Consider the following 115,343-nt stretch of genomic DNA (forward strand, 5'->3'; position numbering starts at 1 on the left):
CGCATCACCTTGCCAAGGTGAGGGTCGCGAGTTCGAGTCTCGTCATCCGCTCTGGGTCGTTCTTCCGAAACTGCACAACAGTTCGGATTCTGGACACCTATCTCGCGCGTTTAGCTCAGCGGGAGAGCGCTTCCCTGACACGGAAGAGGTCACTGGTTCAATCCCAGTATCGCGCACACGAGCGCTGTGCCGCTCGGAAAAATGCACAGATGCGGATGTAGCGCAGTTGGTAGCGCATCACCTTGCCAAGGTGAGGGTCGCGAGTTCGAGTCTCGTCATCCGCTCTCGCTTAGAAAGCCCTGAACTTTTCAGGGCTTTTTATTATTTTACGGGGTGTATGGCGGTATCGCGGCAATCATTTCGATAGGGTTAAGCGGTGACTTCCCAACTCATGCATAAGCTACGACACACGTGGGTGTCTTCGGAGCACGCTCCGGGGCCGCGCCACGAATCCCGCCGGACTCGCTGGGACCGAGTTGGGAACGCCGTTTTTTGGCCTTTCACGATTGTCAGCGCATTGCACATTCTTGCGGTGCGAGCGGTCAATGGCAGTACGACCGATGATTTCTCCACCGTGTATTACGCGATCCGGCGCGCCGTGGAGGGCGTTCCGGTTTATAACGAAACGTATTTCTATGTGGACCCGCATTATTTGTACAACCCCGGCGCCACCTTGGTGTTGTTTCCGCTCGGTTTGATTTCGGATTTCACCACGGCTCGCGTCGTTTTCATTGCGCTAAACGTAGTAGCGATTGTCGCGGCCTTGGGCCTGCTTACTCGCATGTTTGGCTATAGCCTTCGCTCCTGCGTGTGGCCGGCATCATTGTTCGCGGCGTTTTCCACGGAAGCTGTGCAAAACACGCTGCTGTTTTCCAATATCAATGGATTGTTGCTGTTGGCGCTTGTGGGATTTTTGTGGGCGCTGCTCAACGATCGAAATATTGTCGCCGGCATTATTTTGGGCGTTGCGATCCTCGTAAAACCGCTATTTGCGCCATTGTTGTTTTTGCCGTTTGTGCGGATGCAGTTCTCCACGGTTGGTATTGGCATCTTGGTGCCGGTACTGATCAATGCCATTGCGTGGCCGCTGATCCCTGGCGCTGGGGATTATGTCACCCGCACCATGCCATATCTTGGCGAAGTCCGTGATTATGCCAATAGTTCCCTGCCCGGCGCCGCCGTGTACTTCGGCATGCCGGTGTGGCAGAAGAATATTTGGTTTGTGGTGTTCGCGCTCGTGGTGATTGTCGCGTTGTTGGCGTTGTTGCGGTACCGGCATAGCGAGCCGCTGTTTTGGGCGTGCACCACTTCTGGACTGTTGTTAGCAGGTGTGTTCTTCTTGTCTTCATTGGGACAGATGTACTATTCCATGCTGTTATTCCCGCTGATGTTTACGGCATTGTTGCAGCGTTCTGTGATGCATTCGTGGTTGTCGTGGCTGGCGGTGTTCTGCTTTTACTCCCCCACCTTGTGGGCTTGGCAGGATTACCAGATTTACGGCCGTTGGGTGGATTTGTTCCGGCCGACCTTTGGCTGGGGCACGATGTTGCTTGTTACCTGCGTGTTTTCTGTGCTGTGGTTACGGCGGGAATGGGCGCAGCAGAAAACTGGTTAACACTGACAGGCACACGCTTATCGACGCCGCGGGCACACACACCCGCCACGCGTGCCTCACGTTTCTGTCCGCACACACCATGCAGGAGTTTTCATGACCGACTTCAAGTTGATTTCTGATGACGAATGGCGTCAGCGCCTCAATGCGGAGGAATACCGAGTGCTCCGCCAGGCTGGGACCGAAGCTCCGTTCAAGGGCGAGTTTACCGACCATAAGGCCGAAGGAATCTATTCGTGCCGCGCCTGTGACACGGAGTTGTTCCGGTCGAATCAGAAATTTGATTCCCATTGCGGCTGGCCGTCGTTTTTCTCTCCGCTCGCTGGCGATCGGATTATCGAGCGCGTGGACAACTCCCACGGCATGGTGCGCACCGAGGTGATCTGCGCGAATTGCGAATCCCACCTCGGGCATGTGTTTTCCGGCGAGGGGTACGATACCCCGACCGATCTGCGATACTGCATCAATTCCGTCTGCTTGACGTTTGCCCCCGCCGACGCAGCCGATAGCGGTGCTTCCCCCGAGGCCGGCTAGCCGAAACCAGCCGGCAGGATCCCCCATTCACCGTGGGACGGTGTTAGGGCATCACTTCGATGATCTCGGCGATGTCGGCGACGCGGCGACCGCTGAAGAAGGGGATTTCTTCGCGCACGTGCAGGCGCGCTTCGGTGTAACGCATGCGGTGCATCAGGTCAACGTTGCGGTGCAGCTCGGGGGCTTCGAAGGCGAGGATCCATTCGTAGTCGCCCATGGCGAAGGCCTGCACGGTGTTGGCGCGAACATCGGGGAAATCGCGTCCGGAACGGCCGTGTTCGGCAAGGATGCGGCGGCGTTCCTTTTCATCCATGAGGTACCAGTCGTACGAGCGGACGAATGGGTAGACCGTGATCCAGGCGCCTGGATCTTCGCCCATGATGAAGGATGGCAGGTGTGATTTGTTGAATTCGGCAGGCCGGTGCAGGGCGGTGCCACTCCAAAATGTTTCGCTGCTTTGTCCGAGCCGGGTGGTGCGGCGGAAGTCGTTGTAGGCGCGCTGAAGGTCTGCGATTTCCTCGGCGTGCCACCAGATCATAAAGTCCGCTTCGGCGCACATGCCGGAAATGTCGTAGATGCCGCGGACGGTGACTGTGGCGGCGTCGTCAAGCTTGGCAAAGAATGCTCGCGCGTCGGCGATGGTTTCGTCTCGTTGTTCGCCAAGTGCGCCGGGGATGACGCGGAACACCACCCACTGCGTATACCGCTGAACGCTGTTGAGCTTCGCAAAATCAATCTTTTCGGCCATGCCGTTCTTAACCTCTCTTTAGATGGCATACATGCTGGTATCAACCGTGATCCCAACTTTTCTACGAGTAATTCTATCCGCTGTTTGGACGAACAACACTAGGGGTACCGGCGCGCCTCCGCACCCCCACCGAGTTTGACGAGTATCTTTTGTCCTTGTGACCGACTCAGATGCCACATTACGCCCCGAATCCACGAGCTCGATTTCGGCCGAAAACGCGCCTCAGCTGTTCCGCGACGCCGTCGACTCAATGCATTCCGCGTTGCTGCGTCCTGAGATTTCATTAGGTACGATCCGGCCGCCGCAACGCCTCGCCCCGCTCAGCCATGCGATTGGCCTTGAGGTGGATAGCGAAGTCATTGACGGAGATGCGTTCGGACGGTTGATCCTCTTGCACGATCCCCGCTCCGAAGACGGTTGGGAGGGTGCATTCCGCCTCGTGGCGTATATCCAGGCAGATATGGACGCCGCGGTAGCCAACGATCCTTTCCTGCCGGAGGTGGTGTGGGACTGGCTCCAGGAGGGCTTAGCGTACGCACGTGCGGATTACACCAATATGGCGGGTACCGTTACTTCGACGGCTTCCGTACGTTTTGGCGATATCGGCGGACCGCCGCGCGCCTTTCAATTGGAGCTTCGTGCCTCGTGGACTGCCACGGAACCACAACTGACACCCCACGTTGAAGCATTTGCGAAAGTGCTAGCGAATGCAGCGGGGTTGCCGCCCGTGGGCGTGACCGAGCTGCGCCGCTAACACCGCGCACGCGAATCGGGGGGAGCTAACAGTAGATGGCCATGGGGCGACCGTCGATATCAATGACGCGCATGGCCACACCATAGAGCGCCTCAAGGTTTTCGGCCGTCATGAATTCCGCCGGGGAGCAGCTATGTACGAGTGTTCCCTGTTTCATGGCGACGATGTGGTCGGAAAACGCCGCCGCGAAGTTAATGTCATGGATGACTATCACCACGGTGCGCCCAAGCTCGTCGGCGGCCCGCCGCAGCAGCCGCATCATCGCCAGGGAGTGCTTGATATCCAGGTTGTTGAGCGGCTCATCGAGCAGCACATAGTCCGTTTCCTGCGCCAGTACCATCGCCACGAATGCGCGCTGCCGCTGCCCGCCAGAGAGCTCATCGAGCGCGCGGTCGGCGTACTTTTCGAGATCAAGGTAGCGCATGGCGTTGGCCACTGCCGCTTGGCACTCCTGTGTGAGCCGGCCGCCGGAATGCGGAAAGCGACCAAATTCCACCAGCTCGCGAACGGTGAGCCGCACCGCCACCTTATTGTCCTGCCGCAGCACCGCCATTACCTTGGCAAGTTCTTTCGATTTCGTGGTGGTCACGTCGTTGCCGTCGATGGTGACGGTGCCGGAATCGGCGTCGAGAAGCCGGGCAATAATGCTCAGGAGGGTGGACTTGCCGGCGCCGTTTGGCCCGATGACGCTGATAATGCCGCCGCGGGGAACTTCGAGGGTGACGTCATCCACGACGGTGGTGGCGCCGTAGGACTTGCTAATGTTTTGGATGCGAATCACCGGGAAAGACCTTTCTTTGAAAGCAGCAGGTAGAGGAACAACAGGCCGCCTAGGAATTCGATAATCACGGACAACGATGTGTTGAATTCAAACACTTTGCCGAGGATCCACTGCCCCGCCACGAGGGACAGTACGCCGAGCGCACTCGCAGCCGGAATGGTCCACGCATGCCGATCCGTGCGAACGAGTACATAGGCCAGGTTTGCCACGATCAACCCGAAAAACGTCACAGGACCAACCAATGCTGTCGCCGCCGACACCAACAGCGAACACGCGATCAACACACCGATGACTTCGCGGCGGTAATCAACTCCAAGGCTCATGGCGGGTTCGCGGCCCAGCAGCAATACGTCCAGCGTGCGGCGCCGCAGCCACAACCAAACTGTGACGGCGACAATGAGGGTGGCGCTGACGATGAGCAGGCGAACGTCGATAAAAGAAAACGTGGCGAAAAAGCGGTCCTGCAACACTTGATACTCACCGGGGTCGATCATGCGTGCCAGCAATGAGGAAAGCGAACGGAACAGCGCCCCCACCACGATCCCCACGAGCAGCAGAAGATCCAGCGACATGCGGCCGCCGTGGAAGACCACGGCAAACAGGGTGACCGACAGTCCGATCATGAGCGCGCTATTAATGGCGAACAACAGCAACGAATCCGCCCCATGGAACAATACGGTGCCGAACACAAACACGATGGCGGTCTGGATCAGCACGAACATGGCGTCAAAGCCCATGAGCGAGGGGGTAAGGATCTTATTTGCCGTGATGGTTTGGAACACCACGGTCGATGCGCCGATGGCAACGCCGACCACAGTGAGGCCTGCGGCGGTTGTCGCCCGCCGTTCGATCACAAACTGCCACGCTTTGGGCAGATCGTACAACACGAACAGCGCAACAGCAGCGCACGCCAGTGCGATAAACAGCCAGGTGATAAGGGTGCGGCGGCGGGCCGCACGATGCGCGTTGTCAACCACGGGCGTTCCTCCGAAGCAGCATGACTAGGAAGATTCCAGCCCCCACCACGCCCATCATGGTGCCTACCGGGATCTCGAACGGGTAGCGGATTAGTCGGCCGAGGATGTCGCACAGCATGCACAATCCGGCGCCCGTCAGCGCCACCCAAGGAAGCGAACGCCGCGTGTTATCCCCCATCACCATCGACACGATGTTCGGTACTACTAAGCCTAGGAATGGGATGGAACCCACCACGGTGACCACGATGGCGGACACCGCTGCGACAATGATCAGACCCAGGTTTTCCACCGCTTTGGCGTTGATCCCAGCGTTGAGCGCGTAGCTGTGGCCGAGCCCCAAAATGGTAAACCGGTCGGCGGCAATATAGGCGACCACCACCAGCACGCCGATGAGCCACAGCAACTCGTACCGGCCGCGCAGCACCCCCGCGTAGGAGCCGAGCTGCCAAGCCCCGAGGGATTGCAGGAGATCGTATTGGTATGCGATGAAGGTGGCTACCGCGCCGATAACGCCGCCGAGCATGATGCCGATCAGCGGGACGGTGAACCCGCCGGGGTTGGGAATGCTGCGCACCGCGGCCAGAAACAGCGCAGTGCCACCCAGTGCAGCCAGCGAGGCGCACAGCATTTTCACCCAGATTGGGGAATCCGGGTACAGCAAGCTGACCAGCACCAACCCGAGCGCTGCGGCTTCGGTGGTGCCCACGGTGGACGGTTCCACGAAGCGGTTGCGGGCTAGCAGCTGCATGAGCAGCCCGGCCACCGCAATCGTGGCGCCGGATAGCAGGATGGCCACGGTACGTGGAAGGCGGGAGATCGCCACCACCTCCGCACCGGTTTCTGCTACCCCGAGAAATAAACTGACCGCTGACATCGCGGCGAGTGCCACGAATGCCAGCGGTAGCCAATAATACGATCGAACGCTCATTGGTTGTTCAGCGGAGTGCGGGCGCCTATTGTACGGCGTCGCCGACCGCGTCGATCATCTTGCCGTAGGTGTCTAGGCCAGAGCCAACGAGGTACCAATCGGTGGAGCTTAAGTACACAATATTGCCGTCCTTGCCGGCTTTGGTTCCCTTGATGAGCTCGTTGTCCAGGGTTGCTTTCGCGGTGTTGCCTTCTTCGCCGACGGCGGCGTCGCGATCCACCACGAAAATGTAGTCCGGATTCGCATTGGCAACGTATTCGAAGGAGATTGCTTCACCGTGACGGCCGTCCATCTTCACTTCGGCCGCAGGCTTAAAGCCGAGTTCGTACACGAGCGCGAACCGCGAGTCCGTGCCGTATGCGGAGAGCTCACCACCGTTGGTCATGATTACCAGCGCGGTTTTGTCGGCGGCGGTAACTTTCTTCTTTACCTCGTCCATCTTGGCATCGATCTTAGCCACCTGCTCGTCGGCTTTGGCTTCGAGGCCGAAGATTTTAGCAACGGTTTCAGCGTTGTTCTTGGTGTCCGCAATGGCATCCTTATAGTCGAACGAAAGGTCGACCGTGGGGGCGATTTTGCTCATTTCCGGGTAGGTAGCGGCGTTGCGGGAACCCAGCAGGATCAAGTCCGGTTCAAGCCCGGCGATGGCTTCCATGTCCGGCTCCTTAAGGGAACCAACCTTCTTCGCATCACCGTAGTTTTCCGCGATCGCTGGGGCGGCTTTCACGCTGGGCACGGCGACGACTTTGTCGCCGAGGCCCAAAGTGTCCACATAGTCAAGCGCGGAGTAGTCGAGCACCACGATTTTTTCGGGTTCGGCCGTGATTTCAGTGCTGCCCTGTTTGTGCTCGACGGTGAGCGGGTAGCTGGCTTTGCTGGCTGCGGCGGCGCTGGAGCCGCTTTCAGAACTTGCAACGGCAGTCGCACTTCCTTGCGAATCTTGTTCGCTGTTTGTGCAACCGGTGAGTACCAACGCGGAGGCTGCGGCGAATGCAGCGCAGCGGATGGCAAGTTTCATGTGACGAGGTCCTTTACTGGGGTCTGGGGTAAACTCCAAGCGAAAGCCGGTAAAGTCAGGCAATCCTAAAGAACGCTACTATAAGTAACCCTACCCTTGTCAAACTATTGGGCGAGCAAATCCCTCACCGTTGCGCGGAAAAGGATTCAAACTTTCGGCCGACGCTTCCCGCGTCGAGGGCGAACTACTACACTGAACAAACATGCCAAACCCGTTGCGTTTTCCCGCCGACGGTCTGCCCAAAGTGCTCACCACGCCCGCCGAGTTTGCCGAGGCGGCCGCGCAATTGCGCAGCGGGTACGGGCCGGTGGCCATTGACACCGAACGCGCCAGTTCATTCCGTTTCGACGACCGCGCCTTCCTCATCCAACTTCGCCGGCGCGGCACCGGAACGCTCCTGCTCGCCCCAGAGGGCCAGCGCACAGCACTCACCAAGCATCTCGCCCCTGTGGTCAATGAACTGGAATGGGTCATCCACTCCGCCCCCTCGGATCTCCCCTCGCTGCTGGCGCTGGGCCTCTACCCCACCAGCCTGGTCGACACGGAAAAAGCCGCCCGACTCGCCGGGTTCGCACAACCAAACTTGGCGCAATTGGTGCACGATGTGCTGGCGCTTGATATGGCCAAAACCCACGGGCGGGAAGACTGGTCCACCACGCCCCTTCCCGAAGACTGGATCGTCTACGCGGCACTGGACGTGGAGGTGCTGCTGGAACTCAGCGAAGCACTCATCGAACTGTTGGATCAATCCAACAAGCTTGAGTGGGCGGAGCAGGAATTCCGCCACATCTTGCATTCGTTCCCCCCACACGTGGACGAACACACCGGCGAGGTCATGGTGACCCCGCTGCCGGTGCACACGTGGCGGGACACGAAGGGCATTGGCACGTTGCGCAGTCGGCGCCAATTGGCTATCGCCCGCGCATTGTGGCGCACCCGTCAACGCATCTGCAGCAACCGAGACATCGCCCCAAACCGGGTGCTGCGGAACAAGGACCTCATCGCCATCGCCGCGGCCTCCGCCACCACACCGGCTGCCGCGGCGCTGGCCATGGGCACCAGCAGTAAACACAAAAAGGCCATGCGCTGGAGCGGGGTGGCCGCCCAAGCGCTCCGGAAAGACGCCGAAACTTGGCCCGAGCTTGCGCAGCGCACACCCCCGCAATATCCACCAACCCGGTATTGGAGCGAAGACCATCCGGAAGCCTTTGCGTGTTTCACCCACGCCCGCGCGGCGTTAGAGGTCACGGCGGAGCAACTCAACATGCCGTTGGAGTGCATCGTGTCCATGCGGGCGCTGCGTCACGTGGCGTGGGCGTGCGGCAAGGTTTACGGCAAGCTCCACGCGGACATTATCGCAACAACACTTGCTACCCACGGGGCCCGCGCCTGGCAGATCGACATCATCACCGGGGTGCTGTGTAATTCGGCACCCCCGAGTCCGACGCACGGATAAGTTAACCTGCGTCTTCGGACGTTTGGGCGGCAACGATGGTGTCGGCCCATTCGTCGATGGCGGCGACGACTCCCGCGACGTCGAGACCCAATTGCTGCAACAGCTCGCCGCGGGAAGCATGGTCAAGGAATTGCTCCGGCACCGCCAAATGTCGAATCGGCGTATCAATCTCGGCGGCGCTCAGCACCTCGGAAAGCAACGAGCCCACGCCGCCATGAATCACGCCGTCCTCGAGCGTAACCACAAGGTCATGGTCGGCAGCCAAGGCCACCAACGACGGCGCAATCGGCACCACCCACCGCGGATCAACCACCGTGACATTGCACCCGGAATTGCGCAATTGTTCGGCGGCAGCGACGGCCACGTGCGCGAACGCACCGACGCTGACAATCAAGACGTCGATAGCATCATCGGCGTCGTCGGCGTCCTGGTAGGACAGAATATCCACCCCGTCGTCGAGGGTATCCACCGCGGGCAGCACCTGCGGCAACGAACCCTTCGGGAACCGCACCACGGTCGGCCCCGTGGTCACCTCCAGCGCCTCGTTAAACTGTTCTTTCAGCTGCTCGCCGTCGCGCGGGGCGGCGATCCGGATACCCGGGACGATGCCAGTGACCGCAAGGTCCCACACCCCGTTATGGCTTGCGCCGTCGTTTCCGGTAATACCCGCGCGGTCCAACACGAGCGTCATGGGAAGCTTCAGCAACGCCGCGTCCATCAGCAGTTGATCGAACGCGCGGTTTAAAAACGTGGAGTAGATGGCCACCACAGGGTGCAGCCCGCCCAACGCAAGACCCGCGGCGGACGCCACCGCATGCTGCTCGGCAATCCCCACATCAAACATCCGGTCGGGGAACTTCGCGCCGAACGGCGCCACGCCCGTCGGCCCCGCCATCGCCGCCGTGATAGCCACAATGTCGGTGCGGCGCTCGCCCGCAGCAATCAACTCCGCCGAAAACACCTCCGTCCACCCCGGTTCCGAAATCTTCACCGGTAAACCAGTTTCGGGGTTCATCACCCCGGTGGAGTGCATGAGGTCATCAACGTTGTTTTCCGCAGGCGCATAGCCGCGCCCCTTCTCCGTAACCACGTGAACGATAATCGGCCCCTCGTAGTCCCGCGCGTACCGAAACGCGTTTTCCAGCTGCTTCAAGTTGTGCCCGTCAACCGGGCCAACGGACTTGATCCCCAACTCCGGAAACAAGTCCGTGGGAATCACGGTGTACTTCACGCCCTCCTTCAGCGCGTGCATCACCTCAAAGGTGCGCTTGCCCACCCAGCCCATCGAATTCAGGGTGTTTTTCCCCTGGCCCATCACCTTGTCGTAGAACGGTTGCATGCGCAGCTCGGCCAAGTTGTTGGCCAGCCCGCCAATCGTGGGCGAATAGCTGCGGCCATTGTCGTTGACCACGATCACTAGGTTTCGGTCCTGGTTGGCGGCGATGTTATTCAGCGCCTCCCAACACATGCCGCCGGTCAGCGCACCGTCCCCCACCACGGCCACCACCTTCCGGTCAGTTTGCTCTGTAAGCGCAAACGCTTTCGCTAGGCCATCCGCATATGACAGCGATGCGGACGCGTGGCTGGACTCCGTCCAATCGTGCTCGGATTCCGCCCGGCAGGTGTATCCAGAGAGCCCTCCTTGTTGGCGCAGGGTGTCAAACGCCGCAGCCCGTCCGGTGAGAATCTTGTGCACATAGCTTTGGTGGCTGGTATCAAAAATGATCGGGTCTTTCGGCGATTGGAACACTCGATGCAGTGCGATGGAAAGCTCCACAACGCCAAGGTTTGGCCCGAGGTGACCACCAGTAGCGGAGACTTTCTCCACCAAAAAATTCCGAATCTCTGCGGCTAGATCCTCTAATTGCTGGGAAGATAACCCCGCGAGATCGGCCGGCGAAGCGATGCTGTGAAGAATGCCCATGAGAGTGCGTCGAAGACCTTTACATCAGGTGGCTGGATGAACGGTGATGGCGGCTATTCTACCCGTCGTTGCCTGACAGAGCCGCCTTCTGACCCTCATATCCTAAATGAACCGGTTCGAAAAGACCGAAGGTTTCACTATGGTGCGTACCAGGAAACGCGTTGATCACAGCCAATCTGGTCATTGCGTATCCATGTTCGTACCAGCTTCCGCAATCACGTGCGAACGTCGCGGGGTCACACCCCACGTGCAGCACCACCCGCGGGCGAGCAGCGGCAATCGCGGCGACAACCTCGGCACCAGCGCCCTTGCGCGGCGGATCCAGAATCACGGCATCGGGGGTGGGCAACTGCGGCACCAAATCGGCCACGTCCCCGCGGTGGAACCGCACCGGGGATTCCCGCAAGGCACGCGCCCCATGCCGGGCGGCCGTTGGGAACGTCTCCACGGAATGCACAGCGTACGTATCGGAAGCGCTGGCGGACAGGGCGTCGAGAAGCGCGGGGATAAACAGCCCCACACCGCCGTACAAATCCCAGCCGATGCCGGCGCCCGGGTGGCCGGTAAGCGTGTCCCGCAGCCAACTCGCAGCGAGTTCGACGTAAGTTGCGGGGGCGGCCTCGTGCGCCTGCCAAAACGCGGTGGCGGGGAGCCGATACTCCACCCCAAGTACCTCTTGGTACACCAGTTCGGAGCCCTCGAGGACGCGTTCCACTCGGTGCCGACGCCGCCCACGCCGCACTTGACGAACCTCCGTGATCGTGCGCGCGCCGTCCGTCCCCAACGCAACCACCACCTCCGCACCGGGGGTAAAACGCCGCGCCCCTTCACCCACAATTCCGTCAAGCAAACCGATTGGAGCCTGTGCGCACTGCTCCCGCCACACCACGTCATTACCCCCGTCTTCGCGCACGCCGGCGCGGCCCTGATCGTCCACCCCCAGCCGCCAGCGTGTCCGCCACTCCACATTCGGCTCCAGCGGAATCTCCGCGCACTCCGGCACCGACTCCAAGCCCGCGATACGCCGCAGCTGATCCTGCACGATCGAAGCTTTCATCGACAACTCCGCGGCGGGGAGCACCATGCCGAAATCGCAACACCCCGCCCCGCTTCTCGACGCCGCGCACCGCTGCTCAACGCGCAGCTCAGACGGGCGCAACACCTCGAGGATGACCCCCTTGAGCCAAGCGGTTTTCACCCTGGTAATCCGCACTCGCAGCACGTCGCCCGGCAGCCCACCTCGAACCAAACACACGCGCGAATCCTCCGCGAGTGAGCCGACCCCGACGCCGCCATGCGCCAGGCGAAGGATCGTTACCTCAACAACATCACCAAAAATCATTCCAATGCCTCACGCGCACGCCGCACAGCCCAAACCGAAAGCAGCAACACCAATCCAGTGAGCGGCCAACCCATAGCAATGCGCGTGACCGCAAGCGCAGTGGTGGCGTCACTCTGATACAGCCAATTCTGCACCACAAACCGTGCTGCGAACACGAGTGTCCACCCGATCGTGGCAATCGCGTACGCCCGCCGCGCGCGCGGCACCTTGCGCCACGCCATGTTTTCCCCGTTGATGCCCCGCCAAATGACGCCCACCATCGGCCACTTCACCACCACCGACACTGCGAACACAATGCCGTACAACAAATACATCCAAATGCCGTACAGGAAATAGCCCTTCGCAGAACCCGTGCCCCAAGCGATCGCCGCGCCAATGGCCACGCCGAAAAAGCCGGAAAACGCCGGCTGCAAGTTTTCCTTGCGCACCAGCCGCCAAATCAACACCGCTACGGCCACCCCCACCGCCGCGCACAGCGCCGGCACGAGGCCATAAAAGTTATTGACCGGAACCAGCACCAAAATCGGCAGTGTTGAGGAAACTAAACCCCCGAGCCCACCCATCTGGTCCAACATGGAAGGTTGCGAATCATCCTGAGCCTCTCCATGGCCCCCCAGGTGCGCCCGTGTCACCGAGGTTCAGCCTTCATCTGCTGGAACGCGGACGCCGCTGGCCCCTTCGGAGGCGCCGGCGAAGCCAACCGCGGCGGCGTGATCGAACCCGACCCTTGGGGCCGTGCGCGCTCTGCGCCTTGCTGCTGCCGCGCAGCTTGGTGGGCCTGCCCGGCCTTGGCCGCCTGGTGTGCGTGTTGGGGCTGCGCCGCCTGCTGGGCCTGCGCCGCTTGCTGGGCTTGCGCCTTGCGCTTTTCCATTGCCTCGATCACATGGTTGGCCAGCACATCCGGCAACGCCACCGGCAGCGAGGTACCCGCCATCATCGGCTGATCACCACGGCTCACAAACGTACGTGCGGTGACCTCGCGGCCCATGGCGGCCATTTCCTGCTCCAACGAATTCGGGGCGATCACCGTCATCCGCAGCATCCAACGGGGCCCATCCACGCCGATGATGCGCACCGTCACCTCGTCCCTGCGGCCAACCACTTCCCTGCCCCACGGGCCATGCTCGATTCGAACAAGGTAATTCTCAGAGCGCATGTCCTCTGCGAGCTTCTTCGTAGCTTCCCGCCACTGGCCGCCGCCACGGGGCGCGGCAAATGCCACTGGTGTAATACGTCCATATTGCGTGACAACGTGCAGCATTCGGGGTCCGGTTTCGCCCATTTCCAATTGCACTTCCGAACCAATAGGCAAAGGAATTTGTACGCTACCTAAATTGAGAATTCCATGAGAAAAATCCGAGAAATCGAAATCTTCAATATTTACGGAATCTGCGTCAAAGGGGCCACTATCGCCCGAGATTGCGTCATGGATAGGATCCGGCGCCTCTCCGTCGCCCTCATCAGCCAACGCATCTGCCTCAGCGGTTAAAGGCGCGGGGTACTCTTCGTCCAGCTCCGCATAGCTGAGGTCCGCGTCTTCACCCTTCTTTTTCCCAAATGGCCACATTGCCACGTCGTTCCTTCCTAAACATTGTTGGTCGAGCATCGTTGTGGCACGACGCCTACTATGCTGTCGAGCCTACTGCACCTGAAACGCTCACTGGATATGGTTTGCTGACGTGTTTACACCCGTGGAACCATACCCGTCTACTCCTCGAACTGTCTGGTCAAGTTCGGCGACTTCAATAAAGTCACACAACTCGACCTTTTGAATTACAAGTTGTGCAATTCGATCACCCCGAGAAATAACTATTGCTTCCCGCGGATCCAGATTAATCAAACATACTTTGAGCTCACCACGATAGTCCGCATCCACCGTTCCAGGGGTATTCACAATACTCAAACCATGCTTGGCGGCCATGCCGGAACGCGGATGAATCAACCCCACATACCCCAGCGGCAGCGCAATGGCCACGCCCGTGCCAACGAGCACCCGTTCCCCAGGTTCCAAGCGCACATCTTCGGTACTAGCAAGATCCACACCAGCGTCCCCACGATGAGCGCGCTGCGGGATGGGCATATCGGGATCTAAGCGACGTAAATGTACCCGCGTTAAGGGCACGTCAGGTTGTTGTTCAATCACGGCCACTAGCGTACGTGGTCGCACACGCCGGCGCCGTGATTCACCACGCACTGCCACCATGCAATCAGGAGTCTCGTGTTACGAATCTAGCCCTGAACAGGACCGCTCCTGCGGCAGTCATACTTGGTGCAGTAGACTCGAGCTTTGTGATTGAAAGCGCAGCGAAACCTCCCCGTGAGCTCTACCGGGAACGCCAATGGGTGCCGTGGCACTGGTGGATTTTCGGCGGGTTCATTGTGATGTTACTTGCAGCTCAGATCGGCCATAACCGGGCCTCCGCCTGGCTTTATGGTTCCGCTATCGTGTTCGGCGCACTGGCTATCTGGTCATTGCTTTCGCTTTCCAGCACCACCGTGATTGTTGAAGAAGATGCTGAGGGCACCCGCTGGCTGCGCGCAGGCAACGCCATGTTGCCAGCCGACGTGGTGTCCAAAGCCCTCATGGTGCCAGCCACAGCGAAGCGCAACGCCATGGGCAAACAGCTCGACCCAGCAGCATTCGTCGTCTCCCACGGCTGGGTCCCGCAGATGGCAATGTTCGTCCTGGGCGATCCGGACGACCCCACCCCGTACTGGCTTATTGGCTCAAAAAACCCAGAAGCACTGTTAGCTGCGTTTCTCCCCCATCCGACGCAACCAACAAGCTAACCAATCGTCCTAGGAAAGCTGTAGGAAAGCTACTCCCAGTTCAGCTTGCTTGCTCGGGCGCGCGCCACCTGCCGCGCCGAGCAATAATCCCCCACACCCCACGGATGGGAGTTAGGCGCAGTCGAGGCAGATGATGGTGCCGTCGTCTTCCACGTGGGAAATTCGATTTCGACGCTGCACAATAAAGCAGCTTCCGCACGTAAATTCGTCTTGGCGGCGCGGGACGACGGTGACGTTAAGTTCTTCGCCCGAGAGGTCCACTGCCGGGAGGTCGAATGGCTCCACGATTTCACCGTCGTCGTCCATGCCGTTGTTGATGCTTTCGGCAGCTTTGAGGCCTTCGAGGGAATCCGTTTCCAGGTCGTCTTCCGCGCGTCGACGCGGGGCGTCGTAATCAGTTGCCATGAGGTTTGGTCCTTTATCGGTAACTAATTTGGGTGCCCGCTTTCTCGTGCAGGATCCCAAGATGTGCAACGTATCTGCGCGCATATTAGGCGACAAAAATGTCTTTGTCACGTCATGGACTTACCCCGGCGTGTCCCTGCTGCTTGGACTGAATGTTGATGCTGCAAACTGCGGATTAGGGTATTGGTGTAGCCGGAACAAGTTCTAGGAAATCGTCGGCGATTCCGGGAACGCAGGCGCGGACGGGCCAACCTGCGGCGGACGGGGCGTCGGTACTCGGGGTGTACACCACTGCTCCGGCTTGTTGCGCGATGAGCGCGCCCGCCGCGAAATCCCACGCATTGAGTCCGTGTTCGTAGTACGCGTCGACTTGCCCGGCGGCGAGCATGCAGAGATCGAGCGCCGCACTACCCAGCCGACGAATGTCCCGCACCTGCGGCAGGACGCGGGTAAGCAATTTCGCCTGGTGGCCGCGGCGCACGGCGTCATAACTAAACCCGGTGGCCACCAAACTGGTTTGCAAATCGCTGGCGTCGCGCACGTACATACGTTCGGGCTCTTGCCCGGGTATTTGCCGCCACGCGCCGTTGCCTATCGACGCCGCGTACAGCACGCCGCCAACAACGTCCACCACCGCGCCCGCCAGCACGCGGCCCTCCACACGCGCCGCGATGGACACGGCGTAAGCGGGCTGCCCATACAAGAAATTCACGGTGCCGTCGATGGGGTCCACCACCCACGTCACGCCGCTGTCACTGTCGCGGGTAGAGCCTTCCTCCCCACGCAAGCCATCGCGGGGGCGCAGCCGCGCCAGCCGGTCAGAGATAAACCGCTCTGAAGCTTCGTCGACGACTGTCACGGGGTCCACGTTGGAGCTTTTCCAGCGCGTACCTTCAGCGAGATCCTCTAACTCCATGGCGCTGCCCCGAATGAGCTCAGCGGCCTCCGTTGCTACCGTACTAGCGATCGATTCCAAGTGTCGCACATCCATAGCACACCATTGTCCCCAACATTGCCGGTGCGCGCAGCGCAGGTGCCACCACAGGCTGGCTTAGGTTGCCGAAAAAAATTTTGGTACCCCAAGTACAATGTTGGCTATGACGCGCATCGGATTTGGCATTGATGTTGGAGGCTCGGGTGTTAAAGGCGCCCGAGTGAATTTGGATACCGGGGAGTTCATCGGCGAGCGAATCAAAATACTCACGCCGAAACCAGCAACCCCCGACGCCGTAGCGGACACCGTCCTACAAATCGTGCGCACCGCCGAGTGGGAGGGCCCGGTGGGCATCACGCTGCCATCCGTGGTGCATGGGCAACGCGCCCTCACCGCGGCGAATATTGACCCCACATGGGTGGACACCGACGTCCAAGAATTGTTCACTCGCCACCTCGGCGACCGTGACATTTCCGTACTCAACGATGCCGACGCTGCCGGCATCGCCGAAACCGCCTTCGGCGAGGAACAAACCCGCAACGGGGCCGTAATCTTCCTCACCTTCGGCACCGGCATTGGCTCCGCGTTCCTAGTCAACGGCACCCTGTTCCCCAACACCGAAATCGGCCACCTCATTGTGGATGGCGTCGAAGCGGAACACTTCGCTTCCTCTGCGGTGAAGGAACGGGAAGAATTAAGCTACGGCAAATGGGCCAAACGGGTCACCAAAGTGCTGTGCGAATACGAGCGCCTTTTCTGGCCTGACCTGTTCGTAGTTGGCGGCGGCATTTCCCGCAAACACGAAAAGTGGGTGCCCCGCCTCGAGTGCAAAACCCCGGTCATTGCCGCGAAATTGCGCAACACCGCGGGCATTGTTGGGGCCGCGATGGCTGTGGAAACCGGACTGAAACCTTAACGGCACACAACCATTTGCAGTGATTTGCTCTATACTTGCGTGTTGACTGTGGAGACAAGTCGTCCGTGCAGCACAATTCACCCACCAATACTTGCCGCTAGGGGCTGCCAAACATGCCCCTAGGCTGCGAAAACACGGGTTGGATTTGACGCGGAGAACTTGACTGATGCATTCAGTGCGCTCCATATGTCAGGTGGCGTAGCGGCAGCCAATGCGTTGGCTCGATTTGCTGCGACCACTGGCCATGCAGCACACTACTTCGAGTACTCAAGGCGAAAGGGCGTACGTGGCAGCCACTGATCCCTCAGAAACGGCACAGACCGAAGGAACCACCACAACGGTGAAGAAAACGGCAGCGAAGAAAGCCGTCAGGAAAACTGCCCGGAAGGCAGCACCGCGCACCGCACGCAAAGCGGCGGCCCCAGCTGAACCCGCGGCAACCGCGGACAGCACCACGACGGGCGCCGCCTCGGGAGCCTCGGAGACTGCCGCATCGGAAACCACCACTACGGTGAAGAAGACGGCGAAAAAGGCCGCAAAAAAGACGGCGAAGAAAACTGCCGCAAAGAAGACTGTAAAGAAAGCCGCGAAGAAAACGGCCAAGAAGACAGCGAAGAAAACCGCGGCGAAAAAGACAGCGAAAAAGGCTGCCGCGAAGAAAACCACGGCGAAGAAGACCACCAAAAAGGCCGCAACGAAGGCCGCTGCGCCGGTGGTGGACGACGATCAGATTACGGGCGCGCAGCTGGAAGACGACATCATCGACGACAGCAACGACGATGAGTACGACGCCCTAATCCCCAGCGACGACGATTACGACGAAGACCCGTTGCCCGCTGACGAGGACAACGAACGCATCGACGATGATGAGGACGACTCCGCCAGCAGCGACGAAGAAGAGGAAGACGACGGTTCCTCCGTTTGGGACGAGGACGAATCCGCCGCATTGCGTCAGGCGCGTAAAGACGCCGAGCTCACGGCGTCGGCAGACTCCGTGCGCGCCTACCTCAAGCAAATCGGTAAGGTTGCGTTGCTCAACGCGGAGCAAGAAGTCTCCTTGGCGAAACGCATCGAAGCCGGGTTGTACGCTACTCACCGCATGGAGCAAATGGAGGAAGCGTACGCGGCGGGCGACAAGGAAGCGAAACTAACCCCCGCTGTCAAGCGCGACCTCCGCGCAATTGCCCGAGACGGCCGCAAGGCGAAAAACCACCTGTTGGAAGCGAACCTCAGGCTCGTGGTGTCGCTGGCCAAGCGCTACACCGGCCGCGGCATGGCCTTCCTCGACCTCATCCAGGAAGGCAACCTTGGGCTGATCCGCGCGGTGGAGAAATTCGACTACACCAAAGGCTACAAATTCTCCACGTACGCCACTTGGTGGATCCGGCAGGCGATCACCCGTGCCATGGCCGACCAGGCGCGCACCATTCGCATCCCCGTGCACATGGTGGAAGTGATTAACAAGCTGGGCCGGATTCAGCGCGAACTGTTGCAAGACCTCGGCCGCGAACCCACGCCGTTCGAACTGGCCAAGGAAATGGACATCACCGAAGAAAAAGTGCTGGAAATTCAACAGTACGCCCGTGAGCCCATCTCCCTGGACCAAACCATCGGCGACGAAGGCGACAGCCAACTCGGTGACTTCATCGAAGACTCCGAAGCCGTCGTAGCCGTCGATGCGGTGTCGTTCACGCTCCTGCAAGACCAATTGCAGGACGTGCTGCAAACCCTGTCCGAACGTGAAGCCGGCGTAGTGAAACTCCGCTTCGGTTTGACCGACGGCATGCCCCGCACCCTCGATGAAATCGGCCAAGTCTACGGGGTGACCCGCGAACGCATCCGGCAGATCGAGTCCAAAACCATGTCCAAGCTGCGCCACCCCTCGCGCTCACAAGTCCTCCGGGACTACTTGGACTAGGTGTTGGAGGCGGCCAGCAGCCACCTCACAAACATCGAGGGCGCCACGCGACGAAAACTGCGTGGCGCCCTTGAACAGTTTGAAGCCAACAGACGCTGGGGTGCGTCCGCGAACGTTAGGGGCGACCGCGGGCGTTAAGTTTGTCGTTTCATGCTTTATGAGCCGTGCACAGAAGCATGATACGACTTTTATTACTGGGTGTTCGGCTCTGGGACAAGCGATTCCGGAACGAACGACTCCGGCGCGAACGACTCGGGGATAAACTGTTCGGGAGCAAAGGTCTCTGGCACCAACGACTCCGGCGCAAAGGATTCCGGGACGAACTGCTCAGGGGCAATGTTGTCCGGCACCATGGCGTTGGTGTCAAAACCAAAGGCATGCAAGACGGCGTCGATCATGCACCAATTGCTGCCGTCCGCACCCTGGTTTGCCGAACACACGGTCCAATCGTTCCAGAAGGCTGTGAATATTGGCTCGAGATAGAAATACAACCACATCCACGTGCCAAACACGGCAGCGGACACGACGAAACCAACCACGGATTTCACGCCGCCGGGGCGGGAACCCACCACCGCGCGAAGCAAACCAATAACGCCCATCACCATGCCGAATGCTGCCAGCAGTCCGGACAGCGGCAACAGAATCACACTGATAAAGAACCCAAGGGACCACAGCCCCAACCCCAACGACCAATTCGCCGGAGCGTTCGTAACGTGACGTTGGGGCGGAGGCGCCGCGTGGGCAGCATAACCAGGCGGCGGGTAGGCCGGCTGCACATACGACTGCTCAGGAGGTTGCTGGTAGGCGGGTTCCGGATAAGCTACGTCTGGGGTGGGAGCATAGCTGGGCTCGGGTGCGACGTCTTGACGCGGCAGGCGATACTGCGGAAGCTGCGCGGGGGCAATGGAGGTTTCCGGCATGGACTGCACGCGCGGGATCACCGTCGTCTGTTCGGTGGTGTCCATTTCGCGTGGCAATTGCGTGGTTTCCTGCATCCCCCGCGGCATAATCACCGTGTGTTCTGTGGCGTTCCCATAGTCTTCGGCGGCGGAGCTACCAGCATAGGTTTCGGCAGGTTCCGTACCCCGTTGCGAAAACGGCGACGCCCCCGCAAACGGCGAACGATCCGCCCCTGAACCATTGGGGTCACGTGGTGTGGTCACCTTACTAACGCCGCCTTCCTCATTCAGCCATCAGTGCTACGAGGTTCCAGCCTAGCCCGCCCACGAACGAAGTTCTACATCGTGGTGCTCCCGGCTAGTCACCAGCAAGACGAACAAAAATTCACATGCGGGACTGCCATGCCAAGGGCGCGGCGGAGCCCACACGGCGCAAATCCCACCGACCCGGTGCTAGTCCGGCTGGCGGGGCTCCCTGAGCTCCATCTGCCGCTCCTTCAAATCCACCTGCGGAACGTCCACTGTGTTTGTTTTCTCCTGGCGCGGGTTTTCCGACTCCCCCGGCCCCAACGCCGCAACCGAGTCGCGCTGTTCGGGGTATTGGGCGTACAAGCCGCTGCTGCCGTAGGACAATCGCCGGTGTATTGATTCAAACGGCCCCGCTTTTCCGGCCTTTTCCAGCGCAAAGGCGACGAGGAGGCTGACCAACCACACACTGAAACCAATGAGTAAGGATTGGGCTGCTCCGTTGGGTTTCAAAACACCAAGAAGAAACGAGGCACACAGCGGCAGCAGGATGATTGATTGCAGCAGGTACCCAGTCATGGAGCGCTTCCCCAATGCGACCAGCATCTGGACAAGTATTGGAAGCTTGTAATCTGTGCCGTCTTGTTGGGCTTGGGCATAGCGCCGTTGCAGTGGAATTGACGCTAAGGCAATGATTGCGATGATCCCGGGCCCGGTAAGCACCCCCAGTGATTGGTTCGCAAAAAGCAAAAATTGTGCCCAGGCTGTTGGGAGCACCCCAATCTCCGCGAGGCCCCATGGTAGGCCCACGAGGAGGATCACGGCCGCCGCGACTCCCACCGCATAAGCCAGTAGTTTTTTGTGCTCTTCGGGGTGAGACAGGATGCTGTACCGGGCAGCGACAAACCCGACGATGATGAGCGGCAAAAAGAGAGGCAGTTCCACGACCAACAAGGCGAATTGCATGAGCACGGAGTAGCCTGCGTTTGCCACGTATTCGCCCCAACTGGACGGGAGTCTCAAGCCGAGTGGTTGGAACGATTGGCCGTTTACAAACAACAAGACTACGGAGCTCGCCAGCATTGGCAGGAGCATCATCGCTTCCATCACCCCAGCGACGACGAGGAGGGATTGGGTACGCCAGCGCATCATCAACGCGACGATCATACCGGCGACGCCATAGAAGAACATGATGTCGCCGAAGAACAGGAGCGTCATGTGGATGAGCCCAAAAAGGGCGAGGAAGCCATAGCGCCGCAATAGGACGTTGCGGGCCGCGCGCGCCGGATAGCCGCGTTTGTTGAGGCTGTGCGCGAGCATGCCGATGCCGTAGCCGAGCATGGTGGCAAACATGGGCAAACCGCGAACGTGGGCGAACATTGATTCGATAACGATGGCGATTTTGTCCCACACATTGTTATCAATTACGCCGCCACTGAAGGCGCCGGGGAGTGATTGGTCTGCAACGAGCCACGCCGTGGATAGGTTGGCGATGGCGATGCCCATGAGCGTAAGCCCACGTGCAAGGTCGGGCGCGAGGATACGGACATTTGTCGCACCCGAACTGGCAGACGAATTCGCTGGGCTTGTGGGCATACTCAGGTCCTTTACATTTGGTCAACTACCTCAAAGCTTAGGCGTTTTCCAATGTGTGCTACCAGTTTCGCAGGTAAGCAATGCGGTCCCGAAGCTGTTCCGCCGTGCATAGCGCCGTAGGTGGCCCGCCGCACGCTCGCCGCGCTTCGTTGTGAATAGCTCCATGGGGGCGACCGGTACGCGAAGAGGTGATCGATACCAGCGCATTGAGCTCCTTGCGCAGCTGCGGGATTTCGTTGCTGGCCACGCGCTCGGCGGCCGCACGGTTGCCCGCCGCGTTGCGCGCCTTAGCTTCCTCAGCTTTTCGACGCTCATCCTCCTGCGCTCGCGCTTCGATCTGTTCGGCCTGGCGTTGCCGCAGCAGCTGGCGCATCTGTTCGGCGTCGAGAAGCCCGGGGAGGCCGAGGTAATCGGCCTCTTCCTCGGACCCAGCAATGGTACCGGTGCCGTAGGTGGAGCCATCGTAAATCAGGGAATCGAGTTCCGCTTCGGCGCCGAGCGCCTCGTAGCCCTTCGTCTCGTCGGTCTCGGTCTTTTCCTTGTTGGCTTCCGCGAGCAGCTCGTCGTCCCAGCCTTCTTTCGGGCGGTCGGGTTTCCCCAGCACATGGTCGCGGGAGGTTTCCAGGCGCGCCGCCAGGTCAAGCAGCACGGGCACGGACGGCAAGAACACAGATGCGGTCTCCCCCGGCAAGCGAGAACGCACGAAACGCCCGATAGCCTGTGCGAAAAACAGCGGGGTTGATGCAGAGGTGGCGTACACGCCGACGGCGAGCCGCGGGACGTCGACACCCTCGGAGACCATGCGGACCGCAACCATCCACTCGTCGGTGGAATTGGAAAATTCCTCGATGCGTTCGGAGGCACCCGGCTCGTCGGAAAGGATCACCGCCACCGGCGTAGCGGACAGCCCCTCCAGGATGCGAGCGTAGGCGCGGGCGGTGGTTTTATCGGTGGCGATGACCAACCCACCAGCGTCCGGCATATGTTGCCGCAATTGTTGCAACCGAGTGTGCGCCGCCTGCAACACGGCGGGAATCCATTCACCCTTGGGATCCAGTGCGGTTTTCCAGGCGCGGGCGGTTTGCTCCGCATTGAGCGGTTCGCCAAGACGCGCCGCGTATTCCTCGCCGGCGCTGGTGCGCCAGCGGGCCTCGCCGGAGTACGCCAAAAACACTACGGGGCGAACCACGCCATCTTTCAACGCATCGGCGTATCCGTACGTGTGGTCGGCCTTTGATTTCAGGTAGCCTTCCCCATCGTCCTCGTACCGGACGAACGGAATTGCGGAATCGTCGGAGCGGAACGGGGTGCCGGTCAGTGCGAGACGTCGCTCAGCGCCATTGTAGGCTTCGCGGATACCGTCGCCCCAGCTTTTCGCATCACCACCGTGGTGAATCTCATCCAAGATCACGAGCGAACGTTTATTCGTCGCCACCGCATGGTGTTTGTACGGGTGCATCGCAACCTGCGCGTAGGTGACCACCACGCCGTCGAACTCGGGATTGATCACGCCGGAGTTGCTAAACGCGGGGTCTAACGCAAGGCCCACCCGCGCCGCCGCCTGCGACCACTGCACCTTCAGGTGCTCCGTGGGCACCACAACAATAATCCGATCAACCGTTCGGTTGCTTTTCAGCTCCGTTGCCACCCGCAACGCAAAGGTGGTTTTGCCGGCGCCGGGGGTTGCCACCGCAAGGAAATCCTGCGGTTTGTTCATCAAGTATTTCGTCAGCGCCGCGCGCTGCCACGCCCGAAGGTTTCCGCTCACTTCTTGCGCAAACCTCGGTAAATTCGCTCACAGTCGGGGCACACGGGAGAACCAGGCTTGGCTTGCTTGGTTACGGGAAAGGTCTCCCCGCACAAGGCCACCACGATACGGCCGGACACGGCGGACTCTACGATCTGATTTTTCTTCACATAGTGGAAGAACTTCGGAGTATCGTCCCCGGTCGAGGTTTTCTCCCTCACATCGGGGCGTTCAATGGTCTGAGTTCTCGTAGTCACGGATCCCATCATGCCGCAGACTTACCCTCGAAGCACACAAGGTCTACCCTGATGTGTATGAGCAGGGGTTCTGAAGAGGAGAAACGGCGATCGGCGACGGCGCGTCGTTTCTCCATGCGTAGCCGCCGCCGAAGCAATGTCGAATTGATTACAGACGCCCGCCAATCCCCCCTCGAAAACTGGCAGCACCGCAAACGGGTATACGCCGTGCTCCAGGGCCTGCGCATCCCGTTCCTGCTGGCTTCTGGCCTGGCGTATGTGTGGCTGCACAATTGGGTGCTGGCCGCCGTGCTATTTGTGATTTCGGTGCCGCTGCCGTGGATTGCGGTGGTGATTGCCAACGGTGTGGGTGAGCCGCACGACCCGCGCCGCAAACAGGTATACAAGCCGCAGGTTGCGCGGCAGAAGGCGGCGTTTCAGCAGCAGCAGCTGCTGGCTTCCGGCCCGGCACACCGGGAGTTGTTGCCGGGGCGTTCGGCAAGCAGGCTAGAGTTAGATGCGCCACATCACCCCACGGTGATTGACCACGAAGATTCGTGATTTCGCCCCCTGCCCCACCCCTTGTTTTTCGGAGTGTGTCCTCTCGTGCAGCCTCAGCTTCGTACCCTTGCGCCCGCGATTACCAGCACGTTTCGCGCCCACGCGTTCACCCAAGCCGGCATCAGCGAATGCTTGGGCCCGGCCGCTTCCGCGGCGTTGTTTCGTGGGGAGCCGGCTGCCGTGCGTTCCACGGTGCGCGGCCATTCCGCTCTCGAACAGTTGATTCGGCTGGTGCTGCTTCACGACGCCGCACCTACCGAATCCTTTATCGAACTCTTCGGCGCGGACACCACCCAGGGCCTGTTGGAATGCGGCGCACTGCAATATGTTGATTCCGCGACTGCGCAATTGTGCATTGATATCCGCCCGCATACTTTCGCCGGCGCGGACCATTGGGTGTTTTCAGATATGGATGCCTCGATGAGCGAACACATTCCCGGGCCGGAACACGTGCTTGGGGTGGGTGCGGCGTCGTTATCCTTGGTGCAGGCGGTGCCGCAATCCCCCGTCGCAACGCTGCTTGATGTGGGCACGGGTTCCGGTGTGCAGGTGTTGGCGCAGCAGGGGTGCGCCACCCATATCACCGCCACCGACGTGCACGCACGGGCGTTGGATTTCGCGGCGGCCTCCTTCGCTGGCTCCGGCCTTGAGGTAGAAACCCTGTGCGGCCCCTGGTTCGCGCCTGTGGAAGGACATACGTTTGACCGGATCGTCGCAAACCCGCCGTTCGTGGTGGGGCTGCCGGAAGTGGGCCACATCTACCGCGATTCCGGCCTCAACCTCGACGGCGCCAGCGAACTAGTGATCCAACAAGCACCGCAGCATCTCAACCCCGGCGGGACGGCGATCATGCTGGCTGCGTGGGTACACGAGCACGGCCAGTCGTGGCAGCAACGCGTGGCCTCCTGGCTGCCCGATACGGGGGTGGCGGCGTGGGTGATTCAGCGCGACGTGGCCGACCCCGCCTTGTACGTGGGTACCTGGCTTAAAGACGAATCGCTTGATCCGCGCTCCATCGAAGCCGCCGCGCGCACCGAAGCCTGGTTGGACCATTTTGCCCGCGCGAATGTCACGGGTATCGGCTTTGGGTTTGTGGCCATCCAACGCCTGGACGACGACGTCGAATCCGACATCCTTTGCGAAGACATGCCGCAGCAATTCAGCGACCCATTGGGCCCAGAAATAGCGGAGTATTTCCAGCGAATTGCGTGGTTACGTACCCACAGCGCGGAGGACATTGCGAACACCCAATTTTGCGTCCGGCCAGGGGTTGCGGTGGAGGACGTTCGAATCGCGGACACCAACCAAGGGATGGGGTTTCAGCCCGCGGCGTTGCGAATTTGCCGCACGGACGGGCCGCGGTTTAGCCACGACATTGATCCGCACTTGCAGGCGATTGTGTCTGGGCTGCACCCCGGCGGGTTACCGTTGGCGGAGGTGGTGGAACTCTATTGTGCCGCGCAAGGTATCGACGCCGCGCCGCTCCTCCCCTCAGCCATCGACGCCGTGGTGGACCTGCTACGCCACGGCCTCGTGCTGCCTGCCGAGTTAGCGGCGGTGGTGGGATCATGAAGGCCGTACTGACTCGGGTGAGCAGCGCTTCCGTGGAGGTTGATGGAGAAATCGTCGGCGCGATTGACTGCCCCGACACCGGTGGGCTGCTGGCCCTCGTAGGGGTGGGCCGCGATGACAGCCCGGACGCCTGGGAGACCATGGTGCGCAAGATCGCTGAGTTGCGGATCTTGCGGGACGAAACGTCCGTTGTTGAGGTGGGTGCGCCTGTGTTGTTGGTCAGCCAATTCACCTTGCATGGCAGGACCGCGAAAGGTCGCCGCCCGTCATGGTCGGATGCCGCGCCCGGCGATGTCGCCGAACCCGTGGTGGAGAAGATTGCGGCGGGGTTGCGGGCGCGTGGCATTGTGGTGGAAACGGGGCGGTTCGGCGCCATGATGCGGGTTGCTTCGGTCAATGAAGGACCGTTTACTGTCCTGGTGGAGTGCTGATAGGAGCCTAAAGCGTTTTCGCAGGCCGGGGGCGGTGTGTGACGGCTTCGTAGGGGCGGGGAACTTTTTTCTTAGCTTGCGCGTTGAGTGGTTAGGAAGTTCAGTCGACTAGGAGGCACGCATGAGCACTTTGCCCGCGCAGGATTACGACGTCGAAGAGCAGGACCGCGGAAGTCGCCGCGGACATTCAAACGACAATCCATCGGCGGACTTGGTGCGAGTTTACCTGAATGGAATTGGGAAGACCGCGCTGCTTACCGCTGAAGACGAAGTTGAACTGGCGCAGCAGATTGAGGTGGGACTGTACGCCGAGTATTTGCTGTCGGATTCCCCGCAAACGTTAACTCGCGCAATGAAGCGTGATTTAAAGGTATTGGCGAAGCAGGGCAAGCGTGCCCGCTCGCACCTTCTGGAAGCTAATCTTCGCCTCGTGGTTTCCTTGGCCAAGCGATACACCGGCCGTGGCATGCCGCTGTTAGACCTGATCCAGGAGGGCAACCTGGGTCTGATCCGCGCGATGGAAAAATTTGACTACACAAAAGGTTTTAAATTCTCCACTTATGCCACGTGGTGGATCAGGCAAGCCATTACTCGCGGCATGGCGGACCAATCCCGCACGATCCGCCTGCCCGTGCATTTAGTAGAGCAGGTGAACAAGCTGTCCCGCATTAAGCGGGAGCTGTATCAGCACCTTGGCCGAGAAGCCACGAATGAGGAATTAGCGGAAGAATCCGGCATTGATGAATCCAAGATTGAGATGTTGCTTCGGCAATCCCGGGATCCGGTGAGTTTGGATATGCCCGTGGGCGCGGATGAGGAAGCGCCGCTGGGTGATTTCATTGAAGATTCTGATGCGGCTGACGCGGAAGCAGCGGTGGTTGCCTCCCTGCGCCACTCGGATGTTCGGACCGTCTTGGCGTCGCTGGAGGTGCGCGAGCAGGAAGTGATCGCGCTGCGGTACGGCCTTGACGATGGGGTGCCTCGCACACTCGATCAAATTGGCAGGAAGTTCGGGCTTTCGCGCGAACGGGTGCGCCAGATCGAGCGTGAAGTGATGAGCAAATTGCGCGATGGCGAGCGGGCGGCCAAGCTTCGCGAGTACGCTTTGTAGCGAGATACCTTGCTGGGTATTCGATTTGCCTCAGATAGAGGGTTGTCTCATCGATAGTGCTCACATTGGGTAAAATGTTTGTCCATGGCTGACGCCGTACAAACATATTTTCAAAAGAAAGGGTTTCCGGACCGTGAAGGATTTAGTCGACACCACCGAAATGTACCTCCGCACGATTTACGAGCTGGAGGAGGAAGGTGTGACCCCTTTGCGTGCTCGAATCGCGGAGCGCTTGGACCAGTCGGGTCCTACCGTAAGCCAAACAGTGGCCCGCATGGAACGCGACGGGTTGGTGGTTGTGGCCAGCGATCGTAGCTTGCAGATGACCGAGAAGGGTCGTAACCTCGCCACCGCCGTGATGCGCAAGCATCGTCTAGCGGAGCTGCTGCTCACCGATATTTTAGGCTTGGATATTCAGCGCGTCCACGCGGAAGCCTGCCGCTGGGAGCACGTGATGAGCGACGAGGTGGAACGCCGCCTTGTCTCCGTGCTGGACAATTATGAGCGTTCCCCGTTTGGCAACCCAATCCCCGGCCTCGCCGCTTTGGGCGTTACCAAAGAGGTAACCCCGCCACCGGGCATGAGAGCTGCGGACTTGCCGTCCGGGGAGCCGGTAACGGCGACTGTTATGCAGCTGCACGAAATCCTGCAATTTGATACCGGTTTGTTCCAAACCCTGCACGATGCGGGGATTACCGTGGGCAGCGAGGTTACCGTGCTCAACCGCAGCGGCGTAGTGGAACTCACGCACAATGATGTGACCGTCACCGTCGGGGATGACTTAAGCCACGCCATTCGCATTCACCCCAAATAACCTGCACAGCTAGGCCGCCTCGGAGGATGCTTCGCCGTAGCGTTCGGCAATTTCATGGGAGGCGCGCAGGGAAGATTGCAACGCCACTTGTCCCAGCCCGCCAAGCACCGCCTCGTGCAACAATTCCGCGAACCTGTGGCCAGGTGCTTCCTCCAATGCGACGCGCACGGCGGGCAGGGCCCGCACCCAAACCTCCCCGCTGAGGATGCTCAGCGCGAAGATGCACAACGCGTTCGCCCGAATCACCCCGTGGAACGTGCGGGCCGCCGCCAACGCCAAGTCCGACATTGTTTTCGCGTGCGGCCCGTCGAGCGCCACCAAGGTGGAATCCCGCAACAAGTTGTGCGACCAATATGCTGCTGCGTATTCCATGGCTTCCTCATCACGCGCCAACGCTTCCACGCTGAGCCGCTGCCGCTCCAAGCGCCGCAGCAACCCGATAAAGCTGGTCATCGCCACATCGAAGGTGCGCCGACTGTTCGATTCTCCGGCCAGGATCGCGGTGACCAGCGCCGTCCCTTGCCGCATGCCGGCTTCCTGAACCCGCGGCACCCATGGTGATGTGGTGTCACACAGCTCGCCATCGAAAAACTCGTAGGCGGAGTCGCGGTCAAGTTCTGGCAGGTCACCGGTTGCCGCGAGGTGTCGAAACGCGATGGAAGCGCACGGCGGCGCGACGACGCCGGATTCCCAGCACCCGATGCCGGTGGTCGTGGGCGCCAGCTCTTCCGCCCGCGGCCCATACACAAGGTGATAGGGTTCGCCGCTACGAATTTCCCGCGTGCTCCACGCGGCTTCCACCGCAACGTTGTGCGCTGCCGCGGCGTTGAGCAGCGCTTGGAGTTGCAGCACCACTTGCTGTGTGCGCAGCGCCCCAGTGACCGCATACACAAACACGATGGTTCCCGCAGGTCGACACTTTGCTCCATCGAACAATGGCTCAAAGCAATCCTCGTTGGTAATGTCCACCCGCGCCAGCGGCCCGAGGGAAAACCCGCCGCCGCGGTTTGGCGTGAAAAAGGCTGCGATAAAGGATTCCTGTGGGTAAAAACCAAGCATGGCGGGAATGTTTGCAAAGACGTCCGCGGGCGTACATAGTGCTTTCGTGTGTGTTTCCATACCTCAAGAGTGCGCCCCTGAGCGGGATGCCTGCCAGCGATTTCGCATCTCCGGCCAGCCTGTGGATGAGGTAGATATTCTGGCACTGTTATCCACAACCTCCCACTTGCGCACGCACGCAACACGAGCATAGATGCGCTTAGCTCTGCTATAATTTTTTCCCTATGCTTTTCGACGCCGCGCCACTCACGGCCGCACCCAACCTACCCTGGTGGCACACACTGCGAAGCCATATTCAGCGGGTTCAGCTTCCTGTGATCGCAGCGTTTTCCGTTGCGCCGTAGCGTTTGGGAATAGAATCACCCCTAGACTGGGTTGAAAACAACGGCACACCATCATTGGGCCACGGTTTTCACATCGTTTCTGTAGTTTTGCCATAGTCCGGTTTACCGAAGGAGGATTGTCATGGATCGTCACGCTCGCATGTACGACCTCGAGTACCCCTCCCCCGAGGTCGCCGTCACCCCCGAACATGGCCCCACGCTGATCGTCGCGTTACAGGGCTATGCTGATGCTGGACACGCGGTGGAGTCCAGCGCGAACCATTTGTTGCACGCGCTGGAGCATCGCCCCGTCGCGTCCTTCCACAGCGATGAGCTTATTGATTACCGCTCACGTCGCCCCGCGGCCACCATCGCGGAAAACCAGCTTGCGGACATGGAGGAGCTTCGCCTAGAGCTGCACGCCGTTCGCGATACCTCGGGCACGCCGTTTTTACTGCTCACCGGCCCGGAGCCGGATATGCGGTGGAACGCGTTTACGGAAGCTGTGGTGGGGCTTGTTGACCGGTTCAAGGTGGACAAAACGGTGTGTTTGTACGCCGCGCCGATGGCGGTGCCGCATACCCGCCCGCTGGTGATTACCGCCCACGGAAACACCCCGGCGATTCTGCAGCCGCACTTCACCATGGGCGCTACGATCCGCGTTCCCGGATCCGCCGCCCTGATGCTCGAACATAGGTTGCATAAGTCTGGCCATCGGGTGGGCGGCTTCACGGCACACGTGCCGCACTACATCGCCGCCTCGGATTTTCCGGAGGCGACGTTGAAGCTGCTGCGGGCGGTGGAACGCACCGCTGGACTGGACTTACCGTTAGATTCCTTGCAATTGGATGTGGAGCGCACGGCCGCGCAGCTCAACGAGCAGACCGAGGATTCGCAGGAAATTCAAAAGGTCCTCAAAGTACTGGAAGCGCAATACGACCAAGATTTGGAGCGCTACGTGGCCCGCTCGGAGCAAAGTTCGCTGGGCTCTGAATCGAGCATGCCTACCGGCGAAGAACTCGGCGCCGAATTCGAACGTTTTCTTCAATCCTTAGATAGTAGGGCGTTGGATTCCGGATCGGAGCCGGAGACAACCCCGCCGGACGATCCGTCCGAGGACTTCGACTAACTGTTGAGCAACGCCCCACTTGGTGCAGGTTTTTTCTGCACTCGGTGGGGCTTTTTGTGTATGTGTTACACTGACCTCTCACTCGATTACTGAACATAAATACCAATAAAGGGTTCGCACTTATACACGTATAAAATTGTGCCCAACCCACGACGAGCAGCCCATGGCGAGTAAGGAGCAGCGTATCCCCGTGGCAGAATCAGCATCGCAGTGTTGCTGCGCGCTCACCGATGTGTGCGTCTCCTATCCGGGCGACTACGTCCTCAGCGTCCCAGAATTGCGTATCGACGCCCCCTGCCGCATGGCATTGCTCGGACCTTCCGGCGCCGGAAAATCCACCCTCGCCGGATTGATGGGCGGGTTTTTATCCCCCGGATCGGATGTTCGCGGGTCCGTCCTGCCGGCCGCTACGATCGGCGTAGTGGGGCAAGATTCCTTCGGCGCCCTCAACCCGCTCATGCGTGTGATTCACCAAGTGGCGTTGACTGCCGGGTCACCCGAAGCCGCCGCTGAACGGCTCCGCGACGTTGGGCTTGCTGATGAGCTTCACCACCGGTTTCCGCTGCAACTGTCCGGCGGGCAGCGGCAACGCGCCGCAATCGCATTGGCGATTAATCAGTCTCCGAACCTACTAATCGCCGACGAGGTGACCTCCGCCCTCGACCCGATTGCCAGCGCGGAGGTTTTCGAAGTGTTGAAGCGAGTAACCGGGCCCGGCACTGCCACGTCGCTGCTTCTTATTACCCACAATGAGGCGGCCGCCTTCGCCCTGTGTGACCGCATTGTGCGGCTGCACCCCGAGAACGAGGCGGGCGGATTTGTCGCCCGCGAGGAGGCGGCATGATTGTTTTCGACCATGTGTCCAAACCGCCAGGGATTGTGGACGTGAGTCTGCGCATCAAGCCCACCGAAAAAGTAGCGATTATCGGCCGCTCAGGCTCCGGCAAGACAACCCTGCTGCGCCTCATCTGCCGGTGGCTGCGCCCCACCAGCGGCACCATCACCGCGCCGCCGCGTAGCGAGTTCGCCTACATTCCGCAAGACTTGGATGCCAGCCTCAACCCACGGATGACCGTGCAGGATATTGTGCTGGAATCAGTGGTCATTGCCAAAGGTAACCTCGCGGCGGCCAAACGGGAACTTCCCGCCATGCTGGATAGCCTCGGTCTACCCAAGGATTGCGCGGGCCGTAACCCCGGTGAACTTTCCGGCGGCCAACGCCAACGCGTCGGCATTGCTCGAGCTTTGATGCCAAACCCACGGGTAATCTACGCGGACGAAGCCCTCAGCGCCCTCGACAGCGTAGCCCGCAAGCTCGTCATCGACTTGTTTACTCGCACGGACCTAACGGTCCTGTTGGTAACCCACGACCTGCACACTGCAGAAAAGTTCGCACATCGCTTTGTCATGCTGGATGCTGGGCGGGTTGTTGAGGACCTGCCAATTGAACAGCTCTGGGACCCAACAGGCGCGATCGAAGTGCGCCAACAATTCATCGCCGCGGAACGCGTCCTGCACCCCAACCTGCCAAGGTTTGGTGAGCAAGCTTGATGAAACTCGCCCACGATGCGCGTCGCTTCCAACAACTCCCAATTGCTGTCCGGCTGTTGCTCATCACGCAAATGCTGTTCAACGTCGGGTTTTACCTCGTCGTCCCCTTTTTGGCCACCTACATGACCGAAAACCTCGCCGCCACCGGCGCCATGGTGGGCTTGGTGCTGGGGTTGCGCACCTTCTCCCAGCAAGGGTTGTTTTTCCTTGGCGGCGGACTCACCGACCGCTTCGGCGTGAAGCCAGTACTACTCACCGGGGTGGCCATCCGGGTGGTCGGGTTTATTGCCGCCGGTGTCGCCACCACCACCCTGCAACTCATGGTCGCCGTAGTGCTCATTGGGTTCGCCGCCGCATTATTCTCCCCGGCTGCGGAAGCATCCTTCGCAGTCGCTGGCGCCCAAGTGGAACGCGAGGGCATCATGCGGCGATCCGAGCTATTTGCCATGGATGCGTACTTTTCGCGAATCGGTGCGCTCACCGGGCCACTGCTGGGCGCGGCGTTGATCACCGCGGGCTTTCAAATCACCTGTTTTGTCGCCGCGGGTATTTTCGCGTTCCTTTGGATAAGCCACCTCGTCCTTGTGCCGGCGGTGCGCACCGAAGCTAGTACTTCGGTGCTCGGCGGCTTCCAAGAGGTACTGAAAAACAAAACGTTTTTGCTATTCGCTCTGGGGTACAGCACCGGGCTGGTGAGCTACAACCAGCAGTACCTCGCGCTGCCGGTGGAACTCGAACGCGCCACCGGCACCCAGGGCGCGCTCGGATGGATGTTCGTATTTTCGAGCGTGCTGGTGCTCGGACTGCAAATGCCACTCACCCGATATGCGCAGCGCCTCGGTGTGCGCCGCGCCGTCGCGGCGGGTTTTGGCCTGATGGCCATCTCGTTTGCCGTGGTTGCGCTTGCCGCCCCGCTCAAACCGCTGCCCGGCTGGTGGGCGCTCACCCCGGCGGTGGTGATGCTGGTATGCCTGCACGTCGGCCAAATGATCGCGGTGCCCATTTCGCGAGATTTGGTGGGCGTGATCGCCGCTGAGAAAAACCTGGGCAGCTATTTCGGATTTTTGAACTCTTTCGGTGGCCTCGCGGTACTGATCAGCTCCTTGTTCATCGGCGCGCTTCTCGACCACGCATACGAACCACAGCCAAGTGCGGCGGTGCCGTGGCTGGCGTTGACGCTGCTGCTCGCGGCGTCGGCAATCATGTTGCCGCGGGTGGCGCACACCGCGCCATCAGCGAAAATCGCAACGTAACTCCGCACCCCCTCTACCTCCAACAGAAAGGAACGTTATGCCTCGCGCAACGCTCGCTCCCTGGCGCAACCGTCTCGCTGTCGCCGCTCTCGCACTGACTTTCACGGCGGGGATCTCCGCATGCACCACGCCGGAACCGGAAGGCGCGGGCGGCAAGGACCTCGCCATCGCCATGCCATTCAAACCGGTGGCTTCGCTTTCGCCGTATTCTGACGATGCCGTGACCAACATCCGCATGGGCGTCGCGGAAACCCTCGTCCGGCTCGATGACGACGGCAAACCCACCCCGTGGCTCGCGGAATCATGGGACAGCGCAGGCGATGACACGGTAACGTTCACGCTGCGCAAGAACGTCAAATTCCACGACGGAACGGCACTCACCGCGCAAGCCGCCGCGAATGCACTCAAACACGCGATGGATTCGGCGTCCCGGCCGAAAGGGCTCGGTAAAAACGAACTGGAGTTTACCGCCGAGGACGACCACACCCTGACTGTGAAATCCTCGAAACCGGACCCCATCTTGTTGCAGCGTTTCTCCGACCCCGGCACTGTTATTTTGGCGGAATCCGCATATACGGGCGACAGCCCCACCCCTGAGGGCACCGGCACCGGTCCGTTTACGTTAACGCAACGCTCCGACTCCGAAGCCACCTGTGCAGCGTTCGCAGACTATTGGGGCGGCACCCCCGCGTTGGAAAACCTCAAGGTGAAATTTATCGAAGACGGTTCGGCGCGGGCCAACGCAGTGCGCACCGCGGAGGTCAGCTTGGCGCAGGCGATTCCGCTGGCACAGTTGAGTGAAGTCAGTGATTTGACCACCGAGTCCACTCCCCTGCCGCGCGGCGTGTACCTGCACCTGAATTCCAAAAAGGGTGCGTTCGCGGACGCGGGGTTGCGGGCCGCTGCGGCTGCCGCCGTAGACCCTGACAGCATCGTCGATAGCATTTACGAAGGGCACGCGGGCAAAGCGCACGGCAGCCTGTTCAATGAGCACACCGACTGGGCCAAAGACGTGAAATCCGCAAACACGGTCACGGGCGCAACCAACCCGAAAGACAAGGAAATCAAACTTGCAACGTGGAACGAGCGCCCAGAGTTGCCGGAAGCGGCGTCGGTCATTGCCGAACAACTCCGCAAGGCGGGTTTCAAGGTCGAGGTCAACGTGTCGGACTATAAGAGCCTCGAAGCGGCCATGCTGGAAGGAAAATACGATGCGGTCATCGCTTCGAGGAACTACCAATTTGACGCGGCTGACCCAGTGAGCTTCCTCGCCTCCGACTTCACCTGCGAAGGTTCCTACAACCTGTCGTTGTACTGTAACCCGGAGGTCGACGCGGCCATCGAGAAGGCAGACGCAATCGCGGATACCGAGCAACGCTACGCCGAAGCCGCCAATATCGGGGCAATGATCGTGGCTGATAACGCCGTCATACCGCTCGCGCACGAATATTCGATGCTGGCATACAAGGACGTCAATTCCCTCACGTTTGACCCCTTCGAACGCCGCTTGGTCACCCACGAAACCAGCAGGTAACACGGCAATGCACCCTCGACGCACCTCCGGCGCCCTCCTCGTTCGCGCGGCCCGCGCAACGGCCGTTCCGGCACTGCTATTCGTGCTTGCTGCGGTGATTACGGCGCTGCTGCCGTTCATTGGTAACCGTGACATCGCCTTCGCCGTGTTCCGGGCGCGGGAGGCGGAACGCGCCCCGGACCCGCAGGTGCTCGAGGCGATTCGAAAAGAACTGCAACTTCCAGAAACCCCACTCGAAGGGCTTTCGGATTGGTGGGGCGGCGCGCTCCGCGGTGACTTCGGGGTGAGTTGGGTCGACCCGTCGCGCTCCGCGGCGTCCGTAGCCTGGTCTGGGCTAGGTGTTTCCGCAACGCTCGCGGGGCTCTCCACCGGACTCGCGGTACTTCTCGCGTGGGGGCTAGCGTGGCCGCGGCTGCGCGCAGTAGTCGCCGGCAAACCCTCCCGCGCCGGAGACGTCATCGGCATGGCGATCCTCGGCGCCATCCCAGAATTCGTGCTGGCAGCCGCATTGTTGGCTATCGTTGCGGTGCGGTTGCGGTGGCTGCCCGCCGGAGGATTCTCCTCCGCACGCCACATGGTGCTCCCCACCATCGCCATGGCGCTACCGGCCGCAGGTTTGCTTGGTCGCGTACTACTAATCACCATCGACGCCATCGCCCAAGAAGAATGGGTGCGTGCGTGGCGACTCAACGGGGTGCATCGTCGCGTCATGGTGCGCGCGCTATCAATTCGGGCCGCCGCCGTGGTCGCCCCGCAAGTCGTGCTGTTTTTCGCAGGCACACTCGCATCCACAGCGCTGGTGGAAACAACGTTTAACATCGCCGGCATGGGCCGCGCCGCCGTCGACGCCGCAGTCGACCGCGACATTCCAGTATTGCAGGTCATCGTGCTCACCGCCGTCGTGGTAGGTATCGTCTGTGGCGCGGTGACCCAATGGGTACGGTGGCTTTTGTTACGCCCACTGCTCGGCGCGGACGCCGCCTATGCTCCCTCCGCCACCGCGCAATCCAACCGACCAATAACGCTCAAAACCGTTTTCATACTCGCGGCATTGTATGGCGCCTTACTGGCAATACTCCTGGCGGGTCCCGAGGTGACGGTACGCCCCGAAGATCGCCTCGCTCAGCCGTCGCTGATGGCGTATCCACTCGGAGCCGACCAATTAGGACGCGACCTGCTCGCGCGGGTGATTGCGGGAACGCAATTCACCATCTTCACCGCCGTTGCCGTCACTGCGGTATGCGCCGTCTTCGGGCTGGTGTTGGGGCTCATGGGTTCGTGGGCGACCCGGCTGGGCGACGTTCTCAACGCCCTCCCAGCGGTACTTATCGGCGTCATCCTCGCCGGTGTATTCGGAGGTTCAACGGCCACGGCGGCGCTGGCGATCATCCTCGTCGGTTGGATTCCGCTAGCCTCCCACACCGCTGCTGTAGCCGCGGAGGCCCGCACCACCGGCTACTATCTATGGGCCAAACTCCAAGGAGCATCGCAGGCGCGACTGTTGGTGCGGCACCTGCTGCCCACGGTGATTCCCGCCGTGATCCGGCACGCCGCCAGCCGGGTAGCCCACAATGCTCTCGCGCTGGCGGGCCTTGGTTTCCTCGGCTTGGGTGCACCCCACGATTCCCCGGAATGGGGTGTGATCCTGCGGGAGTCCATCCCCTATGTGGAACGCGCCCCGTGGATGATGCTCACCCCGACGGTGGCGCTGGTGTTGTTGGGGGTCACCGCCGCACTAGCCACGGACACGAAGACCGCGCTACGCTCGAAACAGTGAACCTGACTCAGATGCTCCCCGACCTCTCCGAGGTCCCCGAATCCCTATTCGATGAATCGATTTTTGATTCGTTGCTGGCGTGGACGCGGGAGCGCGGTATCACCCTCTACCCCGCCCAGGAGGAGGCGGCATTGGGGATCCTCGCCGGGGACAACGTCATCCTGGCCACGCCGACGGGCTCCGGCAAATCCATGGTAGCCATCGCCGCGCATTTTATCGCCATGGCGCGGGGCCAGCGCTCCTTTTACACCGCCCCCATCAAGGCCCTGGTGAGCGAAAAGTTCTTCGCCTTGTGCGATATTTTCGGCCCGGAGTCTGTCGGGATGATGACTGGGGACGCCACTGTCAACGGCAACGCCCCGATTATCTGCGCGACGGCAGAGATCGTGGCCAATATTGCGCTCCGTGACGGCGCGGCGGCGAAGGTGGACCAAGTAGTCATGGACGAATTCCACTACTACTCAGAACCCGATCGCGGTTGGGCGTGGCAGGTGCCGCTGCTGGAACTGCCGAAGGCCCAGTTTTTGCTCATGTCCGCCACCCTCGGCGATACCGATTGGCTTTCGAAAGACCTTTCGCGTCGCACTGGGCGCACCACCACCCTCGTGGCGGGTACGGAGCGGCCAGTGCCACTGGAATTTTCCTATGTGTATACACCGGTGCACGAAACTATCGAAGATTTGCTCGACACGGGAAAAGTGCCGGTATATGTGGTGCATTTTTCGCAGCGCGAGGCGATCGAGCGCGCCCAATCGCTGACCAGCATAAAGATTGTCACCCCGGAGGAAAAAGACCGCATCGTCGAAGCAATTGGCGATTTCCGGTTCACCACCACCTTCGGCCGCGTGCTCTCGAAACTCCTGCGGCGCGGCATCGGTGTGCATCACGCCGGGATGCTGCCCAAGTATCGGCGTTTGGTGGAAAAACTCTCCCAGACCGGGCTGCTGAAAGTCATCTGCGGCACGGACACCCTCGGGGTGGGCATTAACGTGCCCATTCGAACAGTTTTGCTCACCGGGTTAACCAAGTTTGACGGCACGAAACAGCGCATGTTGAAGTCGCGGGAATTTCACCAAATTGCGGGACGCGCGGGGCGCGCGGGCTTTGATAGCATCGGCACCGTTGTCATCGAAGCGCCCGAACACGAGATTGAAAACTACAAATTGCGGAAGCGCGCCGGGCAGGACGAAAAGAAATTAAAAAAGCTGCGCAAAAAGTCCGCCCGCCCCGGCGAAGTGACCTGGACCGAAAGCACTTACGAACGTCTCACCCATGCCGAACCCGAGCAGCTACAAAGCCAGTTTCGGGTATCGACGTCCATGTTGCTCAATGTGATTGCCCGCCCCGGCGATGGTTTTGAACACATGCGGCACCTGCTGCGGGAGAATCACGATTCGCGCGCGAAGCAAAACAAAGACATTCTTACCAGCCTGGAGCTTTTCCAGGGTTTGCTCGCCGCCGGCATTGTCGAACGCGTACCCGATGGCCCTGATGCGACAGGGAGGGTGTATCACCTCACCCAGGAATTACAGCGTGACTTCGCGTTGAACCAACCGTTGGCCCCATTCGCGCTCGCCGCCTTGGAGCTGTTGGACAAAGATTCCGAAACCTACACCCTCGACGTCATTAGCGTGTTTGAGTCGATTTTAGACGACCCGCGGCAGGTACTCATCGCGCAGCAACGCGCGGAACGCGCCGAAGAACTTGCAGCGCTCAAGGCCGAGGGCGTGGAATACCACGAACGCATAGCACTGCTTGAAGAAATTACCTGGCCGAAACCCCTCGAATCTATGCTCGAGCAGGCCTATGACACGTATGCCCAAGGCCACCCCTGGGTAAAGGAATTTGAGCTCTCCCCGAAGTCCGTGGTTCGGGACATGATCGAGCACGCCATGACGTTTTCGGATCTCATCGCCACCTACGGGCTCGCCCGCTCCGAGGGCGTCGTGCTGCGCTACCTCACCGACGCGTGGCGCACGCTACAGCATTCGGTGCCGCTGGAATATGTGACCGATGAGCTGGAGGATGTGATCATCTGGTTGGGTGAGCTGGTGCGCCAAGTGGACTCCTCCCTGGTGGACGAATGGGCTCAGATGGCAGACCCGGACGCACCCATCTCCAAGGAAGACCTCGCCCGCGAACTTGCGTTTGGGGTTGAGGATCCCACTGCGGTGACCGCGAACCAGCGCGCGTTTACGATCATGGTACGAAACGCGATGTTCCGCATCGTGGAGTTGTTTGCCTTTGAGAAGGAAGACCAACTCGCCGAACTCACCGACTATCTTGACGAGCGTTGCGATTTCGGCGCTGGCATGGACGCCTACTTTGATGAATACGCTGACATGGACACGGGCCCCGCAGCCCGCGGGCCGGAGTTTTTCCGCCTGCAAAAGACGGGGCGTACGTGGCTGGCCCGGCAAATCCTGAAAGACCCCAATGGCGATAATTCGTTCGCCTTTGTCGCCGAGATCGATTTGGACGCCTCAGACGAGGCCGGCGAGGTACGTTTTGGCAGTTTGAGGCTGGAAACGAACTAGTAAGCCGTAGCCAGCGCATGCGAAACCCCGGCGGCGCAGAGGAAGTCGCACCACCGGGGTTATTGCATGCAGGTTAACGAGCAGCCTCGATATCGACAACCTGCGCGATGCCGTTAATGGTGGCGGCGATGCGAACCGCATCCCACACCTGCTCCTTGGTCAGGCCTTCGCCACGGACAGTCTTGTCGTGGGCGACGGAGCAGTGCTCGCAGCCATTAATGGTGGACACTGCGAGGGACCACAGCTCGAAATCAGCCTTGTCCACGCCTGGCTTCGAAATGATGTTCATGCGCAGACCGAACTTGACCTGGGTGTAATCATCACCCAACCAGTGCTTGGCACGGTAGGCAACGTTGTTCATCGCCATGATTGCGGCGGCGCCCAACGCGGCGTCGATAGCCTCTTCGGAAAGGTGAGCCTTCGCCTCGTCCATAATTTCGGAGAAGACAGCCTCGCTGCGGGTGGCGGCAGCGCTGGCGACGAAGGTGCCCCAAAGCTGCTGCTCGCTCAGCTCGGTGGAACGAGCCAGGGTGCTGAGGTTGAGCTTGAGGTCTTTTGCGTACTCCGGCAGTGCGGACTTGAGGTTGTCGATGGACACTACTTCAGGCCCTCCTGCAGCTCGGCAAACTTGTCAATGTTCTTGGTGGGGTCGTTCTTCTGCCAGTTGCAGGCGCACACCTCTTCGGACTGCAGGGCGTCGAGCACGCGCAGCACCTCGTCGACATTGCGGCCCACGGCATCCGGGGTAACGGAAACGAACTGGATAATGCCGTCAGGGTCGATGATGAAGGTTGCGCGGTCCGCAACACCGTCAGCGTTTTCCACGCCAAGCGCCTTAATCAGATCGTGCTTGATGTCCGAGAACATCGGGAACGGCACGGTCTTGAGCTCTGGGTGGGTGGCACGCCAGTTAAAGTGGGAGAACTCATTATCGATGGAGCCGCCGAGCACCTGGGTGTCGCGGTCCTGGAATTCCTCATCGAGCTTGCCGAATGCCGCGATCTCGGTCGGGCACACAAAGGTGAAGTCCTTCGGATAGAAGAAGACAACCAACCACTTACCGGGGTAGGACTCGTTGGTGACGGTCTCGAAGTAATCCTCAGGCTGGTTGGCCTTCACGTCGTGCAGGTCGCCGCCCTTGAGCGCAGTCAGGGAGAACTCTGGGAATTTATCGCCGATGGTCAAAAGAGCCATAAGGTGCCTCCTAAAGACATCCATTGTGAATACTGAAGCGAAGGTGTACCAACAGTCCATATGTGCGACTGGGTTCTTCACGAGTATGCCTGTACAGCCAGCCGTTTTCAAGAGGTTTCACTTTTGGGTGATTGAAACAGAAATAGGTAATTCCTATCAGTTTTTAGGGTGCTTAGCGGTAGCCTTGCCCGAGGTAGGAAACCCATAAAAATGGTCGCGGAAAGTTACAAAATTGCGACCGAATCGAGGCTACAACATGACGGTCAACCCATGCACGCCAAGTATTGTTCAACAATACCCACACCCCCACGGTACACCCATAGCAAGTGATTTAGATCACCCACACTGAGTTGATGCGCAAATCTTTCGAGCACACCGAACCGCCCAACAAAAGCCCGGCCACGGTGACGCGAGAGTGTTATCGGGTGCGTGCGGACAATTTCGGACACGTGTGGGCCGTTTCGGGCGCGTTTGGGCGCGCTGCCGCGATCCCCGCCGCCGCGTTTCCAAGCTGCCGTCGCGCAAACCATGCAGCCGGCGCCCGAACCATCGAGCAAGGCTGCCATTCGCTGCAAATTCCCTGCATACAGAGGTAACTTAGAGCAGGAATGCAGTCGGAATCATGTGCTAGGTTGGCAGAAGCATGAACAGTAAAGAGTACCGACCAACGCTGGCGCAGCTTCGCACCTTCGTCACCGTGGCAGAGAACAAACACTTTGGCATCGCGGCTGCCAAACTTTCAATTTCGCAACCCTCCCTATCCCAGGCACTTGCGGCGTTAGAAAACGGCCTCGGGGTACAACTGATCGAACGTTCGACTCGGCGTGTGATTGTGACCCCCATCGGGGAGTCGCTGCTGCCGCTCGCCAAAGCGACGCTCGACGACGCGGACGCGTTTTTAGCGCACGCTCGGGGTGCCCGCGGCAGCCTCACTGGGCCGTTAACCATCGGGATGATTCCCACAATCGCCCCGTATATTCTCCCGGCGTTCCTTCGGCTCACCGCCATTGAGTTGCCCACGTTGGAGCCGCGGATTGTGGAAAACCAAACTCGCGGCCTGTTAGAACAACTCCGCGATGGGGCTATCGACGTCGCAGTGATGGCGTTGCCTTCCGACGCCCCAGGCATGCAGGAAATTCCGGCCTACTCTGAACCATTCACGGTGGTCATCCCCGAGGGGCACCCCTTCGCTGGGCGCAAAGACCTGTCCCTGCACGCGCTCAAGGAACTCAACTTGCTCCTCCTTGATGACGGGCACTGTCTCCGTGACCAAGTGATGGATTTGTGTCGCACCGCGGAAATGAGCAACACTTCGATTACCTCAAACGCTACGCGGGCTTCCAGCTTGCCTACCGTCATCCAATGCGTCATCGGCGGGCTGGGTGCCACATTAGTTCCGCAAAGCGCCGTGAATACCGAATGCAACCGAGTTGGCTTGGCCACCGCCAGCTTCGCCCCCAGCGTCGCGGCTCAACGAAACGTCGGCCTGGTGTTCCGCGCTTCCTCCATCCGCAGCGAAGAGTTCCAACAGCTTGCCGATATCGTGCGCCGAGCATACGAAACTTCCAGCGTGTCCTAGGCGGTACCACTGCGCTTCGTTGCAGGTTTCGCCACATATTTGTGCGTCGCTTGGCGGTAAATGTGGGCATAGAAGACCGCGCACCATGGCATCAGTAGCAGTGGGACGATGAAGTCCGGCCGCATTGACGGCTGGCGGGTGAGGTCAAGGACGAACAGGCCGGTGATCATGGTAATCACCCATAAGGCGAATACCACGATAAAGATGACCACGTAGTACTTCAGGCCGATGCGCAACCCAGCGCGGAACGATTCGGAGAAATTGTTTCCTTCAAATGCGGGAAAGAGCAGCATCGCCACTAAAGATACGAGGAAGACGCTGAGAAAACGCGGCATTTCGAAGTACATGGACAGTGGAAGGTAGAAGACGGTGCGGTAGTCGTCTGGTTGGAAGTTTTCCCACACGGAGTAACCGTAGATGGCTATCCATAGCATCACGGGTTCGATGAGTCGCATGACCGCCGCCAGTATGACCGCCACTCCGAATTGATTCCAAGTGAACCACTGCCGCCAGGTCATTGGTTCGCCAGCGACGCGCGCGTAAGCCACGCGGTACAGCACGACGATCACTGCGCTGATTGGTAGGAGGTGGATGGCGGTACCAACCACGGTGCTTATTACCCCGCCGATGGAAGCGCTGGTCACAATGACTTCCACGATCCGTTCGGCGAGGTATTGCAAACACCAGATTACGGCTACGAGTAGCCACAGCCATGGGGTGTTAAGCAACGATGTGGTGGCGCTGGCCATGGCCGCAGAGACGTTGAGACGCGAAAACGGCAGGAGGTTGCGTTGCGAGTCCGCCGGTGGTTGTTCCGGGGTTGGCCCCGGTGGAAAACTGCCAGTTGGGGCGCTGCCGTATGGGTACTGTGCGGGTTGCCCTATCGGTTGCTCGAAATCCCACGGCACTCCGTGGCTTGTTGGCACGGGCGGCTGCCCGTCTGCCGGGGAATTATTTGGGCTGTTTTCAACCAACAGCGGACTCCTTTAACGCGATGAAAACTCTGCTTTGTTACGCAATATGTTGCAATGGTCCGCCGGTCATTTCGCGGAACAGGTAGGCGCTCATGAGCACTGCTACGGGGATCCATACGATCATGCCGAGGCCACACATAAGTGCGGCGGGGATGGCCAGCAAGCCGACAATGATCAAATATCCGAGGATTTTGACGTAGTGTTTTCGGCCGATTGCAAAGCCTTGCTTGATGCATTCGCGGACGTCGGTGTTGCCGTCGAGCGCAACGTATTTCCAGAACGTGGTGAGCGGAGTGATGAGCGTGAGCGCCAGCGATAACACTAATTGGATAAGCGCCCCTGTGGTTACCGTCATCGCAACCTCACCGGAGCTTGTCGACGCCGCTGTTGCCTTCGTCGTTGACAGCGCAACAAGGTCGACGAAAAACGCGCCAACAACGACAACGGCAACTTCCACAAGGCCGACAATCAGCACCGTTTTGAAGTTCGGGATTTCCAGCAGCCGGCTGAAACTGGGTTGCTCCCCACCGACGTTGCGCAATGCGGCATTCAACAATACGAGGGACATCAGCAGCATAAATACCCCAACAACGATGTTGGTGACACCCCCAAACACCACTTCACCGAAGCTCTGCGGCGAGCTCGACGTCCAATCGCCTGACGCGTTGCCTCCCGACGGCGCGGCGATCATGAATCCCCAAATCATACCAACGATCATTGAGCCAACCAGCAGGATTGTGCTGAGCACCAACCAAAAGCTCGGGTTTTTAAACGTGGCGTTGAAACCATAACTCAACGCTTCTTTGAGGTGCGGTTCTCCTGATCCGCGTGTGGGGTAACTGTCGGGGTTTTGAGGGTATTGCGTCATAGTCCGTCATCTCCTCTTCAACGAATGGGTTCAGCCCGCCGCCGCAGGGTAAACACCGCGTCAATCGCCCCTGTTACGGGAAGCATGGGCGGCCGAACGCCCACCTCCAATACGCGCGCCGGCACCCGCGATTTCACGCCCCTGGCCGCAAACTCCATCGACTCGGACAACACGTGCGGGTCACGCTGGTGGTGGGCGGCGTCGAGCTGCGCGAGGCCAGCGACTTCGTAGCCCAGCTCCGCGGCAATGTGCTGCGCGCGGTCATAGGCTGTGCGCACTGCGCGGGTGTGGGCGCGGGTTTCGGCTTCGGCGCGGGTCGGGGCAGAAAGTTCCCACTCGGGGCCCGTGATATGGCAGTGCTCCACGCCCGCGAGCCGCGAAATAACTTCCTGCAATTCGGCGCGCACTTGAGGGTCATTGGCGGGTTCGGCCACCAGCGTGAAATTCCACAGTGTACTGCTGCGATCTTTATGATCGAAACATTGCTGGATGGATTCCCCGCCACCGTCAAGCAGTGGACATGCTGCGAGTACCGAACGCACATTATCCACCACGGTGGTTTTTGGCAGGCTTGATTTTTGTTCTCGAATATTTACCCGAACTTCAACATGGACAATTGCCCGATCAGCCGCGGTTTCCACTGTTGCGGCGTGGCTGAGTTTGAGGGTGGGAATATGATCCTCACCAAGCACCCGAATATCATCCATAGCAATAGTTTAGCTTTCCATCGAACCCAATGGAATTTTGAATAGATAACTCTTTGGCCTAATTATTGAATGCACTGTTACGTTTTCGCGTTCCATTCACAACATTCCAGGAATTCTGGTTTTGGGCGCATCGGTGCCGCGTGCACTTCCGCAATGGCAGAGTTTCATCACAGTGACGGCAAAGTTGCTACCAGGCACTAACCTCCCGCTATTCACACATGCGAAGATTCCGAACGGCACACTCAGTTATTCCTGCTCGCGCACTCTCGGTAGAATCTGGAGATTGTTATGCCTAACTCCTCTGCGCACCCCGCATCCGCCTCAACAAACTCCGATCCTCACCAACCGCCGACAAAACGCGAGCTGTACAAATTGCTCGAATATGTTTCCATTGCGGATGCGCGCAGGTTTCGCCGCCGCCTGAGCAAAGCACGCTCACCGAAAGCGTTTGCGGCAATTGCTTCGGACATTGATGCTGCGAGAGTTGCGGTAGCGGCGCGAGCGTCGACAATTCCGGAGCTCACCTACCCGCAGCAGTTACCGGTGAGCGCACGCAAGCAGGATATTGCGGAGGCAATTTCGCAACACCAAGTGGTGATTATCGCCGGCGAAACCGGGTCCGGCAAAACCACACAAATACCAAAAATCTGTTTGGAACTTGGGCGCGGTGTGCGGGGTCGCATTGGGCACACGCAACCACGTCGCCTTGCCGCACGCACCGTAGCGGAGCGCATTGCCAGCGAGTTGGGCCAGCCCATCGGCACCACGGTGGGTTACGCAATTCGTTTCGACGACCGCGTCTCCCCCACCACCGCAATCAAACTCATGACCGACGGTATCCTGCTCGCGGAATTGCAGCGGGATAGGTTATTGCACGCCTACGACACCATCATTATCGACGAAGCTCACGAACGTAGCCTCAACATCGATTTCTTGTTGGGATATGTCAAGCAGATCCTGCCGCAACGGCCAGACTTGAAGGTGATCATCACTTCGGCCACTATCGACCCCGAACGTTTCGCCGAGCACTTCGCGGACGCCCAGGGAAATCCCGCACCTATTATCGAAGTCTCCGGGCGCACCTATCCGGTGGAGGTGCGATACCGCCCACTGCAAGTAGAGCGCAATGGTCGCCTGACGGACATCGACCCCATCGACGGTGTGTGTGCCGCCCTCGAGGAACTGATGCGCGAAGGGCCGGGAGACATCCTGTGCTTCTTTCCCAGCGAGCGGGACATCCGGGACGCCATGGACACCATCGCCGGCAAACACTGGTCCGGGGTGGAAGTCACTCCCCTATTCGGTCGGCTCTCCAACGAGGAACAGCACCGCGTGTTCGCCCCGCACGCAAAACGGCGCATCGTACTGGCCACCAACATCGCGGAAACCTCGCTCACTGTGCCAGGCATTCACTATGTGGTAGACACGGGCACGGCGCGTATTTCCCGCTATTCGGCGCGCACGAAAGTACAACGGCTGCCCATTGAACCGATTTCCCAGGCGAGCGCGAACCAGCGGTCCGGCCGGTGTGGGCGCATCGCCGACGGCATCGCAATCCGCCTGTATTCGGAAGAGGATTTTCTAGCGCGCCCAGAGTTTACAGATCCGGAGATCCTGCGCACCAACCTCGCCAGCGTGATTCTGCGCATGGCCGCCCTGCGGCTCGGCGACATTACCGAGTTCCCGTTCGTGCAGGCGCCGGATCACCGGGCGATCCGCGACGGCTTACTGCTCCTGCATGAACTCGGCGCATTGGAAGAAAACGCCGCCGCCGAACAAATCACTCTTACCCGCATCGGCCACACCCTGGCTAACATTCCGGTGGATCCGCGGCTGGCGCGGATGCTGGTGCAAGCGCAACACTTGGGTTGCCTCGACGCAGTCACCATTATTGTTGCGGCACTGACCATTCAAGACGTTCGCGAACGCCCCCTGGAATTTCAGGCGCAAGCGGATCAATCGCACGCACGCTTTAAAGTCAGCGGGAGCGACTTCCTGTCCTACCTCGCCCTCTGGGACTACATTCAGCAGGTACGTTCGGAATCCTCCGGCAACGCTTTCCGCAAGCGTGCCAAGGCGGAATTCCTGCACTATATGCGCATCCGCGAGTGGTGGGATTTGGTGCGCCAGCTGCGCGGCATCACCGGTGAACTGGGTTGGACCCGCGGCGGCGAGGTGGCTGGCGAGCCGAATCCTGACGCCATCCACCAGGCGCTGCTGGCCGGGTTGCTGTCCCATATTGGCATGAGGATTGGGGAATCCAAGGAATTTCAAGGCGCCCGAGGCGCGCGCTTTATGGTGTTTCCCGGTTCCGGTGTGGCGAAAAAACCACCGCAATTTTTAATGGCCGCCGAGTTGGTGGAAACCTCACGGCTGTGGGCGCGTGATGTGGCCAAAATCGAACCCGCGTGGGTGGAGGATATTGCGGCCGGGCTGCTCAAGCACCAGTTTTCAGAACCGCACTGGTCCGCGAAGCGGGCAGCGGCGATGGCGTACCAAAAGTCCACGCTGTACGGGGTGACGATTGTGGCAGACCGGCGCGTGCCTTATCACCGGGTCGATGCGGCTGCGGCGCGGGACATGTTTATCCGCCATGCGTTGGTGGAGGGTGATTGGCGCACCCACCACGAGTTTTTCCACAACAACCGACGCAAGTTGGAGGCGGCGGCGACGCTGGAGCATAAGGCCCGCCGCCGCGACATCGTGGTGGATGAAGATACCCTCTTCGCGTTTTATGATGCCCGCCTCCCGGCGACGATCACCACCGGCGCCACGTTCGATTCTTGGTGGAAAAAGCGGCGCAAACAACAGCCGGAATTGCTTGATTTCGATCCGAACGCGTTGATCAACGAGTCCGCCGAGACTGTCTCGGAGCAAGCTTTTCCAAACACGTGGCGGCAAGGCAGCCTCGAGTTCGACTTGACGTACCATTTCGAACCCGGCACCGCGGAGGACGGCGTGACCGTGCGAGTGCCGGTGCCGTTGTTAGCGGGGTTGCAGGCAGATAATTTCGAATGGTTGGTACCGGGTCTGCGCTTGGAGTTGATTACCGCGTTGATTCGTACCCTGCCGAAGCCGTTGCGGCGTTCGGTGGTGCCCGCCCCGGAGTTTGCGGAACGCGCGTTACCGCTTTTGCATCCCTACCACTCCCCGCTAGCCGAACAACTTGCCGATACGTTGCGCGGTTTCGGCGGCAGCGGCATTAGCGCTGAGGATTTTCGTTTCGACGCCCTGCCCGACCATCTCCGCGTCTCCTTCGCCGCCGTGGATAAACGCGGACAAATTATCGATCGTGACAAGGACCTCAACGCGCTTCGTGGCCGCCAGGCGGGCCATATCCGCTCGTCGGTGAGCCGCGTGAGCAGGCACAACGAGACCGAGAGCGCGCCGCAGTGGACTGCGGATACCTTGGGCACGATCGCCGCGGAGGTGCTCACCACCGTGGACGGCCAAGAGGTGATTGCCTACCCCGCGTTGACCGCAACGCCGCAGGGTGTGGCCGTTGAAGTGTTCCCCACCAAGGCGAGTGCCGACGCCGCGATGATGACCGCCACACTGACGTTGCTCATGCGGGAAATCAGCGTGAATGTGAAAAATATGGCGAATGGGTTGCCGTTGAAACAGCGCGTAGCCTTAGAAAATTACCCCCATGGAGGGGTTGAAGGACTGGTTGAGGATGCGCGAATCGCGGCAATTCGGGACGCCATGATCGCCGCTGGCGGTCCCGTGCGTGACCCAGCCGAATTCGCCGCATTGCGCGAACGTGTCGCCCCGCAGGTGCCCGCGTTGGTGCGCCGCACCGTGGTGACCATGGCCCCCGCCCTGGTGGATTACCTGCATGTGCGGGAAGAATTGTCCGCTTGGACTGGCGAATCCATCGACGATATGCAACGCCAATTGGAGTTCCTGCTACCGCCGCGCGCGGTGTGTATTCACGGGACCGGGCGCCTGCAGCACTTGCCTCGATACTTCGCCGCAATGTCCCAACGCCTTGCGGATATGGACCGCGACCCAGATCGTGATGCGGACCTGCAAGATTCCATAACGCAAGCCAGAGAATACCTAGAAGCCACGTTAAAGAAGCTCCCCGTAGGCCGTGAGAAAACCCGAGAGGTGAAAGACATCTACTGGATGATCGAAGAACTCCGAGTCAGCCTATTCGCACAACGATTGGGCACTGCCCATCCTGTGTCCGTGCGGCGCATCGAAAAGGCGGTAGATAAGCTGCGTGAGCGGTAAGTTTCGCTTGGGCCGCGGGCGGCGTCGCTAGGCGCCGATACCGGCACGCGGCGCCGACCGTTGGAAACGCTACTCTTGGCGAGCCCGCCTGCGCATCAAGCGAATTTCCGATTCGAAGTCATCCGCACTTTCGAACGACTTGTACACACTAGCGAACCGCAAATAGCCCACTTCGTCGAGTTCGCGCAGCGGTTCCAAAATGGCCAACCCAATCTCGTTGGCGTTGACCTGAGAACTTCCATGCGCACGCACGGTTTCCTCCACCTCTTGGGCAAGGCGTTTTAATGCGTCGTCGGACACGTCGCGCCCTTGACAGGCGCGCCGCACGCCTGTGATCACCTTCTCTCGGCTAAACGGCTCAGTGACCCCGTTGCGCTTCACCACCAACAGCACCGCCTTTTCCACGGTAGTGAAACGCCCATTACACTCCACACATTCGCGCCGCCGGCGAATCGCGGAACCGCCGTCAATCACCCGACTATCAATCACTCGGGAACCGCGTTGTTGACAGAACGGACAATGCATGCCGCACCCCTTTGAGTCATCGTTGAATCGACCGCGTTTATCTAGGAACCATCCCATCGTATCCCCCTCGGCACGCTCAGCATGAGTCTGCAATCAACCCTTGAGCTGCGGGCGCGGAGGGTACCTTCGATGCGCCACGCACGGTGGGAGCGGATCCCGCGCCCGATGGGCCACGATCCGAGCCGCGAGCTGCAACTTTTCTGTCGAACATACCATCGGGAGCATTCACGCCGCCCACAATCGAATTTCGCACCGCCAGTTTCGGCTCTTGCAAAACACTTAGCCAGTTGTGCACAAGCGTTCTTTTTTGCGAGCCCAATGTTCGAATAGGGATTGAAACGACCGGAAAAACCTCAAACGCGCAAAGCCCAAAAGCGTCCAACTATTCGCCCCCACTACCCCCTTGTAAGGGTGTATTCTTGCTGGCAACAGGCAAAAAGCAGAGTTGCGTACTACTCAATACCATTTTTGATAGTAACCAATTTAATTTCTCGGTAGCTGTACTGCTAGGTGGAACCGAATATTTGTTTTAAACAGTATCTTTGTTCGAGGAATATTTCCACGAACATAAGCGTGTTTAGCAATCTCCTGAATTTTTCGAACAGGCGACCAAACTCGCGAATATTTGAGGTAGTCTGAGTTGGCAAGAGGTTGCAGTTTGAGTTGATCTCAACGCTCGTCTCGGTTGACGCCTCATGTCGGTCGTTTCACCACTGAAGCATTTCGTTACCCGCGGGGGATTTTCCCCTATTCTTCTACTTCCCCAATTGGAGTTGATCCTTATGACCAACAAGCAACCAAAGCTTGATATGTCCTCCTTGTCCGAAAGGCAACGTCGAATCCTTGAGGTCATTCGTGATGCTGTTGTCCTGCGCGGCTACCCGCCGAGCATTCGCGAAATTGGAGACGCTGCTGGGTTGCAATCCACTTCGTCCGTCGCCTACCAGCTTCGCGAGCTGGAGAAGAAGGGCTTTTTGCGCCGCGACCCGAACAAGCCGCGCGCAGTAGACGTCCGACACTTGCCTGGGGCGGTCCCGCCGAAGGCCGGACCGAAACCACGTCCGAAGGATTTGGAAAATCCGCACGATCCGGAAAGCTCGGAAGCGCACTTTATTCCCGTCGTGGGTTCCATCGCCGCGGGCGCCCCGATCCTCGCCGAGGAAAACGTGGAGGATTATTTCGCAATGCCGTCCCACATCGTGGGCGAAGGTGAACTGTACATGCTGCAGGTTGTCGGGGAATCCATGAAGGACGCCGGCATCTTGGATGGGGACTGGGTTGTCGTACGCTCCCAACCCGTCGCGGAGCAAGGCGAATTCGTCGCCGCCATGATCGAGGGCGAAGCAACGGTCAAGGAGTTCCACACGGACGCTACCGGCGTGTGGTTGCTGCCGCACAATGATGCCTTCTCCCCGATCTCCGGCGAGGACGCGGAAATCCTCGGGATTGTCGTGTCCCTGATCCGCAAGATCTAAAACATCGGGCATTCGGAGATAAAACCACCCCCACATTTGTGGATTTTCTACCGAAACCACGCTTCGAATGCCCACTTGAACCTCGCTTCATGCGACACTTGGTCACAGAAACGGGCACAAAACCCACGCCATGTTTTTGAATTGAGGTTTCGCATGTACGCCGAGGAACGCCGCCGACAAATCGCTTCCCTCACCGCCGTCGAAGGACGCGTCAACGTCACCGAACTTGCTGCCCGCTTCGATGTCACTGCGGAAACCATCCGCCGTGACCTCGCAGTATTGGACGCCGATGGTTCCGTCCACCGGGTCCACGGCGGCGCGGTGGCAAGCCAGAATTTTCAAACCACGGAGTTTTCCGTGGATACCCGGGCGAAATCGGCGTCGACAGCCAAATCGGCGATCGCCCGGGCAGCGCTGGAGTTTCTGCCGGATGCGCAAGGCGGCATGTTTCTCGACGCCGGAACGACGCTCGCCGCGCTGGCGGACCTGATTGCGGAGCGCCCCAACGCGCGCCAGTGGTCGATTGTGACGAATTGCCTGCCGATCGCCATGCACCTCGCCGCCGCCGGCCTTGACGAGGTGCAGCTGCTCGGTGGCAGCGTCCGCGCCATCACCCAGGCGGTGGTGGGCGACACCGCGCTGCGCACCCTCGCACTGATGCGTGCGGACGTTGCGTTTATCGGCACCAATGCGCTCACGTTGGACCACGGGCTGTCCACCGCGGATTCCCAGGAAGCCGCCGTCAAGCGCGCCATGATTACCAACGCCAACAAGGTTGTGGTGTTGTGCGACTCCACCAAGATGGGGTGCGACTACTTGGTGAGTTTCTCCGGGATTGACGATATTGACGTTGTGATCACCGATGCCGCCGCCCCCGAATCCTTTGTGAATTCGCTGCGCGACCGTGAGATTCAGGTGGTGCTTGCGGAATGATTCTCACGTTGACCCCGGTGCCGTCGTTGGACCGTACCGCGACCACGACGGAAGCGTTGGCGCCGGAGAAAGTGTACGATCTCCGCGACGTATCCACCGTCCCCGGCGGCGTTGGCGTCAACGTCACGCACACGCTCTACCGGGCGGGTCGGGACACCATGGCGATTTTCCCCGCCCCCGAGATCAGCCACTATATGCGGCTCATGGCGGTCACCGGCACGCCGCACCGCTTTGTTGCCGTACCGGGGCCCATCCAAATGCATTACACGCTGACGGACCCGGCAGGCGCAGTCACTGTGCTCAAGGATCCGCCGATGCCGCTGGATACCACGCAATTGGCCATGCTGCGGGACCTCACCGTCGCCCAAGCTGAACACGCATCGTGGGTGCTGCTGGGTGGCCCACTTCCGGACGTTGCCACCGCCGCGTGGTACGTGGATGTGATCCGCGCACTGACCTTGTATCACCCGACCACGCGCATTGCGGTAGCCACTGAGGGTGCCGCGTTGCAAGCGTTGGTGCGCCAACTGTCCGTCACCCACCCGGACGTGCTGGTGGTCACCCATACGGATTTGGCCACCATCACTGGCCGCAACCTCCAAGAGCTTCACGACGACGCGCTCCTCGCCGCCGCAGCCGAGCTCGTCGCCTCCGGCGTGCCCGAGGTCCTTGTCACCGCTGGCCGGTCGCGGGCCATCCTGGTCAACGAATCCGAGGCGTGGTCGGCCTCCAGCGATAGCCCGGCTGGGCGCCAAGGCATTCACTGGCGGGAGAGTTTCCTCGCCGGCTATCTCATGGCCGCCGCCGACGACAACCCCGCCGCCCAACGCCTCAGCTGCGCCTTGGCATACGCCCAAGCTCAGGGCAGCGAGTGGGACAACTTCCTGCCCACCCCTGATCTTGTCCAGCACACGGCAATCAGCTGCACGCAGCTCCGCTAGCGGCTTCTCGCACCCAAAGGCCCCGCCGCGCACCATGTGCGTGGCGGGGCCTTGTAGAGTCTCGGGATGAGCGTAAACGCACCCTACTTGGGTTGGATCACTTCCCGGACTGCGGCGCGGGCTTCGGTGGCGCCTTCGGCATTGAGGGCGGCTTCGGCTGCCTGCTTGCACAGGTCCAAATCCACCGCTGCTAATTGGGCGCCCACGCCGGCGATGGCGGTGGAGGCGCACGACAACGAGTTCACCCCAAGGCCGGTGAGCACGCACGCCAACAACGGGTCGGCGGCTGCCTCGCCACACACGCCCACGGCGGTGTTCGTGCGCTCGCCTTCCTTACAGGTGTGCTCGATGAGGCGGAGCACGGCCGGCTGCCACGGGTCGGTCAGGTAGGCCAATTGCGGGGACATCCGGTCGGCGGCCATGGTGTACTGGGTAAGGTCATTGGTGCCGATGGACACAAAATGCAGGTACGGCATGATCTTATCCGCCATCAACGCGGCGGCGGGGACTTCAATCATGGCGCCGGCGGTCAAGCCGCGCTCCTCGCACAACCGGGCAAACCACTGGGCTTCGCGCGCCGTCGCCACCATGGGCGCCATGACCCAGGTGGGGGCCTTGTCGCTGCGCCCGGTCTGCTCAACCGCCAGGGCCACGGCGTCCAGCTGTCGAGTCAGCAGCGCCTCGTTTGCTCGGGCCACGCGCAAGCCGCGCACACCCAGGGCGGGGTTTTCCTCATCAGCGAGCGTGGCGAAAGCGACGGGCTTGTCGGAACCGGCATCCAGGGAACGAACCACAACCTTGGACTCCGGGAAAGCTTCGAAGACTTTGCGGTAGACGGCCGCCTGCTCCTCCACGGTCGGTTCGGTGGTGGCGTCGAGGAAGCACAGTTCCGTGCGGAACAAGCCCACACCCTCAGCCTGGGTGGAGGAACCGGCCACGCGAGCACCGTTGCCGTCTTGCACGTTGGCCAGCAGCTGCACTTCGTGCCCGTCACTGGTGCGGCCGGGGCCACGCCACTGGGCCACACGAGCGGCCACCAACTTGAACTCCGATACGGCCGTTTTCGCCACTTCGGGGTCGGCGTTGCGCGTGATGGTGCCGAGCGCGCCGTCGACAAGCACGGGCTCGCCGTCCTGAATGTCGTGGATCTGCTTGCCAGCTGCCACGATGCACGGCACGTTGAGCTGACGGGCGATAATCGCGGTGTGGCTGGTGGGCCCGCCCAACTCCGTGACCATCGCGGTGAAATACTTCGTATCAAGCGCCGCGGTATCGGCCGGGGAAAGATCGTCCGCAAACAGCACCACCTCGCGGTTCACCTGCGGCAGGCCAGGTTCTTCCTCCCCGCGCAGCTCGGCGATTACGCGGTCGCGGATATCCCGCAAATCGGTCACGCGCTCCGCCATCACGCCACCCACAGCCTCAAACTGGGTAATGAACTTCGTGGTTGCGGTCACAATTGAATAGTCTGCCGGGTGCCCGCCGGCAACGCCGCGCTTGACAGCTTTACGCCAACCCCGGTCCCGCACCATGCCCGCAGTCGCGGCCAACACCTCTGCGGCTGGCCCTTCGGCGGCCTCGGAACGCTGCAACAGTCGGTCTGCCACCGTGTCAGCGGCGGCCACGAAACGCTCATATTCGGCGTCGCGGTCAGCCTCCGCGACCACTTCGCCCGCCTTCGGCAATTGGGGGCGGGGGCGGATCCATACGGCTTCGGCGTATGCCACGCCGGGCACAACCGCGGTGCCCTTCAAAACAGTGTCTTGTGTCACTTTGGTACTTTCCTGCTCTGTCTGGTCACTGGTGATATCTTCCCCAGCCTAACATTAAATTCCAGACATGTCCGCAAATAACCAAACATCCAACTGTTGACAAACCCACACTAGTGGGCGTAAACAGAAAGAGACGGAACCCATAAACCCAACCAAGCCGTGACAAACACAACAAATCGGACATCGGGCGGACTGTTCACGCCCGATTGTTAGCGATTCGGAGTAGCTCGTGGAGGTGAGCATGTTCACAGTCGCACAACGACGCAACGAGATCGCCAATGCTACCGTCGCCCACGGGCACTCCAGCGTCGCTGAGCTGGCCGCAAAATTCGATGTCACCCAAGAAACCATCCGCCGGGATTTGAAAGCACTGGAGGCCGAAAACCTGGTGCACCGAGTCCACGGTGGTGCCATCGCACCATACGCCGCGGAGCTCCACAATGGGCCGGGGTTAGACCAACCGGCGGCCACCGAGCCGAGTTTCGATCAAGCCGCCTTGCACAACGCGCACGAAAAACTCGCGATCGCGCACGCGGCGACCCGGCTCCTGCCGGAGCAGGCGGGCAGTGTGTTTTTGGACGCCGGCACCACCACCGCCGCGTTCGCCAATGCGATGGCGCAGTGCTACACAGACCAGCGCTGGACGGTGGTGACAAACTCCCTGCCGGCAGCAATGACGCTGTCGGTGACGGGCGTACCGGGCGTGAATTTACTCGGCGGTCCGATGCGCACGTTTACGCGCTCCGTGATCGGCGAGGAAGCGGTAAACACCCTGGACTCGTTGCGCGCGGACCTGGCGTTTTTGGGCACAAATGCCGTCTCCGAAAGCCACGGGTTATCCACCCCCGACCCGACCGCAGCGGCCGTCAAACGCGCCATGGTGCAACAAGCATCCACGGTTGTTGTTTTGTGCGATTCCTCGAAGTTTGACCGTGAGTACTTAGTCACATTCGCGCATCTAGAGGATATCGATGTTGTAGTTACTGATGAACAAGCTTCCCCCAGGTTTCTCGCGATGTTACGCTCACACAACATTGAGGTGATTCAACCGTGATTCTCACACTCACACCCAACCCCAGCATCGATCAAACGCTCGTTCTTTCGGAACCGTTGCGGCCCGGCTCGGTGCAGCGCGCAACGCAAGTTTTCAGCGTGGCCGGCGGCAAGGGGATTAACATTTCCCGCGCGTGCCGCAGCGCCGGAGTGGACACGCTCGCCGTGTTTCCCTGCGCGGATGCCGACCCGTTTTTGCGCCTGTTGCACGACATTGACGTGCCACACCACGCGGTCCACATGCCGGACACGGTGCGCACAAACACCACTGTGACCACCCCGGGCGGCGAAACCACCAAGCTCAACGGGCCGGGGCCAACGCTTTCCGCCCCCATTCTCGCCGAGCTTGAACGCGTACTTATCGACGCCGCAGCCCACGCCGACGCAGTCATCCTCGCCGGTTCCCTCCCACAAGGCACCCCGGAGGATTGGTACGTCACCCTCATAGCCAAACTGCGCTCGAAGGCCCCGGACCTGCTCATTGCCGTCGATAGTTCGGACGGCCCGTTGCGCGCGCTGGCCAACGGTTTGGAGTGCGGCGTCGCGCCGTCGTTACTCAAACCCAACGGCCTGGAACTCGGGCAGCTTATCGGCGCCGACGGCGAAGCGCTGGAAGCGGCGGCCCAGCGGGGAGAATACGCCGCTGTTGTCGAAGCGGCCAAAGACCTTGTGCGCCGCGGCATCACCGAAGTGCTGGTATCCCTCGGAGCCGCTGGGGCCGCACTCGTCACCGAACACGACGCGTGGATCGCAACCCCGCCACGCATCGAATGCGTATCCACCGTCGGCGCTGGGGACAGCACCCTTGCCGGCTACGTCATGTCCCGCACCACGGGGGCAGACCATGCGCAAGCACTCAAAACCGCCGTAGCGTATGGCGCCGCAGCCGCCTCGCTACCCGGAACAGCCATCCCAACACCCAACGACCTACACCTCGACGGAGCCACCGTCGCCAAGTTTTAGGATCAGCACACCATGAGCACCATCACGCCATCCCTTGTGACGTTGGATGCCGACTTCGGCTCCACGCCAGAAGACGTTATCGGCCAACTGGCCAAAACGGTCGCCGCCGCGGGCCGCTCCACCAACGCGGCACTCCTCACCGAGGACGCCTGCGCCCGCGAAGCGCAATCCCCCACCGGCGTACCCGGCGGGGTGGCCATCCCCCACTGCCGCACCGCAGCCGTCAACGAACCCACCCTGGCGTTCGTCCGGCTCACCAATCCCGTCGACTTCGGCGGACCCGACGGCGACGCCACCCTCGTCTTCCTCATCGCCGCCCCCGAAGGCGGTGGGAAAGCCCACCTGAAAATCCTGTCCACCCTGGCGCGCGCCCTGGTGCGCAAAGACTTCATCCAAGCACTGCGCAGCGCGACCACCAAAGATGAAATCGTCGAACGCGTCACCGAAGTACTCAACAAGCCCAAACAGCGCCGCGGCACAACCGACACCGACGCCAGCAGCGGCGGGAGCGCAGCGGTCACCCGGATCGTCGCAATCACTGCCTGCCCCACCGGCATCGCCCACACCTACATGGCGGCCGATTCCCTGACCCAAACCGCGGCGGAAATGGACGGGGTGGAACTCGTTGTAGAAACCCAAGGCTCCTCCTCGGTGACCCCGTTGCCATCGGATGTCGTCGCCGCCGCTGACGCGGTGATCTTCGCCACCGACGTCGGGGTGAAAGACCGCGAACGCTTCGCGGGCAAACCCGTCATCGAATCCGGCGTGAAACGCGCCATCAACGAACCCGCCAAAATGATTGCCGAAGCCCAGGCAGCGGCGAACAATCCCAACGCGCGCCGAGTCAGCGGGGGTGCGTCAAGCGCTGAACAAGGCGAAGAATCCGGGGCCCAACTCGGCTGGGGCAAGCGCATCCAGCAAGCGGTCATGACCGGCGTGTCCTACATGATCCCGTTCGTGGCAGCCGGTGGTTTGCTCCTCGCGCTCGGCTTCCTCTTTGGCGGCTACGACATGGCCAACGGGTGGGAAGAAATCGTCACAAACCACTCGCTGACCAATCTGCCAGGGCACGTCGTCGGCGAAAACACCTTCGACCGCGCCGGATTCCTCCTCTACTTTGGTGCCGTGCTCTTCGCCACCGGCCAAGCCGCCATGGGTTTCATCGTTCCCGCACTCTCCGGGTACATCGCCTACGCCCTCGGCGGGCGCCCCGGCATCGCCCCCGGCTTCATCGGCGGCGCGATCTCCTTGGCGGTCGGCGCTGGCTTCATCGGCGGGCTTGTCACCGGTATCCTCGCCGGGATCATCTCCATGGCCATCGGCTCGATGAAAGTACACCGCATCATCGCCTCGCTCATGCCGGTGGTGATCATCCCGCTCCTCAGCTCGCTGATCGTGGGCCTGTCCATGTACCTCGTGCTGGGGCGCCCGCTCGCCGCGCTGCTCGACGCCCTGCAAAACTGGCTGACGTCGATGTCCGGATCCTCCGCAGTGCTGCTGGGCATCATCCTCGGACTGATGATGTGCTTCGACCTCGGCGGCCCCGTGAACAAAGCCGCTTACTTGTTCGCCACCGCAGGCCTGTCCACGGGTGACGACGCCGCCTTGACCATCATGGCCGCCGTCATGGGCGCCGGCATGGTACCCCCGATCGCGCTGTCGATCGCCACCCTACTGCGCCCCCGCCTCTTCACCGAAGCAGAGCGCGAGAACGGCAAATCCGCCTGGCTGCTGGGCCTCTCCTTCATCTCCGAAGGCGCCATCCCATTCGCCGCCGCAGACCCGTTGCGCGTCATCCCTGCAATGATGGTCGGCGGCGCGACCACCGGCGCAATCTCGATGGCCTTCGGCGTCGGATCCCGCGCCCCGCACGGCGGCCTGTTCGTCCTGTTCGCCATCGACCCGGCGTGGGCGTGGGTAGCGGCAATCATCATCGGTTCCGCAGTTTCCGCCTTGGCGGTGGTCGCGCTGAAGCAGATCAACAGGGCACCCGCAGCCGCCAATCGGGCATAACCAAAAATATTGTTTGCTAGTTTCCTAGCGGAATCAACAAGAGTTCCGTAAAGTTGGGCACATCGCCCCCTTCCATGAAAGGACCATCACATGGCATCGAAGACCGTCACCGTAGGCTCCGCAGTCGGCTTGCACGCACGCCCCGCAGCGATCATCGCTGAAGCAGCAGGCAACTACGACGAAGACATCTTCCTCACCCTCGTCGGCGAAGAAGATGACGAACCCACCGAAGCTGCCTCCTCCCTGATGATCATGGCGCTCGGCGCGGAAAAGGGCGACCAGGTGGTGGTGACCTCCGACAACGCAGCCGCCGTTGAGGAGATCGCCAGCTTGATTGAAAAGGACCTGGACGCCTAACGCCTCCGGAACGTCAACACCGCCGCAACGGATCGTCTTCGTTGCGGCGGTGTTTTTCACGTTTTAGATCAGGATGTGTGCATGTTTTGGCCTTCGCCGATGGTTTCGTAGCACCATTTCAGTATCGGATAGCCGACGATGATGCCGACGGAACCCCAGGCAATACCTTCCAATTCAACACCGAAGACTGTGAGCGTCAGGTTGCCGATGCCAGCGATGAGTGCCACTGCGGCGGCGGTGAGATTGACAGGATTATTGAAATCCACTTTGGCGTCCTGCCAGATACGCACGCCGAGCATGCCGATCAAGCCGTAGAGAACAATGGTGGCACCGCCCAATACGCCGGGTGGGATGGTCAGGATGAGGGCACCGAATTTCGGGATAAAGGCGAGTGCCACGGCGGTAAGCGCCGCCACCCAATAGGCGGCGGTGGAATAAACTTTGGTGGCTGCCATCACACCAATATTTTCGGCGTACGTGGTGGTGCCGGAGCCGCCGAATCCGCCAGCGAGGGAGGTGGCGAGGCCGTCGGCGATCAAGGCGTCACCGGCGAGATCATCCATATTGCGGCCAGTCATCGCGGATACGGCCTTGACGTGGCCAACGTTTTCGGCGATGAGCACGATCACCACCGGCAGGGTAACCAGCACCACCGACAGTTCGAATTGGGGGGTGTGGAATTCGGGGAAGCCCAGCCACGGGGCCGCTGCGAGAGCACGCACGGCGTCGTCGGTGAGATTACCGGTGAAGGTGGCGAACAACCAGCCGATAATGACGCCAATGAGGATGCCGAGGCGGGCAACCATACCACGCCCGGCGACGGTGGCCAGCAGGATCGCCACCATGGTGATGGTGGCCACCAACGGTTGTTCCGCATACGATTGCGCGGACACCGGCGCGAGGTTGAGGCCGATGAGTGCGACGATGGCGCCGGTCACGGCGGGGGGCATCACGGCGTCGAGAAGCGAACGCCCCGTGCGTTTCACCAGCAAACCCACGCCCACCAACACCAAGCCCGCAACAATTATGCCGCCCAATTGGGTGGGAATACCCTCAGCCTGGGTAGCCACCAGCGGCGCAATAAACGCAAATGAGCTGCCTAGGTAGCTTGGCAGGCGGTTGCGGGTAACCAAGAGAAACAGCATGGTGCCCACGCCGGAAAACAGCAACGTGGTGTTGACTGGGAACCCGGTGAGCGTTGGCACGAGCAATGTTGCACCGAACATTGCGATAACGTGTTGCATGCCGATGCCGACGGTCCGGCTCCAGTTCAGGCGTTCCTCGGGCGCGACAACGCCGCCTGGTTGAATCGTTTTGCCGTCGCCGTGGACGGACCAGCCCCATGAAGTACTCACGAGACCTCATTATCCGTCGCGCACACCCAAACACCCAAATCAGGAAATTGTAAAGTTGCGCAACTCCGCAGCCAAGGATTGCGGTAGGCGGACATCGATCACCGTGCCGTCACCGTCATAGGTTTCGCTCAGCACCGTTCCGTGCTCGTGTACGCGTGCCACGATGTCGCCGCGCGTAAACGGAATGCGCAACGTAATGTGCGCATCGAGGGAATTCAAAAACAATTCGATGCGGGCCTCAAGCTCCGCGATCCCCTCGCCGGTGCGTGCGGAAACAAACACCGGATCCACCAGTGCGTGGCGCAGCTCCGCCAACGTCAGCGGGTCCGCAATGTCGATCTTGTTCACCACAATCAACTCCGGCGGCGCCGGGACGTTGAGCTCGCGAACGATATCGGTGATAACGCCATTGACCGCTTGGATCTGTTTCAACGGGAACGCGTCGGCGCCATCCACCACGTGCAGCACAAGGTCCGCCTCCACGACCTCCTCAAGGGTGGAGCGGAACGCCTCCACCAGCTGGGTGGGCAGATGGCGTACAAAGCCCACGGTGTCCGTAAACACGACCGCGCGGCCATCCGCGAGTTCCGCTCGCCTCGTGGTGGGGTCCAGGGTGGCAAAGAGCGCGTCCTCCACCAGCACCCCGGCGCCAGTCATGGCGTTGATGAGGGAGGATTTGCCCGCGTTGGTATAGCCGGCGATGGCGATCTGCGGCACGGTGGAGGCGCGGCGTTGGGAACGCTTGACCTCCCGGGAGGTTTTCATCGCCTCCAACTCTTTGCGGATCTTCGCCATGTCCGAGCGCAATCGGCGGCGATCCGCCTCAATCTTTGTTTCGCCGGGGCCACGCAGACCCACGCCGCCGTTCGAGCCGGCGCGACCGCCTGCCTGCCGGGACAAGCTCCCACCCCAACCACGCACGCGAGTAATCAGGTACTCCATTTGCGCCAGCGACACCTGCGCCTTACCTTCCTTGGATTTCGCGTGCTGGGCGAAAATATCCAGGATCAGCATGGTGCGGTCGATCACCTTCACATCGAGCGCTTTTTCCAAGGCAATCATCTGCCCGGGGCTTAGTTCGCCGTCACAGATGACGGTGTCGGCGCCGGAGGCCACGACGATTTCCTTGAGCTCTTTGACCTTGCCGGAGCCAATGTAGGTGCCGGGGTCGGGCCGGTCGCGTTTTTGGTAAATCGTGTCCACCACCTCGGCGCCGGCAGTTTCGGCGAGCGCTGCGAGCTCGGCGAGGTTGGCTTCGATCTCGGCGGCGCTGCCTTCGGTCCACATGCCCACCAACACCACCTGTTCAAGGCGGAGTTTGCGGTATTCGACGTCGTAGCCGTCAGATTGTTCGGTGGTGTGGGTTTTGGCACCGCGGGTGAGCCGGCGCAGGCTGGAACGCGCCTCAAGGTCCAACTCACCCGTGGTGGGGGTAACAGAAAGTGATGGTTGTTCAGTCATTACCCGTCATTATCGCACGGGAACTCGAGGGTTTGCGAGTCAAGGTCAACGTGACAAGCCCCCCGGTTGTGCCGCAGGAATCCTCGTTGCAGCCCCCACAGCTGCCGCTGCACGCCATCGCTTCTCGACGTCGCTGCAACTGCCCCATACGCTCCAAGTGCTCCAATGCGGCACTCACCGTGGATCGAGTCAACCCGGTGCGCTCAGCAATCTCAACAACCGTGACCGCACCATCCTCAACGCTAGCGCGAACTGCGGATAACGGGCTCGTCATACAGGATCACCACCATAGGCTCAGCACTTGGAAGACGAGGACGGACAGCACCCAGGCGGCGAAAAGCTGCATGCCCACCCCATACAGGGTCCACTTCAAGCCGATTTCGCGTCGCTGCGCAGCAAGGGTAGCCACACATGGGGTGTAGGCCAGCAGGAACACCATGAATGCCCACACCGCGGCAATGCCGTGGCCGCCGGAGGTTGTGTCAAAGTCTTCGCGGATCGCGCTGGCCAAGGCGGATTTGCCTTGCTGTTCGGGTTCCTCGCTGCTCGGGTCCTCCAGGCTGTAGGTTTGCGCCCAGGAGGAGATCACGGCCTCTTTGGCCACGAAACCGGTGACAAGGGTGCCGGCGATGGACCACGAACCGAAACCAGCCGGGGCGAACACCGGCGCCACCGCTTCGCTCATCACACCGTACGCGCTTTCCTGCGGGGGCAGGTTTTCGTCGGCGAAGCTATAGTCGCCCGTGGTCGGGGTGGATTGCAGCAGGAATACCACTACGACGGTGGCCACGATAATGCCGCCAGCGGTCTGGAGGAAGCCTTTCAGGCGAACCCACATCACCGACAACGCCAGCCGCGCGCCCGGGATTTGATACACCGGTAGGTCGATCACCAGCGGTTCGGTACCCACGCGGCGCCACAAGGTGTGCCGCAAGCACAACCCGGTCAACACCACCAGGCCGATGGAGACCAGGTACATGACGAACACCACGGTGCCGGCGTAGTCCGGAAAGAAGGTGGCGGCCAGCATCACATACACCGTCAGCCGCGCGGAGCACGAGGTAAATGGAATAAGCAATGCGGTAAGCAGGCGCTGCCGTGGCTCCGCCAACACGCGGGTAGCGGAAATGGCGGGCACGTTGCAGCCGAACCCGACGATCAGCGGGATAAACGCCTTGCCGGGCAGGCCGATAGCCTTCATCAACCGGTCGGTGACCACGGCGGCTCGGGCCATGTAGCCGGAATCCTCCAAAAACGCCAAGCACAAAAACATCAGCGCCATCAGCGGCGCGAAGGTGAGCACCATACCCACACCGCCGATCAGGCCGTCAACCACCAGCCCGGTAAACAGTGGTGGGGCGGACGACAACCAGCCGCGCACCGTGTCGCTCACCGGTCCCGCGAACAATGCGTCCAAGCCGTCCTGGAACGGGGCAGCCACCGTGGTGGTGATTTGGAACACCAGCCACATGGCGGCAAGGAACATCAACGGCCCGAAGAAGGGGTGGAGGGCCACGGCGTCGATACGTTCGGTGAGGGTGCGGGAGCTTTCCTTGCGGGTGGTTGCCGCAGCCACAGCGTGCTCCACCCACGCAAAACGCGCATCGGCGATTTCGAATTCGTCGCCGTCTACCTGGTTGCGCAGGGTCCGTGGGGGCTGCGCCATCAGCTCCTCCAGCGCCGCACCCACCGCAGCGATATTCGCGCGCCTGCGCGGATCTACCGTCACCACGGGCACGCCCAATTCGCGGGACAATTTCGCGGCGTCAATGCTCACACCTTGATCGGCGGCGACGTCTTCCTTGGTCACCACCACCAGAATGCGGAAATTCTCCTCCGCAAGCTGCGACACCATATAGAGCCCACGACTTAAGCTCGCGGCGTCCACGGCGACAATCACCGCGTCTGGGCGCTCTTCAGTATCAATGACCAGGTTTCGTGTCAACGCCTCGTCCGGGCTCACCGGATCCAGCGAATACGCGCCCGGAAAATCGATCACGTCGTAGGTAGTGCCATTCACTTTCCACGCGCCGCGGCTTACCTCCACGGTGGTACCTGGCCAGTTTCCCATGTGCGCGCGGGCACCCGTTAAACCGTTAAACAGGGTGGACTTACCGGCGTTCGGGGCGCCCACCAGGGCGATCACTGGCGCGCCCTGAATGCGGTGGCCGTGGCCAGTTGAATGGCACGAGCACGAAGTCATGGCGGTCATTTATGCCTCCTGAACTGGTCGAACAATGAGCTCTGAGGCAGTGCGCCCGTCAATGGCGTACCGCGTGTGATCCAGGTCGATCACGCGGCCGCCGCCACTTGTGCGCTGCGTGATCCGCAACCGAGCGCCCTCGCGAATGCCGAGCTCAGCGAGCCGACGTCGCATCGGGTGATCAATTGGAGCCAACACCACTTCTTGGCCTAGCGGCACTGCGTCGAGCTTGAAATCCATTGCTCCCATACTTTCTTTCCTCCGATGGTCGAGCCGAGGGCGCGCGCGTGCACTACGCACGGGCCCCTGCGGGCGACACCGACGTTTTCGGGTATACCAAGAAACCTACACCCAAGTTCGCCTTACCTACATATCCTCGTGTTGTGTTTTGAGTTACCCCCTCACCCCTAGAGGTACTTATGTACGATCACCAGTTACGATGAAGGCTATGACCCACGATCTCCCGGCCATTGGAATGGAATACCCCCGCTGGCAAGACGCTGTCGAAGCCGCCATCGCCACCGGCAAACTCGAAGTTATTGGCGAAGTCCGCGGCGGGCAGCTGATCCAATACGCAGATGCCTCTGGGGCGCGAGTCAACATTCTGGCGGTGTCACCTTACGCCACCTGGACCGGATTCGAATCCACCACCAACGCCACTGCGCATATCAGCATGATCAACGACGTGCTCGCGCTGTGCGACATCCTCGCCGAGGACGATTCAGTGGTCACCTCACTGACCTGCAACCTCGCCCAGGGGCCGCTGCTCGTAGAGGAACCGACCCAGCAATTCGAACGCCTCGCGCTCACGGCGCTCGGATTGGAGGTGGCAACCTTCGCGGACGCGGCGGAATTCCACGCCGCACACGGGCGCGATCCCGAGCCGATGATCGTCAGCCAGGGCGCGCTGCTGATAGCGAGCGGTTCCGGCGCGCAAAGCCCCGACGCCTCCGCCGCTCTCACCGGAACCGTACATTCAGCCGAGTACCGCACGAACGAACTCACGGGGCAACGCTTTATCCACGTTCGGCTTGCGGCGCCACACTGGGTAGACTTGTGTCTGGCCGACGGCACCCTGCCCGCACCTGGTAGCATCGTTGCTGGAACGGTTGTTCTTACTGGATCGATATTACCGCCGGTTGGCTGCGGCGACTCCTGCGGCAGCTGCGGCGGAGGCTGCAGCAGCGGTCACTTATAGCGGACGTTCTGAGCGCACATCACCATGCCTGACCTGAATCCGAAGTATTACAAGCTCATCATCTGGATTAGCTGTGCCGCACTGGCGCTCACCCTGCGCTTGGAAGGCATCGTGCTTGCCGCGATCATCATTTTGCTGATGTTCGTTGCCAATTCGATGCGCCCGAACCAAAGCGAATCCGCAACACTGATGACGTCGATTAAACTTTCGGCGGATGATATTCGGGACGTGATCGACGCCTACGATCGCTTCTTGCACGGCAACGACGCGAAAAATCTCGCCGATCGAACATTGCATCGGCCGGCGTTGGGGAACCCGGATTGCGACGACCCCGACATCGAAGCATTCTTCTACCAGCACGACACCGCGCAGCGCTTTTTACGGCGCCTCGAAGCGCGCCTCCACACGGACCTCTCAGTCGCACAAATGGAGGCGCTGCTCGCGGTGACCGATCGGCGCGCCTTGGAGCTCAAGGAAGCATGGGTGCGCGCCCGCCGCGCGGCGGCACGCTACGAACCCTAGTGCCCCAACCACTGCCCTTCGGCGACGATCTTCGAAGGCCCCGTCAGTGTGGACGACTCCCCAGCAATGGTGACGCGCACTTCCCCACCGGGCACGTGGACGATGACGGTACCGTCGGTGCGTTCCTTATCCGCGAGCGCGGCCCGCGCCGCGGCGACGGTTCCCGTGCCACAGGAGCGGGTTTCCCCGGCGCCGCGTTCATGAACGCGCATGTGCACGTGGCCATCAACAAGTTCGGTGAGCACCTCCACGTTCACGCCGTGAGGAAAGAAGTCCTCATCAATGACCGGGGGAAGCTCAATGGGCAGCGCCGCAAGCTCCGCGGGGCGTAAGCCCGGGATGACGCAGGCAAGGTGCGGATTCCCCATGTCCACCGCCAGCCCCGCGAAATGATGTTCACCAACCGTACAGGTGGACAGGCCAGTGACCGCGGCGGGCCCCATGGACACACTCACGGTAGCGTCGCAGGCGTCGGCCTCGTGAACAGTGACGGGCCGGGCGCCCGCGCGGGTACCTACCACGAAACGCTCAGCGGTTTGCAACCCTTCGCGGCGCAGCCAATGAGCGAACACCCGCACGCCGTTACCGCACATCTCGGCGATAGAGCCGTCGGCGTTGCGGTAATCCATAAACCAATCCTCATCCGCGACGCCAGGCACCGGCGCGATCACCCCGCGCGACACCAACGCCCCCGCGCGCGCCACACGCAGCACCCCGTCGGCCCCGATACCCGCCCGCCGGTCGCACAACGCGGCAACGAATTCAGGTGAGAGTTCGAGTGCCGCGTCGGCGTCAGGAAGAATCACAAAGTCGTTTTCGGTGCCGTGGCCCTTAGCAAAGCGAATCATGGCAGCAATTCTAGTTGCTGCATCGCCTGCGCAAAGGTGTCCCCGCGCGCATCCAGCCACAGCGTGCGTGGATCCCTCCGAAACCAACTGCGTTGCCGTCGCACATAACGCCGCGTACCGGTGACGGTGCGGGCGAACGCCTCCTCGAGCGTTAGGTCACCGGCAAAAGCGGCGAGCACCTGCGCGTAGCCGATCGCCCGGCCCGCGGTGGATTCCGCAACCAGCCCCTGAGCTACCAGCTCCTCCACCTCCCCTACGAAGCCGGAAGCGAACATGTGCTCAGTCCGGGCCTGGATCCTGGGGTTGAGCCACTCCGGGGACGTTTCCAAGCCGAAGATGACGGTGCCCCAGCGGGCCGGGGCGTCGATAGGCGGCTGGCTGGCGGCAAACGGTTTGCCCGTGAGCTCGATCACCTCGAGGGCGCGTACGGTTCGCCGCGGATCCCGGTCTTCAATAATCGCGGCGGCCTGCGGGTCGATGGCGGCCAGCTCCGCGTGCAACGCCTCCACCCCGATCTCCTCGAGGCGTTCGGCAAAACGGCGGCGAACGCGCGCGTCGGTAGGTGGAAATTGCCAATCGTCCACGAGCGACTGGACGTACAGCATTGAACCGCCCACCAACACCGGAGTTTTGCCGCGGCGGAGAATATCCTCCACGTCCGCCACGGCCTCCGCCTGGTAGCGCGCCACGGACGCCGGCTGCGTCACCTCCAGCACGTCCAGCTGGTGGTGCACGATCCCCTCACGCTCGGCGGGCGCCAGTTTCGCCGTCCCAATGTCCATCCCGCGGTACAGCTGCATGGAATCAACATTGACCACCTCGCCGTCGAGGGCGTGGGCCAGCGCCAACCCCAACGCCGACTTGCCGGACGCAGTCGGGCCGACCACGGCAATTGGTCGCGGCAGGAAAGAAACATCTCGCACCACACCAATCTAACGAACGCGGCGCGCGCAAGCACGGTAATGTGAATCGTTGTACGACCGCATTTCCACGCAAGTGCACCGGCAGCCGTGACGCGCGGCACGAGATGAAGGATCTTTTTACACCATGACGCATCCCACCCCTAAGCCCGGCCCCCGTCCCGGACCTCGCCCAGGGCCCCGCCCCGGCGCACGTCCCGCCACGCCAGTGCACCACACCAACGACCCCTCGCAGTGGGGGCGCGTCGAGGAAGACGGGTCGGTGTACGTCACCACCGCAGCCGGCGACCGGCTCATCGGCTCCTGGCAGGCGGGCACCCCGGCGGAAGGCCTCGCCCACTACGGCAAACGATTCGAAGATTTGTCCACTGAGGTGGAGTTGTTGGAGGCGCGGCTGAAGTCACACCCGGACGACGCCAACACGATTCGTGATGCCGCGGTGAGCCTCCGCGAAACCCTGCCAACCGCCGCCGTCATCGGCGACTTGGACAGCTTGGACCGGCGCTTAGGCGCGATTATCGACGCCTCGGCTACCGCCGGCGAGCAAGCCCGCGCGGCGCGCGCTGAACGACGGGCCCGCGCCATCGCCCGCAAGGAAGCCCTCGCGGAAGAAGCCGAAAACATTGGTGAACACTCGACGGATTGGAAGGTCGCCGGAGATCGCTTGCGCGACATCCTGGAGGAGTGGAAAACCATCCGCGGCATCGACCGCAAAACAGACGACGCGTTGTGGAAGCGCTATTCGCGCGCCCGGGATGCGTTTAACCGGCGTCGCGGTTCCCACTTCGCGGAGTTGGATCGCGGGCGGGCCGCCGCACGCCGCATCAAGGAAGACCTGGTGGCGCGCGCCGAACAGCTAAAGGACTCCACCGATTGGAACGACACCGCGAAAGCGTTCCGCGATCTCATGACGGAATGGAAGGCTGCGGGACGCGCACCGCGCGACATTGACGATAAGCTCTGGGCCGCGTTCAAGGCCGCCCAGGATCACTTCTTTGCTACCCGCAACGCCGCGTCCGAAGAACGCGACCGCGAATTCCTTGACAACGCCGCGGCGAAAAACGCGCTCATTGCGGAATACGACGCGAAAATCGACCCGGCCAAGGATCTGGAAAGCGCCCGGCATCACCTGCGGGAGTTGCAGGAAAAGTGGGAGCAGATCGGGTACGTGCCTCGCGGCCGCGTGCGCGAATTCGAAGACAAGATCGGGCGCTTGGAACGCCGCGTCACCGAAGCCGCCGAAGCTCAATGGCGCCGCACCGACCCCGAAGCTCAAGCCCGCGCCGCGCAATTCACCGCCAAGGTCGAGGAGTTTACGGCCGCTGCGGAAGCCGCCGAAGCGCGCGGTAACGCCAAGAAGGCGGAACAATTGCGCGCCCAAGCGGCCCAGTGGCAGGAATGGGCCAACGCCGCGCTCGAGGCCGTCAACGACCGGTAGCCGTCACCGCGCGAAACGTCCCGGCGACCCTAGCCTTCGGGGTGCTCGGTGGTGGGTTTGCCGCGCTTGCGGCGGGCGCGGCGATCGTCTACAAGTTCGGTTTGCCGGCCGGCCGCGAGAATGCTTTCCTGCACCTCGGCGATAGTATCCTTCTTCTTCTCCGCCACGCGGGCTTCCGCCAAGGCTTGCTGAAACGCGCTCCGGCGCAACACCACAAAGGAATATGCGATCGCCACGATGCACACGCTGACCGCGCCGAGCATCAACCCAAAGGACGGGCCAACACCCGGTTCCGTCGGGGGGCGGGACTGCCGCATCCAAATGGCAAAGATCGAGTAGAACAACGTCGCGCCGCTGAAAAACCACGTCATAAGTGCGATGAGCGCAGATCGGGACACCAGGGTGCCAATATTGAGCAGCACCACCCCGACCACCCCCAACCAAACGTAAATTCGTTCGGGCACAGTGGTGACAAACTTTTGGGCAGTCTCCGAAAAGAACAACACATCAAGCCCAATGACTTGACCGGAGTGTGGCAGGAATAGGGAGACAAAAAAGCCCACCATTCCAATCGCCATGAATGTCTGCACCCGCCCCAACGTCACAGTTTGAGAAGCTTTCCGCTCCGCGCCGGCGAGATCGTCGCGATATTTCGCGAGGCGATCCTCTTCGCTCACAATCCCCACGTCTCCTAACCTAATTCATCATTGTGCGGCGCTGGCCGCCGCAATACGCCATGTTCATTGTATTGGCTTCACCGCAGCACCACCGCACCAACGACGACGCGGCCGACACTACGATGAGCAGCCGCCGCACGCATCGGCCGCCACCGGGCTGGTTTGCGGCCGACCGAAACTTGGCATGCCCACCCCGATTGGGGCGGTCGTCGGCACGCGTCCCGCTTCGGACATGTCGCCCGCGCGAGTTTTACGGTGACTGAGCACGCCCGCGTCGGCGATCAGGAAGTGAGGCGCAGCGTCCGTAACGGTGACGGTAACCACGTCACCTGGGCGAATCCCCGGCTGCGGCGTGAAATGCACAAGCCGTCCGTCACGCGCCCGACCGGACATGCGTTGCGTGCGGTGGTTCTTGCGCCCGCCGCCCGCCTGTACCAGCAACTCCACCTGCTGGCCGATAAGCTTGGCGTTTTCCTCGGCGCAAATACGCTCCTGCAACGCGATCAAACGTTCATAACGCTCCTGCACTACTTCCTTTGGAATCTGCTCCTCGTATGTCGCGGCGGGCGTCCCGGGGCGGGGGCTGTACTGGAACGTAAACGCACTGGTAAAACGGGCTTTCTCCACGACGTCAAGGGTGGCTTGAAAGTCCTCTTCCGTCTCACCGGGGAACCCCACAATAATGTCGGTAGTAATCGCTGCATGGGGAATCTTTGCACGAACTTCATCAAGAATGCGCAGGAACTTCTTCGAACGGTACGAACGCCGCATCGCCTTGAGCACCCGGTCCGAGCCGGACTGCAACGGCATGTGCAATTGCGGGCAAATGTTCGCAGTCTCCGCCATAGCGTCGATCACATCGGAAGTGAACTCAGCCGGGTGCGGGCTCGTGAACCGAACGCGCTCCAGGCCCTCGATCTCGCCGCACGCGCGCAGCAACTTGGAAAACGCGGACCGGTCACGCTCCACGTCTGGGTCCGCGAAGTTCACGCCATAAGAATTGACGTTTTGCCCGAGCAAGGTCACCTCGCTCACACCTTGATCCACCAACGCCTGTACCTCCGCCAGAATGTCGCCGGGGCGGCGGTCAATCTCCTTGCCTCGAAGCGACGGCACAATGCAAAACGTGCAGGTGTTGTTGCAACCCACGGATACGCTCACCCAGCCGGCGTAGGCGGACTCCCGCTTCGCGGGCAGCACGGAAGGAAATTGCTCCAGGGCATCCACGATCTCCACCTCCGCGCGCTTGTTGTGCGCGGCGCGCGCCAGCAGCGTGGGCAGGGAGCCAATGTTGTGGGTGCCAAACACCACATCCACCCACGGCGCCTTCTGCACCACTAGGTCCTTATCCTTCTGCGCGAGGCAGCCGCCCACTGCAATCTGCATACCGGGGCGCTGCTCCTTCACATGGCGCAGATGTCCGAGAGTGCCATACAAACGCATATCGGCGTTCTCCCGCACCGCGCACGTATTAAACACCACGAGATCGGGTTCGTTGCCCGCGCCGGCGGGCGTGTAACCAGCTTCCTCCAGCAGGCCGGAAAGCCGCTCCGAATCGTGCACGTTCATCTGGCAACCGAACGTGCGAACCTCATAAGTCTTCTTCTCCTGCAGCACAGTGAAGCATTCTAACCGCCCCGGTATTTCCCGCCTAATGGCAACAATTTTTCCAATATTTCGAGAATTTTTAGTTAAAACTTTACCGTGTAAGCGATTTCACACTATGGTGTTATACATGAGTTCAACCACATCGCACCCAATGGTTTCAATGAGCGGGGTGAATAAATACTTCGATTCGTACCACGCGCTCAGGGACATCAACCTGGAAATTCCGCGAGGCCAAGTAGTTGTTGTACTTGGTCCATCTGGGTCCGGAAAATCAACTCTGTGCCGGACAATTAATCGCTTGGAAACCATCGATAGTGGAGAAATCCACATTGACGGAAAGCTCCTCCCCGAAGAGGGCAAAGCGCTCGCCGCGCTGCGGGCAGATGTTGGAATGTGCTTTCAATCCTTCAACTTGTTCCCGCACCTGACCATCCGCAACAACGTGATGCTCGCGCCGATGAAAGTGCGCAAGCTGAACAAAGCCGACGCCGAGCGGGAAGCCATGGCGCTGCTCGAACGCGTGGGCATTGCAAACCAGGCGGATAAGTACCCCGCCCAGCTTTCCGGCGGCCAGCAACAGCGCGTGGCGATTGCCCGCGCGCTCGCCATGAAGCCCAAGGTCATGCTTTTTGACGAGCCAACCTCCGCCCTTGACCCAGAAATGGTCAACGAAGTGCTCGACGTTATGGCCTCACTCGCAGCCGAAGGCATGACCATGTTGGTGGTTAGCCACGAAATGGGCTTCGCCCGGCGTGTGGCGGACCGCATCCTGTTCATGGCTGATGGGGCGATATTGGAGGACACCACTCCGGATGACTTCTTTGATAATCCGAAGACCGAACGCGCACGCGACTTCCTCGGCAAAATCCTCGCGCACTGACCCCGAACAGTCTTCCGTATTTGTTCGTACACTCCCCGACTGATTACTGATTGCTTGCAAACTCCGAAGGAGCCCTCACCATGAAACGTACATTCGCCACCTTGGCATCCTTGGCCATCGCCGCTTCCGCCCTTGTGGGCTGCGGCGACTCCGGCGGCGCTGGCTTGCTCGCGAACCTCGAATCCGGAAAGGTCACGCTGGGCACCAAGTACGATCAGCCCGGCCTGGGCCTACAAAACCCGGACGGCACCATGTCTGGCCTTGACGTCGACGTAGCCACCTACGTAGTGAACTCCATTGCCAAAGACAAGGGGTGGAAGGAGCCGGAAATCACCTGGCGTGAAACCCCCTCCGCGCAGCGCGAAACCCTGCTGAAAAACGGTGAGGTGGACATGATCACCGCCACCTACTCCATCAACGAGGGTCGCGCCAACGCAGTAAACTTCGGTGGACCGTACCTGCTCACCCACCAAGCGCTGCTCGTGCGCGCCGACAACGACGAGGTCAAGTCGCTCAAAGACCTTGAAAACGGCCGCATCCTGTGTTCGGTCACCGGCTCCACCCCGGCGCAAAAGGTGAAGGACGCGCTGCCGGGCGTGCAATTGCAGGAATATGACACTTACTCCTCGTGCGTGGAGGCGCTCCACCAATCGAAGGTGGATGCGATGACCACCGACGCGACCATCCTGTACGGGTACGCCGCCCAATACAACGATGAATTCAACGTGGTGGAGATGAAAAAGGACGATGGTGAGGCGTTCACCAACGAGTACTACGGCATTGGCGTAGCGAAGGACGACCAGGAAGCCACCGACGCCATCAACGCCGCATTGAAGAAGATGTTCGAGGACGGCTCCTTCGACACCTTTGTCAAAGAAAACCTCGGTGACGATGCCTCGGTAGTCACCAAGGGCTCCCCCGGCGACATGTCCTTCCTCGGAAAGTAGTCGCCATGATGCAGTCCCTTGTTCAAGACCTCCAAGGGGCGTTGCTGCCAGCGTTTTGGGTGACCATCAAGCTCACCTTCTTCTCCGCGATTGGTGCGATGCTCCTCGGCACCATTCTCACGGCGATGCGAGTCTCCCCCGTGTCGGTGCTGCGCTTCATCGCCACCAGCTACATCAATACGCTGCGCAACACCCCACTCACACTGGTGGTGATCTTCTGTTCGGTTGGCCTGTACCAGAACCTAGGTTTGACACTGGCGCCGGAAGGCCCGCGGTTTTTGGAGCAGAATAACTTTAACCTCGCCGTGCTTGGGTTCGTCCTGTACACCTCGGCGTTCGTTGCTGAGTCGCTGCGTTCCGGCATTAACACCGTACATTTCGGCCAGGCTGAGGCGGCACGCTCCCTCGGACTATCTTTCGGACAGATTTTCGCTTCCGTGATTTTTCCGCAGGCCGTGCGGGCGGCGACAGTGCCGCTGGGTAACACCCTGATCGCGCTGACCAAGAACACCACCATTGCCTCGGCGATTGGGGTGGCGGAGGCTTCGCTGTTGATGAAAACCACCATTGAAAACCATGCTGACCTGCTGTTTATCGTCTTCGGCGTGTTTGCGCTGGGCTTCGTGGTACTGACCCTGCCGATGGGCCTGTACGTGGGCCGGCTCTCCGAACGATTGGCGGTGAAGAAATGACCTCCGCAACCGTGCTTTACGACGCCCCAGGCCCGAAAGGTCGGCGCCTGAACACCATCGTCGCAGCTGTCGCCGTAGCGTTTGCTGTCGCGGTGCTCTACTGGGCGTTTAGCGTACTGCATTCCACCGGGCAACTCACCGCAGACAAGTGGACGCCGTTTTTGGAAAGCCGCACGTGGAACACCTATATTCTGCCGGGTTTGTGGGGCACCCTGAAGGCCGCGCTGGCGTCCATCCTGCTGGCACTCGTCGCGGGTACCGCGCTGGGCTTGGGCCGGTTGTCCCCCACCAAGTGGATCAGCACCCTGTGCGCGGTGATCGTGGAATTCTTCCGCGCAATCCCAGTGCTGATTCTAATGATCTTCGCGTACCAAATGTTCGCCGAATACAACATCGTGCCGTCGCGCCAATTGGCATTCGCCGCGGTAGTGTTCGGCCTGACCATGTACAACGGTGCGGTCATCGCGGAAATCCTACGCTCCGGAATCAACTCGCTGCCCAAGGGCCAAGTCGAGGCGGCGAAAGCGCTGGGCATGTCCCACCGGGACACGATGTGGCGAATCCTGCTGCCACAGGCCGTAGCGGCGATGCTGCCGGCGATCATCGCCCAGATGGTCATCGCGCTCAAAGACTCCGCCTTGGGCTACCAGATCGGCTATGTGGAAGTGGTTCGCTCCGGTATCCAATCCGCCTCCTTCAACCGCAACTTCCTCGCCGCGCTAGTTGTGGTGGCGATCATCATGGTGTTGTTCAATATGGCGCTCACCGCCATCGCGGAACGCATCGAACGCCAATTGCGTGCTGGACGCGCCCGCCGCAACATCCTTGCCAAGGTCCCCGAACACCCCGACCAAGGTTTGGAAACGAAGGACCGGGTGAACGTCGACTGGCACGACGAACATCATAAGGACCTGCGCAACTTCACGGATTAGCCAAGCTCTTCAATCCGCTGATCCAGCGCTTCCCGCGCCACCTGCAGCGACAATCCTTGCGGAAACCCTCGCCGCGCGAGTACCCCAAGGATGCGCCGCAGGTGGCGTTCGTATTCCGCCCGATTCTCCGGCGCCTTCGCAACCGACTGCGCCTTCTTGCTAGCGAAGCGCTGCGCGGTGTGGCGTTCATCTGAAAGGGAAATCTGCTCCAATGCTGCGTCCCGCAACTCCTGCGGCACTCCCTTTTCCTTCAGCTCGAGATTTAGCACCATCCGTGACTTTCCCCGCCGATGGGCGCGTTGGCGCACCCACTCGGTAGCGAACTCCGCGTCGTCGAGCAGCCCAACGCGCTCCAAATCCGCGATCACGTTCGCCACGGCAGCGGGTGCAAACTCCAACGCCAACAGCCGCTGCTGTAGCTCATATTTCGAACGGGCGCGCTGATCCAGCAATCGAAGGGCACGCTGCCGTACTTTCGCCTCCAGTTGCTCGGCGCGCTCATCGAATAATGGCTCGCACTCGCCTGATGCATAGGCAGCAAGCGCCTGCTGGAGTCGCTCAAGTTTCGCGGGATCAGCCATGGGTCAAACTAGTCTTCGCCATCAAAATCAACATTGGGCACCACGTCAACCGGGTCCAGATTCGGCTCCGGAGCCCCCGAATCCGTGTTCGCATACTCGCCGACGCCGAGCTTTACAAAGATCTTTTGTTCAATCTCGTCCGCAAGTGCGGGGTTATCCTTCAAAAACGCCCGAACCTTCTCCTTACCTTGGCCCAATTGATCACCGTTATAGGTAAACCACGAACCCGACTTCTTCACCAGCCCGTTTTCCACGCCGAGATCAATTAGAGAGGACTCTCGGGAAATGCCTTCACCATAGATAATGTCAAATTCAGCCACCTTAAACGGCGGGGAAACCTTGTTTTTCACCACCTTGAGCCGCGTGCGGTTGCCGATCGCATCTTGGCCATCCTTCAGGGTTTGGATGCGGCGCACATCGCACCGCACCGAAGCATAGAACTTCAGTGCCTTACCGCCAGTGGTGGTTTCCGGCGAGCCGAACATCACGCCAATCTTTTCGCGCAGCTGGTTAATAAAGATCGCGGTCGTGCCCGAGTTGTGAAGCGCACCTGTCATCTTGCGGAGCGCCTGGCTCATCAAGCGCGCCTGCAAACCCACGTGGCTATCGCCCATATCCCCCTCGATTTCTGCCTTCGGGGTGAGCGCCGCCACGGAGTCAATCACGATGACGTCGATCGCGCCGGAACGCACCAACATGTCCGCGATTTCCAACGCTTGTTCGCCCGTATCCGGTTGCGCCACCAACAACGCATCGGTGTCTACCCCCAACTTGCGGGCGTATTCGGGATCGAGTGCATGCTCGGCGTCGATAAACGCGGCGATACCGCCGGCGCGCTGCGCTTGAGCTACCGCGTGGAGCGCAACCGTGGTTTTACCTGAGGATTCCGGGCCGAACACCTCCACAATACGTCCGCGCGGGAACCCCCCAATGCCCAACGCAATGTCGATGGCGGTGTTGCCAGAAGAAATGGCTTGAATCGGCGGGCGGGTATCGTCACCCAACCGCATAATCGCACCCTTGCCAAAATCCTTTTCTATCTTCGCCATTGCCGCGTCGAGCGCCTTCTGGCGGTCCGCCGCCGATCCCGCCGCAGCGCTCGCCTTGGTCTTCTTTGGAGCCATGTTTGTCTTTGTCCCTCTGTCGTTGATTCAAGTGTGGGTCGCCGTGGTGTGCGACGCACACGATTAGGTACACTGCGCCATCACGTTCGACACTAGCGGATCGATTGAACACAACCGGAAACGCTGACGCAACTGTTTTCGAAAACGCGGAAGTTAGGCGTCTTCGCCGAGCCAGCGTTCCTCGGGTACGTCAAAGTCGCGGCACAGTCCCCACCAGATTTCGCGCAGGTCCTCCCCCTGATCCATCAACTCCTTCGCGGTAGCCTGAAAACTCTCAATCACATGTGTGCGCACCAGCCAATCCCCGTTGCTTTCACCGAACTCGTTGTGTACTAACTCAAAAAACGTTGCTATCCGCATGTGCGCTATAGTACCGAGTAAAACGATGTTCAACGGGCAATGTATCCTCTATAACCATGAACAGTAATTCTACGATCCGCGATCTCGCCTATATCGCCGTTTTCGCAGCTCTGTACTGCGTATTGGGTGTGGTAGCCATCCCCACGCCGCTGGCCGCCGTGCCCCTCGTTTTGCAAAACGGTGCCGTGATCATCGGCGCCATCATCCTTGGCCCACGCCGCGGCCTGCTCGCCGCCCTGCTGTTCCTTGTGCTCGCCGCCGGACTGCCGGTACTCGCAGGTGGCCGCACCCTGATCCCCTCCCTCCAAGGCGCCACTGTTGGCTACCTTATCGCGTACCCTATCGCCGCTTTCGTCGCCGGCCTGATCGCTTACAAAGCCCCACGCACCAAAGCCGGCATGTTTACTGCCTTTGCCATCGCCAGTGTAGTCGGCCTCATCATCCAATACATCTTGGGCGCTATCGGCCTTGGGGTCCGCACCGAAATGGGCTTCGCCGCAGCCTTTGCCACGCAACTCGGCTTTATCCTTCCAGATCTCCCCGAGGTAATCGCCGGTATCTTTATCGCCGTTGGCGTGCACAGCGCCTTCCCTGATTTGCGGCCGAAACGCCGCGCCACACAGCCAGCCAATGCCTAATATCCGTCTTTCTGACGTGTCCGTTTCCATTGACGGCCACGACATCCTCACCCATATCAACCTCGAACTGACCGAACAACGAATCGGCATTATCGGGGCAAATGGCGGCGGGAAATCCACGCTTATCCGGCTGATCAATGGCCTCGGCGAAGCCACTTCCGGCAGCGTCACCGTCGACGGCATTGATGTGGCCCAGCATGGGCGCGAGATTCGCCGCCGCGTGGGGTTCGTCTTTTCCGACGCCGAAAACCAGATCGTCATGCCCAACGTGCGTGACGACGTCGCGTTTTCCCTCCGCCGCCTGAAACTTACCCACGCCGAGCGGGAACGGCGTGTCAACGCCGCGCTGGAACGCTTCCATCTCACCGAACACGCGGACAAATCGCCCCACGTACTTTCCGGCGGGCAAAAGCAACTATTGGCCCTGGCGGCGGTATTGGTCATGGAACCGGAGGTAATTATTGCCGACGAACCAACCACACTCCTGGACCTGCGGAACCGCAAGGATTTAAAGGGCCACTTCGATGCCTTGGAGCAGCAACTCATCGTGGTCAGCCACGACCTTGATTTCCTTACCGACTTTGACCGCGTACTGTGTTTGGACAACCAGCGCGTAGTCGCCGACGGTACCCCCAAAGAGGTTATTTCCTACTACCAGAAACTCATGGCATGAGAATTAGGACTGTCCCCTTAGGGGTGTATATTCCCGGCACCTCGCCGCTACACCGCCTACCCCCCTCCATCAAGCTCGCCAGCGTTCTCGCTTTCTCCATCTTGAGTACACTCTTGGCGCGCACCCCATTGCAGGCCGGGCTTTGTGTGGTGGGGGCCGCCGTCATGTTTGCCATCGCGCGGATCCCAGTGCGGGTGGCTTGGGGGCAAATCTGGCCACCGATCCCCTTCCTGCTTTTTCTAGGGGCCTTCCAATGGTGGCAATTCCACTGGCAAAAAGCCGCGACAATCGTGCTGGTGATCCTCGCCGCCATTATGGTTGCCGTGCTCATGACACTGACCACCACCGTAGCGGAAATGATGGACTCCCTGGAACGCGCCCTGCGCCCCTTGCAGCGCTTCGGCGTCCCTGCGGACAGCATTTCGCTGGCCATCTCCCTGGCGATTCGGCTGATCCCCGTGCAACTCGCCTCGGTCTACGAGGTCCTCGACGCCCGCAAGGCCCGCGGAGCCGACTTTTCCCTCACCGCTTTTGGCACCCCGGTGATGATTCGCTCCATCCGGCGCGCACGAGCCATCGGGGACGCACTCATCGCCCGCGGCGTTGGCGACTAAGCTTCCACCAACCTTGGCCTTGCGCCACCTGCAACCGCGGTAGCCGCCCCGACATGCGAAAGGTGCCGCACCCCCCTCAGTGCGACACCTTCCAAAACGAGGAGTGGCTACGCCTCGCCGCGCAGCTCCCGCATGCGCTGCGCTACGGCCGGATCAGTGACTTGCGAATTCGTGCTGGTGCCCTCGGTGAGGGCTTGCTTTTCGCTACCACCGGTGATCTCGTTGGCCATCTGAGCGCGGATTTGTTCGAGACGAGAGTGGCCTGCGAGTTGCACACCGGCCTGCTCAATTTCGGCCATGCGGCCCTGCACGGAACCCTGTGCGAGTTCCGCTTGGCCGAGGGCGTTAGCGTAGCGGCGTTCGATCTTTTCGCGCACTTGGTCGAGGTTCGGGGAGGAACCATTCGCCGTGATGGAGTTCATGGACTTCAGCGACTCGGAGACCTTCTCCTGCATCTTGGCTTGCTCCAGCTGGGAGAGCAGCTTAGTGCGCTCCGCGACTTTCTGCTGCAAGGCCATGGAGTTGCGCTCCACGGCTTTCTTCGCCTGGGAGGCTTGCTGCAGTGCTTGATCGTGCAGCTGCTTGGTGTCCTCCACGGATTGTTCGGCGGTGACCAGTTGAGCAGCGAAGGCTTCGGCCGCGTTTTCGTACTCGGTGGCTTTGCCAAGGTCGCCTGCGGCACGAGCTTTGTCGGCCAGCTGGAGCGCCTGACGAGTGTTACCTTGGAGTTTTTCAATTTCGGCGAGGCGACGATTCAGCTGCATCTCCAGTTGCCGCTGGTTGCCAATCACGGCCGCAGCTTGCTGCGACAATTCTTGGTGCTGGCGCTGCGCATCCTCAATGGCTTGCTGAATTTGGACCTTCGGATCGGCATTCTCCTCGATCTTAGAATCGAACAAAGCCATCAGGTATTTCCAAGCCTTAACGAAGGGATTAGCCATTGTGGAGTGAAACCTTCCTAATTGTTTAAAAGTTTTAGGTTGCGCGGATGTATCCAGCGCACGCTCGACATCAAATGTACCGCTAAACTGCGGGCACCGCAGCTAATTCTGGGCGTGCACCGCGCACAGCCATCGAACTTGCCGCTTCGATGAGTACGTCTGCGACCGGTGAACCAAGCGCACGGCACACGGCTGCGAGGAGTTCCGAGGAGACTTCTTTGCGGCCGCGTTCCAGTTCGGAAAGATACCCTGGGGAAACTCGGGATGCCTCCGCAAGTTCGCGCAATGTTATCCCTTGTTCCGCACGGAAAGATCGCAACGCGGCACCCAAGGCCTCACGCAACAAAGGTTCGGTACGTGAAGCCTGTGCTGCCGGCTTATCCAAAAGAGCAGTGTAGGTAACCATCACTTCCTTTAACGGTCGAATCCATCATTTTGTTCCCGCGAGAGTTCCCGCAGCACACCGAGCAATGTGCGCCACGCGAACTGGGCCGCGGTGCGGCGAATCTCCGCCCTGTCCCCGGCGATCACCGGAACTGGTTTCGAATAGCCTTCTTGCAGCACCCACCGGTGATGATGCGGCGGACAAGCCCGAATCGCATCACTCCACCCGCTCGGGTCGGCGAACCCGATCCACACTTCGCCAACTGGGTGGCCGTCTTGCGGGTCGGGCCCAGCAACACCCGTGAGCGCTACCGCCCAATCGGAACCACAGGCCGCGCGGACACCGGCCGCCATGGCGGTGGCGCACTCGCAGGACACGGGGCCGTGTGTTGCCAAGATCTGCTCGTCGACACCCGCCAGTGTATGCTTCAAATCCGTGGCGTAGGTGATCAACCCGCCGCGGAGCACGGCGCTGGCGCCCGGGACGTCGACAAACATGGCGCTAGCCAGTCCACCGGTGAGGGACTCGCACACGGCGACCGTCTCCCCGCGCCGCCGCAACTCGGCGACAAGCTCCGCACACACGTTCATGAGTGTTCTTTCCGCGAATCAAGCAGGTACTGCACGCCGGTAATCACCGTCACCGCCACCGCGGCGAGCATGACCAAACTCCGCGGCAACAATAACCACCCGGGGAGCGGCATCAGGTACAACGCAACCGCCACTGCCTGCAACGTAGTTTTCACCTTACCCCCCTTGCTGGCGGGCACCACCAAGCCGCGCCGCAGCTGGTACATGCGCCAGAAGGTGATACCCAACTCGCGCACCACGATGACTACGGTGATCCACCAGGCGAGCGCGCCGGTGAGGTTGAGGCTCACCAATGCGGAAATCATTAACGCTTTGTCCGCAATTGGATCGGCGATTTTGCCGAAATTGGTGACAATTCCGCGGGAGCGCGCGATGTCGCCGTCGAGTTTGTCGGTAATCATCAGCGCGATAAAAAGACCGAACGACCACCACTGGGCGTGCGATAACACCAACCACACAAACACCGGGACAAGCACAATACGCAGACTTGTCAAAACGTTCGGTAGGTTCAAATTCGACTGGCGCGCACCAGCCTCAATGTTGTTGTCGGCGCTCACAGTTCTCCACACTACCCAACCACCGGCACCTACAATGACATCCATGAACGTTTTCGCTATCGAATACACCTATTGCGATGATATGGAACTCGTGGCCGAGGTCCGCCCCAAGCACCGCGAATTCCTCGCCCAGCTCAAGGAGGAAGGCAAACTCGTAGGCTCTGGGCCGTACACCGATGACCGTGGCGGCGCGCTCATTATCATCCGACTGCCCGAGCCCGCCACGCTTGCCGACGCCGAGGCGCTCATGGCCGCGGACCCCTACCTCGCCCACAACGCACTCGCCGAACGGGTGTTCCGGCCGTGGAATCCGGTGCTGAACGTATTCAACTAACCGCACATCCCTCCGGGCTCTACGCCCCAGGCCAAGCCCCCGCGCGACGGTTTAGAACTTATTGCGCGGGGCCACGCCACCGAAGGTTTCATCGCGCATGCTCTTGATCACGGACGCGATGGCCGTGATCGCCAAGACGCCTACGATGACAAGGAGCGAGACCACGGTGGGAACCTCAAACACGTGGAACGGTTCGCCACCGTTAATGAACGGCAGTTTATTTTCGTGGAGGGCGTGCAGCAACAGTTTCACACCGATGAAGGCAAGGATCACCCCGAGGCCGTAGGACAGGTACACGAGGCGATCCAGCAGCCCGTCGAGCAAGAAGTACATTTGCCGCAGGCCCATCAACGCAAACGCGTTTGCGGTGAACACGATGTAGGGTTCGCGGGTCAGGCCGAAGATGGCGGGAATCGAGTCGAAAGCAAACATCAGGTCGATGAAACCGATGGATACCAACGCGATCATTAGCGGCGTGACCATCCGCACCCCGTTTTCTCGGGTGAAGAGTTTATCGCCGTCGAAGTTACTGGACACCGGAATCATCTTCCGGGCAAGCCGCACCAACAGCATGTCATCCACCTCGGTCTGCTCCCCGCCGCGGAGTTCATCCATGATGAGTTTCACTGCTGTGTACAGCAGGAACGCCCCGAAAATGTAGAACACCCAGGAGGCTTTCGCAATGGCCACCGCACCGATGGCAATAAACGCGCCGCGGAAAATCAGCGCCAGGGCAATACCGATGAGCAACACTTTTTGCTGGTAGGCGCGGGGAATCTGGAACGCCCCGATGATGAGGGCGAAAATGAACAGATTATCTACGCTCAAGCTGAGTTCGGTGATGTAGCCAGCGAAGAATTCGATCGCATGATCGTGTTTGCCTTCGGGGCCGCCCCACGTGAACCACAGGAACACTCCGAATGCGCATGCGAGCGCCATGTAGAACAGCATCCAGTAGGTAGCTTCCTTCATGGTGGGCTCGTGGGGGCTGCGCACGTGGGATACGAAATCAAAGATGATCAGCCCCATGAGCACGACAATGGTGATGCCCCAAGTCAGTGCGTTTACTTCCATGTGTTGTTTAGACCTCCGGTCTTTAGATTGGTGCTATTGACCGGAGGTCTCCCCCGCCGCTGGCTGGCGGCTGGCAGGACCGGGACTTGAATGAAGTGCCGTGTTGACGATCGCTGCCATGGTTGGGGTACTCCCCTCCAAGACGTTGTTCCACTGTACTCACATCGACGCCGATGTGCTAAAACACGCCGCCGGCGGGATTGGCTTGGACCACGTGCGCCTCGTCGTCTTCTTGCGGCGCGGTTGCCGGGTCCGCGCCCTGAATCATCCACAAGATGGTGTCCAGTTCCTCCGGTTTCACCAATACCTGGCGCGCTTTGGAGCCTTCGGAGGGCCCCACCACGCCGCGGGATTCCATGATGTCCATGAGCCGACCCGCTTTGGCGAAACCAATGCGCAGCTTTCGTTGCAGCATCGACGTAGACCCCAATTGCGATGTGACCACAAGTTCGACCGCTTGCAGGAGATCTTCCATATCGTTGCCGATATCATCGTCGATTTCCTTTTTGGCATTGCCGCCCTTGTCCTCAGTGACGCCCTCGGTGTAGTTCGGCTCTGCTTGCTGCTTGGCTGCGTCCACCACGGCTTGCACTTCCTCGTCGGTGACAAACGCGCCTTGGATGCGCACGGGTTTGCCCGCCCCCTGTGGGATAAACAAGCCGTCGCCCATACCGATCAGTTTTTCGGCGCCAGCCTGGTCGAGGATCACGCGCGAATCCGTGAGGGACGACGTAGCAAACGCCAACCGCGAAGGAACGTTTGTTTTAATAAGGCCCGTAACTACGTCCACCGACGGGCGCTGCGTGGCCAGCACCAAGTGGATACCAGCCGCGCGTGCCTTTTGGGTGATGCGCACAATGGAATCTTCGATTTCTTTCGGCGCCGTCATCATCAAATCGGCAAGCTCGTCGACCACGCAAATGATGTACGGGTAGGGGCGGTACTCCCGTTGGGAACCCATTGGCACTTCAATTTCCCCGGCGCGTACCTTCCGGTTGAAGTCTTTGATGTGGCGCACGCGTGCGGACTTCATGTCCATGTAGCGTTGCTCCATTTCCTCAACCAACCATTGCAGCGCCGACGCCGCCTTTTTCGGCTGCGTGATAATCGGCGTGATCAGGTGCGGAATGCCCTCGTAGGGGGTGAGTTCCACCATTTTCGGGTCCACCAAGATCAGTCGCACTTCCTCCGGGGTAGCCCGGGTCAGCAGGCTCACCAACATGGAGTTCACAAAGGCGGATTTACCGGAACCGGTGGAACCGGCCACCAGCAGGTGGGGCATTTTCTGCACCGAGTGGCTCACAAAATCGCCTTCGATGTCCTTGCCAAGACCGATCAGCATCGGATCGTGGTTGGCCACCACATTGGGCGCGTTGAGCACGTCACCGAGGCGCACCATTTCGCGGTCGGTGTTGGGTACCTCGATGCCCACGGCGGATTTGCCGGGGATTGGGGTAAGCAGGCGAACATTGTCAGTGGCCACCGCATACGCCAGGTTGGACTGCAGGTTCGTAATCTTGGAAACCTTCACACCCGGACCCAACTCCACCTCGTAGCGGGTGACCGTAGGGCCGCGGGAAAACCCGGTGACCACGGCGTCCACATTGAATTCGCGGAACACCTCCGTGATGGCTTCGATCATGCGGTCGTTGGCGGCGGACCGCGTTTTGGGTACCTCACCGGGAATCAATAGCGACGTTGCGGGCAGCTGATAGTCGCCTTGGGGTTCGCGCGGCACCGGCGCCGGCTCGGCCTTGCGGGATTCGCTTTTCGGGGTGCTCGCTGGCACGGCCGTCGGATCCACTCCGCTACGCGCCAGGATTGCCTGACGGACACCCTCGACGCCGGAGGAGACGGCGTCGTCAGTGGGTTTTTTGTTCTTTTTGCGGCGCTGGTTGCCCACCACGATCGCCGGAAACTCTTCGGTATCGGCGTGCGCGATCTGCTCTGGGGAGGCGTTGTCCGCGGCGAGTTGTTCCTCAGTAACCTGCGGCATGTCGAACAGGGTGCTTTGCTCACCGCGCTTGTTCAGTTCGAAGCGGCGGCGGGGCGCGCGCTCCGGCTCCTCGGCATCGTCGCCGTCCGAGTCTTCGTCCTCGTCCTCGTAGAGGTCGCCGCCGGTGTTGATGAGGCTACCGATGAACGCGGCGAAATCCCGTACGGAAATCCCAGTTGTTTTTAAGGCTCCGTAGAAGATCACCAACAGCAGAATCGGCACGGCCAAAAACACGGAAAAGCCAGCGGCGAGCGGCCCACCAACCCACGCCCCGATTGCGCCACCTGCGGTTTTGCGCAGCTCCCACACGATGGGGTCGCCCGCAAACAGGTGGATGGTGCCGAGCATGGGCACGCCGATCAACCCGATTCCCAGCCCGATGCGGTTACGTTGCTCCTGCGGCGGCAGGTACCCCAGCATGAGCACGAGCGCGAGGCCGAAGAGAATCAACGGCAGCAGGTAGGCGCCGGCGCCGATGACCAGCTGCACCATGCTCGCAATGACGCCGCCGATGGGCTCGCCGATACCGAACCACACCGTTCCCCCTAGAATGAGGGACAGGCCGATGAGGGTGAGGCCGATACCGTCCGCGTGGCGTTCGATGGTTGCGTTGATTGCCCCGGGCGCGGGTTTGGCTGCGGCCTGCGGTTTGTCGGCGCTGTTTTCGCTGCTTTGTTCAGCGCTTTTCGACGCCGCGCCATCCTTAGGTAGTTCTTTGGTTTCCGCTGGCTGAGACTTTTTTTTCGGGGCAGCGCTGCGCTTCGCCTTAATCCGGCCAGTAGCGCTTGCGATTGCTTGAAAACCACCAGTGACAGCGTTAAAAGCGCTGCCGGTCCTCTCGGCCGAGGTTGCGGCAGCGCGTTCTGCGGTGCGGGTCGGTCTTGCCGGTTTCGCGCGTTGGCTGTTGGTGGTCATACCGAACAGAATAGCTCGAATTGTCACACGAGCCCCACCCGCCACACCGAAACTTAGATTGAGCTGCGCACAATCCGGTTGATATCGCCCTGAATCTGAATATCCACAGCTTCTCTAAAGAAAGCCCACAACACCAGCTCCCCCAGCGGCCCAGACACGTGCACCACCCGATTACCCGCGGCCGAAACTCCACGGCGATCCGCCGCAACGATGCGCGGCAAGCCCACCGGCTCCAATACCACCGGCGCGGTGGATTTACCCACCAGCATGGCCGCCATCATGCGAAACGGCCGGTACAACGCCTGCTGGTCCGCGGGGCTCAATTCCCGCGGCCGCCACCCCGGCAGCGAACGGCGTACATCCTCGTGGTGCACAAAGTGCTCCAGGGTGTTGACCACGGGACTCAAGTACCGCATGGGGTGATAGATCGGCGGGCCGGCAGCCCATTGGGTAACCAGCTCGTGGAAATCCCGCTGCAGGTATTGTTCCGTCGCAGCATCCAACCGCCCCGACAGCGCTGGAACAAACATTCCGGTGGCGATATCGGGGCGGGTTTCCCGCAGCACCAAATGCACGATTAAATCATGGTTAGTCCACCCAGGCAGCACCGTCGGATGATCGGGGCCAAGCTGGGTGAACAGCGCGGCGAGCGCACTGCGTTCTGTTTCGGAAAAACTCATGCGCCCTAGCCTAGTGCTCTTACAGGCTTTCGCGGGAGCCGTGGATATCCTCATCATCAATATGGGTGGCTTCCGAGTGCATCGGGACCACCGTGGGGATAATCATCGGCTTGCGGCGCCATTTCTGCTCCACATAACGAGACACCTTGCGGCGCAATTGCTGCACCATGCGGTACGGATCGTTCTCGCCCTCACCCGCAAGATCCAACATGATATTGTCCACCAACTCGGTGACCTCGGGCATCATGGCGGCGGCATCCTCGGAGAAGCCCTTCGCTTGCACCGTGGGGTGCTCCAACGGGCGACCCGTGCGGTTATCAATCACCACGGTCACGGCGATCAGACCGCCCTCGCCCATGGACGTGCGGTCCGCCAGCACCTCCTCGTCAATATCGCCCATCGTGACGCCATCGACGTACAGGTTACCCACCGGAATTTGACCGACCACTCGCGCGCGGCCGTCCATCAAATCCACCACCACGCCGTTTTGCGCCAGCACCACCTGGTCCCGGTCCACGCCCGTGGAAATAGCCAACTCCTTGTTAGCGCGCAAGTGCCGCCACTCACCGTGCACCGGCATCACATTCTTCGGCCGCACCGCGTTATACAGGAACAACAACTCGCCCGCATAGCCGTGGCCGGAGGTGTGCACCTTCGCATCCCGCCCGGTGATCACCGTCGCGCCGATCTGCGCGAGCATGTTGATCACACCGAACACGGCTTCCTCATTGCCCGGCACCAGCGACGAACTCAAAATAATCAGGTCGCCGTCCCGCACGTTGATCTGGCGGTGTTCCCGACGCGCCATACGCGACAACGCAGCCATCGGCTCGCCCTGCGTACCGGTGGTCACCAGCATCACCTTATGCGGCGCCATTTTGGCAGCCTCATCCATCGTGATGATCGTGCCGCGCGGGGCCTTCAAGTAGCCCATCTTTTCGGCAATCTCCATGTTTCGAATCATGGAGCGGCCGTTAAACGCAACCTTCCTGCCGGCGGCAGCCGCGGCGTCGACAGCCGCTTGCACGCGATACACGTTCGAAGCGAACGAGGCGACAATAACGCGCTGCTTCGCGTCCGCAACCAACCGCTTGAGCGTGGGCCCGATCTCCGCTTCCGAGCTGGACACGCCGGGGGTCGTCGCATTGGTGGAATCGCACAAAAACAGCGCCACCCCCTCATCGCCCAAGCGCGACAGGGCGGGCAAGTCCGTGGGGCGCTTATCCAACGGCGTTTGGTCGAGCTTAATGTCACCCGTATGCACCACCAGGCCCGCGCCCGTGCCAATAGCCACGCCAAGGCAATCCGGGATGGAGTGGTTGACCGCAAAGAAACGCACATCAAACGGCCCGCGCTTCTCGCGGGAAGTTTCATCCACCGGCACCAGCTTCGGGCGCAGGCGATGCTCGTTGCACTTCGCAGAAATCAACGCCAACGTAAACTTCGAACCCAAAATCGGAATGTCAGGCCGCAACTTCAACAACCACGGAATCGCACCGATGTGGTCCTCGTGGCCATGGGTAACCACCAGCGCCTCAATGCGCTGAAGCTTATCCTCCAAATAGGAGAAGTCCGGCAAGATCAAATCCACGCCCGGCTCACCCGAGGAGGGGAACAACACGCCGCAATCCACGATGAGCAGCCGGTTGTGGTACTCGAAGACCGTCATGTTGCGGCCAATTTCGGAAATACCGCCCAGCGCCACAATGCGCAGCCCCTCCTTCGGGGACTTCGGGGGTTGCGGCAGCCGCTGCGTCAAATCCGCCCCCTGCATGGATTTCACCACGTTACGACGTCCACCCCCGCCATTGTCGCGCCGACCACGGCCGCCCCGCCGATTGCGGGACCCCTGGTTTCTCCCATTTGCCCGGTGTTCGCCGCCGGATTGCATATCCTGCACGCTGGTTTTCACCTCTGCCGCACCGGCCGGGGCTTGAAACTCCACTGCCTCCGGCGGGCCTTGCTTGCGTACTACCTTCCGCGGACGGTTACGGGGTTCAGTCATATTGTAAGGACTCCAACTTTTTCTAAATCGTGGCGGAGTTCCTCCAGTTGCTGCGGATCCGCGGGGACCTGCGGCAGCCGAGGCTCACCGACATCAATGCCTTGGATTCCCAAGGCAGCTTTCGCGAGGCTGACCCCACCCAAGCGGGCCTGGGCGGCGAACAGCGGGGACACTGTGGCGTTGATTTCCCGCGCGCGGGCGAGGTCGCCTTCCTCGAAGCAGGTGTGAATCTCACGCAGCAGGTGCGGAACAATGTGACCAAGCACCGAAATAAAACCGGTGGCGCCAACAGACAACCACGGCAAATTCAGCGGGTCATCGCCGGAATACCAAGCCAAGCCAGTTTCCGCGATCAATGGGATCGCGGCGGCGATATCACCTTTTGCATCTTTCATCGCTTGAATATTGCGATGTTCTGCCAGACGCCTGATGGTATCAGACGCAATGGGAATTGCAGAACGGCTCGGAATATCATAAAGGCAAACCGGCAGGTCAGTGGCGTCCGCCATGGCCATAAAGTGACGGTAAACACCCTCCTGGGATGGTTTCGAGTAATACGGCGTCACCGCTAACAACGCGCTCGCCCCCGCTTCGGCGGACGCGCGCGCCAACTCTACAGACGCGTGCGTATTGTTCGTGCTCGCCCCCGCTACCAACCGAATATCATCCGGCAGCGACTCCCGCACCGCGCGCAACAACGCGAGTTTCTCCGCCGTGGTCGTGGTTGGGGATTCGCCGGTAGTGCCCGCCAAAATCAGCGCATCGCAACCATGGTCCACCAAATGGTGGGCTAAGCGCACGCCCGCATCGATATCAATCTCGCCCTCGGCGGTAAACGGAGTAACCATGGCCACGGCGACGGTGCCAAACGTGGACGCACCTCGAGTTGCTACTTTCCCAGTGTTCATTCTGTTGACCTATCCCTATCGTCGTCGGCGCAGCAGGTTGGCACCGACACTCTGTGGTGTAAATTAAGTTCTTCAAATGGTAACGAAGATTTCCTCATGGAACCAGCTAAAAGTCCGTCACATAAGGGCTTACCGCCATTTCCGAGCCGTCCGCAAGGGTGCTCACCCCGAAATCGCTAAACACGACCGGCGCTTGGCGCTGCAACACCTTTAAACATTCCACCGCCACTCGGCGAATCTCCACGTCCGCATGCTCCGTGGCGCGCATTGCAATGAAATGGCGCCACGTGCGGTAATTCCCAGTGACCACAATGCGCGATTCCGTCGCATTGGGTAGCACCGCGCGCGCCGCCTGCCGCGCCTGCTTTCGCCGCAGCAGCGCATTCGGCTCATCCGATAACCGCTGTTCCAAAGCCTGCAACAACTCTTCGAACGTAAAGCGAGCGTCCTCGACGCACTGATCAAACAATGCGGCCAGCTCCGGATCTTGGGCGATCAACGGGGGCATCACCACCGCCGGCTGGCCATCATGCACAAAGCGCTGCGACAACTGGGAGAAGGAAAAGTGCCGATGCCGCACCAGCTCGTGCGTAGCCGACCGCGAAATTCCCCGAATGTACATGGTGGCGGTGGCGTGCTCCAGCACCGCGAGGTGCCCTACCTCAATAATGTGCCGCAGATACGCCTCATTGCTGGCGGTCCGGGGATTTGGTTTATCAAAGCTCTCGTAACAGGCCCGGCCCGCGAACTCCGCCAACGCTTCCCCGCCGGAGGCGGCATCGTTATCCCACGCCACATCCACGGGCGGGAAGAACTCGCTGGCGGCAATCAGCTGTACGTCAAGGTCTACGTGGCGCACCATCCTACGCGCCCTCAATATCCAAATAGTGTTCCAATCCGACTGTTAAGCCGGGCACCTGACCCACGCGCCGCACCCCCACCAGCACGCCCGGCACGAACGAGGTGCGGTCGTACGAATCCTGCCGAATAATCAGCGTCTGGCCCTGGGTGCCAAAGATGACTTCCTCGTGCGCCACCATGCCGGACATACGCACCGCATGCACCGGCACGCCTTCGACCGCCGCACCTCGGGCGCCATCCAACGCTTGCTCGGTTGCATCAGGAGCTGGGGCCATTCCCGCTGCGCGACGCGCCTGCGCGATACCTTCCGCGGTGTGGATCGCCGTACCCGACGGTGCGTCCAGCTTGTTCGGGTGGTGCAACTCAATGACCTCCGCTGACTCGAAAAACCGAGCGGCTTGGCGGGCAAATTGCATCGTCAATACGGCGGAGATGGCAAAGTTCGGGGCGATAAGCACCCCGACGTTCGGCTGCGCAGCACACCACTCGCGTACCTGTTCGAGGCGTTCTGGGGTGAAGCCGGTAGTGCCGACCACGCAGGAAATACCGTGCCGAATGCAAAATTCGAGATTGTCCATCACTACGCCCGGCTGCGTGAAATCCACAACCACTTCGGCACCCTGATCGACCAAGTCTTGCAGCGAATCGTCGCGATCAACCTGCGCAACCAGCTCAAGGTCGGCGGCGGCGTTGACCCCGTCGCATACGGCTTGGCCAACCCGTCCGCGCGCACCGAGGACTCCGACCTTGATGTTCGCTGCAGCCACGTTTGTTCTCCTTTTCGCTTCAAATTTTCGTTCCCTCGATTCTAACTGCGAAGACGCCTCCACGGACGACGCCGCTCCCCCCGCACACGCGCGCAACCCGCCGGGCGGTGTTGTCACTCGAACCACCGCCCGGCGGGTTTTCGAACCCAACGACGAACTTACTGGGTGCGTTGCGCCCCCGCCGAAGGCACCGCGACCAAAAACTCCGGCGTCGCAATACCCGCCTCGGACGCCGCTCGCACAACCGCCGCTTGCACCGTATCCACGTCGCGAAGGTTCACCAACGCGATCGCGCTGCCGCCGAAACCACCACCGGTCATACGGGCTCCCAGCGCACCCGCCGCGAGGGCAGCATCCACGGCGGTATCCAACTCAATCACCGTGACCTCATAATCGTCCCGCAAACTGGCGTGCGACTCCACCATGCGGCGCCCAAACGCGACGAAATCTTGCGCCCGCAGCTCCTCAATAGCCCGTGTGGTCCGCTCAATTTCGCTCACCACGTGCCGCACACGCCGCCGCACAAGATCCTCCTCGCCTGGGCGCGCGGTGCGGGCCCACTCGGCTGCGGCGTCTTCCGCGTTGGGCACGTCCCGCAGCGGCGCGCCGAGGCCAGCGGTCGCGGCGTCGATAATCCCGCGCCGGGAGGCGTATTGCCCGTCCGCAAGCGTGTGCGGGGCGTTGGTATTGATCACCAGAATTGCCAAACCCGCGGCGTCCAGGTCGCAGGGAATGTGGTGCATGGAATCGTCCGCGTAATCAATCGCTAACGCATGCCCGGCAGTACCCATGAGGGAAATCCGCTGGTCCAACCCGCCCGTCGACGCGCCAACCACCTCGTTTTCCGCGGTCATGCACGCGGCGATAAGCCGCAACCGCGCATCCTCGTCCGCCGCGCCGTGCACCAATTCGTACGCACCAAGCGCAACCGAACATTCCAACGCCGCAGAGCTGGACAGGCCAGCGCCGAGCGGCACCTCGGACACCAGCGCAATATCGCAACCGGGAAACTCCGGCGGCAGCGTGCCCTGCTCTATCGCCGCCCAAATGGAGCCGACCACATAGCCCGCCCAATTCGCCGGATTGCCCGGCCCGACCTCCGCGAGCGGCATCGAAACCTGAGCAACTTCCGTCTGCCCCGGCAACACCGACGCAACCCTGACGAACCCATCCGTACGCAACCGCATCGCCGCATACGTGCGCTGGCTCAGGGCGAACGGCAGGCAAATCCCGCCGGCGTAATCGACATGCTCGCCGATAAGGTTCACCCGCCCCGGTGCCGCCCACACGCCGTCCGGCTGACCGCCGAACATGTCAACAAACAATGCGGCGGCTTGTTGGGTTAGGTCAGTCATGAAAAACCTCCTTAAAACGTGCGGCAATGCGCTCGGGTGTGGTGTCGTTGTTCCAAGCACCCATCGCGGACTCCGTACCCGCAAGGTATTTCATCCGGCCGGGCGAACGCATGAGGGAAAACAGGTGAAGATGGAGCCTGCCGAATTCCCGGTCCGGACCGATGGGGGCCTGATTCCATGCCGCAATGTACGGCGTTTTATCCACTCCCTCGAAAAACCTATCGACGCGGCGCAGAATATCCAGGTAGATGTGGGAAAGTTCGTCCTTCTCGACGTCGGTAAGCTCGGTGAAGTCGGCGACCTTGCGTTTGGTGGCCAGAATCAACTCCATGGGCCACTTCGCCGCGGCGGGCACATATGCGACCCAATGTTCTGTATTGATAATCACGCGTTCGCCGCGCAACTCGGCGGCGAGAACATCGTCAAACAAATCCCTGCCAGCCTCCGCACGATACGCCTTCGCACGGTCAACGATCGCTTGGGTGCGCGGCGGCAAAAATGGGTAAGAGTAGATTTGCCCATGCGGGTGCTGCAACGTCACCCCGATTTCCGGGCCACGATTCTCAAACGGGAAAACCAGTTTGATTCCCGGCAGTTTGGATAGCTCGCGCGTGCGATCCACCCAGGCCTCAATGACGGTGCGCACACGCGCCGGCGGAAGATCCCGAAAACTCGAGTCGGGGTCAGCCGTAAAGCACACGACCTCACAGCGGGCCAACGCGGGGGCTCGATCGACGAACCCATCGAGGCGGGCATCGAACTGCTCCGGCACCTCCATGTGCATGCTCAAGGATGGGAATCGGTTTTCAAACACCACGACGTCGTAATCGTCTGCGGGGATTTCCGTAGGTAACTCCCCGGGCTTCGTCGGGGCGAGCGGATTTTCGTTGGCGGGTGGCATAAACGTGCGGTTCATGCGGTGGGCGGCTATCACGACCCAATCGCCCGTGAGCGGGTCCCGCCGCATCTCCGAGAAGGTATTACTGGGCGGCAACTCGCGGGAATCCACCAGGGTGCGGGTCGCCGCGCCACTGACCCACGGTTCGCGGTCGTCAAAGTAGATGAGTTCGCGGCCGTCAGCAAGCGTGGTACTGGTTTTGCGAACAGTTGTCATAGCGACCGCTACTCCGCATCAGCCTCGGGAACAGCGATGGGGCGCAGCATCGTCCACACGAAAAACGCCACGCCGACTGTGACCATCGCGGCACCGGCATAGAGGTTGTAGTCACTGTTTTTGGGCATGCCCGTCTCGGGGTTGACGCCGGGATCCATGACGAACGCGGCGACGACAAGAATGACGCCGTATGCACCGATCAACGCTCCGATAATGTTGCGGACGTCGAACGCTCCGGCAGTTGAATGAGCCATGGCTATATGTCCTTACCTGCTAAGCGAAAATGATGTTGAGGGCGATAACGAGCACCATGCACAAAGTGCCCAGTGGAACGGTACGGCGGTACCAGGGCATACCTGCCTCAGTGGAATCCGTACGCACATCCTTCGGGGTTTCCGAATACACAAACCCCACCAACTCGGCCGCCGGCTTCGGCGCGGTCACCATGGACACCGCAATGGCTACCACTACGGCGGTGACGAACGCCAACGAAGCAGCGACAAACGCGGTGCCCTGGCCGGGCAGATTAAACACCGCAGCGGAGGTTTCCGTAAAGGACGACACGTACCAATACGCAATTGCGGCGAGCGTGCCGGAAACCAGGGAACTCCAGCCGGCGTGGGCGGTCATGCGCTTCCAGAACATACCGAGAATAAACGTGGCAAACAGCGGCGCGTTAAAGAAGCCGAACAGAGTTTGCAGATAATCCATCACGTTGCCGAAGTTTTGCGCAATCAAAGCGGTGAATACGGCAACGACCGTGGCGGCAATCGTGGCGATGCGCCCGAAGTTCAGGTAGTAGTCATCGTCTCGGTTTTTGACCACATACGTTTGCCAAATGTCGTAGGAAATCACGGTGTTAAACGCGGAAATGTTGGCAGCCATGCCCGCCATAAACGAAGCAAGCAGCCCTGCAATAGCGATGCCGAGCAACCCGTTCGGCAATAGGTCGCGCATGAGCAGCAAGATCGCATCATTCGGTTTTGCAGCCGGAGTTTCACCCATTAATTCGGCAACGGAAACGCTGGCGACCATGCCGGGCAGCACCACAAGGAACGGAATGAACATCTTCGGGAACGCACCGATGATGGGCGTTTTGCGGGCCGCCGACAGCGACTCCGACGCCATCGCGCGCTGCACCTCAACGAAGTTGGTGGTCCAATAACCGAAGCTCAACACGAAACCAAGGCCGAAGACGATGCCCACCGCGGACACCACCGGGTTATCAAAACCAGAGATGTCGACGCCGGGCCACGTATGGAAGTGGCTTTCCGAAGCGACTTTTTCTTTCAGGCCGCCCCAACCGCCGACGTTGTGCAGGCCAATCAACGTCAGCGGCAGCAACGCGGCGATAATGACGAAAAACTGCAGCACTTCGTTGTAAATAGCTGCCGACAACCCGCCGAGCGTAATGTAGCTCAGCACGATGATCGCCGCGACCAGCAGGGTAACCCACAGGTCCCAGCCAAGCAGCGCCTCAACGATTTTGGCCAGCAGCAACAGGTTCACACCGGCGATAAGCAGCTGGGCCACTGCGAAGGAAATCGCATTGACCAGGTGCGCGCCGGGGCCGAACCGCTTCAACATAAATTCCGGCACCGAACGCACCTTCGAGCCGTAGTAGAAGGGCATCATAACGATGCCCAAAAAGACCATGGCGGGGATAGCACCCACCCAGAAATAGTGCATGGTTTGGAAACCGTATTGGACGCCGTTGGCGGACATCCCAATAATTTCCACCGCACCGAGATTTGCGGAAATAAACGCGAGGCCGGTCACCCACGCGGGAAGCGACCGGCCGGACAGAAAGAAGTCAATGGAACTGGACACACGCGAACGCGCGGCCCAACCAATACCAAGCACAAAGGCGAAGTAGATGGCAACGATGGCGTAATCCACCCAGTGGGCATCGAGCCGCAGCGATGGCGCTTGCGCAAGAATCACGGCAATACTCCTCGATGAAAAGGGGCAACAGTTGATGTTCACCCCTAAAACTACGCTAATCGCAACCAAAAATGGGAACCTTCCCACACTCACATTCTTTGGAAACTTCGGCGCCAACAGGGGTTTTCACTGTATTGCCAAGCACGTTTACCTATAGATGTGACATGGATCATTGTAAATGGGGGTGCTGTATGCAGCGTAGCTACCCCCTAAGCCACAGATTCAAGGGCTCTGCTGCCCGTTTTAGGAAAACGGTTGCACAACGCATCGGGAACGGCGCGGCCTTACCGTTACCCTGGGCGGCTTTAGCCGATGCGACGCAAGGTCTCCCCCGCGATGAGTTCACCGCACACCAATTCGCGCACGGGGCGAGTCGGCACATCCAGCAACATATCAGCAACCAGTTCGATCCCCCGCTGAGCTACCGTTTCCACGGGCAGCCGCAACGTAGTCAACCCAATAAGGTCGATCCCGTCGCCCAAGCCGTCGCACCCCGTCAAGCCAAGCCGCTCCGGCACCGCCATTCCACGCGCCCGCAATTTACGCATCACATCAAGCGCGACGCGATCGAACGGGCACATGAGTGCCAGCGGGCCCGGCAACGCGAGGATTTCTTCGAGTTGCGAATCCGAAAGCATATTGCGATCCACGGGCCAGTCCAACACTTCAACATTATGCCGACGAAGCTGATCCACCGTCGCCGCGGTTCGAACATGCGCACCACGCGAATATTTCGCGTCCAAGGTGAGTACCACGGCGCGCTCATAGCCCATAGCGACGACGCGGTCCGCCAACATCATCCCATGCCGATATTCATCAAACGAAATATTATGCAGGCTGGAATGTGTTTCAGGCCGCCCCAAGACCAAGGTCGGCACCTCGCCGACGATTTCAACTAAGTCTTCGCTCGGGATTGTTCCAGACGCCACAATCACAGCACCGACACGCAGGCCCACCAAATCACGCACCGCCTGCAACTCGCGCTGCTGCGCCTCCGGCGACACAACCGTCATAGACAGCATTTGCAAATTACGCTCGTAAGCAGCCTGCTGCAACTCGCGGTGCATCGTGCCATACACCGGGTTGTGTGCATCCCGCACCAACAACCCAATCAAATGCGTATTGTCCGCGCGCAACGACCGCGCGGCTGGATTCACCGTATAGCCAACCTCACGGACCGCCTGTTCGATCCGACTTCGGGTGGATTCCGCATAATGCCCCTTCCCCGACAGCACGCGCGACACCGTAGATTTGGAAACCCCCGCCGCGTGCGCGACGTCAATAATCGTGGCTCGCTTCCTGCGATCAGTGGACATACTCGCAAACCTCTCGCCAAAATTCCGAACACACAAACATCCGCGCGGTGCCGCACGCCTCACGCACGCGGCCTTAATAATTCAATGTACCCCAAAACTATGCGCTTTTATGCTACGCGCCGCGCTCAGCTCTCCCACCCAAGGTTCGAAACAATATTTGGGAACGGCAAACGCCTACCCAACGGCGACGGCGCACAATGCGCACAGCGCAGCCGGGTAGGCGTCGACAACAACCACCAGCGGCGATTACCCCTCCACAGGCACCAAGGAAATCTTACCGCGATTATCAATATCGGCGATCTCCACCTGGATCTTCTCGCCGACGTTCACCACGTCCTCCACCTTTTCAATACGCTTGCCGTTGCCCAGCTTGGAAATGTGCACCAAGCCGTCACGCCCCGGCAGCAGCGACACAAACGCGCCGAACGCAGTGGTCTTCACCACGGTGCCAAGGAACCGTTCCCCCACCTTAGGCAGCTGCGGATTCGCAATCGCATTGATCTTCTCAATCGCAGCGTCAGCGGCCTCGCCATTCGTGGCAGCCACATACACCGTGCCGTCTTCCTCGATGGTGATGTTCGCGCCGGTTTCCTCCGTGATGGAGTTGATGGTCTTGCCCTTCGGGCCAATGACCTCACCGATCTTGCTAATCGGCACGTTGACAGTGGTGATGCGCGGCGCCAGCGGGCTCATCTCGTCAGGGCTGTCGATCACCTCGGCCATGGTCTCCAAGATGGCAAGGCGCGCGTCACGGGCCTGCGACAGCGCGTCCGCGAGCACGGAGGACGGGATGCCGTCCAACTTCGTGTCCAATTGCAGCGCGGTAATAAATTCGGCAGTGCCGGCAACTTTAAAGTCCATGTCGCCGAACGCGTCTTCCGCGCCAAGGATATCCGTGAGCGCCACGTAGCGAGTCTCGCCCTTCACCTCATCAGACACCAAGCCCATGGCAATGCCCGCAACCGGAGCCTTCAGCGGCACGCCCGCGTTATACAGCGACAACGTCGACGCGCACACCGAACCCATAGAAGTTGAGCCGTTCGAACCCAACGCCTCCGAAACCTGGCGGATGGTATACGGAAAATCGTCGCGGGACGGAATCACCGGAATCAGCGCACGCTCCGCCAACGCGCCGTGACCAACCTCGCGGCGCTTCGGGGAACCAACGCGGCCGGTCTCGCCGGTGGAATACGGCGGGAAGTTGTAGTGGTGGATATAGCGCTTGTGGTTCACCGGAGTCAGCGAATCGATCTGCTGCTCCATCTTGAGCATGTCCAACGTGGTCACCCCAAGGATCTGCGTTTCACCGCGCTCGAACAACGAGGAACCGTGGGCGCGGGGAATCAAATCCACCTCCACGCCAAGGTCGCGGATATCGGTGACGCCACGGCCGTCGATACGGAAATGATCGGTAAGGATACGACGCCGCACAATCGCCTTCATGAGTGCGTTATACGCAGCGCGGATCTCCTTCTCACAATCCTCGAAGCGCCCAAGCAGGCTTTCCTCAACGGCCTCCATGTGCTCGTTGGTAGCCTCCTCGCGCTCCTGCTTATTCTTGATGGTCAGGAGCTTCTCCAACTTACCGGCGGCCTTCTTTTCCACCGCAGCGTAAATCTCATCCGTGTACGGCGGGAACAGAGGAAACTCCTGGGTTTCCTTTGCGGCCTGCTTGGCCAACCCCTGCTGGGCACGGCACAGCACCTCAATGAATGGCTTCGCTGCCTCCAAGCCCTCGGCAACAACTTCTTCGGTTGGCGCGGGGGCGCCGCCGCCGATCCGTTCCACAACGCTTTCGGTAGCGCCAGCTTCCACCATCATGATCGCAACATCGTTGACAGTGCGGCGGCCCTTCTTTTTGGACACAATGCGGCCCGCCACCACAATCTCGAACAACGCCTCAGCCTGCTGCTCGTGCGTGGGGAACGCAACCCACTTGCCCTTCGGGTGCTTCTCGTTTGCCAACAACGCCATGCGCACGCCACCCACCGGGCCAGACACCGGCAAGCCGGACAATTGCGTTGCGGCAGACGCGGCGTTAATAGCCACCACGTCGTACATGTCCTTCGGATCCATGGACATGACCGTGACGATCACCTGCACCTCGTTGCGCAGGCCCTTCACAAAGGTCGGCCGCAGCGGGCGGTCAATCAGGCGGCACGCCAAAATCGCCTCGGTAGACGGGCGACCCTCACGGCGGAAAAACGACCCGGGAATGCGGCCGGCGGCGTACATGCGCTCTTCCACATCCACCGTCAGGGGGAAGAAATCAAAACCTTCGCGTGGCTGATTCGACGCCGTGGTCGTAGCCAGCATCATCGTGCCTTCATCTAAATAGGCAGTAACAGAACCATCCGCCTGGCGGGCCAGCTGGCCGGTTTCCAAGCGGATGGTTCGGGTGCCAAAGTCACCATTATCAATAACTGCTGTGGCTTCTACAATGCCATATTCAGGATCTTTGGCTATAGTAACGTCACTCATGTAGGTACGTTTCTCCTCGATAGGATATGCGGGTGGTCATCGGTGCCACCTGGGAATCGGATCTTCTCTTTAAAGAGTCTCGTGCGCATTTTACCAGGACAAAACACAAATAGCTATTCGTAACTCATACCTAATTTAGAAGCACTGATTACACTCGTGAACATGGCACTCAATGACCCCAACGACCTGCTGTTTTTTACAGTGCCTACCCTGTTTTACCTTCTCCTACACAGGATCTATTTAATCCCCTCCCTCGCCTACCTGTTCCAGCATCGAACAAATTTACGCGGGGCGCTGCGAACAATGGGGCTCGTTCGACCAACAATGCGAGACTATAAAAGCGCCGCAACAACATCGGTATTCCTCGCGGCAATGACGCTCGCTATGGTCTATTTCTTCCCCAATTCAATTCCCGCAAAGCCGGCAATTGTGGCAACCGCCGCCATGATCGCCATCGAAGCAACCGTGACCGTGCTGCGCGGCGCGGGGGAAGAAATGCTGTTTCGAGGCTTCATCCAAGGCATCTTTAGCAAACACTTCTCCGCTTACACAGCCATCCTGGCGCAAGCCTTGTTATCCATGCTGCCCGCCACCCTGCTCACGCTGGTAGACACCGGGTACTGGGTATTGCTGCCGCCGCAATTCCTCGCGGTAGTCACCCTGGGGTACCTTCGCCACCGCACCGGCAAAATAATCGCACCACTCTTGGTACATATTATCCTCAACATTGTTATTATGGTCGCCGAAATTGCCGGCATAAACACCTAATTACATCAGCAAACGCAGTTATAATAAAACCATGGTTGAGCTGCTGTTATTTTCCATCCCAACAATTGCTTACCTCGCGTGGCATAGAAACTCGCTGCGGGAAGCGGCTCGCGTGATGGGTTTTGCTCGCCCCCGACCAAAAGACCTCACACTCGCGGTCATCACCGCACTCGTTTTGGCGGCACTCTCCTGGCCGATCATCCGCCTCATCCCGCCCGAGGTGCTATCCTCGCCAAACATCGCGCTACCCACCATCACAGCACTCAGCCTGGTGAGCACAGCGGCCCGCGCCGCCGGGGAAGAAATTTTGTTTCGCGGCTTCCTGCAAGGGCTTCTTGGCCAACGCCTCGGCGCACTACCCACAATCGCAATCGTGAGCGCACTGTTTTTGCTCCCACATGTGCCGCTGTTGTTGGTGAGCTGGTCGCTTGTGGGATTGGTCGCACTGCAATTCGTCGCCGGGGTAGGCATGTGCTACCTCCGGCATATCACCGGCAATATCGCAGCCCCGACCATTGTGCACGTTGTACTCAATGTGAGCCAAGCATTCCTGCTATAACGGCGCGCAACTATCGGCACCGGAACACCGGCATAGCAAAACCCGCCGCGGAAGTTGACTTTCCAACTCCCACCGCGGGTACGTTTCGCTAGCCGGTCAGTACGACCACACCGGCGAGAAATTAGCGGCGCAGGCCAAGGCGCGCGATCAGATCACGGTAGCGATCGATGTTGTTTTCGGCCAGGTACTTGAGCAGGCCCTTGCGGCGACCAACGAGCAGCAGCAGGCCACGACGGGAGTGGTGGTCGTGCTTGTGGAACTTCAGGTGCTCGGTCAGCTGGCGGATACGCGCGGTCAGCAGCGCAATTTGGGCTTCCGGGGAGCCGGTGTCGGTCTCGTGGATGCCGTATTCAGCAAGGATGGATTGCTTCTGCTCGGTGGTAAGAGCCATGGAGTATTCTCCTCGTACATACTTTCAGTCCGCATGAAAGTGCCGCCACGAGGGCGGGGTGCGACTGCTGCGGACCGCAGTCGCGAAAACCTCGAAAAACAGTACCATGGCGCCGACGAAAAACCCAAAGCAAGCGAACAAGAAAGCCCCACCACACATCGGGTTCCGGGCAACCCCCGCGAGCCTACGTCGTCGCGGTAGTGAGGATTTCGCGCGCGCGGGCGACGTCCTGGCCCATGGCGCTGAGGAGTTCGTCAACGCTGCTAAATTTCACCATCGGGCGCAGGCGTTCGACGAATTCTACCGCGCAGAAGCGCCCGTAGAGGTCTGCGTCTTGATCCAATACGAACGCTTCAACGCTGCGCCGTTCATCGCCGAACGTGGGATTAGTTCCTACGGAAACGGCGGTCATGTAACGCTGGTGGGGCTGCATGTCGCCGTCGACCGGGGCGTCGTCAAGAATGGTGAACCAGCCGCAGTATACGCCGTCAGCCGGGAGGGCTACGCTCTCCGGAAAGTACAAGTTTGCGGTTGGGTAGCCGAGTTCACGGCCGCCTCGTCCGGCGCCGCGGCAAACTTCCCCTGCGACGGAGTAGTTACGGCCGAGCGCCCAGTTTGCGCGCCGTACGTTGCCTTCGCTCAATAACCCCCGAATCACTGTCGAACTGATGGTCGTTCCGTCTTCGGCGACGAGCGGGAGCACGCGTACCTCCACCCCGTAGCGCTCCCCGAGCTCGACGAGGGTTTCGGTCGTTCCGCTGGCCCGGTGGCCGAATGTAAAGTTGTCACCCACGATCACGGCCGCCGCGTTCAAACATCCTTGCAATACTTGGGTGAAGAACTCTTCGGGGCTTTGCGCCGCGAGTTCGTGGGTAAAGCGCACCGCGAGCATGTGGTCGACGCCGAGGTCTTCCGCGAGGTCCGCACGGTTGGCCAGGTTTCCGAGCATGGGCGGCATGCGGTCGGGGTGGAGCACTGCGAGGGGGTGGGGGTCAAAGGTCATGACCACGCAAGGGACTCCGTGCCGGTCCGCCGCCGCGCGGGCTTCCGATATCAGCGCCCGGTGTCCGCGATGCACGCCGTCGAACACACCGATGGTAACCACACTCCGGCCAAGGTCGGCCGGCACTTCCTCTAATCCGTGCCAGATATCCACTCGGACAACACTACGTCATACACTAAGTCGCATGAACGATCCCCTCTCCACTTCCGGCTTGGTTGTTGTGGACAAGCCAGGCGGCATGACTTCCCACGACGTGATTGCGCGCCTGCGCCGGATGTTTGGCACGCGGCGGGTGGGACACGCTGGCACGCTGGACCCGATGGCTACCGGCGTGCTGGTCGTTGGGATTGAACGCGGCACTCGCTTCCTTGCCCACCTGGTCGCCGAAACGAAAACGTACCGAGCAACCATTCGACTTGGCATGAGTACCACCACCGACGACGCCGAGGGGGAACCGCTTGCCACCTGTGACGCAAGTACGCTTTCCGACGCCGCCATCCGCGACGCGATAGCCGAACTCACCGGGGACATCATGCAGCGCCCCAGCTCCGTGAGTGCGATCAAGGTGGATGGCAAGCGCGCCCACGAGCGGGTACGTGCCGGCGAGGAGGTTTCACTACCTGCGCGCCCTGTGACGGTGCATCGCTTTGATGTCCTCGACCACCGGATTGAAGGCACATTTTACGATGTGGACGTGGAAGTCCACTGCTCCTCAGGAACATACATTCGCTCCTTAGCCAGGGATCTCGGTGAGGCGCTCGGCGTCGGCGGTCACATCACGGCATTGCGGCGCACGGCCGTCGGCACGTTCACGTTGGCGCGCGCGGCCACCTTAGAACAGCTGGCGGACGACCCACAGCTCAGCTTTAGTTTGGATGAAGCGCTCCTCGCCACTCACCCCAAACTGGAGGTGAGCGAAGAGGAAGGCCGCGCGTTGGCCATGGGTCAATGGTTGCCAGCGCGCGGACTGCGGGGCGTACACGCCGCCGTCACCCCAAACGGCCAAGCCATTGCGCTAGTGCGGGAACGAGGCAAACGGCTCGCCACCGTGTTTGTTGCTCGGCCTTCAACCCTGTAGCCCCGCGCCTATTGGGTCACGGCGGTCACTGCGATAATGTAGCCGTCGCGGATTTCCCAACGCCCCCGGATAAACGGCACGGGTGCAGGCCGTACCAGCAGGTAGGACACGAATGTACCGTCGGTGCGGATATCAATCTCCGCCTGTTCAAACCCGAGCCAGCGGTGCGTCATGGGAAACCACGCTTTGTAGGTGGCTTCCTTCGCGCAAAACAGCAGCCTGTCGGCGCAATCAATACCTAAGCTTTCAATGCGGGTGAGCTCGGTGCGGCGGGCAATGGAGCGCAGCACGCCCTCCGGCAGGGGTTCGGCGGGCTCCACGTCCAACCCCATGGCGCGCACCAACAGGCGGGGTGCGGCGACGGCAGCGCGAAACCCCGCGGTATGCGTCAACGAACCGCTTACCGACGCCGGCCACAACGGCATCCCACGCTCGCCCCGCAGTATCGGGTCACCCGTATCACGTTGGAGATCGCGCAACGCCTGGTGGGCACACCAGCGGGCATCCCCAAACTCGGCTTTGCGAATGTCTACCGCATGGGCCACGAGCGCCTGCTCCAGCGGATGAAGCCCATAATAGTTATCCAGGTTCACTTCATCGACGTCGCGGCGAATAACGCTAAATCGTGCCGATGCTGGAAACAGGTTGGGATCGCACATGTCAATCGCCCGCCTGTAGTATCCGAACTGGCCATTGTCTATCTGCAGGGTATCGTTGCCACTCTCGCGGATAGCCCAAGCTGACTTCATAGTGCGCAATCCCCTCTACAACGTAAGTTCCCGGCATGTGCAAATGCCCAAACACAACGGCTTTCGCCTCGTACCTGCTCGCCCAGCTACGGGTGTGCCGAGTCCCGCACCACGGAGCCAACTCCCGCACATGCAACGATTCCACCGGTTCAATCACCAGCGGCCAGTGATTCACCAACACCGTGGGGCCTGTGACCTTACTGAGCCGCTTCACAGAATATGCCAACCGGTCCCAACACCAGGCTCGAATATCCACGAACGGCGCGATGGCGAACTCGTCGGTCATCATCACTTGCCGATCATGCGCCGCCTGCACCGCCTGCTCCACCGAATACCCCGGCGCGCGAAACGAATAGTCATACAGCGTAAATAACGGCACAATCGTAATGCCCGCAAACACCGGATACGGGTCCTCCGGGGTGAGCACATCAATTCGGCGGCAACCGTCCACCAGCTCGTCATACTTGTTTCGCCCCTGGTGGCGATCACTACTCCGGCTAAACAACTCGTGGTTCCCCGGAACCCAAATCACCCGCGCGAACCGGCGCCGCAGCTTAGTGAGCACCTCGAGCACCAGCTCAGTGCGCTCCGCAACATCGCCCGCCACGATCAACCAATCGCCCGGGCGGTCCGGTTGAATACGATCGATGGCTTCCGCATTAGCTTTCACCGCGGCATGCAAATCAGCCACGGCCCAAAGAGTCTGCGTCACCTCGATCCCCTTTCATCGCCAACGTTTATGCCCATCCAAGCATTTCCACGGTACCTACACACTACCGCCACTAAGCGCACACACAGGAATACCGCAAGCCCACACCATACGCCGACCACCCCGGCGTCGAAAAGCAGCGACAGCCAAACCCCCGGCAGGAAGCCAAACAACACCGCGCCCATAGTCGCCTTCCGCAGAAACGCCGCGTCCGCCGCGCCGAGCAGCACGCCATCAAGGGCGAACACCACGCCGCCGATGACCACCATGGCGACCATGATCCACCACGGGCCCGCAATCACCCGCTGAACCTCCACCGAATTCGTAAACACTTGCGGTAACCACCAAAAGCCGCTCGCCAACACCACAGCCAGGAAAATCGCAAAAACGGTCGAGTAAAGGGTGATCCGGTTGGCCACATTGCGCACCTGTGCCGCCCCCGTCGCGGCACCCAACGCAGAACCAACCAGCGTCTGCGCAGCAATGGCCAAGGAATCCAACACGAGGGTGAGCAAGTTCCACAATTGCAACAACACCTGGTGCGCCGCCAACGATGGCGCCCCGAACCGCGCCGCCACCGCCGCAGCCGACACAAACGCCACCTGGAAGGACAACGAACGCGCGATCAAATCCTTCCCCAGCTTCAACTGCTGAGCAATAATCGACCATTGCGGGCGCCACGAACCCTCATGAGCGCGCACGAGCGCCCCGAAAAACAAGGCGGCCGTAATCAACTCACCGAACAAGTTTGCCCACGCCGAGCCGACCAGCCCAAAGCGGGACACGGCAACGGGCACGGCGATCGCGCTCGGAATCACCCCGGCGAGCGTGAACCACAACGGCAAGCGCGTATTTTGCAGCCCCCGCAGCCAACCATTTCCCGCCATAATCAACAACACGAGCGGAATGCCCAGCGCGGCCACCCGTGACCATCGTGTTGCGGCGGCGGCAACCACCGCGTCGCCCGCCAACCACAAGGTTAATGTGGGCGCAAACACCATGATGATGGCGGCCAACGCGACACCCACCACCAACGCCACCCAGGTTGCCTGCACGCCTTCACGCACCGCACCCGCACGATCGTTTGCCCCGAATGCACGTGCGGATCGCGCGGTGGTGCCATAAGACAAAAAGGTCAATTGGGTGGTCACCTGCGCCTGGATGGTCGTGGCCGCACCCAAGGCCGCGAGCTGGTTCGCACCCAACCTGCCCACCACTGCGGTGTCCAGCAGCAAATACAAAGGCGTGGCCGCCAGGACCCCGAGCGCGGGCAGCGCTAAGCCTAGGACAGTCCGAAAATTCATGAACCTACAACGCCTCGAGATAGTGCGTCAGCTGAGCTAACACATCGTCCGCAGTGCCGAACGCGGTGTAACCTGCGGCCAGCACGTGCCCACCGCCGCCCAGCGCGGTGGCGATATCGGCGACATTCATCGCCGTGGACCGCAACGACACCGCCCAGGTATGGGGAGTGTATTCCTTAAACACCACCCCGATGTCCACCCCGGCCAACGCTCGGACGAATTCCACGATGCCCTCCACAGAGTTCACCGGAAAATCGTGAATAGTGTGGTAATCGGCGTACACCACGCCGAGCGAAAACTCGCCAGCACGCTCCACTTGCAATTGGGACAGCACCCGGCCAAGCAACACCACGTCAGGCACGCGGCGTACGTCAAGGAGATCAATGGCAACCTGCCGCGCGTCCACGCCCGCGCGCATCAACCTTGCCGCGAGCTCATGCATCGCGGGCCGCCCCCATCGGAAACTCCCAGTGTCCGTGGCCAGGCCAGCGTACAACGCATGTGCGATGCCGGGGGTAAGCTCCACGCCGAGGCGTGCAATAAGCTCCGCAAGAATCGTCGTCGTTGATTCGGCATCAATATCAATTAAGTTAACGTGGCCGAACCCCGGGTTCGAGGCGTGATGATCCACCACCAGCACGTTCGGGTGCCTCGCAATACCGGCCCCACACTCCCCCGCACGATCCACCGTCGCGCAATCGACGGTGATCACCGCGTCCACCTCCGGCAATGCCTCGACCTGGCGGATCCGGTCAGCCGCCGGAATGCTCAACAAGTTTTCCGAAAACTTTTGCGCCTCACCGATCACGCCGACGACGTCTTTGCCCAACGCCTCCAACGCAAGCACCATCGCGCAAACACTGCCAATAGCGTCCGCGTCGGGGCGAATATGCCCCACCACCGCAATCCGGTCCGCCCCGGAGATAAATTCCGCCGCTGCACCCCACTCCATCGCGGCTCAGTGCTCGTCTTCCGGATGCTTGTACGGATCCGCCTCACCCGCCGGTTGCGCATGTTCAGCGAGTTTGCGCAGCTCCTCGTCGCGGGCGCGGGCTTTCGCCAACAGCGCCTCCATGTGGGCGCTCGCCTCGGGAACGGTATCCAACTCGAAGGTTAACGTGGGCGTAAACCGCACACCCAATTGCTCGCCAACGATTTTGCGCAACTGGCCACGGGCGCGTTTCAACGCTTCCGCCGCCGTGTTCAGGTCCGGCTCCACGTTCATGGTCACGCCACGCACCGTATAGAACACAGTTGCGTCATGTAGGTCGCCGGTGACCTTACAATCAGTGATGGTGACAAGCTCCAAGCGGCGGTCCTTAATCTCCAGCTCGATAGCGTTAGCAACAATCGTTAAAATGCGCTTTGCCATACGCGCTGCACGTGCATGATCAACCATGACGAACCCTCCAGCTTAGAATGCTTCCTCGATGTACCCGACCATCTTACATGCTGGTAGTTCGCTGCAATTGCGCTGCCTCCCCGGTCACGCACGCGCGTGTAACCATCCAACTTAAACCCAGCGATGTGCCCGCTCCCACGAGCAACCCGCTGGCCACATCCGTAAACCAGTGCACGCCCAGGTACAACCGTGACACCGCGATTGACAGTACAAATGCGGTGCCCAACAGCCACGCCACCGTGCGAATACGTTTGCTGCGCACCAGCGCCCCAATGACAAGGATGAGCGAAACGCCAAATGCCGCAGCGGCCGTAGAGTGCCCGGAGGGGAAACTGAAGTCCTGCTCCGTGGTCAGCTGCGTAATCAGCGGTGGGCGTTCCCGGCGCACCAACAACTTCAACGAATGCGTGATTGCTGACGCCCCAGCCACACACGCGACCACGTATCCCCCAAGCCAACGGCTGCGAGTCACCCGCCACACCAACAACCCCAGCACCACCGCCAATAACGTCGCATACAGCGGATTCAGCAGCAGAGTAATGGCCTGCATCACCACGGTGGTGACCGGGTCCCGGGATTCGATAAATTCTGCCAGGACCCGATTGTCACCGTGCACCACCAACTCCCAGCGCACCAGCAACCCCACGCAAGCGGCGAGGACGACCGCGAGGACACCGACGATGATGCGTGTCCGGTCAGAAAACTTCTCAGTAATCATTCATCCAGGCTACGGGAAAGTATCCCGGATTCCGGCGCCGCTCAAAACGGCACCCCGCAGTGGAAGATGGCATTGGCGTACGGGGTGGTTTCGCCGGTTCGCACCACAAAGGCCGCGTCAGCGACAAGCTCTTTGAGCTTTTCGTGCGGCACTTCCGTGACTGCATCGAACAGTTCCCGCACCTCAGGCGGAGTCTCAGTAGCCACAGTGACTTGTTCGATGACCACCTCGTTGAGCATCGCCTGGCACGCTTCCACGAACCGTGGAATACCAAACACAAGCGCTAGATCGACCACCGGCACATGCTGCGGGATTGGCAGCCCGCAATCCGCGATAACAAAGGTATCGGTGTGACCCAATCGCGCAATGTGGCGATTAAGCTCAGCGTGTAACACTCCGTGCGCTTTCATCTTCTACACCTCCGGCAATACCGAATTCTTGTTTGGATACGAGGTTTGGGCGCCGTAGCCCGTCACAGCGTAGGCGCCGACGCGGGCTGCGTAACGCGCGGCGTCGACAAGCGCGTCGCCCGCGGCTAAGCGCGCGACCAGCGCCCCGGTAAACGCGTCACCGGCACCCGTGGTATCCACCGCCGTCACCTTTGGAGTCGGCACGGACGCCACGTTTCCGTCGGGCAGGCCCACGAGCGCCCCGGCCGCACCCAACGTTAACACCACGCTGGAAAAGCCCGCGGCGAGCAACTCCCGCACGGTGTGTTCCGCATCCGCATCAACAGCCGGTTCGACGATGTGTCCGAACTGTCGCAGCACCCATCCGGCCTCGTGCTCGTTGACTATCAGCGGGTCGGCGGCGAGTAGCGCACGCTCACTCACTGTGATGACGGGCGCCAGATTCACCACCACGCGGCCGCCGGCAAGCGCCACTGCGGCTTCGAACCCAGATGCGGGAATTTCGCCCTGGAGCAACACAATATCGGCCGCTTGGACAATGTCCCCGTGTTGCTGCACAAACGCCCCGGTAACCTCGCCGTTCGCGCCGGGGAGTACGACGATGCTGTTTTCGCCATCGTCGGCAACGGTGATCACCGCCATACCCGTCGGTTCGCCAAGCTTTTCGACGCCCGCTAACCCCACGCCAGCATCCACCATCAACGACGTTGCGCGCGCGGCGTAAGCATCGTTTCCGATCGCGCCGATAAAGGACACCTGTGCGCCCTGAAGCGCGGCGGCCACCGCTTGGTTCGCTCCCTTGCCGCCCGGCGAGGTTTTACTTTCGGTGCCGATCACCGTTTCACCAGGCTTCGGGTGGCGCTGCACCCGCATGCTCAGATCCACGTTAATCGAACCTACAACCGTAATGCGTTGCATTATGAGAAGTCCTTGACGTTTTCTTGAGTCACGGTAATAACCTCCACGGGGACCTCCTTTTGCGCCTGCTCACCCTTGAGCAGTTTCGCGGCCTCCTCCACGGCCTTCGCGCCGAGCTCGGCGGGCTGCTGCGCGATGGTGGCGGCCATGCGCCCGTCGGTGACGGCCTTGATTCCGTCTTCAGTGCCGTCGAATCCGATCACAAACACGTCCTTACCGGCGCGGTCGCCGAGTGCCTCAATGGCACCGAGAGCCATCTCATCATTCTCCGCGAAGATCGCTTTGATGTTCGGGTGTGCCTGGAGCAGGTTGGTGGTCACGTTCAGCCCCTGCACACGGTCAAAGCCGGCGGTTTGCTGCGCGGCCACCTTAATATTTGGGAACGCCGCAATACCTTCCATAAAGCCCTGGCCACGGTCGCGCGATGCCGACGATCCGGTGATGCCTTGCAGCACCAACACCTCGCCCTCCTCCCCGATCGACTTGGCCAGCGCCTCGGCGGCTTGCTTACCTCCGGCAACGTTGTCGGAAGCGATGAAGGAATCGACGGTGCCGCCGCTCGCGGACCTATCGACCGCCACCACCGGAACGTTTGCCTTATTGAGCGCCTCGACGGCGGGCACGACGGCGTCGGAATCTGTGGGGTTCACAATCACCACATTCGCCCCGGAGGTGGCTGCGTTGTTCAGCTGGTTGACCTGCACGGAGGCGTCGTTGGAGGCGTCTTGCACATTGAGTGAAACACCCATTTCGTCCGCCTTCTTTTGCGCGCCATCACGCAATTGCACGAAGAATGGGTTGGACTGCGTAGACAACGCCAGCGTGACGGAGCCGGTGGCGGCGCTGTCCCGGTTGCAAGCGACCGCGCCGAACGCCAGTACGGTTGCGGCGGCAACGGCGAGGGTCTTCTTCAATGGGGAAAACATGGTGGTACGTCCTTTCAAGGGGTACATCGTTGGTTCTAGGGTGAGTCTGCGTTGGGCCCGCGTTAGCGCGCCGTCTTGTTGCGGATCACGTCGAAGCCGACGGCGAACGCGATCACAAGACCAATAACAATCTGCTGCCAAAACGAGCTGACGTTCAGGATGTTCAATCCATTACGGATCACGGCTAGCAAAATTGCGCCGACGAGTGTGCCGGTGGCTTTACCAGAGCCGCCGCTCAGCGAGGCGCCGCCGATGACCACCGCCGCAATCGCATCCAACTCGTAGCCAACGGCGGCTTGCGGCTGGGCGGAGGCGAGTCGTCCGGTCATGACCAGGCCCGCGAGCGCTGCAAACACTCCGGACAGGGCGTACACCACCACGAGGATTCGTTTCACCGGCAACCCGGACAAGATCGCGGCTTCCACGTTGCCGCCGATGGCGTACATGGAGCGTCCAATGACGGTACGGCTGAGAATGAACCAGCACACCAGCCCGGCGAACACCATGGTCACGATGGGAATGGGTACGCCCGCTACCGTGGCACCGAGGAAGTTCACCTCCGGCGAACTCGCAATTGGCGAACCTTGGGAAATCACCAAGGTGGCGCCGCGCGCGATGGACATCATGGCCAGCGTTGCAATAAACGCGGGTAGTTTGCCGTAGGCGATGGAGATGCCGCTGATGACGCCCGCGACGAGGCCGGTGAACAGCCCGAGCAGCAGGGTCACGGGGCCTGGTAGCCCGACGTTGGAGAAGGAATACGCGGCGACCATCGCGCCAAGTGCAGCCACGGAGCCAACGGAGAGGTCAATGCCCGCGGCAACGATGACAAAGGTCATGCCGAAGGCGAGGATCGCCACGGTCGCGGCTTGCACGCCGACATTGACGAGATTATTGACCGTCAAAAAGTGCGGCGTTGCAATAAACAGGCCGATGCACAGGACTACCAAGCCAACGAGGGCACCATTATTCATCATCCATTGCAGTATTGGATGTTCGGCTGTCTTTTTCATTATGCTTCCTTCACTTCATCCACAAGGTGGTCTTTGACTTGGGCAACAGCCAGTTGCATCACATCGTCCTGCGTGGTTCCGGCGGCGGGCAGGTCCCCGGTGATACGGCCGCCGGACATGACCAAAATGCGGTCCGACATGCCGAGGATTTCCGGCAGCTCGCTGGAGACCATGAGGACAGCGCCACCCTGCGCCGTCACTTCATTGATAATGTTATAAATTTCTACTTTGGCGCCGACGTCTACGCCCCGCGTCGGCTCATCAAGCAACAGTACGTTCGAACCAGCGAGCACCCAGCGCCCGAACACGGCCTTTTGCTGGTTGCCGCCCGATAGCGAGCGCACGGTTTGGTCGATGCTCGCCATCCGTATCCGCAACCGCTTTGCGACGTCGCTTCCACTCTCCCGCTGGCCACGTAAATCCGCCAGCCCGTAAGAAGAGGTGCTCCGCAACGTGGCAAGCCCCAAGTTGTCCAACACAGACGCATCCAGGATCAACCCTTGCGCTTTCCGATCTTCCGGCACATGCCCCACGCCCTGCGCGATGGCGGCCGCAATGTTCCCGTTGGGCAGCCGCGCACCGTTGACGTATACCTCGCCAGCATCCACCTTGTCGGCGCCGGCGATGGCCCGCACCACTTCCGTGCGGCCGGCCCCCACCAAGCCCGCAAGGCCCACCACCTCACCGGCGTGCACCGTGAACGAAACATCGTAAAAGTTTCCCGCCGAGGTGAGGTTGCGCACCTCCAACAACGGTTCGCCGCGCGGCGGGGTCACGCGCGGGAATTGATCATCAATATCCCGGCCGACCATCAACCTGACCAGTTCTTTTTCCTCAGTATCGGCAGGCACTTCCGCCACCAAACCGCCGTCACGCAACACGGACACCGAATCCGCGATGCGCGCGATCTCGTCCAAATGGTGAGAAATAAACACCATGCCCACGCCCTGTGCCCGCAGATCCTCCACCACCCTAAACAGGTGATCGATTTCTCGTCCGGTGAGCGCAGCGGTGGGCTCGTCAAGGATTAAGATCCGCGCATTCATCGACAACGCTTTTGCAATCTCTACAAGCTGTTGCCGCGCAATGCCCAAACTCCCCACTGGGGTGTCCAGCGAGACGTCGACACCGATGATGCGCAGCGCCGCCTCCGCCTCCGCGCGCAATTGCTTATAGTCGACCAAACCCCACCTCGACGGAGTGCGCCCCAGCAGCAAGTTCTCCGCCACACTCATCGTCGGAACAAGGTTCAGCTCCTGATGAATCGTGGCAATGCCATACGCTTCGGCGGTCTTCGTGTTCGGCAGGCGCGTCGGATTACCATCAATGATGATCTGCCCCGAATCCGGCTGATACACCCCAGACATCATTTTAATGAGGGTGGACTTGCCAGCCCCGTTTTCCCCCAGCAACGCATGCACGTGCCCGGCCCGCACATCGATGCATACATTATCGATGACCCGGACCGGCCCGAAGGATTTGGACACGTATTCGAGCCGCAGCACAGGTTCGTACGACATGGGTTACCTACCTTCCAGTTGCCCTGGCGTGGATCCACGCACAATGAGCGTGGTTGGCAGCTTGATTGTTGTAGCCACAGAATCTCCCTGAAGAATTCGTTGCAGTTCCTCCACGGCACGCTTACCCATCTCGGATACCTGCTGGTCAATAATGGTCAACGGCGGATTTTGCAATTGAAACACCGCGAAATCATCGAAACCGACGAGCCCTAAATCCCGGCCAAGTCGAATGCCACCCTCGTGGCAGGCCCGCAGGGCACCAATCGTCATCATGGAATCCCCCGCGATAATCGCCGACACCGGCACTTGCAGCAGCTGCTGCGTACCCGCATAGCCCTCCTGCTCCCGATAACCACCCAAATACACCGGCTGCTCCCCGATGCCAAAGTGGTGGCAAGCGTCCCGAAACGCCTGCAAGCGCTCCGCGCCAGTCGACGTGTCCTGAGGGCCTGCAAGATAACCAATTGAGGCGTACCCCCGGCCCACCAACAGCTCCACCGCAGCAGCGATGCCGCCGGAAGGGTCCGTGCTCACGGAGGTAGCAGGGACGTCGGGAAGCTCACGGTCAACCAACACCAACGCCGCGTCCAGCTCCGCCAAACACCGCTCCGAACCCGCGTGCGGCACCGCGATAATCCCGTCCACGCGCTGGTCCCGCATAATCTGAACTACCCGCGCCAATTGCTCCGGATCATCATCAGAATTCCCGAGCAATGTGTACAAACCCGCCTCCAACGCGGTCTGCTGCACCGCAGCCGCAAGCTCCGCAAAATACGGGTTGGTTAAATGCGGGATAACCAGGCCAATCGTATTCGTGCGGGATTGACGCAACGCCCGTGCCTGCGCATTCGGCCGATACTGCAGCCGGTCCGCCGCCTCCCGCACGATCTTCTTGGTGCGCGAAGAAATCGCGGGATGGCCGGCCAACGCGCGCGAAACGGTACTCACCGAAAGGCCCGCATCCGCGGCCACATCCTTGAGTGTTGGAGTGCGTTTTTGCATGACGCCAACCTCCTCTACGGCTCATCTACCACTATGCAATCGTTTGCAATGTGCACTACTTAAGACCGTAAACTTGTTTGACTTACTTGTCAAGGGGTGTGGATCACTTTTCGGGAACAATATGACCCGGAACACAAAACTTCCATGACGGAGGCGCCACCTTGAACGGCACGCAAAACCCCCGCCAACCTGTACGGCTGACGGGGGCGATGTTGGGCGAGGCGTCGAAAAGCGGGTTAGGTGCGCGGCACCTCGACCAGCTCGTAGGCTTCGATGAAATCGCCGACCTGGATGTCTGGGTAGGACAGCACCATACCGCATTCGTAGCCGGCAGCAACTTCGGTAACGTCGTCCTTTTCACGGCGCAGCGAATCAATGTTCGCCTTTTCAGCGACCACGTTGCCGTCGCGCACGAGGCGGACGCTAGCGTTACGGCGCATCTTGCCCGACTCCACCATACAGCCGGCAATGAGGCCGACGGCGGAAGCTTTGAAGATGGCGCGAATCTCGGCGCGACCAACCTCGCGCTCCTCGTAGATCGGCTTGAGCATGCCGCGCAGCGCGGATTCGATTTCCTCGATGGCACGGTAGATCACCGAGTAGTAGCGAATCTCCACGCCCTCCGCGTTGGCTTCCTCCGTTGCCTTGCCCTCGGAACGCACGTTGAAGCCGATGATCACGGCGTCGGACGCCGCCGCCAAGGACACGTTCGTTTGGGTGACGGCACCCACGCCACGGTCGATGATGTTCAACGCGACTTCGTCGTCGACCTGGATCTTCAGCAACGCCTCTTCCAGGGCTTCCACGGAGCCGGCGTTGTCGCCCTTGAGGATCAAGTTCAGCGTGCTGGTTTCCTTCAGCACCGCATCCAGGTCCTCCAGGGACACCCGCTTGCGAGTCTTCGCGGCGAGTGCGTTGCGCTTCCGGGCGTTCCGCTTGTCCGCGATCTGGCGGGCCACGCGATCATCCTCAACCACCAACAAGTTGTCGCCGGCGCCGGGCACGCTGCTCAAACCCTGCACCTGCACGGGGCGCGACGGTCCAGCTTCGACGACATCGTTGCCGTATTCGTCAACCATGCGGCGCACGCGGCCATGCGCATCGCCAGCAACGATGGAGTCGCCGACGCGCAACGTACCACGCTGCACAATCACGGTGGCAACCGGGCCGCGGCCACGGTCGAGGTGCGCCTCAATGGCAACACCCTGCGCATCCATATCGGGGTTGGCCAGCAGCTCCAAGGAAGCATCGGCAGTGAGCAGCACAGCTTCCAGCAGCTTCTCAATGTTCAAGCCCTGCTTGGCGGAAATGTCCACGAACATGGTGTCGCCGCCGTACTCCTCCGGCACGAGACCATACTCGGTGAGCTGGCCGCGGATCTTCTCCGGGGAAGCGCCTTCCTTATCAATCTTGTTCACCGCAACCACGATCGGCACTTCCGCCGCCTTCGCGTGGTTAATTGCCTCCACGGTTTGCGGCATGACACCGTCGTCCGCGGCAACCACAAGGATGGCAATGTCGGTGGACTTCGCACCGCGAGCACGCATGGCGGTAAACGCCTCGTGGCCGGGGGTGTCCAGGAAGGTGACCAGCCGGCGCTCGTCCTCGATGGTCACCGGCACCTGGTAGGCGCCGATGCCCTGGGTGATGCCACCGGCCTCGCCGGAACCAACATTCGTTTTACGGATGGTGTCCAGCAGGCGGGTCTTACCGTGGTCAACGTGACCCATGACGGTCACCACCGGCGGGCGCTTGACCAGTGCGTCTTCGCCGCCCTCGTCTTCGCCGAATTGCAGGTCGAAGCTTTCCAACAGCTCGCGGTCTTCGTCCTCGGGGGACACAACCTCGACCTTGTAGTTCATTTCCTCGCCGAGGAGCATCAACGTCTCGTCCGAAACAGATGCGGTCGCGGTGACCATCTCACCCAGGTTGAACAAAGCCTGCACCAAGGCTGCCGCCTCCGTACCGATCTT

Annotated in this window: 110 protein-coding genes and 2 tRNA genes (1 of these 112 running past the window's edge); 44 read left to right on the forward strand and 68 right to left on the reverse strand. The window is 60.6% G+C overall.

Annotation, left to right across the window (positions count from 1 at the left end; all coding sequences use genetic code 11):
- Positions 1–104 precede the first annotated feature (104 nt).
- The 4 genes from Q4D83_RS00005 (at position 105) to msrB (ending at position 2,146) form a co-directional block, all read left to right on the forward strand.
- Positions 105–176 (forward strand) — tRNA-Val (locus tag Q4D83_RS00005).
- A 35-nt stretch (positions 177–211) separates the two neighbouring features.
- A tRNA-Gly gene (locus Q4D83_RS00010) sits at positions 212–284 on the forward strand.
- 248 nt (positions 285–532) lie between these two features.
- Positions 533–1,615, forward strand: a complete 1,083-nt coding sequence (locus Q4D83_RS00015) for a glycosyltransferase family 87 protein (RefSeq protein ID WP_303171874.1) — start codon at positions 533–535, stop codon at positions 1,613–1,615.
- Between the two features lie 93 nt (positions 1,616–1,708).
- Entirely contained in the window at positions 1,709–2,146 is a 438-nt protein-coding gene (gene msrB, locus Q4D83_RS00020) for a peptide-methionine (R)-S-oxide reductase MsrB (protein WP_303171876.1), read from the forward strand.
- A gap of 43 nt (positions 2,147–2,189) precedes the next feature.
- Here the strand turns inward: msrB and hemQ are convergent, their stop codons facing one another.
- Positions 2,190–2,894 carry a hydrogen peroxide-dependent heme synthase gene (gene hemQ / locus Q4D83_RS00025; protein ID WP_303171877.1) on the reverse strand — a complete coding sequence of 235 codons (705 nt, stop codon included), beginning with the start codon at positions 2,892–2,894 and terminating at the stop codon, positions 2,190–2,192.
- A gap of 157 nt (positions 2,895–3,051) precedes the next feature.
- Between hemQ and Q4D83_RS00030 the strand changes: the two genes are divergently transcribed.
- Positions 3,052–3,648 carry a DUF3000 domain-containing protein gene (locus tag Q4D83_RS00030; RefSeq protein WP_303171878.1) on the forward strand — a complete coding sequence of 199 codons (597 nt, stop codon included), beginning with the start codon at positions 3,052–3,054 and terminating at the stop codon, positions 3,646–3,648.
- Between the two features lie 25 nt (positions 3,649–3,673).
- Here Q4D83_RS00030 and Q4D83_RS00035 read toward each other — a convergent pair whose 3' ends face one another.
- The 4 genes from Q4D83_RS00035 to Q4D83_RS00050 are packed head-to-tail and all read right to left on the reverse strand — an operon-like array spanning position 3,674 to position 7,352.
- Positions 3,674–4,429, reverse strand: coding sequence for an ABC transporter ATP-binding protein (locus tag Q4D83_RS00035; protein ID WP_303171879.1), 756 nt, complete (start codon positions 4,427–4,429; stop codon positions 3,674–3,676).
- Positions 4,426–5,406 carry an iron chelate uptake ABC transporter family permease subunit gene (locus Q4D83_RS00040; RefSeq protein ID WP_303171881.1) on the reverse strand — a complete coding sequence of 327 codons (981 nt, stop codon included), beginning with the start codon at positions 5,404–5,406 and terminating at the stop codon, positions 4,426–4,428. The genes Q4D83_RS00035 and Q4D83_RS00040 overlap by 4 nt, the downstream gene beginning before the upstream one ends.
- Positions 5,399–6,334, reverse strand: a complete 936-nt coding sequence (locus Q4D83_RS00045) for an ABC transporter permease (protein WP_303171883.1) — start codon at positions 6,332–6,334, stop codon at positions 5,399–5,401. Before Q4D83_RS00045 ends, Q4D83_RS00040 begins: the two co-directional genes overlap by 8 nt.
- 25 nt (positions 6,335–6,359) lie before the next feature.
- Entirely contained in the window at positions 6,360–7,352 is a 993-nt protein-coding gene (locus tag Q4D83_RS00050; RefSeq protein WP_303171884.1) for a siderophore ABC transporter substrate-binding protein, read from the reverse strand.
- Between the two features lie 202 nt (positions 7,353–7,554).
- On the opposite strand from Q4D83_RS00050, the gene Q4D83_RS00055 reads away from it, so the two are divergent.
- Positions 7,555–8,808 carry an HRDC domain-containing protein gene (locus Q4D83_RS00055; RefSeq protein WP_303171886.1) on the forward strand — a complete coding sequence of 418 codons (1,254 nt, stop codon included), beginning with the start codon at positions 7,555–7,557 and terminating at the stop codon, positions 8,806–8,808.
- 1 nt (position 8,809) lies between these two features.
- On the opposite strand, the gene dxs is transcribed toward Q4D83_RS00055, so the two are convergent.
- The 5 genes from dxs to dut form a co-directional block, all read right to left on the reverse strand.
- On the reverse strand, positions 8,810–10,732 hold the full coding sequence (gene dxs, locus Q4D83_RS00060) for a 1-deoxy-D-xylulose-5-phosphate synthase (RefSeq protein ID WP_303171887.1): 1,923 nt from the start codon (positions 10,730–10,732) through the stop codon (positions 8,810–8,812).
- Between the two features lie 58 nt (positions 10,733–10,790).
- Positions 10,791–12,074: a class I SAM-dependent RNA methyltransferase gene (locus tag Q4D83_RS00065; protein ID WP_303171888.1), complete on the reverse strand. Its 1,284-nt coding sequence runs from the start codon at positions 12,072–12,074 to the stop codon at positions 10,791–10,793.
- The gene (locus Q4D83_RS00070; RefSeq protein ID WP_303172835.1) at positions 12,071–12,649 is read right to left on the reverse strand and encodes a DUF3159 domain-containing protein; all 579 of its coding nucleotides are present in this window, start codon (positions 12,647–12,649) and stop codon (positions 12,071–12,073) included. The genes Q4D83_RS00065 and Q4D83_RS00070 overlap by 4 nt, the downstream gene beginning before the upstream one ends.
- A gap of 53 nt (positions 12,650–12,702) precedes the next feature.
- The gene (locus tag Q4D83_RS00075) at positions 12,703–13,647 is read right to left on the reverse strand and encodes a DUF3710 domain-containing protein (RefSeq protein ID WP_368502160.1); all 945 of its coding nucleotides are present in this window, start codon (positions 13,645–13,647) and stop codon (positions 12,703–12,705) included.
- Positions 13,648–13,731: 84 nt separating this feature from the next.
- Positions 13,732–14,217 (reverse strand): dUTP diphosphatase, encoded by a 486-nt coding sequence (gene dut, locus Q4D83_RS00080; RefSeq protein ID WP_303171890.1) that lies wholly within the window; start codon positions 14,215–14,217, stop codon positions 13,732–13,734.
- Between the two features lie 146 nt (positions 14,218–14,363).
- Here dut and Q4D83_RS00085 point away from each other — a divergent pair, with 146 nt between their 5' ends.
- Complete coding sequence (locus Q4D83_RS00085) at positions 14,364–14,864, forward strand: DUF3093 domain-containing protein (RefSeq protein ID WP_303171892.1); 501 nt, start codon at positions 14,364–14,366, stop codon at positions 14,862–14,864.
- Between the two features lie 111 nt (positions 14,865–14,975).
- Here the strand turns inward: Q4D83_RS00085 and Q4D83_RS00090 are convergent, their stop codons facing one another.
- Together Q4D83_RS00090 and Q4D83_RS00095 are read right to left on the reverse strand one after the other, a co-directional pair.
- The gene (locus Q4D83_RS00090) at positions 14,976–15,269 is read right to left on the reverse strand and encodes a DUF4193 domain-containing protein (RefSeq protein ID WP_303171894.1); all 294 of its coding nucleotides are present in this window, start codon (positions 15,267–15,269) and stop codon (positions 14,976–14,978) included.
- A 175-nt stretch (positions 15,270–15,444) separates the two neighbouring features.
- A complete protein-coding gene (locus tag Q4D83_RS00095) occupies positions 15,445–16,260 on the reverse strand; it encodes an inositol monophosphatase family protein (RefSeq protein ID WP_303171896.1) in 816 nt (271 codons plus the stop codon).
- Between the two features lie 97 nt (positions 16,261–16,357).
- Between Q4D83_RS00095 and ppgK the strand changes: the two genes are divergently transcribed.
- Positions 16,358–17,119 carry a polyphosphate--glucose phosphotransferase gene (gene ppgK / locus Q4D83_RS00100; protein WP_303171898.1) on the forward strand — a complete coding sequence of 254 codons (762 nt, stop codon included), beginning with the start codon at positions 16,358–16,360 and terminating at the stop codon, positions 17,117–17,119.
- 286 nt (positions 17,120–17,405) lie between these two features.
- A complete protein-coding gene (locus Q4D83_RS00105) occupies positions 17,406–19,037 on the forward strand; it encodes an RNA polymerase sigma factor (RefSeq protein ID WP_303171900.1) in 1,632 nt (543 codons plus the stop codon).
- 191 nt (positions 19,038–19,228) lie between these two features.
- Here the strand turns inward: Q4D83_RS00105 and Q4D83_RS00110 are convergent, their stop codons facing one another.
- The 4 genes from Q4D83_RS00110 to Q4D83_RS00125 form a co-directional block, all read right to left on the reverse strand.
- Positions 19,229–20,200, reverse strand: coding sequence for a hypothetical protein (locus tag Q4D83_RS00110; RefSeq protein ID WP_303171902.1), 972 nt, complete (start codon positions 20,198–20,200; stop codon positions 19,229–19,231).
- Between the two features lie 189 nt (positions 20,201–20,389).
- Entirely contained in the window at positions 20,390–21,778 is a 1,389-nt protein-coding gene (locus tag Q4D83_RS00115) for a DUF418 domain-containing protein (RefSeq protein WP_303171904.1), read from the reverse strand.
- Positions 21,779–21,836: 58 nt separating this feature from the next.
- Positions 21,837–23,546, reverse strand: a complete 1,710-nt coding sequence (locus Q4D83_RS00120; protein ID WP_303171907.1) for a DEAD/DEAH box helicase — start codon at positions 23,544–23,546, stop codon at positions 21,837–21,839.
- A complete protein-coding gene (locus Q4D83_RS00125) occupies positions 23,543–23,782 on the reverse strand; it encodes a DUF3039 domain-containing protein (protein WP_303171910.1) in 240 nt (79 codons plus the stop codon). The genes Q4D83_RS00120 and Q4D83_RS00125 overlap by 4 nt, the downstream gene beginning before the upstream one ends.
- A 114-nt stretch (positions 23,783–23,896) precedes the next feature.
- On the opposite strand from Q4D83_RS00125, the gene Q4D83_RS00130 reads away from it, so the two are divergent.
- The 5 genes from Q4D83_RS00130 (at position 23,897) to Q4D83_RS00150 (ending at position 28,250) form a co-directional block, all read left to right on the forward strand.
- Positions 23,897–24,322, forward strand: coding sequence for a DUF3099 domain-containing protein (locus Q4D83_RS00130; protein WP_368502170.1), 426 nt, complete (start codon positions 23,897–23,899; stop codon positions 24,320–24,322).
- Positions 24,323–24,367: 45 nt separating this feature from the next.
- Complete coding sequence (locus tag Q4D83_RS00135) at positions 24,368–25,894, forward strand: class I SAM-dependent methyltransferase (RefSeq protein ID WP_303171914.1); 1,527 nt, start codon at positions 24,368–24,370, stop codon at positions 25,892–25,894.
- On the forward strand, positions 25,891–26,325 hold the full coding sequence (gene dtd, locus Q4D83_RS00140; protein ID WP_303171916.1) for a D-aminoacyl-tRNA deacylase: 435 nt from the start codon (positions 25,891–25,893) through the stop codon (positions 26,323–26,325). Before Q4D83_RS00135 ends, dtd begins: the two co-directional genes overlap by 4 nt.
- A 121-nt stretch (positions 26,326–26,446) precedes the next feature.
- On the forward strand, positions 26,447–27,436 hold the full coding sequence (locus Q4D83_RS00145) for a sigma-70 family RNA polymerase sigma factor (RefSeq protein ID WP_027012168.1): 990 nt from the start codon (positions 26,447–26,449) through the stop codon (positions 27,434–27,436).
- A gap of 133 nt (positions 27,437–27,569) precedes the next feature.
- Positions 27,570–28,250 carry a metal-dependent transcriptional regulator gene (locus tag Q4D83_RS00150; protein WP_303171922.1) on the forward strand — a complete coding sequence of 227 codons (681 nt, stop codon included), beginning with the start codon at positions 27,570–27,572 and terminating at the stop codon, positions 28,248–28,250.
- A gap of 9 nt (positions 28,251–28,259) precedes the next feature.
- On the opposite strand, the gene Q4D83_RS00155 is transcribed toward Q4D83_RS00150, so the two are convergent.
- The gene (locus Q4D83_RS00155) at positions 28,260–29,369 is read right to left on the reverse strand and encodes a DUF4192 domain-containing protein (RefSeq protein ID WP_303171925.1); all 1,110 of its coding nucleotides are present in this window, start codon (positions 29,367–29,369) and stop codon (positions 28,260–28,262) included.
- 405 nt (positions 29,370–29,774) lie between these two features.
- On the opposite strand from Q4D83_RS00155, the gene Q4D83_RS00160 reads away from it, so the two are divergent.
- From Q4D83_RS00160 to Q4D83_RS00190, 7 genes are all read left to right on the forward strand, one after another.
- Positions 29,775–30,761 carry a PAC2 family protein gene (locus Q4D83_RS00160; protein WP_303171927.1) on the forward strand — a complete coding sequence of 329 codons (987 nt, stop codon included), beginning with the start codon at positions 29,775–29,777 and terminating at the stop codon, positions 30,759–30,761.
- A 190-nt stretch (positions 30,762–30,951) separates the two neighbouring features.
- Positions 30,952–31,605, forward strand: coding sequence for an ATP-binding cassette domain-containing protein (locus Q4D83_RS00165; RefSeq protein WP_303171929.1), 654 nt, complete (start codon positions 30,952–30,954; stop codon positions 31,603–31,605).
- Positions 31,602–32,312: a dipeptide/oligopeptide/nickel ABC transporter ATP-binding protein gene (locus tag Q4D83_RS00170; RefSeq protein WP_303171931.1), complete on the forward strand. Its 711-nt coding sequence runs from the start codon at positions 31,602–31,604 to the stop codon at positions 32,310–32,312. Before Q4D83_RS00165 ends, Q4D83_RS00170 begins: the two co-directional genes overlap by 4 nt.
- Complete coding sequence (locus tag Q4D83_RS00175) at positions 32,312–33,565, forward strand: MFS transporter (RefSeq protein ID WP_303171933.1); 1,254 nt, start codon at positions 32,312–32,314, stop codon at positions 33,563–33,565. Before Q4D83_RS00170 ends, Q4D83_RS00175 begins: the two co-directional genes overlap by 1 nt.
- Positions 33,566–33,602: 37 nt before the next feature.
- Positions 33,603–35,099 carry an ABC transporter substrate-binding protein gene (locus Q4D83_RS00180; RefSeq protein ID WP_303171935.1) on the forward strand — a complete coding sequence of 499 codons (1,497 nt, stop codon included), beginning with the start codon at positions 33,603–33,605 and terminating at the stop codon, positions 35,097–35,099.
- 7 nt (positions 35,100–35,106) lie between these two features.
- On the forward strand, positions 35,107–36,876 hold the full coding sequence (locus tag Q4D83_RS00185) for an ABC transporter permease subunit (protein ID WP_303171938.1): 1,770 nt from the start codon (positions 35,107–35,109) through the stop codon (positions 36,874–36,876).
- The gene (locus tag Q4D83_RS00190; RefSeq protein WP_303171940.1) at positions 36,873–39,413 is read left to right on the forward strand and encodes an RNA helicase; all 2,541 of its coding nucleotides are present in this window, start codon (positions 36,873–36,875) and stop codon (positions 39,411–39,413) included. The genes Q4D83_RS00185 and Q4D83_RS00190 overlap by 4 nt, the downstream gene beginning before the upstream one ends.
- A 73-nt stretch (positions 39,414–39,486) precedes the next feature.
- On the opposite strand, the gene Q4D83_RS00195 is transcribed toward Q4D83_RS00190, so the two are convergent.
- Together Q4D83_RS00195 and Q4D83_RS00200 are read right to left on the reverse strand one after the other, a co-directional pair.
- Entirely contained in the window at positions 39,487–40,011 is a 525-nt protein-coding gene (locus Q4D83_RS00195; protein ID WP_303171942.1) for a carboxymuconolactone decarboxylase family protein, read from the reverse strand.
- The gene (locus Q4D83_RS00200) at positions 40,011–40,607 is read right to left on the reverse strand and encodes a peroxiredoxin (RefSeq protein WP_303171944.1); all 597 of its coding nucleotides are present in this window, start codon (positions 40,605–40,607) and stop codon (positions 40,011–40,013) included. The genes Q4D83_RS00195 and Q4D83_RS00200 overlap by 1 nt, the downstream gene beginning before the upstream one ends.
- 643 nt (positions 40,608–41,250) lie before the next feature.
- Between Q4D83_RS00200 and Q4D83_RS00205 the strand changes: the two genes are divergently transcribed.
- Positions 41,251–42,186, forward strand: coding sequence for a hydrogen peroxide-inducible genes activator (locus tag Q4D83_RS00205; RefSeq protein WP_303171946.1), 936 nt, complete (start codon positions 41,251–41,253; stop codon positions 42,184–42,186).
- Here the strand turns inward: Q4D83_RS00205 and Q4D83_RS00210 are convergent.
- From Q4D83_RS00210 to Q4D83_RS00220, 3 genes are read right to left on the reverse strand one after another with little or no spacing between them, the layout of a single operon-like run.
- Entirely contained in the window at positions 42,183–43,160 is a 978-nt protein-coding gene (locus Q4D83_RS00210) for a hypothetical protein (RefSeq protein ID WP_303171949.1), read from the reverse strand. The two genes, Q4D83_RS00205 and Q4D83_RS00210, sit on opposite strands and share 4 nt — an antisense overlap.
- A gap of 37 nt (positions 43,161–43,197) precedes the next feature.
- Positions 43,198–44,028, reverse strand: coding sequence for a hypothetical protein (locus Q4D83_RS00215; RefSeq protein ID WP_303171952.1), 831 nt, complete (start codon positions 44,026–44,028; stop codon positions 43,198–43,200).
- A gap of 17 nt (positions 44,029–44,045) precedes the next feature.
- Positions 44,046–44,735, reverse strand: coding sequence for an SIMPL domain-containing protein (locus tag Q4D83_RS00220; RefSeq protein WP_303171954.1), 690 nt, complete (start codon positions 44,733–44,735; stop codon positions 44,046–44,048).
- A gap of 288 nt (positions 44,736–45,023) precedes the next feature.
- On the opposite strand from Q4D83_RS00220, the gene hrpA reads away from it, so the two are divergent.
- Complete coding sequence (gene hrpA, locus Q4D83_RS00225; protein ID WP_303171956.1) at positions 45,024–48,974, forward strand: ATP-dependent RNA helicase HrpA; 3,951 nt, start codon at positions 45,024–45,026, stop codon at positions 48,972–48,974.
- A gap of 69 nt (positions 48,975–49,043) precedes the next feature.
- On the opposite strand, the gene nrdR is transcribed toward hrpA, so the two are convergent.
- Positions 49,044–49,499 carry a transcriptional regulator NrdR gene (gene nrdR / locus Q4D83_RS00230; RefSeq protein WP_303171958.1) on the reverse strand — a complete coding sequence of 152 codons (456 nt, stop codon included), beginning with the start codon at positions 49,497–49,499 and terminating at the stop codon, positions 49,044–49,046.
- 782 nt (positions 49,500–50,281) lie between these two features.
- On the opposite strand from nrdR, the gene lexA reads away from it, so the two are divergent.
- From lexA to Q4D83_RS00245, 3 genes are all read left to right on the forward strand, one after another.
- Positions 50,282–50,974, forward strand: coding sequence for a transcriptional repressor LexA (gene lexA, locus Q4D83_RS00235; RefSeq protein ID WP_303171960.1), 693 nt, complete (start codon positions 50,282–50,284; stop codon positions 50,972–50,974).
- Between the two features lie 153 nt (positions 50,975–51,127).
- Complete coding sequence (locus Q4D83_RS00240) at positions 51,128–51,907, forward strand: DeoR/GlpR family DNA-binding transcription regulator (RefSeq protein ID WP_303171962.1); 780 nt, start codon at positions 51,128–51,130, stop codon at positions 51,905–51,907.
- Positions 51,904–52,848 carry a PfkB family carbohydrate kinase gene (locus Q4D83_RS00245; RefSeq protein WP_303171965.1) on the forward strand — a complete coding sequence of 315 codons (945 nt, stop codon included), beginning with the start codon at positions 51,904–51,906 and terminating at the stop codon, positions 52,846–52,848. Before Q4D83_RS00240 ends, Q4D83_RS00245 begins: the two co-directional genes overlap by 4 nt.
- 83 nt (positions 52,849–52,931) lie before the next feature.
- On the opposite strand, the gene ptsP is transcribed toward Q4D83_RS00245, so the two are convergent.
- Entirely contained in the window at positions 52,932–54,620 is a 1,689-nt protein-coding gene (gene ptsP / locus Q4D83_RS00250) for a phosphoenolpyruvate--protein phosphotransferase (protein ID WP_303171967.1), read from the reverse strand.
- A 241-nt stretch (positions 54,621–54,861) separates the two neighbouring features.
- On the opposite strand from ptsP, the gene Q4D83_RS00255 reads away from it, so the two are divergent.
- From Q4D83_RS00255 to Q4D83_RS00270, 4 genes are all read left to right on the forward strand, one after another.
- Positions 54,862–55,674, forward strand: a complete 813-nt coding sequence (locus tag Q4D83_RS00255; protein WP_303171969.1) for a DeoR/GlpR family DNA-binding transcription regulator — start codon at positions 54,862–54,864, stop codon at positions 55,672–55,674.
- Positions 55,671–56,636, forward strand: coding sequence for a 1-phosphofructokinase family hexose kinase (locus tag Q4D83_RS00260; RefSeq protein ID WP_303171971.1), 966 nt, complete (start codon positions 55,671–55,673; stop codon positions 56,634–56,636). Before Q4D83_RS00255 ends, Q4D83_RS00260 begins: the two co-directional genes overlap by 4 nt.
- Before the next feature lie 12 nt (positions 56,637–56,648).
- The gene (locus tag Q4D83_RS00265) at positions 56,649–58,649 is read left to right on the forward strand and encodes a fructose-specific PTS transporter subunit EIIC (protein WP_303171973.1); all 2,001 of its coding nucleotides are present in this window, start codon (positions 56,649–56,651) and stop codon (positions 58,647–58,649) included.
- 90 nt (positions 58,650–58,739) lie between these two features.
- Positions 58,740–59,006 (forward strand): HPr family phosphocarrier protein, encoded by a 267-nt coding sequence (locus Q4D83_RS00270; protein WP_303171975.1) that lies wholly within the window; start codon positions 58,740–58,742, stop codon positions 59,004–59,006.
- 68 nt (positions 59,007–59,074) lie between these two features.
- Here Q4D83_RS00270 and Q4D83_RS00275 read toward each other — a convergent pair whose 3' ends face one another.
- The 5 genes from Q4D83_RS00275 to Q4D83_RS00295 are packed head-to-tail and all read right to left on the reverse strand — an operon-like array spanning position 59,075 to position 64,274.
- The gene (locus Q4D83_RS00275) at positions 59,075–60,361 is read right to left on the reverse strand and encodes a uracil-xanthine permease family protein (protein WP_303171977.1); all 1,287 of its coding nucleotides are present in this window, start codon (positions 60,359–60,361) and stop codon (positions 59,075–59,077) included.
- Between the two features lie 39 nt (positions 60,362–60,400).
- Positions 60,401–61,822, reverse strand: a complete 1,422-nt coding sequence (hflX, locus tag Q4D83_RS00280) for a GTPase HflX (RefSeq protein WP_303171980.1) — start codon at positions 61,820–61,822, stop codon at positions 60,401–60,403.
- The gene (locus Q4D83_RS00285) at positions 61,815–62,096 is read right to left on the reverse strand and encodes a winged helix-turn-helix domain-containing protein (protein ID WP_303171983.1); all 282 of its coding nucleotides are present in this window, start codon (positions 62,094–62,096) and stop codon (positions 61,815–61,817) included. The genes hflX and Q4D83_RS00285 overlap by 8 nt, the downstream gene beginning before the upstream one ends.
- 6 nt (positions 62,097–62,102) lie before the next feature.
- Positions 62,103–64,025 carry a ferrous iron transport protein B gene (gene feoB / locus Q4D83_RS00290; RefSeq protein WP_303172836.1) on the reverse strand — a complete coding sequence of 641 codons (1,923 nt, stop codon included), beginning with the start codon at positions 64,023–64,025 and terminating at the stop codon, positions 62,103–62,105.
- A gap of 9 nt (positions 64,026–64,034) precedes the next feature.
- The gene (locus Q4D83_RS00295; protein ID WP_303171985.1) at positions 64,035–64,274 is read right to left on the reverse strand and encodes a FeoA family protein; all 240 of its coding nucleotides are present in this window, start codon (positions 64,272–64,274) and stop codon (positions 64,035–64,037) included.
- Positions 64,275–64,473: 199 nt separating this feature from the next.
- On the opposite strand from Q4D83_RS00295, the gene Q4D83_RS00300 reads away from it, so the two are divergent.
- Both Q4D83_RS00300 and Q4D83_RS00305 read left to right on the forward strand, forming a co-directional pair.
- Positions 64,474–65,223, forward strand: a complete 750-nt coding sequence (locus tag Q4D83_RS00300; protein WP_303171988.1) for a hypothetical protein — start codon at positions 64,474–64,476, stop codon at positions 65,221–65,223.
- A gap of 24 nt (positions 65,224–65,247) precedes the next feature.
- Positions 65,248–65,745 (forward strand): hypothetical protein, encoded by a 498-nt coding sequence (locus tag Q4D83_RS00305; RefSeq protein WP_303171990.1) that lies wholly within the window; start codon positions 65,248–65,250, stop codon positions 65,743–65,745.
- Here the strand turns inward: Q4D83_RS00305 and dapF are convergent.
- Both dapF and miaA read right to left on the reverse strand, forming a co-directional pair.
- Positions 65,742–66,593: a diaminopimelate epimerase gene (dapF, locus tag Q4D83_RS00310; RefSeq protein WP_303171992.1), complete on the reverse strand. Its 852-nt coding sequence runs from the start codon at positions 66,591–66,593 to the stop codon at positions 65,742–65,744. The two genes, Q4D83_RS00305 and dapF, sit on opposite strands and share 4 nt — an antisense overlap.
- Complete coding sequence (miaA, locus tag Q4D83_RS00315; RefSeq protein WP_303172838.1) at positions 66,590–67,498, reverse strand: tRNA (adenosine(37)-N6)-dimethylallyltransferase MiaA; 909 nt, start codon at positions 67,496–67,498, stop codon at positions 66,590–66,592. The genes dapF and miaA overlap by 4 nt, the downstream gene beginning before the upstream one ends.
- 142 nt (positions 67,499–67,640) lie before the next feature.
- Here miaA and Q4D83_RS00320 point away from each other — a divergent pair, with 142 nt between their 5' ends.
- Positions 67,641–68,951, forward strand: coding sequence for a DUF349 domain-containing protein (locus tag Q4D83_RS00320; RefSeq protein WP_303171995.1), 1,311 nt, complete (start codon positions 67,641–67,643; stop codon positions 68,949–68,951).
- Between the two features lie 29 nt (positions 68,952–68,980).
- Here Q4D83_RS00320 and Q4D83_RS00325 read toward each other — a convergent pair whose 3' ends face one another.
- Entirely contained in the window at positions 68,981–69,637 is a 657-nt protein-coding gene (locus Q4D83_RS00325) for a hypothetical protein (RefSeq protein WP_303171998.1), read from the reverse strand.
- 108 nt (positions 69,638–69,745) lie between these two features.
- Positions 69,746–71,197, reverse strand: coding sequence for a tRNA (N6-isopentenyl adenosine(37)-C2)-methylthiotransferase MiaB (gene miaB / locus Q4D83_RS00330; protein WP_303172840.1), 1,452 nt, complete (start codon positions 71,195–71,197; stop codon positions 69,746–69,748).
- A 190-nt stretch (positions 71,198–71,387) separates the two neighbouring features.
- Between miaB and gluA the strand changes: the two genes are divergently transcribed.
- The 4 genes from gluA (at position 71,388) to Q4D83_RS00350 (ending at position 74,687) form a co-directional block, all read left to right on the forward strand.
- A complete protein-coding gene (gluA, locus tag Q4D83_RS00335; protein WP_303172841.1) occupies positions 71,388–72,116 on the forward strand; it encodes a glutamate ABC transporter ATP-binding protein GluA in 729 nt (242 codons plus the stop codon).
- Positions 72,117–72,196: 80 nt separating this feature from the next.
- On the forward strand, positions 72,197–73,063 hold the full coding sequence (locus tag Q4D83_RS00340) for a glutamate ABC transporter substrate-binding protein (RefSeq protein ID WP_303172000.1): 867 nt from the start codon (positions 72,197–72,199) through the stop codon (positions 73,061–73,063).
- A gap of 8 nt (positions 73,064–73,071) precedes the next feature.
- Positions 73,072–73,755 (forward strand): amino acid ABC transporter permease, encoded by a 684-nt coding sequence (locus Q4D83_RS00345; protein WP_303172843.1) that lies wholly within the window; start codon positions 73,072–73,074, stop codon positions 73,753–73,755.
- Complete coding sequence (locus Q4D83_RS00350) at positions 73,752–74,687, forward strand: amino acid ABC transporter permease (RefSeq protein WP_303172002.1); 936 nt, start codon at positions 73,752–73,754, stop codon at positions 74,685–74,687. Before Q4D83_RS00345 ends, Q4D83_RS00350 begins: the two co-directional genes overlap by 4 nt.
- Here the strand turns inward: Q4D83_RS00350 and recX are convergent.
- The 3 genes from recX to Q4D83_RS00365 all read right to left on the reverse strand — a co-directional run bounded on the left by recX (position 74,684) and on the right by Q4D83_RS00365 (position 76,752).
- On the reverse strand, positions 74,684–75,268 hold the full coding sequence (gene recX, locus Q4D83_RS00355; protein WP_303172003.1) for a recombination regulator RecX: 585 nt from the start codon (positions 75,266–75,268) through the stop codon (positions 74,684–74,686). The two genes, Q4D83_RS00350 and recX, sit on opposite strands and share 4 nt — an antisense overlap.
- Before the next feature lie 8 nt (positions 75,269–75,276).
- Complete coding sequence (gene recA / locus Q4D83_RS00360; RefSeq protein WP_303172004.1) at positions 75,277–76,392, reverse strand: recombinase RecA; 1,116 nt, start codon at positions 76,390–76,392, stop codon at positions 75,277–75,279.
- Between the two features lie 153 nt (positions 76,393–76,545).
- Positions 76,546–76,752 carry a DUF3046 domain-containing protein gene (locus Q4D83_RS00365; RefSeq protein WP_303172005.1) on the reverse strand — a complete coding sequence of 69 codons (207 nt, stop codon included), beginning with the start codon at positions 76,750–76,752 and terminating at the stop codon, positions 76,546–76,548.
- A gap of 56 nt (positions 76,753–76,808) precedes the next feature.
- On the opposite strand from Q4D83_RS00365, the gene Q4D83_RS00370 reads away from it, so the two are divergent.
- The 3 genes from Q4D83_RS00370 to Q4D83_RS00380 are packed head-to-tail and all read left to right on the forward strand — an operon-like array spanning position 76,809 to position 78,677.
- Complete coding sequence (locus tag Q4D83_RS00370) at positions 76,809–77,390, forward strand: biotin transporter BioY (RefSeq protein WP_303172006.1); 582 nt, start codon at positions 76,809–76,811, stop codon at positions 77,388–77,390.
- Positions 77,383–78,063 (forward strand): energy-coupling factor ABC transporter ATP-binding protein, encoded by a 681-nt coding sequence (locus tag Q4D83_RS00375; RefSeq protein ID WP_303172008.1) that lies wholly within the window; start codon positions 77,383–77,385, stop codon positions 78,061–78,063. The genes Q4D83_RS00370 and Q4D83_RS00375 overlap by 8 nt, the downstream gene beginning before the upstream one ends.
- On the forward strand, positions 78,060–78,677 hold the full coding sequence (locus Q4D83_RS00380) for an energy-coupling factor transporter transmembrane protein EcfT (RefSeq protein WP_303172009.1): 618 nt from the start codon (positions 78,060–78,062) through the stop codon (positions 78,675–78,677). The genes Q4D83_RS00375 and Q4D83_RS00380 overlap by 4 nt, the downstream gene beginning before the upstream one ends.
- A gap of 107 nt (positions 78,678–78,784) precedes the next feature.
- On the opposite strand, the gene Q4D83_RS00385 is transcribed toward Q4D83_RS00380, so the two are convergent.
- From Q4D83_RS00385 to pgsA, 4 genes are all read right to left on the reverse strand, one after another.
- On the reverse strand, positions 78,785–79,618 hold the full coding sequence (locus Q4D83_RS00385; RefSeq protein ID WP_303172010.1) for a PspA/IM30 family protein: 834 nt from the start codon (positions 79,616–79,618) through the stop codon (positions 78,785–78,787).
- An 82-nt stretch (positions 79,619–79,700) separates the two neighbouring features.
- On the reverse strand, positions 79,701–80,024 hold the full coding sequence (locus tag Q4D83_RS00390; protein WP_303172012.1) for a helix-turn-helix domain-containing protein: 324 nt from the start codon (positions 80,022–80,024) through the stop codon (positions 79,701–79,703).
- Between the two features lie 8 nt (positions 80,025–80,032).
- Positions 80,033–80,593 carry a CinA family protein gene (locus tag Q4D83_RS00395; protein ID WP_303172014.1) on the reverse strand — a complete coding sequence of 187 codons (561 nt, stop codon included), beginning with the start codon at positions 80,591–80,593 and terminating at the stop codon, positions 80,033–80,035.
- Positions 80,590–81,195, reverse strand: a complete 606-nt coding sequence (gene pgsA / locus Q4D83_RS00400; RefSeq protein ID WP_303172016.1) for a CDP-diacylglycerol--glycerol-3-phosphate 3-phosphatidyltransferase — start codon at positions 81,193–81,195, stop codon at positions 80,590–80,592. The genes Q4D83_RS00395 and pgsA overlap by 4 nt, the downstream gene beginning before the upstream one ends.
- Here pgsA and Q4D83_RS00405 point away from each other — a divergent pair.
- Positions 81,194–81,484 (forward strand): YciI family protein, encoded by a 291-nt coding sequence (locus Q4D83_RS00405; protein ID WP_303172017.1) that lies wholly within the window; start codon positions 81,194–81,196, stop codon positions 81,482–81,484. The two genes, pgsA and Q4D83_RS00405, sit on opposite strands and share 2 nt — an antisense overlap.
- A 51-nt stretch (positions 81,485–81,535) precedes the next feature.
- Here Q4D83_RS00405 and Q4D83_RS00410 read toward each other — a convergent pair whose 3' ends face one another.
- The 13 genes from Q4D83_RS00410 to Q4D83_RS00470 form a co-directional block, all read right to left on the reverse strand.
- The gene (locus tag Q4D83_RS00410) at positions 81,536–82,558 is read right to left on the reverse strand and encodes a TerC family protein (RefSeq protein ID WP_303172018.1); all 1,023 of its coding nucleotides are present in this window, start codon (positions 82,556–82,558) and stop codon (positions 81,536–81,538) included.
- A 178-nt stretch (positions 82,559–82,736) separates the two neighbouring features.
- Positions 82,737–85,469, reverse strand: coding sequence for a DNA translocase FtsK (locus Q4D83_RS00415; RefSeq protein ID WP_303172019.1), 2,733 nt, complete (start codon positions 85,467–85,469; stop codon positions 82,737–82,739).
- Between the two features lie 53 nt (positions 85,470–85,522).
- Entirely contained in the window at positions 85,523–86,149 is a 627-nt protein-coding gene (locus tag Q4D83_RS00420; protein WP_303172020.1) for a TIGR03085 family metal-binding protein, read from the reverse strand.
- 19 nt (positions 86,150–86,168) lie between these two features.
- Entirely contained in the window at positions 86,169–88,154 is a 1,986-nt protein-coding gene (locus Q4D83_RS00425) for a ribonuclease J (protein ID WP_303172021.1), read from the reverse strand.
- Entirely contained in the window at positions 88,151–89,062 is a 912-nt protein-coding gene (dapA, locus tag Q4D83_RS00430; protein WP_303172022.1) for a 4-hydroxy-tetrahydrodipicolinate synthase, read from the reverse strand. Before dapA ends, Q4D83_RS00425 begins: the two co-directional genes overlap by 4 nt.
- A gap of 106 nt (positions 89,063–89,168) precedes the next feature.
- Complete coding sequence (thyX, locus tag Q4D83_RS00435) at positions 89,169–89,924, reverse strand: FAD-dependent thymidylate synthase (protein WP_303172023.1); 756 nt, start codon at positions 89,922–89,924, stop codon at positions 89,169–89,171.
- Between the two features lies 1 nt (position 89,925).
- Positions 89,926–90,675 (reverse strand): 4-hydroxy-tetrahydrodipicolinate reductase, encoded by a 750-nt coding sequence (gene dapB / locus Q4D83_RS00440; protein ID WP_303172845.1) that lies wholly within the window; start codon positions 90,673–90,675, stop codon positions 89,926–89,928.
- A 173-nt stretch (positions 90,676–90,848) separates the two neighbouring features.
- Positions 90,849–92,045 (reverse strand): galactokinase, encoded by a 1,197-nt coding sequence (gene galK / locus Q4D83_RS00445; protein WP_303172024.1) that lies wholly within the window; start codon positions 92,043–92,045, stop codon positions 90,849–90,851.
- Positions 92,038–93,159, reverse strand: coding sequence for a galactose-1-phosphate uridylyltransferase (galT, locus tag Q4D83_RS00450; protein ID WP_303172026.1), 1,122 nt, complete (start codon positions 93,157–93,159; stop codon positions 92,038–92,040). Before galT ends, galK begins: the two co-directional genes overlap by 8 nt.
- Positions 93,160–93,167: 8 nt before the next feature.
- Complete coding sequence (locus tag Q4D83_RS00455) at positions 93,168–93,413, reverse strand: hypothetical protein (RefSeq protein ID WP_303172028.1); 246 nt, start codon at positions 93,411–93,413, stop codon at positions 93,168–93,170.
- Positions 93,414–93,432: 19 nt separating this feature from the next.
- Complete coding sequence (locus Q4D83_RS00460) at positions 93,433–95,103, reverse strand: sodium:solute symporter family protein (RefSeq protein WP_303172030.1); 1,671 nt, start codon at positions 95,101–95,103, stop codon at positions 93,433–93,435.
- Between the two features lie 305 nt (positions 95,104–95,408).
- Positions 95,409–96,419, reverse strand: a complete 1,011-nt coding sequence (locus Q4D83_RS00465; protein WP_303172033.1) for a LacI family DNA-binding transcriptional regulator — start codon at positions 96,417–96,419, stop codon at positions 95,409–95,411.
- A 246-nt stretch (positions 96,420–96,665) separates the two neighbouring features.
- Positions 96,666–98,900 (reverse strand): polyribonucleotide nucleotidyltransferase, encoded by a 2,235-nt coding sequence (locus Q4D83_RS00470; protein ID WP_303172034.1) that lies wholly within the window; start codon positions 98,898–98,900, stop codon positions 96,666–96,668.
- A gap of 162 nt (positions 98,901–99,062) precedes the next feature.
- On the opposite strand from Q4D83_RS00470, the gene Q4D83_RS00475 reads away from it, so the two are divergent.
- Both Q4D83_RS00475 and Q4D83_RS00480 read left to right on the forward strand, forming a co-directional pair.
- Positions 99,063–99,668, forward strand: coding sequence for a CPBP family intramembrane glutamic endopeptidase (locus tag Q4D83_RS00475; RefSeq protein ID WP_303172035.1), 606 nt, complete (start codon positions 99,063–99,065; stop codon positions 99,666–99,668).
- A gap of 31 nt (positions 99,669–99,699) precedes the next feature.
- Positions 99,700–100,227 carry a CPBP family intramembrane glutamic endopeptidase gene (locus Q4D83_RS00480; RefSeq protein WP_303172036.1) on the forward strand — a complete coding sequence of 176 codons (528 nt, stop codon included), beginning with the start codon at positions 99,700–99,702 and terminating at the stop codon, positions 100,225–100,227.
- A gap of 121 nt (positions 100,228–100,348) precedes the next feature.
- On the opposite strand, the gene rpsO is transcribed toward Q4D83_RS00480, so the two are convergent.
- Both rpsO and Q4D83_RS00490 read right to left on the reverse strand, forming a co-directional pair.
- Positions 100,349–100,618, reverse strand: a complete 270-nt coding sequence (rpsO, locus tag Q4D83_RS00485) for a 30S ribosomal protein S15 (protein ID WP_303172037.1) — start codon at positions 100,616–100,618, stop codon at positions 100,349–100,351.
- Positions 100,619–100,802: 184 nt separating this feature from the next.
- A complete protein-coding gene (locus Q4D83_RS00490) occupies positions 100,803–101,774 on the reverse strand; it encodes a bifunctional riboflavin kinase/FAD synthetase (RefSeq protein WP_303172039.1) in 972 nt (323 codons plus the stop codon).
- A 31-nt stretch (positions 101,775–101,805) separates the two neighbouring features.
- On the opposite strand from Q4D83_RS00490, the gene truB reads away from it, so the two are divergent.
- Complete coding sequence (gene truB / locus Q4D83_RS00495) at positions 101,806–102,699, forward strand: tRNA pseudouridine(55) synthase TruB (RefSeq protein WP_303172040.1); 894 nt, start codon at positions 101,806–101,808, stop codon at positions 102,697–102,699.
- A gap of 8 nt (positions 102,700–102,707) precedes the next feature.
- Here the strand turns inward: truB and Q4D83_RS00500 are convergent, their stop codons facing one another.
- The 13 genes from Q4D83_RS00500 to infB all read right to left on the reverse strand — a co-directional run.
- Positions 102,708–103,358, reverse strand: coding sequence for a 4'-phosphopantetheinyl transferase (locus Q4D83_RS00500; protein WP_303172041.1), 651 nt, complete (start codon positions 103,356–103,358; stop codon positions 102,708–102,710).
- A 1-nt stretch (position 103,359) separates the two neighbouring features.
- Positions 103,360–104,160 (reverse strand): metallophosphoesterase, encoded by an 801-nt coding sequence (locus Q4D83_RS00505; protein WP_303172043.1) that lies wholly within the window; start codon positions 104,158–104,160, stop codon positions 103,360–103,362.
- Positions 104,157–105,461 (reverse strand): MATE family efflux transporter, encoded by a 1,305-nt coding sequence (locus Q4D83_RS00510; RefSeq protein WP_303172044.1) that lies wholly within the window; start codon positions 105,459–105,461, stop codon positions 104,157–104,159. Before Q4D83_RS00510 ends, Q4D83_RS00505 begins: the two co-directional genes overlap by 4 nt.
- Positions 105,462–105,465: 4 nt before the next feature.
- Entirely contained in the window at positions 105,466–106,413 is a 948-nt protein-coding gene (locus Q4D83_RS00515; RefSeq protein WP_303172046.1) for a bifunctional oligoribonuclease/PAP phosphatase NrnA, read from the reverse strand.
- Positions 106,414–106,419: 6 nt separating this feature from the next.
- The gene (gene rbfA, locus Q4D83_RS00520; protein ID WP_303172048.1) at positions 106,420–106,860 is read right to left on the reverse strand and encodes a 30S ribosome-binding factor RbfA; all 441 of its coding nucleotides are present in this window, start codon (positions 106,858–106,860) and stop codon (positions 106,420–106,422) included.
- 46 nt (positions 106,861–106,906) lie between these two features.
- Complete coding sequence (locus Q4D83_RS00525; RefSeq protein WP_303172049.1) at positions 106,907–107,581, reverse strand: phosphatase PAP2 family protein; 675 nt, start codon at positions 107,579–107,581, stop codon at positions 106,907–106,909.
- Between the two features lie 41 nt (positions 107,582–107,622).
- Entirely contained in the window at positions 107,623–107,991 is a 369-nt protein-coding gene (gene rbsD / locus Q4D83_RS00530) for a D-ribose pyranase (RefSeq protein WP_303172050.1), read from the reverse strand.
- Positions 107,992–107,994: 3 nt separating this feature from the next.
- Entirely contained in the window at positions 107,995–108,912 is a 918-nt protein-coding gene (locus Q4D83_RS00535; RefSeq protein WP_303172846.1) for a ribokinase, read from the reverse strand.
- Positions 108,909–109,835, reverse strand: a complete 927-nt coding sequence (locus tag Q4D83_RS00540; protein WP_303172051.1) for a D-ribose ABC transporter substrate-binding protein — start codon at positions 109,833–109,835, stop codon at positions 108,909–108,911. The genes Q4D83_RS00535 and Q4D83_RS00540 overlap by 4 nt, the downstream gene beginning before the upstream one ends.
- Positions 109,836–109,897: 62 nt before the next feature.
- Positions 109,898–110,848 carry an ABC transporter permease gene (locus tag Q4D83_RS00545; RefSeq protein ID WP_303172052.1) on the reverse strand — a complete coding sequence of 317 codons (951 nt, stop codon included), beginning with the start codon at positions 110,846–110,848 and terminating at the stop codon, positions 109,898–109,900.
- A complete protein-coding gene (locus tag Q4D83_RS00550) occupies positions 110,848–112,368 on the reverse strand; it encodes a sugar ABC transporter ATP-binding protein (protein ID WP_303172053.1) in 1,521 nt (506 codons plus the stop codon). Before Q4D83_RS00550 ends, Q4D83_RS00545 begins: the two co-directional genes overlap by 1 nt.
- Positions 112,369–112,371: 3 nt before the next feature.
- On the reverse strand, positions 112,372–113,370 hold the full coding sequence (locus tag Q4D83_RS00555) for a LacI family DNA-binding transcriptional regulator (protein ID WP_303172055.1): 999 nt from the start codon (positions 113,368–113,370) through the stop codon (positions 112,372–112,374).
- Positions 113,371–113,606: 236 nt separating this feature from the next.
- Positions 113,607–115,343: the 3' portion of a translation initiation factor IF-2 gene (gene infB / locus Q4D83_RS00560; RefSeq protein ID WP_303172056.1), read on the reverse strand. The gene runs 921 nt beyond the window's last position; 1,737 of the gene's 2,658 nt are visible here — the last part of the coding sequence; the start codon falls outside the window, past its right edge; it ends in the stop codon at positions 113,607–113,609.

Origin of the sequence: Corynebacterium sp. (assembly GCF_030532715.1) — a bacterium.
GTDB lineage: Bacteria > Actinomycetota > Actinomycetes > Mycobacteriales > Mycobacteriaceae > Corynebacterium.

Bases quoted from the DNA above. Each gene is read 5' to 3' on its own strand.
- msrB (WP_303171876.1), top strand. From the start codon at position 1,709: ATGACCGACTTCAAGTTGATTTCTGATGACGAATGGCGTCAGCGCCTC.
- hemQ (WP_303171877.1), bottom strand. From the start codon at position 2,894: ATGGCCGAAAAGATTGATTTTGCGAAGCTCAACAGCGTTCAGCGGTAT.
- Q4D83_RS00045 (WP_303171883.1), bottom strand. From the start codon at position 6,334: ATGAGCGTTCGATCGTATTATTGGCTACCGCTGGCATTCGTGGCACTC.
- Q4D83_RS00050 (WP_303171884.1), bottom strand. From the start codon at position 7,352: ATGAAACTTGCCATCCGCTGCGCTGCATTCGCCGCAGCCTCCGCGTTG.
- Q4D83_RS00055 (WP_303171886.1), top strand. From the start codon at position 7,555: ATGCCAAACCCGTTGCGTTTTCCCGCCGACGGTCTGCCCAAAGTGCTC.
- dxs (WP_303171887.1), bottom strand. From the start codon at position 10,732: ATGGGCATTCTTCACAGCATCGCTTCGCCGGCCGATCTCGCGGGGTTA.
- Q4D83_RS00065 (WP_303171888.1), bottom strand. From the start codon at position 12,074: ATGATTTTTGGTGATGTTGTTGAGGTAACGATCCTTCGCCTGGCGCAT.
- Q4D83_RS00070 (WP_303172835.1), bottom strand. From the start codon at position 12,649: ATGTTGGACCAGATGGGTGGGCTCGGGGGTTTAGTTTCCTCAACACTG.
- Q4D83_RS00090 (WP_303171894.1), bottom strand. From the start codon at position 15,269: ATGGCAACTGATTACGACGCCCCGCGTCGACGCGCGGAAGACGACCTG.
- Q4D83_RS00095 (WP_303171896.1), bottom strand. From the start codon at position 16,260: ATGGATGTGCGACACTTGGAATCGATCGCTAGTACGGTAGCAACGGAG.
- ppgK (WP_303171898.1), top strand. From the start codon at position 16,358: ATGTTGGCTATGACGCGCATCGGATTTGGCATTGATGTTGGAGGCTCG.
- Q4D83_RS00115 (WP_303171904.1), bottom strand. From the start codon at position 21,778: ATGCCCACAAGCCCAGCGAATTCGTCTGCCAGTTCGGGTGCGACAAAT.
- Q4D83_RS00130 (WP_368502170.1), top strand. From the start codon at position 23,897: ATGCGTAGCCGCCGCCGAAGCAATGTCGAATTGATTACAGACGCCCGC.
- dtd (WP_303171916.1), top strand. From the start codon at position 25,891: ATGAAGGCCGTACTGACTCGGGTGAGCAGCGCTTCCGTGGAGGTTGAT.
- Q4D83_RS00145 (WP_027012168.1), top strand. From the start codon at position 26,447: ATGAGCACTTTGCCCGCGCAGGATTACGACGTCGAAGAGCAGGACCGC.
- Q4D83_RS00155 (WP_303171925.1), bottom strand. From the start codon at position 29,369: ATGGAAACACACACGAAAGCACTATGTACGCCCGCGGACGTCTTTGCA.
- Q4D83_RS00160 (WP_303171927.1), top strand. From the start codon at position 29,775: ATGGATCGTCACGCTCGCATGTACGACCTCGAGTACCCCTCCCCCGAG.
- Q4D83_RS00170 (WP_303171931.1), top strand. From the start codon at position 31,602: ATGATTGTTTTCGACCATGTGTCCAAACCGCCAGGGATTGTGGACGTG.
- Q4D83_RS00175 (WP_303171933.1), top strand. From the start codon at position 32,312: ATGAAACTCGCCCACGATGCGCGTCGCTTCCAACAACTCCCAATTGCT.
- Q4D83_RS00180 (WP_303171935.1), top strand. From the start codon at position 33,603: ATGCCTCGCGCAACGCTCGCTCCCTGGCGCAACCGTCTCGCTGTCGCC.
- Q4D83_RS00185 (WP_303171938.1), top strand. From the start codon at position 35,107: ATGCACCCTCGACGCACCTCCGGCGCCCTCCTCGTTCGCGCGGCCCGC.
- Q4D83_RS00200 (WP_303171944.1), bottom strand. From the start codon at position 40,607: ATGGCTCTTTTGACCATCGGCGATAAATTCCCAGAGTTCTCCCTGACT.
- Q4D83_RS00205 (WP_303171946.1), top strand. From the start codon at position 41,251: ATGAACAGTAAAGAGTACCGACCAACGCTGGCGCAGCTTCGCACCTTC.
- Q4D83_RS00215 (WP_303171952.1), bottom strand. From the start codon at position 44,028: ATGACGCAATACCCTCAAAACCCCGACAGTTACCCCACACGCGGATCA.
- Q4D83_RS00220 (WP_303171954.1), bottom strand. From the start codon at position 44,735: ATGGATGATATTCGGGTGCTTGGTGAGGATCATATTCCCACCCTCAAA.
- hrpA (WP_303171956.1), top strand. From the start codon at position 45,024: ATGCCTAACTCCTCTGCGCACCCCGCATCCGCCTCAACAAACTCCGAT.
- nrdR (WP_303171958.1), bottom strand. From the start codon at position 49,499: ATGCATTGTCCGTTCTGTCAACAACGCGGTTCCCGAGTGATTGATAGT.
- lexA (WP_303171960.1), top strand. From the start codon at position 50,282: ATGACCAACAAGCAACCAAAGCTTGATATGTCCTCCTTGTCCGAAAGG.
- Q4D83_RS00240 (WP_303171962.1), top strand. From the start codon at position 51,128: ATGTACGCCGAGGAACGCCGCCGACAAATCGCTTCCCTCACCGCCGTC.
- Q4D83_RS00245 (WP_303171965.1), top strand. From the start codon at position 51,904: ATGATTCTCACGTTGACCCCGGTGCCGTCGTTGGACCGTACCGCGACC.
- Q4D83_RS00255 (WP_303171969.1), top strand. From the start codon at position 54,862: ATGTTCACAGTCGCACAACGACGCAACGAGATCGCCAATGCTACCGTC.
- Q4D83_RS00265 (WP_303171973.1), top strand. From the start codon at position 56,649: ATGAGCACCATCACGCCATCCCTTGTGACGTTGGATGCCGACTTCGGC.
- Q4D83_RS00270 (WP_303171975.1), top strand. From the start codon at position 58,740: ATGGCATCGAAGACCGTCACCGTAGGCTCCGCAGTCGGCTTGCACGCA.
- hflX (WP_303171980.1), bottom strand. From the start codon at position 61,822: ATGACTGAACAACCATCACTTTCTGTTACCCCCACCACGGGTGAGTTG.
- Q4D83_RS00285 (WP_303171983.1), bottom strand. From the start codon at position 62,096: ATGACGAGCCCGTTATCCGCAGTTCGCGCTAGCGTTGAGGATGGTGCG.
- feoB (WP_303172836.1), bottom strand. From the start codon at position 64,025: ATGACTTCGTGCTCGTGCCATTCAACTGGCCACGGCCACCGCATTCAG.
- Q4D83_RS00295 (WP_303171985.1), bottom strand. From the start codon at position 64,274: ATGGGAGCAATGGATTTCAAGCTCGACGCAGTGCCGCTAGGCCAAGAA.
- Q4D83_RS00300 (WP_303171988.1), top strand. From the start codon at position 64,474: ATGACCCACGATCTCCCGGCCATTGGAATGGAATACCCCCGCTGGCAA.
- Q4D83_RS00305 (WP_303171990.1), top strand. From the start codon at position 65,248: ATGCCTGACCTGAATCCGAAGTATTACAAGCTCATCATCTGGATTAGC.
- dapF (WP_303171992.1), bottom strand. From the start codon at position 66,593: ATGATTCGCTTTGCTAAGGGCCACGGCACCGAAAACGACTTTGTGATT.
- Q4D83_RS00320 (WP_303171995.1), top strand. From the start codon at position 67,641: ATGACGCATCCCACCCCTAAGCCCGGCCCCCGTCCCGGACCTCGCCCA.
- miaB (WP_303172840.1), bottom strand. From the start codon at position 71,197: ATGAACGTGCACGATTCGGAGCGGCTTTCCGGCCTGCTGGAGGAAGCT.
- gluA (WP_303172841.1), top strand. From the start codon at position 71,388: ATGGTTTCAATGAGCGGGGTGAATAAATACTTCGATTCGTACCACGCG.
- Q4D83_RS00340 (WP_303172000.1), top strand. From the start codon at position 72,197: ATGAAACGTACATTCGCCACCTTGGCATCCTTGGCCATCGCCGCTTCC.
- Q4D83_RS00345 (WP_303172843.1), top strand. From the start codon at position 73,072: ATGCAGTCCCTTGTTCAAGACCTCCAAGGGGCGTTGCTGCCAGCGTTT.
- Q4D83_RS00350 (WP_303172002.1), top strand. From the start codon at position 73,752: ATGACCTCCGCAACCGTGCTTTACGACGCCCCAGGCCCGAAAGGTCGG.
- recX (WP_303172003.1), bottom strand. From the start codon at position 75,268: ATGGCTGATCCCGCGAAACTTGAGCGACTCCAGCAGGCGCTTGCTGCC.
- recA (WP_303172004.1), bottom strand. From the start codon at position 76,392: ATGGCTCCAAAGAAGACCAAGGCGAGCGCTGCGGCGGGATCGGCGGCG.
- Q4D83_RS00365 (WP_303172005.1), bottom strand. From the start codon at position 76,752: ATGCGGATAGCAACGTTTTTTGAGTTAGTACACAACGAGTTCGGTGAA.
- Q4D83_RS00370 (WP_303172006.1), top strand. From the start codon at position 76,809: ATGAACAGTAATTCTACGATCCGCGATCTCGCCTATATCGCCGTTTTC.
- Q4D83_RS00375 (WP_303172008.1), top strand. From the start codon at position 77,383: ATGCCTAATATCCGTCTTTCTGACGTGTCCGTTTCCATTGACGGCCAC.
- Q4D83_RS00380 (WP_303172009.1), top strand. From the start codon at position 78,060: ATGAGAATTAGGACTGTCCCCTTAGGGGTGTATATTCCCGGCACCTCG.
- Q4D83_RS00385 (WP_303172010.1), bottom strand. From the start codon at position 79,618: ATGGCTAATCCCTTCGTTAAGGCTTGGAAATACCTGATGGCTTTGTTC.
- Q4D83_RS00390 (WP_303172012.1), bottom strand. From the start codon at position 80,024: ATGGTTACCTACACTGCTCTTTTGGATAAGCCGGCAGCACAGGCTTCA.
- Q4D83_RS00395 (WP_303172014.1), bottom strand. From the start codon at position 80,593: ATGAACGTGTGTGCGGAGCTTGTCGCCGAGTTGCGGCGGCGCGGGGAG.
- Q4D83_RS00405 (WP_303172017.1), top strand. From the start codon at position 81,194: ATGAACGTTTTCGCTATCGAATACACCTATTGCGATGATATGGAACTC.
- pgsA (WP_303172016.1), bottom strand. From the start codon at position 81,195: ATGGATGTCATTGTAGGTGCCGGTGGTTGGGTAGTGTGGAGAACTGTG.
- Q4D83_RS00410 (WP_303172018.1), bottom strand. From the start codon at position 82,558: ATGGAAGTAAACGCACTGACTTGGGGCATCACCATTGTCGTGCTCATG.
- Q4D83_RS00415 (WP_303172019.1), bottom strand. From the start codon at position 85,469: ATGACCACCAACAGCCAACGCGCGAAACCGGCAAGACCGACCCGCACC.
- Q4D83_RS00420 (WP_303172020.1), bottom strand. From the start codon at position 86,149: ATGAGTTTTTCCGAAACAGAACGCAGTGCGCTCGCCGCGCTGTTCACC.
- Q4D83_RS00425 (WP_303172021.1), bottom strand. From the start codon at position 88,154: ATGACTGAACCCCGTAACCGTCCGCGGAAGGTAGTACGCAAGCAAGGC.
- dapA (WP_303172022.1), bottom strand. From the start codon at position 89,062: ATGAACACTGGGAAAGTAGCAACTCGAGGTGCGTCCACGTTTGGCACC.
- thyX (WP_303172023.1), bottom strand. From the start codon at position 89,924: ATGGTGCGCCACGTAGACCTTGACGTACAGCTGATTGCCGCCAGCGAG.
- galK (WP_303172024.1), bottom strand. From the start codon at position 92,045: ATGACTGACCTAACCCAACAAGCCGCCGCATTGTTTGTTGACATGTTC.
- galT (WP_303172026.1), bottom strand. From the start codon at position 93,159: ATGACAACTGTTCGCAAAACCAGTACCACGCTTGCTGACGGCCGCGAA.
- Q4D83_RS00455 (WP_303172028.1), bottom strand. From the start codon at position 93,413: ATGGCTCATTCAACTGCCGGAGCGTTCGACGTCCGCAACATTATCGGA.
- Q4D83_RS00465 (WP_303172033.1), bottom strand. From the start codon at position 96,419: ATGTCCACTGATCGCAGGAAGCGAGCCACGATTATTGACGTCGCGCAC.
- Q4D83_RS00470 (WP_303172034.1), bottom strand. From the start codon at position 98,900: ATGAGTGACGTTACTATAGCCAAAGATCCTGAATATGGCATTGTAGAA.
- Q4D83_RS00475 (WP_303172035.1), top strand. From the start codon at position 99,063: ATGGCACTCAATGACCCCAACGACCTGCTGTTTTTTACAGTGCCTACC.
- Q4D83_RS00480 (WP_303172036.1), top strand. From the start codon at position 99,700: ATGGTTGAGCTGCTGTTATTTTCCATCCCAACAATTGCTTACCTCGCG.
- rpsO (WP_303172037.1), bottom strand. From the start codon at position 100,618: ATGGCTCTTACCACCGAGCAGAAGCAATCCATCCTTGCTGAATACGGC.
- truB (WP_303172040.1), top strand. From the start codon at position 101,806: ATGAACGATCCCCTCTCCACTTCCGGCTTGGTTGTTGTGGACAAGCCA.
- Q4D83_RS00500 (WP_303172041.1), bottom strand. From the start codon at position 103,358: ATGTGCGATCCCAACCTGTTTCCAGCATCGGCACGATTTAGCGTTATT.
- Q4D83_RS00510 (WP_303172044.1), bottom strand. From the start codon at position 105,461: ATGAATTTTCGGACTGTCCTAGGCTTAGCGCTGCCCGCGCTCGGGGTC.
- Q4D83_RS00515 (WP_303172046.1), bottom strand. From the start codon at position 106,413: ATGGAGTGGGGTGCAGCGGCGGAATTTATCTCCGGGGCGGACCGGATT.
- rbfA (WP_303172048.1), bottom strand. From the start codon at position 106,860: ATGGTTGATCATGCACGTGCAGCGCGTATGGCAAAGCGCATTTTAACG.
- Q4D83_RS00525 (WP_303172049.1), bottom strand. From the start codon at position 107,581: ATGATTACTGAGAAGTTTTCTGACCGGACACGCATCATCGTCGGTGTC.
- rbsD (WP_303172050.1), bottom strand. From the start codon at position 107,991: ATGAAAGCGCACGGAGTGTTACACGCTGAGCTTAATCGCCACATTGCG.
- Q4D83_RS00540 (WP_303172051.1), bottom strand. From the start codon at position 109,835: ATGTTTTCCCCATTGAAGAAGACCCTCGCCGTTGCCGCCGCAACCGTA.
- Q4D83_RS00545 (WP_303172052.1), bottom strand. From the start codon at position 110,848: ATGAAAAAGACAGCCGAACATCCAATACTGCAATGGATGATGAATAAT.
- Q4D83_RS00550 (WP_303172053.1), bottom strand. From the start codon at position 112,368: ATGTCGTACGAACCTGTGCTGCGGCTCGAATACGTGTCCAAATCCTTC.
- Q4D83_RS00555 (WP_303172055.1), bottom strand. From the start codon at position 113,370: ATGCAAAAACGCACTCCAACACTCAAGGATGTGGCCGCGGATGCGGGC.